Here is a 94,022-nt window from a genome sequence, read left to right as displayed (position 1 = left end):
CTCTGCTGACTTCTCACAGCAAGCTTTACTCCGTCGTTCGGATTTTTTTTCCCTACTTGACGTCTGTGAGACCTCCCCGGGTAAGAGCGATAACTTTCCCCTCATCTATCTGCCACATTTACATCCTGGAATTCGGGCAGTATTGGACTTTGCTTTGTAGTGCAAGCTCGTCCGTCCCAGCATGCCTTCTATGTGATTTCTGTTCGTCAGACCGAGGGTTTGCCTCCGGCTTCCTTCAGATTCCGCCTCGCGGCGGACACCCTTGCCCTTGGCTAACAGTTCCTACTGCCAAGCCTGTAGCGGACTTTCACCGCCAAGTTATCGCCCATGCCGGGCGCACAATGAAGAACAGGCAGCCCCGGATACCGGAGCTGCCTGTTCTTTAATTCGATACCGGAACGGCATCGTAATATTCTTCCAGCGTAATGCCTCTGGCCGCGATATCAACAGCGATATCCTTTCCCACATAGCGGATATGCCAAGGCTCGTATTTATAGCCGGTGATCGACTGCTTGCCTTCGGGATAACGGATGATAAAACCGTATTCTGCAGCATGGTCTGCCAGCCAGTTGGCTTCCTTCGTTCCTCCGAAGCAGCTCTCTGCGGCACATTTGCCGTCGCTGCCGGATACATCAATCGCCAGCCCCGTCTGATGCTCGCTGTGGCCCGGAACAGCGCTGTAAGTGCGGGCCTTCTCTTCGCCGTCGCGTTTTACATAGTTATTAAACAGCGTGGTCTGCGTCTTCTCGGAACGGTAGGCGGACACACCGGCCAGATAAACGCCGTCACTCTTAGCGCCTGCGAACATCTTTTCCAGTGCAGCCGCCGCCGTCTTGCGCATCATCCGTTTCTCTATCTTCTCCGAGAAAAGAAACGGAACGTCCGGATAGACCAGATCCGCAGGCTTGTATCCGTCCGGCAGCTTGTACTGCTTATTAACCATGACCGTCACACTGTCCGGCTCGGCGGCAGTAAGCTCGGCATCAGCCGACCCGCTGCCGCCCGAAGGCTTGGCTGTTGCAGCCGGTTTAGCCGTTGCGGCCGGCTTCGCGGTTGGTGCCGGATCGGCCGGCTTGACTGAAGGCACTACTGTAGCCCCGCCGGCAGCCGGGGAGTCAGTCTGCTGTGGTTCAGCCGTGGCAACCGGTGTGGGCTCCGGTACTGCCGATGGCTCAGGGGAGGCCTCCGGCTGCGCGACCGGCGGAGCCTGAAGCTCATTGCCCGTGCCTGCAGAAGCCCCTTCTTCCTGTGAAGCTGAAGGCGACGGGGAGGTATATTTGCCGATTCCCCAGCCAATGGCGATAACGGCTATAAATAAAATGACAATTTTGGCGGTTCTGGACATATGCTGCTTCCTCTCAAGTTGTTTTTAATTGCTTAACCTGCTGCCCTGCGGTGAAATGTTATTTTCAATTTTCATTATAGACAAGCATTGCGTCCAAAATGTTTCAAAATATTAAACATACTGTAAGAACCCTGACTCCGCGAGTGAGCCCACATGGGCGGAATCAAGGGCAGAATTGCCTGATATTCCGCGCGCGGGCCGGCTTTGGGCGGAATCAATCCCGCCAAGAAACAGCAGAAAAAAATATTACCACAGGAACGGCCATACTACGCCGGCCGCCCCTGTGGTAACAAATTCCGATCTGAATCCAGGCATCTTTATCTGGATGAGCCGCGTCCGCCGCGTGAGCTGCCGGAACCGCTGCCGCGCCCGCCGCGGGCTGCCCCGCCGCTGCTCCGTCCGCCGGCATTGTAGCCGCCTTTACCGCCTTTGGCGCTGCCCTGGCTATAGCTGCCGTAGCTGCCTTTGCCGCCCTTGGCACCCGCACTATTACCGCTGCGGGAACCGCCTGCGCTGTTGCCGCCGCGTGAACCGCCGCCCTTGGCAGGCGGTGAAGCGCTCCATGCTCCCGCCTCATTGCTGCGGGCCACGTTCGCCCTGTGTTTCGGGCTGGCCTTAGCCCCGCCCGGATTATAGCCTTCGCCGGAGCCTGCGCCCTTGGACGCGCCATAGCTGAAGCCTCCGGCTTCCGCACCGCGTGCTACATTGGTGCTGTAGCCGCTGCTCGGGCCGCCGCCCGCTCTTGGCTTCGCCGCGCTGCGGCCGGCGGAGTCACCGCCTCTGCGCGCCGCCGCGTCATAGGCGCTGCGCTTGCCAGCGGACGCTTCCTTGCGGCCGCGGCCTTCTGCAGGCGAGTCCCAGCCGCCTGCTTCCTTGCCGCGCGCGCGTCCGCCCTGGCGCGCAGCGGCTTCCGCACGCGGCGCTCCGCCGCTGCGTCCCTGGCTGCGCCCGCCGCGCCCGGCACGGGCCGGCTCCGGCGCGCCGCTGCGGCGGCCGCCCCGCGGGGAGCCGCCTTGCACAGAGGTGAATTCGCCGACGCCGAATTCATCCTTCTCGTAGCGGCGGCGGTCCAGCCGCTGGGAAGTCCCGTGCTCGATCAGGTCGAGCAGGTTGTATTCACGCGGCGAGGCGAAGGTAATCGCCAGGCCTTTGCCGCCGGCCCGGCCGGTCCGGCCGATCCGGTGGATATAGCTGTCCGCATCCAGCGGCAGATCATAGTTGAAGACATGTGTAACCCCTTCAACGTCAAGGCCGCGGGCGGCAACGTCCGTGGCGACCAGCAGCTGCAGCTTTGCATCGCGGAACCGCTTCATGACGGCTTCGCGCTTAGCCTGCGACAGATCGCCGTGCAGCTCATCGCAGTCATAGCCGGCAGCCTGCAGTGCTTCGTTCAGCTTCGAAACCCGGCGCTTGGTCCGGCAGAAAATAATCGCCAGGTAAGGGCGGTCCCGCTCGATCAGCGCCTGCAGCGCCTCTTCCTTGTTGCGGTCGGAGCATTCCACGACCTGCTGGCGGATATTCTCCAGCGGAATGGAAGATCCGCTCTTGATGATAATGTCCAGCGGCTCTTTCATATAATTCGCAGCCAGACGTTTGATCGCATCCGGCATCGTAGCCGAGAACAGCATCGTCTGGCGGCGGTAAGGGACGGACGTAATAATCGTCTCCACATCCTCCAGGAAGCCCATATGCAGCATCTGGTCTGCTTCATCTAGCACGAGCATTTTCACGCCGCCCAGGTCCAGCGTTTCGCGGCGCAGATGGTCCAGCAGTCTGCCCGGAGTCCCGATAATCAGGTGCCGTCCGCCTTCCAGCTTCCGCAGCTGCTTCTCCACATCCTGTCCGCCGTAGACGGCCAGAATTTTCACGCCTGTATGACGGGCAAGCTTGCGCGCCTCTTCCGTAATCTGCAGCGCCAGCTCACGCGTCGGCGCAAGAATCAACGCCTGCGGATAAGCCGCCTCTACCCGGATCTTGTCCATTATCGGCAGCAGAAAAGCCAGCGTCTTCCCGGTTCCCGTCTTCGCTCTGGCAATGACGTCCAGCCCCTGCACCAGTGGCGGAATCGCTTCCTCCTGTACCGGCGTCGGCTTGACGATGCCTTGTCCTTTCAGCAAATCACTCAACACTTCTGAAACTCCCAATCCTTTAAATCCCGACAATTGCTCCACCTCACTCAATTTGTTAATTTGTCCTGTTACCCATAACCTATAGGCATCCATGTCCGGAGTAATGTACTCAAATTCCCTTTAGGGGCAAACAAAAGCGGAAGAACCCGCCTCCACGGGTCCTTCCGTCCCTTGTGCCGCCCTATGCCCACCGGAAGTGCGGTCAAAGTACGGTTTCTGGGGCAGCAGCGATCCACCGGACATTCATGACGGCATTCCTTTTGCGTTCCATTACACTCTATACAATAGTCTGTCCGGCCTGCAGCTCCCGGAAACAGTAAGCCAAGTAAAAACGGCTTTGCCCGTCCTGAACAGGACGGTATCCGTTTCTGCGCGAAATATAAGGATAATTTATCGTGTAGAACATATACATTCTTATATTTTCCGAAAGTTATCCTTCTTATTGTACTTGATCTTGGTGTCTTTGTGTAAATTGCTTGAAAATAATAATGAAATACCGGCTAAAACCGCCCCGACTTGAAAATCGACAGCAGCAGCCAGATGACCATCAGCAGCGCAATGACCGAACCGATCTCGACAGTGGGAAAATCCCACAGCAGCGACGGCTCGCCGCGCAGGGAAGAGCCGATAATCAGGCCGGCCATAATGATGCTGAAGGCCAGCAGCACAATGCTGAACGACAGCCGGTTGCCCACCCGGCTGAATTTGTGCTCCAGATCTTTAAGCTCCGGCAGTCCGACCTCAACCTTCAGCTTGCCGCTGCTGATCAGCGCCGACAGCTGGCGGGCCTGGGAAGGCAGCTCAATCAGGCTCTCGGCCAGATCGGCTACGCCGCCAAGAATCTTGCGCTGCACCCGGGTGCTGCTGAAGCGCTGCTTCACCAGCTGTTTGCCAAAAGGCTCGGCCATCTGCACAATACTGAAGGCCGGGTCCAGATTGGCCACAACCCCCTCAAGCGTCAGCATCGTTTTGCCGAGCATTGCCAGGTCGGGCGGAATAACCAGCCTGTGCTTTCTGGCAATGCCGAACAGATCATTCAGCGCCTTGCCGATGCTGACCTGGTTGAACGGGATATCATAATACGACTCACGCAGCCGGTCCATGTCATCCCGCAGGGAGGCGCGGTCGGCATTATCGGGAATGACTCCCAGACGCAGAATAGCCCGTACCATGGAGTCGGTATTCCTGCGCATCAGCGCAATTACCAGGGCAGACAGGCTGTCCTTCATTTCTTCACTGAGCCGCCCGACCATTCCGAAATCAATGAGCGCCAGCTTGCCGTTGTCCAGCAGCATCACGTTGCCGGGATGCGGATCAGCATGAAAGAAGCCGTGAATAAAAATCTGGTCCAGCATCATTTCGACCAGCTGCTGGGCAATGGTCTTCAGCTTCTGCCCCCGCGCAAGCAGCTCCTCCCGGCGGTTCAGCGTAATGCCGCTGACGTATTCCATCGTCAGAACTCTGGCCGAGCTAAAGTCCCAGTAGATTGCCGGAATCGCTACTTTTGACTTGGCCTGATCCGGCTGCTGGGCAGCAATACGCTCCGCATTGCGGCCCTCCTGCGCGTAATCCAGCTCAGCCAGCAGGGAGCGCGAGAACTCCTCGGTCATCCGGGCCAGCCCGTATTGCTTGGCCCAGTCCAGCTTTTTCTCGGCCAGGATGCTTAAATCCTGAAGAATTTCAAGGTCGCGGTGCATCGTGCGTGTGACACCGGGACGCTGTATTTTGACCGCCACATGCCGGCCCCCGTGCAGCACAGCCCGGTGAACCTGGCCGATCGAGGCCGCCGCAAGCGGCGTATTATCAAAGGCTTCAAAAATATCATGCAGCGGCTGGTCCAGCTCCTGCTCCAGAATACTGCGTGCAGTCTCCGCCGGGAACGGCGGTACGCTGTCCTGCAGCTTGACCAGCTCGGCAATAATGGATTCAGGCAGCAGATCGGAGCGGGTACTGGCAAGCTGCCCCAGCTTAACAAAGGTCGGACCCAGATCCTCCAGCACCCGCCGGATGCGTTCTCCGAGCGTCAGGGCTGCGTGGGCCTCATGCGTCATAATCCGGCGCGGCAGGGACAATACGTGGTAGAGACCCAGTTCCTCCACCATATAGCCGAAGCCATGACGCATAAGCGCCATGGCAATGGTCCGGTACCTCCCGGCATGTCTGATTCGTACTGCCATTTAATCCGTACGAGTATCCGTAATAAGATCTTCAGTGGAACCGGGAGAATCAGAGACTGGGGCCGGTGCAGCATCAGCAGAAGGACCTTCCAGCTCGGCTACACGGCGCTCCAGAACAGCAATCCGTGCCTCCAGCCCGGCGATATCGCTCTGCACAGGCACCTTCAGATCCTTGAGTACCCGCTGAACCTGCTCCTGCACGGCTGTCTTGAACGCACCGCGTTCTTCTTCGCCGCGCTCCACAAGCCGGTCAATCAGCGCTCTGGATTCAGTGGGAGCCAGTTCCCCGCGTTTCACCAGTTCATCTACTACCTTCTCAACCTTTTCCTTGCTGACAATGGTGAGGCCTACTCCTAATGAGATTGCTTTTTTGAACAGATCACTCATCGCTATTTCCTCCCAAAGATTGCAGTTATGGATAAAGTATACCCCTTGACGGCCTATTTCACAAAATTTAGGCTGCAAGGGGCATGGTTACTCTCAAATGTGGTTATCTTGGAATGCGCGCCGCCCAGGTGGCCGCCCCCAGAATCAGCTTGCGGACCGCAGGATGGCGGAATGTGGGCTCATGATGGCCGGGCATCAGGAATACAACCCGTCCCTGCCCGTAGCGGTGGCACCAGGCCGCCGGATAAGTCTCTCCGTCAACCTCGTATTCCAGCAGCACGGTCTTTTCGGTAAACGGATCGAACTCGAAGCGGTAAGGCTCCTCGTCCAGCTTGAAATCTTCAATGCCTTCTGTAATATCATGCTCATGCACTTTGAAGTTCAATGGAGCATACGGCGGATGGGTTGTGAATCTCGCTCCGATCAGGCCGGCCAGCTCATAGCGTTTGGCCAGTGAAATACCGGTATGCAGCACGATCAGCCCGCCCCCTCCGCTCACATAACTCAGCAGACCTGCGGTCTGCTGTGGGGAAACCGTCTCGTTCCACAACTCGTTATAAGCTATACATAAATCGTATCCTGCCAGATGCTCACCGAGCATCAGTTTTTTATTCTCCGAACACTGAACGGTCAGCAGGTCGTTCAGAATTTCACCGATTTGCTGATCCACACCCTGCAGCGGGTGGAAACGGGGATGGGTGTAGTCGCCCAGGAGCAGGCATTTTCTCTTGTCCATAGGGATCCTCCTTCATGATTCTGTCCACATAATTTGTCGTATACGTTGCTACTATTCTAAGGAAAACTGCCAAGGATGTCCATGATGACACTAGGTAATCTCATAGAACCCGCACATGAATAACGCCGGCCGGCGGCAGCGTCCGCCAAAACAAATCCCGCTCCGGCAGGAGCGGGAACAACACTCTTTACTCGCCTAACGGCCTGCGACCACATAACGCCCCAGCTCGACGAACATGCTGCCCATCCGTTCGTGCTCAGGCATAATGATTCTCTGTACGCCTTCCTCCTTCAGCGCCTGGGAGGTGATCTTGCCTACAGACACCGCCAGCACCTCACGCTCAAAAGCCTCCAGCATCTGCGCAAGCTTCCCCTGCTCCTGTGCATACTGTGACAAGAAGCGGAATTGCGGCGCACTGGTGAATGCTACAGCGTTCACCTTCGCCTCAAGAATCTCGGTAAGCAGCAGCTCCAGCGCCCCCGGCTCAGGCGGAGTATGGCGGTAAGGCTGTACTTCCCGGACCGAAGCTCCGGCTGCCTCCAGCCAGGCAGTCAGCCGGGGAGCAGGTTCTCCATGCAGCTGCAGCACAACCTCCTTGCCCGCAAGATCGAATTCCTGCAGGCCGCGGATCAGTCCGCTGGTGCTTCCGTCATCATCACGCACCACAGGCACAAGCCCGCGCTTCTTCAAGGCATTGACGGTCTTATATCCCCGGGCTGCAATGGAAGAAGCAGAGAGCACCTCCAGAAAACGGCCGCCGAGTCCCATATCCTCAGCCATGCCAAACAGCGCATCCAGCCCCATCCCGGTAGTCAAAACCGCCCAGTCAGGCGGCTGCTGTGTCCAGGAGTTCAGCCCTTCACGCAGCGCCCCGTCATCCAGAAAAACCGTCCCCTGGGCCGGGCGGAGCAGCGGGATGCCGCCCATATTCCCGACCAGCTTTGCCATTTCCTCCGATTTGCGCGGACCCGCAAGGGCAACGGTAATCCCCTTCAATTGCTCTGCCATAATCTTCGCTCCCCCTCGTTAACCCTGCATTGTTGTCTACCAGTATACTTGCAAAGGGTGTAAAAAGAAAAGCGCCGTGAAAGCTATTTCTTCATTGTTTCTTCTTTGCGGAATGCAGATTGAAGCGGCTTACCAGCTTCTGAAGCTCCTCGGCCAGATGGCTCAAATTGGCCGTCGATGACGAAATCTCCTGGACGGCTGCAAGCTGCTCCTCGGCTGCGGCAGAGATTGTCTCGGTATTCTCGGCTGCCTCCCTCGAAATGCTACCGATCTCGCCGATCGCCCGCTCCATGCTGACTGCTTCTGCCGCCAGGGTATGCACTGCTCCGCCCATGGCTTCAATCTTCTCCGCCGCTCCTTTCACTGCCCTGCGGATCCGCGAGAAGGAACGTCCGGTGGTATCGACTGCCATAATGCCGTCCGATACCCGGTTCTTGGCATCTTCCATCGTTGCCGTTGCCTGCTTCATCTCCGCATTAATGGAGGAGATCTGCTCCGAAATCATCCGTGCCGATTTCTCCGATTCTTCCGCCAGCTTGCGGACCTCGGAAGCGACGACGGCGAAGCCGCGCCCCTGCTCGCCTGCCCGCGCCGCCTCAATAGAAGCGTTAAGGGCAAGCAGATTGGTCTGGCGGGATATTCCTGTAATGACACCGACAATGCCCTGAATCTGCTCTGTGCGTATGTTAAGCTTATCGATTACAGCCCCAAGCTCCTCCACAGTCTCATGTATGCCATTGATTTTGTCTACAACGCTGATTACCGATTCATTCCCTTCTGCAGCGGACAGTGAGGTCTTGTCCATCATCCCCGATACCTGTTCCATGAAGCCGGAAATACTCTGGACTTCACTTGCAGTAGCCGCTGCGCTTTCCGTCCCTTTGTCTATGCTGTCCACCTGGCGCTCTGTGCCGGCGGCAACCTCCTGGATGGCTACCGTAACATGCTCAATGGCCCTGGTGGTCTGGTCAGCTCCGGCAGCCAGCTCCTCGGCCGAGGAGGATACCTCATCAGTCATCTCCTGCACACTGATAATCATCTCCCGCAGGCTTGCAACCATCGCCCGGAAATGGTCCGCGAGCATACCGATCTCATCCCGGCGGAACGCCCCGATATCCTGTGAGAGATCCCCCTCTGCAATTACTGCTGTAGCTTTACGGAGACGGGCCAGCGGACGCAGAATGGACTGCACATTAATGTAGATCAGGAGCAGTGCCAGTGCAACCGAGATGCCAATGACCAGAAAAGCCGTTTGCCGTATCTCCTCAGTCGCACCGGATACCTCACTTTTATCAATCGTGCCTCCGATTCTCCAGCCGGTCAGCTCATTTTGCATAAACGTCATTTTTTTGTCTAAATCTTTGTACACGTAATCAAAAGAACCGGTTTCTGCCTCGAACATCTTTTTGATGAACGGCTCGGAGGATTCCTGCCCGATCTGTTCTGTCGGATGCACCAGAAACTTCTTGCTACTGTCCACAATGAAGATATAGCCCTGCTTGCCCACTTTGATGCCTGTAAGCTCTGCCAGTGCCGACAGGTCCAGATCAAGAGCCACTACCCCGTTCCCGCCCTCCAGCACAGCTGAAATGGCAATTGCCGTTTCATTATTCACGGTCTGAAAAGCAGGAGAAATGACGATACCGCCGCCGTTCTTCAAGGCGTTCACATAGGAATTCTCTTTACGCGGGTCATAGCCTTCCGGACGATCAGCTTCAGAGGCATGCAGCGCCCCGGCACGGCTGGTTCCCACATAAACATCCAGCACATCCGGATGCAGCGCCGCATATTCCTTCAGCCGGGCCGTAATGCCGGCCGGTGCCCCTGCAGCTTCTGCATTGATCTCCTCAGCAGACAGCTGGGCCGCGAAATACTTGATATCATTTATTTTGGATCCGATGTTGGCATTGATAATTTCATTAACTGCTGCAACACTCTCGGCTGCGTTATTCACCAGCTGTTCTTCCACTTTACCGCTGGCTGATTCGTAGGTCTGCCAGCCGATAATCAGGCTGGGGGCCAGAAGGACTAGCAGGTATGTAAGAGTAAGCTTCATACGGATGTTTACATGGAATCTTTTGCCCAATGCGGTTCACGCTCTCTTTCGGTTAGGTCTTAAGTATGAGTTGTTTGCCATGTTATATAATTATATATCGCAGGGAGTAATTCCTTTATTTCAGCTGTATATGTCGTTATTCTTCTATAATAACTGAGGATTTTTATATAAACGCAACAAAGACCGCTCTATGAAAGCGGTCTTTTGTTATATCTGGATTATTCAACTGGAAATCGGCGCTCTGCCGGACAAAGCCTGTTCAGGGTCTAGTTCAACGTTTTGTTCCTGCATGCCGGACATACTCCGCCAAAGACAACATGGGCATGGGAAAGGGTATATCCTGTCTCCTCCGCTACACTGTTCATCCATTCCTGCGGCACATGGGTCATCACTTCATCCACCGCACCGCAGACCTCGCACAGGATATGCTGATGGTCGTCCATCCGCGCATCATATCTGCTCGCAGCCTCCCCCAGCTTCAGCTCACGGATCATCTGTTTATCGGCAAGATAGCGCAGGGAGTTGTAGACAGTCCCGTAGGCAAGGTTATGTCCCTGCTCTACCAGCCGGTTCATCACCTCTGCAGCAGTCGGATGGTCATGCGAATTACGGACGATATCATAAACGGCTTGACGCTGTGAGGTTAAATTCAGGCTTCTCATCATTATCATCCTTTAACTTATTTTTAGATCAAGTATAAATCCTGTAGCCACAAGCGTCAATCGGACCACCCGTATTTTACTTGATCAGCCCGGAGTATTTAACTCTGACAGCAGCGGTAACCTCGAATTTCAGATCAGGATACAGGGCCTCCCAGTCTCTTGCTTCCGTTTCGTTGTTCCAGTGCCTTGTCCCGTAGCGCAGTCCCCACCCGAAGGGATCCAGCCGCTTGTCCTTGATTTTTTCAAGCAGCGCTTCAACTGACTGTTTCAGCTCTTCCCCGCCTGCTTCCGATATTTTCTCCAGCAGAGGATGGGTGATCAGCTCCTGGGTACTGTTCTCCTCCACAATGCCCTTAATCTTAATCTTGTAGCGGATAACCGGCGCTCCTGTGGATGCTGTTGTGATTTTGTAGTTGGAGGTGCTGCTCTCCGTATAGTACTGGAACTCGCTCTCGTCCACCTTAGCCGGAAAATTGGTCTTCAGGTTAGGCCTGGTCAGGAGGTTGAACAGCCGTGTCTCCTCAGGATTAAGCACAAGCTGAATCTTATGTTCGTCGAGAAGGGCAATCTTGTCTATCTGGAACCGGGTCTCACCTTCTGCTTCAATAATCGGCAGAATCGGATCCTTGCCCTGCTCATACATATCCCTCATCAGCTTGTAGGAATAGACACTGGCGATAAAGGGCGACTCCGTTCCCTCTCCGCTCATGGCCATAATCAGTGAGTTGGAGGGAATCCGCTCGGATGGGGGCTTGACCTTAAGCACATCCAGTCCCGCCGGACGCCCTATGGCAAAGTTAAGAATCAGCTGGATATCCCTGCGCCGGACCGCCCAGTCCAGAATATGCCTGATATCCCCCACGGCCAGTTCTTCACCTATAACAATTGATTTGCAGTGCACATAGTCCAGTTCCTTCTCCACCTTGGATTTCATCAGGCGGAGCGCCTCGGAGATGCTGTCTGATTCCTCTGTAACAATCAGCATCTTCTCATCAATCTTGGTTACTTCCCCCTGGGGAACCGCCAGCTTCAGGCTAACCTTAAAGGCCTTCTCCTCCCCGGGATCAATACCGATGGCCACCACAAAGATCCGCCGGTCAATATCCTTGTATTCGCACCCTGTTGTAAGACACAACAGCACAATTCCTGCGTACAGCAGCAGCTTTCTCACGCATTCCGCCTCCTGTAAGCAACCGCATAGCAATAGAACAGAAGCATAATCATGAACAGCTCTCCTGCCCAGCGCGCATACAAAAACACCACACCGAACTGATTAAGCTGATATTGGTCAAGCCCCATGAAGGCAATGGTAATTCCGCTGAACAGAGCGAGAGCAGACAAATCCCTCCATAGTTTCGTTCTCGCCTTTGCCTGTTTGCGCGAACGGAACAGGCCGGTAAGCAGCTCCTTGCCGACATGCCAGTGGACCGTTACGCTGACCAGGGAGAGTGTGAGATAGGCAAAATAAAAAACAAACAGCATCCGTTCTACTATAAAAGTGTTGATCCGGATACTGTCGGCTGTAGAAAACCAGGTGTACACATGCCTCTCTACGCCGATTGTCCCGAAATAGCCTATGGGCACATAAAAAGTCAGCAGCAGCACAGCCAGCCCGTTAACCGCAAAAATCCAGCTGTGCTTCATCTTAATCTTAGGCAGCACCCGGTTAAAAACAACCATGTTGAAATAACCGCTGAAGGAGAAGGTGGCAGCAGCGATGCTTTTCCAATCAGGCGCATGGGCAGAATAAGTCACGATCTGCAGCACCGAATCCCAGCTGAAATCGGGATTGACCAGTGCTTTAACAATGGCGTACACAATCAGAGGCAGAATGATCGCCAGCATCATTTCCATTCCGTACAGAACGGACAGGGAATCCATACGTGCACAGAAGCATACCAGCACCAGAAAGCTGAGGATTACGAGATGCGGGCCTGTATCCGGACTGACAAAGCGCAATGTAATGTCCACAAAAGACAGGATCGTTATCAGCCCGGCAACACACCAGAGGGAGGAAAACATAATCATCAGCGGAATAATTACCCCTTTAGGCAGGGCGGTTTCGAGAATATCCTGAATGCCTTTGCCCGGAAACTTTGCGATCAGGAGGGTAAAGACAGACAGAAAGACGGTCCCGAGAACAGTTGCAACAAGGATCGATGTCTGCGCCCCCTTGAAACGGGCGTCCAGCAGCTCCCGCGGAACAAAGTTCAATATGTTAAGCAGGCTGTTCATCAAAAACATCCAATACAAGTAACGGTTCTGATTCATCAGCTACCGCCGCCTTTCTTGCTGTCGGAAGCCCCCAGGCTGTCCAGAACGAACATTTTGAAATAAGGCTGCCCGAAGCTGCGCTGGCTGCACAGATACATGGTGAACCCGACCAGGCAGACAACGACACCCACCAGTCCGACTGCTGCAGCTGCCATAACAAACAGATATTTAAGCACACGGATAGAAAAGCTCATCATATTCAAAGGGATCATGAAATTGGATATAGCGACCACCGACACCAGGATGATCATAATATTGCCGACCAGTCCAGCCGCCGTTGCCGCCTGACCCAGAATAAGGCCGCCTACCGTCGTAGCCGTAGGTCCGATGGCCCGCGGCAGCCGCAGGCTCGCCTCCGTCAGAAATTCCATCATGATCAGCATGAGCAGCACCTCCACAAAGGAGGGATAGGGTACGGTTGCCCGGCTTCCGGCAATCAGCAGGGCAATTTGCACCCTTATAATCTCCGGATTATAGGAAGTGAAGGCCACATAAAGCGCGGGCAGCCACAGTGTCATCGCTACCCCCATAATGCGCAGCAGCTTCAGGAAGCGGCCGACGAAGGGAAGCTGAATTTTATCATCCATCGCCACAAAGAAATCATTAAAGATTACCGGCAGAATCATTGCGAAGCCCGTTGTATCCAGCAAGATGGCAATTTTGCCCTCTGCCAGATTGAAGACCACCCGGTCGGGCCGCTCTGTTACTATCGTTTTGGGAAAAATGCGTATTTTATCACTGCTGATGTATTTCTCCAGTTCACCCGAAGCCTGCAGCATATCTATCCGGAGTGTCTGCAGTCTCTGCCGCAGCTCTTCGAGCACCTGATGATTCACCCTGCTGTCATCGTACAGGATAGCCGCCTTCGTTCTGGAGATATTTCCGAGCAGCATCGACTCCATCTTCAGCTCCGCTGACTGGTACCGCCTGCGGATAAGGTTCAGATTCACGGCCAAATTCTCTGTGAGCGCATCTGACGGCCCTTGTGTGATGCTCTCCGTCACCGTCTCGCTGACACCACTGGTCTCCGCCTTCAGCGCATCAAAGAAAATCAGCCGCCCTTCCACCTCTACACAGGCATAACCGCCCAGCATCAGGTCCATCGCCTGCTTGCCGTCCTCAACGGCCTTGCTGCCCGGGTAGTGCGCCAGATATTCGGCAAAGGCCGCCGGATCATTCATTTCATAAAAGACTGCAATAATGCTGCGGTTAATGATCTGCGGGTCGGTGATGCTTTTGATAAACAGCAGCCTGCCCGTTCCCGACGCTGCGGTTAGTTCCCTGTTCTCCAGATCAGCGAAGTTGTCCAGCTTCTCCTTGATCCCCTGCACCGTTACCTCATCCGGTTTTTGCTGTGCCGGCATCCCTACTCCCCCTCAGCCGGATTTCTCCGGAAGTTAAACCTTATTTTGACACAGGATCACTTCTTTCATGCACAGACGGGGGTTTAGGTTTCTTTTGGCGGGAGTGTGGTAATAAATGAAATGAATCGTGCATAGGAGGGATCACTGATGAGTACAACAGACGGTCAAGCGGGGAATAAGTATTCACAAGGTCTTCCACAATTTCCGGAATCCCTGTGGAGAGGCACAACAGAGCTGCCTGCTTTTCCGAGGCTTGCGGAAGATCATGTTACCGATGTAGCCATTGTTGGAGCAGGGATTACCGGGATTACCGCGGCGTATCTGCTTACCAGGGAAGGCTACAAGGTCACCCTACTGGAAGCCGGTGAGGTGCTTGGCGGAACGACCGGATTTACCAGCGCCAAAATCACAGCCCAGCACGGGATGATTTATGCTGATCTTATGAAGAATTTCGGGGAGGAGCAGGCCTGGGCTTACTACCAGTCCAACAGCGAGGCGATGAAGTGGATGATCCACACAGCCGAGGAGCTGGGGCTCTCCTGCGGTATGCATCCTGAAGATGCTTATCTCTACGCGGACAAAGACGATGACGAGACGCTGAAGCAGCTGGAGCAGGAGTTCGAAGCCTATCAGAAGCTTGGGATACCGGGAGAATGGCTGGATCATATTCCGCTGCCGCTGATGGTGACAGGAGCCATCCGGCTGCCGGGACAGGCCCGCTTTCATCCGCTGCACTACCTGAAGGGAATGCTGCAGTTCGTGCTGGATAAGGGAGGTGTGGTCTACGAGCACACCATGATCGGCGAAAAGGTGGACAAGGGCGAACGGATTACCCTGTATACCGAAGGCAGTGAACATCAGATCCGCTGCAGACATGCCGTTTCAGCCTCCCATTTCCCGTTCTATGATGGCGGCGGCCTGTATTTCTCACGGCTGCATGCGGAACGCTCCTATTGTCTTGCAGTCCAGCCGGAAACCGATTTTGCAGGCGGAATGTATCTGAGTGCGGGAGAGCCCACCCGCTCGCTGCGCGCCGTGGAATGGAACGGGCACAACCTTGTCATCGTCGGCGGAGAGAATCACAAAACCGGACAAGGCATTTGCACGTTCGGGCATTACGAGAATCTGGAGGTGTTCGCCGGTGGACTGCTGGGAAGCAGACAGATTCCGTACCGCTGGTCGACCCAGGATCTGATCACGCTCGACAAGGTTCCTTATATCGGCAAACCTGATGAGGACGAAGAAATTTATATTGCCACCGGCTACGGCAAATGGGGCATGACGAACGGCACGCTGGCGGCTCAGATCATCACAGACCAGATTATGGGCCGTGCGAACCGCTACAGCGGGCTGTATGATCCGTCCCGCTTCAAGGCACGCCCGTCAATCAAGAACTTCATTGTGCAGAATGCCAATGTCGCCAAGGAGCTGGTGGCCGGCAAGGTGGAGATTGTCCGCAAGAAGACCAGTGAGCTCGGTGCAGACGAAGGGGCCGTTGTTTTCCATGACGGGAAGCGGGCCGGTGCCTACCGTGATCCTGAGGGCAAGCTGCATCTGGTGGACCGCACCTGCACCCATATGGGCTGCGAATGCGAGTGGAACAACGCCGAACGCTCCTGGGACTGCCCGTGCCACGGCTCCCGCTTCTCCTATGAAGGCGATGTGCTGGAGGGTCCGGCTACATTGCCGCTGACCAAGCTCGAAGCGGATGCATAACATCGCCCCCCGCTGAACCCTGCAATTAAATCCTACTGGAGGAGGAACGGCTATGCTGGTTGTTACCAACACTATTAAGGTTAAGGAAGGTCATGGCGCTGCTCTGGCCGAACGTTTTGGCGGCTCGAACGGTGTGCAGGAAATGCCCGGCTTTGTCCGGATGGAGGTGTGGCACAGCGCAGCCAAAGACGGCGCCGAGGAGCTGAAAATCAGCACCGTGTGGGAGAACGAGGAGGCCTTCAGCGGCTGGACCGCAAGCCCCGCCTTCCGCGAGTCCCACCGCGGTGCAGGCCGTAATGAAGCGATCCTCGGCGCTTCACTCGACAAATACGAGCTGCTGCTCAGCCGCAGGCCGGGGGAATAGCCGCCCGGGCTGCCCTGCCATGCGGCCGCTCAAGCACAACAGGGATGCCCCGCCGGGCCTTATGGCCGGCGGGGCATCCCTGTTTGTGAATCCGGCGGTCCGTTAGCCCGCCGGTTTATTCAGCGCTGCCGGATGGCTGCGGCTGCCGCGGCTCTTCATGCTTGCCGGGCCAGAACGCCCAGCGGCCGCACAGCATAGTGATCGCCGGCACCAGGAACGGCCGGACGATGAAGGTATCAAGCAGCACGCCGATGGCGGTGATGATGCCGAACTGTACCAGCACCTGAATCGGCAGGCTGGCCAGGACGGCGAAGGTGCCCGCCAGAATCAGTCCGGCCGAGGTGATGACCGAGCCGGTCTCATTAACGCCTTCGGCAATGGCCTGCTTCAGAGGCATCACCTTACGCTTTTTCCAGATGTTAGAGATCATAAAGATGTTATAGTCCTCGCCAAGCGCAACCAGGAAGACGAACGAGTACAGCGGAATCGCTCCCTGAATCGCATCTGCGCCCAGAACATAATGGATAATAATCCAGCCAAGGCCGAGTGCAGAGAAGAAGGAAAGAATAACGGTACCGACCAGATAGACCGTTGCCGTTACCGACCGCAGATAGATCAGCAGCAGCAGGGTAATCATGCCGATAACAACCGGAATAATGAGGTCGGTATCACGCTCACCCAGCTCTTTTGTATCATACTGGGTAGCCGTTTGCCCGCTAACCCATACACTGTCATGCGCCTGTGCTTCGTCAAAGCCGGATTCCACCAGAGCCTGCTCCGCTGTGTTCAGCAGCGCCGGAATATGGCTCATCGCCTCCAGGGAATACGGATTGTCCTTGAACTCCAGGTCAAAGCCGATAATCTGCGGATTCACTGCCCCCTGCTGCGCATCGGATACGGTATCCACATAGGACAGTCCGCCGAGAATAACCTTGAAATCCTCTCCGCTCACCTGACCCTTTGTATCAACGATCAGCTTGGCCGGAGCCAGCTCGCCGGGTGAGAACTGTGTGCCGATCAGATCGAAGCCCTGCCGGGATTCCATATCTTCAGGGAATGAGGAGAGCAGATCATACGTAAATTTAATGCCCGTGGAGAAGGAGGCCAAAATGCCCAGGCCGATGATCGTTACGGCTACAATCGTCCAAGGGCGGGAAACCACCAGACCACCAATCCCCTTACGGCCGCCTCTCTTCGCTTTCGGCTGCGGGGCAGGCTTGCCTTTGGCTCTCGCACGCTCCTCCTCCATCTGCGGTGTCCGCGGCACAAACGGGAAGAACGACATCCGCCCGAAGATCGCCAGCAGCGCCGGTACCAGCGTCAGGCTGGCAATGCCCATGATCAGGATGGAAACGCTGAATGGCACTGCGAACCGGTGATACGCCCCGTACTCGGCCAGCAGCAGGGCAAACAGTGCCAGCACAACGGTAAAGCCGCTCATGGCAATCGCCCCGGAGGAGTGGCTGATCGAGCTTAGCAGCGCCCGCCCTTTATTCTCCTCTACCTTAAGCATCTGGCGGAACCTTGAGATCAGGAACAGGCAATAATCCGTACCCGCCCCGAACAGGAGCACGGTCATAATCGAGATTGCCTGTGAATCTACGGTAATCCAGCCTTCCCGGGCCATTAGGCCGAGCAGCGGGCTCGTGACCCCGTAGGCAAAACCTACCGCCACCAGCGGAATCAGCGCCAGAATCGGTGAGCGGTAGATCAGCAGCAGGAATACAAGCACAAGAATTACGGTTGCAATCAGCAGGGATACGTCCGCATCCTCGAATAGTCCAGTAGCATCAATCGAAATGCCGACCGGCCCCGATACGCGCAGGCTCAGCTCACTGCTGTCCACAGAAGCTGCAGCCGGATCGCTGCCTGTCTCTTCACGTACGAGCGTCTTTAACTCCGTGATGCCTTCCCCCAGCTGATCGCTGTCCGCCGACTTGTCGAACAGCACCGGTGTAACCAGCGTACTGCGGTCCTCTGACAATGAAGCCTGAAGCGCCTGTGGTGGCAGCTGGCCCAGCGGGGGCACAAAATTCTGATGCGGCAGCGGCTGCTGCTCCAGCTTGCCGTACAAGGCGATAATATGTACTAAATCCTCTTCTGACAATCCGCCGTCACGGTGCCACACCAGCAGTGCAGGCACGCCGCTGCCGCCCGGAAATTCCTGATCCACGACAGCCGCTGCCCGGACCGACTGCGAGGTCTCCGGAAGGTTCTGCGCATTGTTGACTACCTGTGAATTTACGGAAGGCCATAACAGCGTAAGCACTCCCACCAGCACGATCCAGATCAGCAATGTGATCCATTTCGTAGTACGGCCAGCCACCCATTTCCCGTAGCCCGACATCCTGTTCATCCTCTCTTTGCCCTGGCTCTTTTCAAAAATGAGCCACGGGTCATTTTCTTATCCTTATCATATATACCCCGAAAATTTTAAGCAAATCTTTTTTTAAACGGATCTTCCATCATCAGCCTTGCCACTCTTTCCATAATAAAAACACCGCTCCCGATAAATACAGGAGCGGTGCGTTTTGAGGTGAGCTTTAGCCTGCATCCGGCAGATCATCGCCGGAGAACTGGCTGTTGTACAGATCGGCATAGAAGCCTCCCTGCTCCAGCAGCTCAACGTGGGTGCCTTTTTCAATCACGCTGCCCTGATTCATTACGAGAATGAGGTCGGCATCGCGGATCGTCGACAGGCGGTGGGCAATTACAAAGCTGGTTCTTCCGGTCATCAGTGTCTTCATCGCCTTTTGGATTTGCACTTCGGTCCGTGTATCGACACTGCTGGTCGCTTCATCCAGAATCAGAATCGACGGATTGGCCAGAATCGCCCGGGCAATCGTCAGCAGCTGCTTTTGTCCCTGGGAAATATTAGAAGCTTCCTCATTCAGGATCGTATCATAGCCGAGCGGAAGCGTACGGATAAAATGGTCGGCATGGGCAGCTTTGGCAGCCCGCACCACATCCGCTTCCGTGGCGCCTTCACGGCCGTAAGCAATGTTGTCGCGGATGGTGCCGTTGAACAGCCAGGTATCCTGCAGCACCATACCGAATTTGCTGCGCAGCTCACTGCGCTTCATCTCCGTAATGTTCACACCGTCGATGACAATCTCCCCGCCGCTGATTTCATAGAAACGCATCAGCAGGTTGATAAGCGTCGTTTTGCCGGCGCCGGTCGGTCCGACAATCGCAATAGTCTGTCCCGGCTTGACGTCGATATTCATGTCTTCAATCAGAATCGCTTCTGGCTTGTAGCCGAACTTCACATGACGGAATTCAACTGCGCCTTCTTCAGCCTGATCTGCAGCCTTAGCCAGGGATACTGCGGTTTCCGGCACTTCCTCTTCTTCGTCGAGCAGTTCAAAGACACGCTCAGCGGAAGCGATCGTCGACTGAATGATATTGGCAATATTGGCCGTCTGGGTAATCGGCATGGTAAACTGGCGCGAATACTGGATAAAGGCCTGGATATCCCCGACTTCAATCACCTTGCGGGTTACAAAGATCCCGCCGACCACACAGACGAGCACATATCCGAGGTTACCGATGAACATCATCAGCGGCATAATCATCCCGGACATGAACTGGGACCGCCAGCCGGAGCTATACAGATCGTCATTGATTTTATTAAATTCGCTCAGCGACTGCCGCTCCCGGCCGAACGCCTTGACGATCCGGTGTCCGGTGTACATTTCCTCAACATGGCCGTTCAGCTGGCCCAGTGATTTCTGCTGGCCGATAAAATACCCCTGGGAACGCTTCGTGATGGCCATAATCACCACAAAGCTCAGCGGCAGGGTGATTATGGTAATCAGGGTCAGCCACGGGCTGATCGTCAGCATCATGATGATAACCCCGATAATGGTTACGATGGACGTGATCAGCTGTGTCAAGCTCTGCTGCAGCGTTGTACTGATGTTGTCCACGTCATTGGTTGCCCGGCTGAGAATTTCGCCGTGGGTACGGGAATCAAAATATTTCAGCGGCAGCCGTTCCAGCTTGCTGTTCACCTGCTCCCGCATATCGAATACTACCTTCTGGGCAACTCCGGCCATTACATACTGCTGCACGTAACTGAATACGGAGCTGAACAGATACAATCCGCCCAGAATAAGCAGAATTCTATTTACATAGTCGAAATCTATAGCTGCCCCCGGTACGCCTGTAAGCATCCCGTAAGCTCCCTCAAACAGCTTGGTTGTCGCCTTCCCCATTACTTTCGGGCTGAAAATGCTGAATACCGTACTGGCTATAGCTGTGATTAGGACGATAAGCAGCTGCACCTGGCGAGGTCGCAGGTAGGTGATCAGCCGGCGAAGCGTACCCTTGAAATCCTTGGCCTTCTCCGGAGGCATCCCCATGCCGGGTCCGTGCCCGGGACCGAAGCCTCCGCCACGCCGCGCCGGAGGCTTCATTTGCTGATTTCTTTCACTCATGCTATTTCCTCCTCTGACAACTGCGAGGATACTATCTCGCGGTACACTTCGCTATTCTCCATCAGCTCGCGGTGATTGCCGATGCCGGCCACCCGGCCTTCATCCAGCACAATAATCCGGTCAGCATCCATAACGGTACTGACCCGCTGGGCGACGATCAGCACGGTCGATTCCGTCGTCTCCTCCTTCAGGGCAGCGCGCAGCTTGGCATCCGTCTTGAAGTCCAGCGCGGAGAAGCTGTCATCGAACAGATACACCTCCGGCTTGCGGACCAGAGCCCGGGCAATCGACAGGCGCTGCTTCTGGCCGCCGGAGACGTTGCTGCCGCCCTGGGCGATCTGCGAGTCGAAGCCTTCCTTCATGGCCGATACGAAATCATAGGCCTGGGCCACTTTGGCTGCGTGGATGATTTCCTCATCGGTTGCATCCTCTTTTCCATAGCGGATATTCTCGTTGATGGTTCCGGTAAACAGTACCGCCTTCTGCGGAATATAACCGATTTTGCTGCGCAGATCCTCCTGGGCCATCTCACGGACGTCCACGCCGTCTACCCGCACAGCGCCTTCTATTACGTCATAGAAGCGGGGAATCATGCTGAGCAGCGTCGATTTACCCGATCCGGTACCGCCGATAATAGCCGTAATCTCGCCCGGGCGTGCACTGAAGCTGATTCCGGACAACGCCGGCTGTTCGGCTCCCGGATACGAGAAGGAGACGTTATCGAACTCGACATAGCCGCGCAGACCGTCGCGTCCGTCCTGCTTCTTCGCGTCGGCTGTAGCCTGAAGGGCTCCTGAAGCAGGATCAACAATTTCCGGCTGCATATCCAGCACCTCATTGATCCGCAGCGCGGAGGCTGAAGCCCGGGGAATCAGCACGAACATCATTGACACCATAATCAGGGAGAACATAATCTGCATCGCATATTGGATAAAAGCCATAAGCGAGCCGACCTGCAGGTCGCCGTCGCCGATCCGGATACCGCCATAATAGAGAATGCCGATCATGGAGAAGTTCATAACCAGCATCATAATAGGCATCAATCCGGCCATAATTTTGTTAACCTTAATCGCTGTATCAGTGAGGTCTTTATTAGCTGCAGTAAAGCGTTTATTCTCATGCTCAATGCGGTTGAATGAACGGATAACCCGGATTCCGGTCAGATGCTCACGCAGCACCCGGTTCAGGGTGTCCAGCTTCACCTGGATGGCTTTGAACAGCGGAAGTCCCTTCATTCCGATCAGGAAGATGGCCCCGACGAGCACCGGAATCACGATGACAAAGATCAGAGACAGCTTGGCATCCTCTGACACCGCCATAATAATCCCCCCGATCATCATCATCGGAGCGCCGACCATCATGCGCAGCATCATAGTCAATACCGTCTGAACCTGTGTAATATCGTTAGTAGTGCGGGTAATCAGCGAGGCAGTTCCCAGCTTATCAAACTCATGCAGTGTAAAATTCTCCACATGCTCGAACATCCGTGAGCGGGTATTTCGTCCGAAGCCGGCAGCCACCCTGGCCGACAAATAACTGGCAATTACCGAACAAAGCGCTCCGCCGCCGGCGACCAGCAGCATGTAGGCGCCGATTCTCCAGATGTAGGCGCGGTCTCCCTGTACAATCCCTTTATCTACGATGTCGGACATCAGGGTCGGCAGGTACAGATCACCCATGGATTGCAGAAAGACCAGAATCAGTACCGCTGCCACGCCCCACCGGAAGGGCTTCAGCCCTTTTAACAATTTAATCATTCTTCTCATCTCCGTTCATTTGTAACAGGTCCAGATCAGGCCGCGGATTCTCTTCAATGAATGTCTGCACCTTCATTAACAGGTCTGCTAGAAGGTTGCTCTCTTCTTCACCCAAATATTCCACCAGCTTGCGCAGTGAAGCATCCATATGACTCCGCGCTTTTCTCGTAATAACCCTGCCCTGCTCCGTCAGCCGGATCCTTACCACTCTGCGGTCGGAAGGGTCCGGCTGGCGCTCTACCATGTCTTTGGCCTCGAGGCTGTTAATCAGCTGCGTCACCGTGGGAGGCGTGATTCCCAGCAGCCGGCTGATTTCGGAAACCTTAAGCCCTTCCTCAGGTGTGCGCGATTTTCTGGCGAGGCATATCAGTAAAGTCATTTCACTCGGCTTATGGCCGTCTACGGTCTGATGCACATGGGCTTTGCGCAGCTGCCGCAGGGCCATAAAGAGCCGTTGTGCGACTGGATTTTCGCTCTCTATCCCAACGAGTCCCGCCTCCTCATATTTAGTTAGGTCTACTAATAATTAAATACAATATTAATTAGGCTACCTAATTATATTTTCAAGCCCGGTCTTTGTCAAACACTGAATACGCTATCAATTTTTACGGAATGGCGAACGGTCGCCCTTGGCCGCAAAACACAAAAAACCCCCGCTTTATAAGCGGAGGAGCGGTATAAATACTGTATCAGAAAGAGCGTTTTGTTACGCCGGAGAGCGGCCGTCCCTGTTCGGCGCTGTCCTTTTTGGGGACCAGGCCTTGGATCAGCTCACTGTACTTCTGCAACTGCTCTCCCGTTGCCTGTACGCGGTTTGCTTCAAATAAGGCAACGCATTCAATCATATCCCTGGCGCTGTTCAGCTGAACGGCAGTCTTGAGACATTGCAGAATATAAGTGACCCCCAGCTGAGCCTGCCCGCGCTCCAGATAATATACAGCCAGCTGATAACCCAGCCGGTAGATGCGGTCAATATTAATATAATCCTTGAACCGGTCAAAGCCGGCCATCTCCCTGGAAAAGCGCTCCAGTACATGGTCGACAGAGAAGCCGAAGCGGTTGGCAGCCTCCAGAATACTGACCAGACCCGCCAGCACTTCAGCAGGATAGTCAGCCAGGTAGGCCATATATTCCGGCAGAACGGCACTGTTCCCCTTCATAAGCTCGAGTGTATAGCGGTTTCCGACGGCAAATGACTTGAACGCATCGACAAGGCGTAGGCCCTCCTCATCCAGCATTTCAAACCAGCTGAGATCAGCATACATGTCTGTAAACGTTATGGCCTCCCCGTATTTCCCCTGCTTGGCGAGAGAAGTGGCCTTCATCAGATGCCCCTGGGCATAATACAGTACAAGCGGCCGCAGCAGCGGCAGCCCCTCGCTTCGCCTTCCGGCTTTATTCCTGAGCTGTTCCCGGTAGATCCCGCTTGCCAAGCCTCTAAGCTCATCGGCATATCTCTCCATATCGCTCCATCTGTGCAGGGAAAAGCATACATTGGCCAGCTTCAGCAGCCCTTCAAGCTGCAGATGCTCGGGCAGACGTCCGCGGAACGGCTCGTAGGCGATGACTGCCCGCAGCATGTCTTCCATATCGGCAACGGTTCCCAGCGCCTTGAAGATCCGGTATTGGCTGATTGCCATCCTTTCCGAATAGCTGTCCTGCTCATGCTCCACAATGATTTTATAGAAAGGTTTGGACTCCTGGATTTTTCCGCAGGCAAACAGCTTCTCCGCTACCGAATAGATGATATCCAGCGGCTTCTGATACTCCATCATCCGGTTTATGGTTTCTTCCACACACTGCTTCCTGCCCGTAATGGCACAGCGGATCAAAAAAGGCTCCGCCCTGCGCCGCGAGACCTTTTCTTCACTGAAGCATTCATCCACATAAAGCGGATAGAACCAGCCCTCAGGGTATCCAAGCGCCTCTGTTAATGTATCCAGCTGGCCCAGGGAGACGGGCTTTGGGGGATTACCATGGAGAATGGCGCTCAGGCTGCCGCGGTTAAGACCGGAAATTTTAGCAAATGAAGCAAGGCTGTGTCCGGAGCGGGACAGATTGTCCTCAATTTCAGAACGTAATGTTGTCAGCTTGTTCTCCACCCGGCACCCTCCTTAACAATGCGAATTAAACTTGTTTTTAATTCCATTATAGGTACTGCCTGTAGAAAGCACAACAAAACGGCCCCGCACAGGCGGGGCCTCAAATGACGCACTACGTTATGGTGAACATGTTCAAGCGGTATTACTGCTGCAATGCAGACTTGCTTCTTACACGCTTGCTTTTGGAGATGGTTCCGTAATGGGCAGGCTCCTTCTGGCGGCTTCTCAGACCTTCCATCATTTTGTTCTGGGCCATAACAATATAACCGTCCAGACGCTGGCTCAGCTCAACGACCATATGATCACTGAGGCTGCGTTCCTGTGCGACCTCCAGCAGTTCACTTCTAAGGCTCTCTATAGTCAAAAAAAGCTCATCTTCTCGGTAATCGCTTCGATCTTCGTGGGAACCGCGGTAAAACTTCATAATCAGTCACCTGCCCTCTATCAACTTCTTTCCTATCATAAGGCATGATGCCAAAAAACATATTTTGAAAAAAAAGAAAAAAATGTCGATGAACTTACAGCTGGACTTACATTTATTTCATTTTAACATTTTTTCCCGGCGAAAGATAGAGCTTCCCCAGAACCTCCATGGCAAAAGCGATCCATTCCCGCGCCGCGAAGGAAAGATAGCGGTCCCTGCGCCAGATCATCCCCAGCTGCCAGGGAATAACCGGCTCAGAAAGCGGGACGACGGCAATCCGTGTCCGGTCCATATCCCGGCAGATCGTCTCCGGCAGCAGGGCAATGCCCATCCCGGCCTCTACCATCCGGCTGATCAGATCCCATTGCGAGCTCTCATAGACAACGTTTGGCTGAAACCCCGCTTTTACACACTCGGTAATAATCCGGTCATGCAGGGCAAAATCCTCGCGGAACAGCACGAACTCCTCTGCCTCAAGCTCCCCCAGCGCCACACTCTCCGCTGCAGCCAGACGGTGCCCCGCCGGCACCAGGAGCTCCAGTTTCTCCTCAACGAAGGTAAAACAGTGGAACTTCGCCGTATCCGCCGGCAGCACAACTGCCCCGATATCCAGCAGCCCCGTCTCTACATCATCCGCCACCTTTTTGGCTCCGTCTTCATGCAGCCGGATGGTCACATCAGGATAACGCCGGTGAAACTCTCCGATCACCGCAGGGAAAAAGCTCGCCCCCACCATCGGCGGCAGGCCGATGCGGATATGCCCGCGCTGCAGCTTGCGCAGGCCGTCCAGCTCTGCGGACAGATTATTGAAGGACTCCACAATATTTTGTGCCTTGGCCAGCAGGATCTCACCTGCATCAGTCAGCCGGATACTCTTCCCCTCACGGTAGAACAGATCCGCTTCAAGCTCCTCTTCGAGGTTACGGATCATTTTGCTGATGGTCGGCTGGGTGATGAACAGGGATTCCGCCGCTCTGGAGAAGCTCTTCAGCCGCGCTGCCTGCACAAAATACTGTAACTGTCTGATATCCAAATCATTCACCTCATGTATAGATAAATGGAATGTCACTTATTCAATCTATTCATTTTACCTATGAAAATAATTGTTGTAAACTTTCAATATAATGAAAGGGGCGAAGCCTTATGAAAAAATTAATTATAGGCTTGCTGCAGGTTGCCGGACTTACGGTTTTCTCCATGCTTATCAATACATTGACTCCGCTGCTGCATCTTCCGGTTCCGGGAAGCATCATCGGCATGCTTATCCTGTTTTTGCTGCTGGAGGCCGGGGCAATCCGGCTGAGCTGGGTTGAGGTCGGCGCTTCCTGGCTGCTTGCCGAGCTGCTGCTGTTCTTCATCCCCTCCGCGGTCGGAGTCATGAAATATACCGGTCTGCTTGAGGTGAACGGTCTGCAGGTGCTGGCTGTTGTACTTGTCGGAACCTTTGCCGTAATGGCCGGATCAGGACTTCTGACAGGAGCTATCTATAAAGTAAAGGAGCGTAGAGGCTCATGATTACAGGAATGGTTCTATTAGGAATCACACTGCTGGTCTATCTGCTGGCCAAACGGATCTACACAACGAGCGGCAAAATGTACTGCTCTCCGCTCATTCTTACACCGCTCATCATGATCGGTATTCTGCTTCTGACCGGTGTTTCGTATGAATCCTACAATGCGGGAGGCAAATGGCTGACGGATCTGCTGCAGCCGGCAACCATCGCCTTTGCAATCCCACTCCATAAAAACTTCAAGGTGCTCAAAAAGCACGCCGCCGAAATTGCGGCTGGCGTGCTCTCAGGAACGGTTATTGCCGTGCTCTCCTCAATGCTGCTGGCCAAATGGCTGCACTTAAGCGGAGAGCTGGTTAACAGCCTGGTGCCCCGTTCGGTTACTACACCGATCGCCATGAGCATCTCCCAGAGCATCGGCGGTGTTCCAAGCATCACGGCAGTCTTCGTTATCCTGACCGGTGTGCTGGGTACGATGATGGGCCCTTCTGTCCTGCGCCTCTTCCGCATTGACAATGAAATTGCGCGCGGTGTTTCGCTGGGAACCGCGGCGCACGGTACCGGTACCTCCAAGGCATTCGAGCTTAGCTCGCTGACCGGCACCATCTCAAGTATTTCGATGATTCTGACTGCGCTGTTCTCCATTGGCCTTGCGCCGGCGCTGCTCACTGTTTTCCTCCACTAGGCCGACCCCGCTTGGGCCGATGGCCGGCAGATCCGCTAAACGGTCTGCCGGCCTTTTTTCTGTAAAGGTTTTGGGCCCCCGCAAAGTACCTGAGTAATCATCAAAGCGTAAGCCCCACCTTGCAGGTTTTTTATAGCTTCACCGGCAGTCCGCTCTGTGCGGATTCGAAGGCTGCACAGGTCACCTTCAGCGTCTTGTACCCGTCCTCATAATCACTCAGAATCCGCGAGCGGTCCCCGGTCCGCACTGCATACAGGAACGCCTCACTCTCTGTCAGATAAGGATTACCGGAATTTACGTGCTCTTTACTGTCGCCGCTGCGGACCTCCAGCAGACGCTCCGGATTCCAGTCCAGCAGCCCGTTGTCGTTATAGAAGCTGATGCCGCTGCGCCCTACGCCGCCCGGCAGAACGCAGGTGTTGGAAATATTCGCGATTACGCCGCTGGCCAGCTTCAGGGATACCGTCCCGACATCGGCTACGGTCACTCCGTCATGCTTCTCATGCATGATGCGGTTGCCGAACAGGCCGTACACCTCGGTCACCTCACCCGCCAGATAACGCAGCAGGTCGACGATATGGGTCGTCTGCTCTGTGAACTGTCCGCCGGATTGCTCCTGGTTGCGCCACCAGGCTACGCCCGGCATATCGCCCATCCACTGTCCGACGATCATACCCACTTTATCCCCCTGCAGCGCGGCCTTCAGCCGCTGGATGTTCTCCTGATAGCGGAAGTGGTAGCCGACCGAGGTCAGCAGATTCTTCTCCTTGATATCCTGCAGCAGGCTTGCCGGGATTTCCGTGCTTGATCCAAGCGGCTTCTCGATAAAGAACGGAATCTCCCGCTTGATCAGCGACCGCTCAATGGCCCCGTGCGACTGCGGAGGCACACAGATATAGACGGCATCAAGCTTCTCTGCGTCCAGCATCTCTGTTATTTCACCGTAGCCCTCCGCCCCGTAGGGACGGGCCATCTCCTCACCTTTGGCCTTACTGCTGCCGCAGACGGCCTTCAGGGACACATCCTCCATCCCCGCCAGCAAATCCGCGTGTACTTTGGAGAACCAGCCGGTGCCTACAATTCCGATATTCAGTGTCATGTCTTATCCTCCTGTGGGTGCTATTTAAAATGAATTCAAGAATTCAATCTGGCGTAGGGGCGACTACAGGGAATGTTTGGACTTCCGGCCGCTGTTGTCTGCAGATTTCTTTTATTTTACCGCTGTTCGCGGTGGAAATCCGCAGACAAAGGCGGTCGCTGACGCTCCTACAGTTCCAAACTTCCCCTCCGCCGCTTCCCGCCTTATTGCAGGCTTAAAAATCATTTTAAATAGCCGATTTTTATTCCGCCTAATCTAAAAGCCTATTATAGGTTGTGATTCTATAATTAAAAGTAATTATAAGCGCTTACGTGATGACAAGGTAGTCCTGCCACTCATCCGGAAGCAGATTGCGGTAGGGAGGCTGGAGGAAACGGTCGTCAGCGAGGATAATAACTCCGTTATCGCTCTCGCTGCGGATCAGCCGGCCTCCGGCCTGCAGTACCTTGCACATGCCCGGGTAGACGTAGGCGTAATCGAAGCCGTTTTTGGCTGCGGCCTGAAAATAGCTGCGCAGCAGATTGCGCTCCAGCCCCACCTGGGGCAGGCCGACGCCTACAACCATTACGCCGTTCAGCCGGTCGCCCGGCAGATCCACTCCCTCCGAGAAAATCCCGCCCAGCACGGCAAAGCCAAGCAGTGTCTCCGGATTGTCTGGACGGAACGAGGCAAGGAAGCTTTCCCGGTCCGGCTCGCTCATCCCGGTACTCTGCACAAGGGTAGAGACCTCCGGATATTTATCGGCGAACAGCTCATAGACATTCTGCAGATAAGCATAGGAAGGGAAAAAGACAAGATAATTCCCCTTCCGGGCCGTCATGCCTTTCAAGGCATCACATAGCGGCTGCAGTGAAGCTTCCCTCTCCCGGTAACGGGTGGATACGGGAAGTACCGACACCTCCCACTGCTCTCTATGAAACGGAGATGGAACAGTGAGGCTGTAATCCTCCTCCCTTGCGCCGATCATGTCCCTGTAATAAGAGAGCGGAGACAGTGTGGCCGAGAACAGGATCTGGCTGCGGAAGCTCTTGCCCATCTGCTGAAGCAGATGGGAGGGGTCCAGATTGAACAGCTTCAGGTACACATCCCCGCGCCGGACCTCGGCATAGGTGACGTACCGCTCATCGTAGGTTTTAAAGGTACGGAGCATATTCTGCACCGCAAAATACGTATCCAGCAGCCCCTGACCCTCTTCCTCATCCTCCCCCGGTACAGGAAGAAGGGCGGAAGGAGACAGCAGCTCAGCCTCCGCCTCCAGGGAAAAAGCTTCAAGCAGGCCGGGCAGCTCCTCCGGATACGTGCTCCATTTCCCTTCCCCGTCTTCACTGCAGCTTTTACGCAGGGCAATGAAAAAGGCATTAACAGCTTTGGCTGCAGCGCTAAGCGCCTTGTTTACCGTCTTAAACTGCCGTTGCAGCCCAAGGAACGGAGCTTTCGTAAGCTCTGCTGAATACATGGCCCGGCCGCGGTCAACCAGATTGTGGGCTTCATCGACCAGCAGCACCGCCCGGCGCTTGCGCTCCTCCGGCAGCCGCTTCAGGCTGATCCGCGGGTCATAGATATAGTTATAGTCACAGATCACTGCATCACAGGCATACGCGGTGTCCAGTGAGAATTCGAACGGGCACACCACATGCTTTTTGGCGTAGCGGGCAATGACTTCCTGTGTCATCAGCTTTTCATGCTCCAGTATGTCGAGCACTGCCCCGTTGATCCGGTCATAGTACCCTTCCCTGAAGGGGCAGAATTCGCTGCTGCACAGCCCCTCCTCCCGGAAGCAGGCCTTGTCTTTGGCGGTCAGCGTCACGGCATGCAGCTGCAGGCCCTGCGCCAGCAGCATTCCGATGGCCTCCTGTGCCGCCAGCCGATTGACAGTTTTGGCTGTCAAGTAGAACAGCCCCGCTGCATTTCCCTCCCCCAGAGCCTTGAGTGCCGGAAAAAGCGTGGACATCGTTTTGCCGATCCCTGTCGGCGCCTGGGCGAACAGATTGACCCCCTCGGCAACCGACTTGTAGACGGCTGCCGCAAAGTGCCGCTGCCCGCTGCGGTAGGCCGGAAAAGGAAAGGCCAGCGCGCGGATGCTGCTGTCCCGCTGCTCCTGATGCCGGACGAGCAGCTCCGCATACGGGGCATACCTGGCAACGGTATCGCCCGCGAATGCCTCCAGCTCCGCCGCTGTCATTTTCCGGTACATGCTCTGCTGCTCTTCTCCGCCGCGCCGGACATAAGTGAGCTTCACCGTGATATCCGTGAGCCCCAGATCCAGGCAAAGGATGTAGGCATACATCAGGGCCTGAGCCCAGTGGACCTCTTTGCCGGCAAAATCCGGCTCCAGCAGCTCCGCGGTAGATTTAATCTCTTCTACCGTAACAGCCCCGTCCTCCCCGGTCAGCAGTCCGTCACAACGCCCGTCAATGATAAACTTGAGACCCGCGTGGACTATTTCTGTCTTGAGGTAGACCTCTTTACGGTCGCCTTCCTTATATTGCTTCTGTATATGCTGATGAATGCGCGTCCCCTCGGCCATTGCAGCACCGCTGCTGAAGCCCGGCATAAGGCTGCCGCTGCTGAATACATATTCGACCAAGGACCTTACTGATATGGAAATTTCCGCAAAATGCATTTTTTAAAGCCTGCCCCCCTTCTATCGCTCGCCCTTTTTGGCGTGAACCACCGTTTTCCTGCTTTTTACCCCGTATGCTCTAATCTGAGTAAGATAATATCCGGTTCACGTACGCGCATCATTTATTACGCAGTTAAGTGAGGTTATACGGCATTTCTGTTTTTTGACATTCACCTGCCAGCGCTGCATAATAAGGTCTATTAATATAGGAATTCTCTTGTCCAAGCGCTGCATCCTCCCAGCCGGGAGCGGCGTTTCATCTCTAAGAAAGAAGGCGAAGCTGTGTCATCCCTTACTATTAAACGGTGGGTAGCCAAACCATTCGTGTTTTTTACGCTTATTTTTATACTCAAAAGCTTCCTGGCCTGGGGCGTTATTTTCGGGGATCTGCTGTCCTGGAAATCACTGATAACGGAAATCCCTTTTATCTGGGCACTGTTCTGTCTCATTGAGGCCTTCGCCTCCAAACGCAAGCTAGGACTTTACATGCTGGTCAACCTGCTTGTAACGGCAATCTTTTTCGCGGCCATTATGTACTTCAAATATTACGGTGTAATCGTCACCTACCAGGCGGCTGAACAGGTTAATCAGGTAACCGCTGTACGCAACAGCGTCTTTTCCCTGATGGACCCGTATTATCTGCTGATCTTTTCCGACATTATCATCTTTGGCATTTATTTCTTTTTCAATAAGAAAGGCCGTACTTATAAAAAAGAAAAGATCAACCGCCGGAGCGGCAAGTCGAGATTTTCCTACAGTCTGCTGTTCGCCCTGTCGCTCGGTCTCTGCCTGTTCAATGTTCTGCCTAATAAGGCCAGCATGAATGAAATCAAGAAAGCGCAGGAAATGGGACTTCTTAATTATGAGGTCTACGCCATTTTTGCTCAAGACAAACCGGAGCTGGTTAAGGCCAGTGAAATTACACAGGACGTTATCAATGAGGTAAAAGGAATCGATCCGGCGGCCGTTTCCCCGTTCCAGGGTGCGGCCAAAGGCAAGAACCTGATTATTATCCAGCTGGAATCCTTCCAGAACTTCCTGCTGGGGCTTACAATCGACGGCAAAGAGATTACGCCTAACCTGAACAGCCTGATGAAAGACAGCCTGTATTTCCCTAACTTCTATCAGATGGTCGGCCAGGGAAATACCTCGGATGCGGAATTCGTGGTCAACTCTTCCTTCTATATTCCGCCTAAGGGTGCGGCCACGATGTCTTATGTCGATAAAGAGCTGCCAAGCCTCCCGCGCCTCCTGCAGGCCAGCGGCTATCAGACCGCCACCTTCCACACCAATGACGTGGAATTCTGGAACCGTGGAGAGCTGTATAAAGCACTCGGCTTCGAGCACTATTACGACCATAAGTTTTTCGGGGATGAGGATACCTTCTTCTTCGGACCGTCCGATGAAGTGCTCTACCGCAAAACAGCCGACAAGCTGAAGGAAATGGACCAGGACGGCAAGCCGTTCTACGCCCAGGTGATCTCCATGTCAGCCCACCATCCGTTTACGATTCCTGAGGAAAAATACCAGATGAAGCTGCCAGAGCGTTACGAAGGCACCTTTGTCGGCGACTATATCCGCTCACAGAATTATGCCGATTACGCGTTCGGGCAATTTGTTGAAGAGCTGAAGGCCAGCGGTGTATGGGATGACAGCCTGATTATGGTGTACGGGGACCACATGGGTCTGCCGATTTATTCCCTGGATCATGACGATAAGCAGCTGATGGAAGAAATCTACGGACATGAGTATGAGTACGCCAACATGCTGAACATTCCGCTCATGATTCATGAGCAAGGCAGCCTGCAGCCGCAGACGCTTGAGCAGGTCGGGGGAGAAGTGGATATTATGCCGACCGCTGCGAGCCTGCTCGGGGTGTCGCTGGACAGCACCATTCATTTCGGCCAGGACCTGACTGCCCAGACATACAATTTGTTGCCGCAGCGCTACTACCTGCCGACCGGCTCCTTCATCGCCAGCTCCGGGCTGCTCATTCCGGGCAACAGCTTTGAAGATAACACGCAGTATATTCTTGCTTCCGGAGGGCAGGCTCCTGCCGGAACAGAGGACGAATACAACCGTGCACTGAGACTCCGCCAGCTCTCTGACAGCTATGTCACGCAGCTGCCGGATAGAGCGCCTGCAGCAGAATAGATTGAAGCCAGAAACAATGACAAACAGCCAGGCTCCGGTGATGGAGCCTGGCTGTTTTGTTATTGCGCTGCTTCTATTCAATAAATAAGCCCGGAGACCAGTCTGTCATTACCGCTCCTGCTTCTCCAGAAGCGTATAGTATTCAGCGAACTTCTCCAGTTCCTCCGGCTTCAGGATCGCCAGATGCTCGGTCAGCAGAACCAGCGAGCGGTTCTGCGCTTCCTTGAGCAGCTCCTCGCCTTTTTCGGTAAGCGTCACTGTTACGGCCCTGCGGTCATTCTCATCCTGCACGCGGGCAGTAAGGCCAAGCAGCTCCAGACGGTCCAGCATTACCGTTACCGCGCTCGACTTCACATCGAGCTGCTCTGCCAGCTGGATGACCCGTGCCTTTTTCTCACGGGCAATGATATGCAGCAGATGAAATTGCGGCACTGTAAGGCCGATTTCTTTATGCAAAGACATCTGCGATGTGATTTTACGCTGTACTCTCCACATGGATAATCCCAGGGCTTCAATCAACGGATCAATTTTCTGTGCCATCCCTCTCACTCCCAGTCCGTTTGTCCTGCTTCAAGCGTACCATTTTCGGCAGGGCGGATTCAATGTTTTTGCCTAAACCCTGAAAAAGCCTGCATTTTCCGACACAAAAATACTATATTCTCGCTAATGCTCCGGGAACATTGATGCGCTATAATCGTAGCAGTGATAACAAATATCACCAAATTTTAGAGAGTCAGGGCTGGTGGTGCAAACAATGAAATTGGCAACAAAATTAACTTGGATGATGCTTATCGTGTTACTTCTCGTCGGATCATCCATCGGGTTCTTCGGATACCGCGCTGCGTACAAGCAGTTAGACGAAGCTGCAGGTATAGAATTGGTAGGCTGCGCCAATATTACAACCGGACTCGTCGATCCCGCCGATATTTCGGCTCTGGCTGCAGGAGATACCAGCAAGCTGGCTGCCATCGAAGACCGCATCGGCTGGATCAATGACCATAAACCGATTTTTAAAGAATCCTTCATTCTGTCGCTGGACGGTACAATTCTCGCGGCTGACGCCAACCTCAAAGAAAGAGGATACAAAGCCGGCGATCCGTTCTACTTCTCGGAAGAAGACAAAGCTATGATTACCACCATGAAGCATTCTGCATACTCCAAGGTTTATACCTATCAAGGTACCTCGCTCAAGACCGGCTATGGCCCCATCTATCAGGATCATGATCCCACAAAACCTATCATTGCTCTAATGGCTATCAATTTCGACGGCGCTCTCGTGCAGGAACGGACACAGGATATTATCCTTCAGCCCTTCATCATCGGCGCATCGATTCTCGTTATCGCTATTATTGCCGCATACATATTTATCCGCAGAACCACCAGACCGCTTACCAGACTCTCGGGCTCTGTTAACACGGTTGCCAGAGGTGATCTTTCCCAGGAGCCGATTCTGTTCAAAAGCAAAGATGAAATCGGCACGCTGGCCCGGGATTTCAATGAAATGACGACCAGTCTGCGCAATCTAATCACTCAGGTCAACGATACGTCGATGCTGGTCGCTTCCTCTTCGCAAGAGCTGTCCGCCAGCGCACAGGAGACCAACCGGGCCGGAGAGCACAGCGTCAATGTCACCATTGATCTGGCCGACGGTGCCAACACCCAGCTGCGCAATCTGGAGGGCAGCTACCGGTCTGTGCAGGAGATGTCGAGGTTCATCACGGAAATTGCCAGCACTGCCGACACTGCAATGAACACAGCTGCAGATAATGCGCTCAAGGCCCGCAACGGGCGTGAATCCATGGATTCTACCACCTCTCAAATGCAGGTCGTAAGTGAGAGTATCAGCGATCTGTCCGGAATCATCGAAACGCTGGGCAGTCATTCCAAGGAGATTGAGAGTATTGTCGGTACGATCTCCAGTATTGCCGAGGAGACCAACCTTCTGTCACTGAATGCAGCTATTGAAGCTGCCCGGGCCGGCGAGGAAGGACGCGGCTTTGCCGTAGTAGCCGGTTCCGTACGCAAGCTGGCTGAACGCTCGGCTAACTCCGCTGCCCAGATCGGCGAGCTGGTAAGCCAAATTGTCAGTCAGATGGACAAAGCCGGAGAGACCATGAGACGCTCCACCGATGAAATGGTCGAGGGCAAAGCCATGATTATTGCTGCCGGCAAATCCTTCTCGGAGATTGAAACCTCCGTCTCGGACATGTCCTCCCAGAGCCAGCAGATTTCCGAGACCGTCCGTGATCTCGCTCTCATCTCCAGCGATCTGGTAGCTGCGATCCAGAGCATCGTGGCTGTCTCCAACCAGACTGCCGAAGGCGCAGAGATGCTCTCCGCTTCCTCCCAGGAGCAGCTTGCTGCTATGCAGGAGGTGGAGGCTTCCGCCGCCTTCCTGTCTTCGCTGGCGGAGAAGCTTCAGGTGCTTGTTGAGAACTTTAAAATATAGGATTTGTTAAAGGGCATTTTTAAATGACCGGGGGTTGAGGTTAGGCCGCAGCTGCGGGGAATGTTTGGACTTCCGGCCGCTGTTATGTTTGAATTTCCTAATTTGAAACCGCCGCCGCGGTTGAAATTCAAACACAGCATATGCTTCCGTAGCTAGCTTTTCTTCGAAAAGCTTTCAGGCGGACGCTAACGCTCCTACAGTTCCAAACTTCCCCTCCGCCGCTCCCACCTCAACGTTCATCTCAACACCCTTTAAAGAATCCCCCCCTTTAAAGAGGGGGATAGAAAAAAGCAGCAAGTCCTGACAACGGACTTGGCTGCTTTTTTGGTTACTTTTAAATGACTTGGAGAGGGTTCCCGGCAGACGTTAAAGCTTCTAAGCGCAGCACTCTTCCGCCACTCCCCCTTGCACACTTGGAAGCTCAATCTAACTAATTGGATTTTCGGCACTTAATTTCGCCTTTTTTTCACAGTTACGACTATTAGGTAGAAAAAGGGCATCTATTTCGAGTCATTTATCGCTCTGGAGGCGATTACGGCAAAATGAAGTGACGTTTTTCCACCTAGTTTCCTGTCAGCAGCGTTTAGCAGAGAATTAGATAGCAAAAATCCAACTAGATGCGGGGGAATCTCAGTCGGTCGGTTCGCTAGGATTGACCAGACCCTTTTTGGCCTAATAAAGGGTCAAGCCCAGACATTTCTCGCAGAAGGGGTACACACAAGCAGCGTTATCCGGCCAGTAAACCGTTAACGCGGCAACCCGCTTGTCCAGCAGATTGCCGCGTTAACAGTAGCAGCAGCATTATGTATTATCTAGGCCGTGTTCTCAATAAACCATTGGCCCAGCTCATTCACCGGCATCGGGCGGCCGTAGTAGAAGCCCTGCATGACCCGGCAGCCCAAGGACTGCAGCAGCTCAATCTGCTCGGGTGTTTCAACGCCCTCGGCGACTACCTCCATATTGAGGTTGCTGGCGATAGCGATGATATTGCTGATGATGGCTTTTTTGGAATGCATTTTGCTCTTGCGGATAAACACCTGGTCGATCTTGAGCGTGTTGACCGGAATCTCATCAAGATTTCCGAGTGAGGAGAAGCCAGTCCCGAAGTCGTCCAGAGACACGCGTACACCGATATCCCGGAGCTTGGAGAGCTGGGCTACCGTCTCCTCCATATTGTTCATGGCAATGGATTCGGTAATCTCCAGCTCGAGAAAGTGCGGTTCAAGACCGGAGCTGGCAAGCGCCTCGGAAACTACATCGTACAGGCTTCCGTTCTCGAACATTCTTGCCGACATATTAATCGACACAGGCACATTTGCGATCTGGTCTTTATGCCAGCTCATATTCTGGACACAGACATCCTGCAGCATCCAGTAGGTAATCGGTACGATCAGGCCGGTCTCCTCGGCAATCGGGATGAATTCCGCCGGGGAGATGATCCCGTGATCCGGATGCTTCCAGCGCAGCAGCGCCTCAAGGCCGACAGTGACATTCATCAGAGAGTCCCATTTAGGCTGATAGACTACCATAAACTCCGAGCGGGCAAGCGCCTTGCGCAGATCCTTCTCCAGCGACATGCGCCGGAGCTGGTAGCGGTTCATCTCCTGGTCGAACACACTGAACTTGTTCTTGCCGGAGTCCTTCGAGGTGTATAGTGCCGTATCGGCAGCCTTCATCAGAGCTGAACGGTCCGTGCCGTGCGCCGGTGTCATGCTGATGCCGACACTGGCCGTCACATACAGCTCATTACCTTCAATGCTGTATGATTTCTTGAGCTCCTGCAGAATGTGCAGGGCCTCCTCCTGGGCGTTCTCTATACTGGAATCCGGCAGGGCAATCAGAAATTCATCGCCGCCGAGCCGGAATACCTTACCTTTGGAGCCTACGCATGTTCTCAGCCGGTCTGCAACCTCCTGCAGCAGCAAATCGCCGATATCATGCCCGAGGGTATCATTAATTGATTTGAAGCGGTCCAGGTCCACAAAGAACACTGCTCCCGGATTGTCACCGAAGAACTCATCCCTGAAATAGCGCTCCAGACCATGGCGGTTCGGCAGCTCGGTCAGCGGATCATGATAGGCCATCCGTTCCAGCACATGCCGGTCAAGGAACACTGCCCCGCCGGAGATGGCCAGCATAAACAGGGTTACGAGGGATACTCCGGTCAGCAGAATTACATCTGTCTCCATGACAACAGGCTTGGTGCCATTCCATCCGTCATATTGAAAATAGCTTGTTCTAAGGCTTATATAATGCATACCGGTAACTGCGAATCCGATGAACAGGGCGGAAGCGAACTTCCAGCGCCGGCTGAAATACTCCTGCTCCCGGAACCGCCGGAACAGAAAAATACCGATGTAAGATGCCAGCAGGGCTATCAGAACGGAAATCGCCTGGGCGAGCGGCTCATAATGCATCTTGCCTTCAATCTCCATAGAGGAGATTCCGATATAATGCATCACGGAAATCCCTGCACCCAGAATCAGCCCGCTAAGTGTCCGCCGCCACATCCTCTGGCGGGGTACGGTGGCAATCCACAACGCCCCGAAGCTGCAGAGCATGCTGACCAGCAGGGATAATACCGCTCTGCCCGGACGGTAGCCGATCTCAAACGGAAAATGGGTAGCCATAATACCGACGAAATGCATGGCCCACATTCCGCTGCCGAGTACGCATGCGGCTGACATAAGCCAGAGCCGGCGGATTCTTCCTGTGGAGTGGGGAACCTTGGAAATCAGGTTAAGCGCCGAATAGGCCGCAGTAACAGCAAGTGCAAAAGATAGTAAAACAATCCAAGTATTATAGTGGGTTCCCATTTGATCCATAGTTGACCTCTTCACCGGTTAAATTATCATTATCGTTCAGCTCATTCTCAAGTACAAAAATCTATTACGAATATCAGATAAACGGAAGAGTGTATAGAGATTATAGATTGCTATGAGAAGTAACTTTAGCTGTATTCTACCTTGTATTTGCTATACTGTCTAAGTAAATACTGGAACTTAGACCCTTTTTTCGAAGGCGGCAAAAAATGTCCATATTTGTCCGTACCTGCGGGGTTTTCCCGGCTGGCAGCTATGATCCCCCCAGCTCCGCCCGGGGAAAAGAGATGCGCCAGATCCACCAATTGGCGATTACCAGAACTGGAGCATAGATGTAAATTCCAAACGGAATCAGGCTGATCACGTAATGAAGCCCCGCCAGGCCCATCAGAATAAACATCTGCACAAAGGCGCTCCCTGTAAAATCCTTTTGTCTGGCAGCGCTGTACTGCTCCGAGAACGGCAGTGACTTCGGCAGAAGACGGAAGCACAGCACCGAATACAGCAGCAGGGCAGGCAGCACAATAATCAGGTGCGGCAGAAAGCGCACGCCGAATAACCACAGAAAAATGGCCCCTTCAATGACAAAAAGCGGTATCAGCAGCCGAAGGATAGCCGCCTTGAGCATTCCCCGGTAGACCGGAGATAATCCGGGCAGCGGAATCGTCTTGTAGATCCAGGCCCCCCGGTAGCTTGTAGAATAACGCAGCATCTGCACAGCGGTCATCATCAGAAGCGCACAGAAGTAAATGAACAGGAATGCCTTGGTGTTGCGCAGCTCCTCCAGACCTCCACCGCCCCACAGGACATTAAAGATGAAGATAAACGGCAAAATCAAGGACAGGCCGAAGGTGGGATACACCTTGAGCTTGAAATCACGCTCATTACGCATCATTGACCAGGTGAAGCGGAAGAACAACGCCTCCTCCTTGCCCTGGCAGAAGAGCTCTGACAGCCGGCGGGCCATATTTCCGCTGTCCTTCCCGGCCCCCTCCTCCGATGCCAGCTTCTGCAGGCTCCGTTCAAACATCGGCATAAGCTTGATATACACCGCAAGCAGCAGCACAGGGACCACCAGGGCCAGCACGGACATAACGGTCAGATGAACCGAACGGTTCCCGCCCAGCAGGAGCTCGAAGGGTGAGGCAAACCAGGCCGGGGCCAGCAGATACTGCCACCAGGCCGGCTCATAGGACACCGTCAGGTCGGCCAGGTTGAACAGGCGGGAGACCAGCTGATAGCCTACCGCAATTCCGATGGACAAAATGATCTGTACATAATTAATGATGTCCTTCAGCTTTTCCCCGTCAAAGACCCGCAGAATCAGTAAATAGATCAATGCTGTAATGACAAGGATCAGGCAATCCATCAGAATGACGGCTGCGGCATAGATAAGGAAGAAGACGATCCCCTGCTTGAACAAGGAAACGATCAGCGATGGCCCTGTAACCGTTAATGTTAAAGTAAGCAAATAGATTAGGACATGCAGGCTCTTCGCCATATTCAGCGTCCGGCGGTTCACCGGCTTGGAGAACAGGATATTTTTATCCCGCAAATCCAGCATTACGGAGGAAAAGTCTGAAATCAGCGTCGTTGCAATCATAAACATCAGAATGGCGAAGGTAATACTCATAGAAAAAATATAATTGCCGTCCTGCACGACGAAAAGGATCAGCATCAGGCCGAGCAGCAGATAAATCCACTGTATACGGAAAGGCGAGCCTTCTGCTGTAGTCTGCTTGTTGTCCTTCCCTCCGGCGAGCACAGTCGGGGTACGCCTTGCGTCCATTGTCAGTTTGACCTGCAGAATACTGCGCAGAACGGGGTAGTCAACACCGGTTCTCCGGAATACGCCCTGCAGCCGGTCAAGCAGCTTCAGCACATAAAATTCAGTCATTGGAATCACCTTCACCAATAACTGCAACGAATTCCCCGGCAATATCCCGGAAACGGTCAAAACCGGTCAGCTCGTTGAAAATCCCTTCAAGCGAGCCTTCGCGGCTCTTCTCCTTCAGCTCGGCAAAGCTTCCGTCCGCTACAATGTCCCCGCCGTTAATCAGAATGATCCGGCTGCTGATTTTCTCAACCACGTCCATAATATGAGAGGAATAAAAAATTGTCTTGCCGCGGGCGGCCAGCGAAGCAAAAATCTCCTTAACGATCATTACACTATTGGCATCCAGCCCGCTCAGCGGCTCATCAAGGAAAAGGATATCCGGATCATGCAGCATGCTCGAGATCAGCAGCACCTTCTGCCTCATCCCCTTGGAATAGGAGGCAATCCGCATATTGAAAGCATGCTCCAGATTAAGCAGCCCCATCAGCCGCTCTGCCTTCTCCTCGGCATCCGTCCGCTTCATCCCGTAGAGTTCACCGATAAAACCCAGGTATTCTTTGGCGGTCAGGCTGTCGTACAGCTCGGCAACCTCCGGAACGTAACCGATTCGTCTTTTGTAAGCAGCGTCACCGTCTGAAATATCTCTGCCAAAAATCCGGACGGTACCCGTGTAGCCTTCGACCAGACCCAGCATAATCTTGACCGTGGTGCTCTTGCCTGCCCCGTTTGGTCCGATATAGCCGATAATCTGGCCGGGGTAGACCGCAAGGTCGATTCCCCGCAGCACCATTCTGTCACTGTAATTCATCCATAGGCCTTCAATTGAAATAACCGGTTCTTGCGCATGATTCATGAGTATAGAAGCTCCTTTCAGCAGCCGTAATAGGAATGCGCCATACAGGTTTCCAGCAATATTCCTATTCTACCAAAATTCAACTTACGCGGGCTATTATAAATGTTCACAGCAAAAAACCTCCGTATCCGCTACTACAGCGGATACGGAGGTTTTTGCCGTTTATTTACTTTATGTCAGGCTGACCCGCTCCCGCCGCCGGGCGGAGTCAAGGCAGGCTTCAATCAGCCGCATGCTGAGCACGGGATCATTCTCTGCGGCAAACGGCTTCCCTCCGTTTACGGCAGCAGCGAAGTGATCAGCCTGCTCGACATACGGATTGGCGCCGGCCGCTGCAAACCGGCTTACCTCGCCGCCTTTGTAGACAAGAAAATCGGCGTCTTCAAATCTGGCGTTGAACGGCATCGGAATCTCGATCATCCCTTCCGTGCCGAGCACCTCCAGCAGCTGGCGGTTATACGCCCACATTCCGCAGTCAAAGGTCAGGCTTACACCGCCCGGAAACTCTACCAGGCCTGAAGCCATCATGTCCACATTATCATGCTCCGGAGAGAAAATGGCCTGTACCGTCACCGCTTCCGGCTCCGCATCAAACAGCAGCCGCGCCGCACTGAGCGGGTAGCAGCCGACGTCATACAGCGAGCCGCCGCCCCAGGCGGACTTGAAGCGGATATTTGTCGTGTCCGTTGCATCGTTATAGGTAAAAGCACCGCGGATCGCCCGCAGCTCACCGATGTCCCCCCGGGCGATGATCTCCCGCAGCTGCGCAATGCGCGGATGATGCCGGTACATATACGCTTCGGCCAGATGCACACCCGCCTTGCTGCAGGCGGCCACCATCTCCTCCGCCTCCGCGCTGCTGAGCGCAATCGGCTTTTCGCACAGCACATGCTTGCCTGCTTCGGCTGCACGGATTACCCATTCCCGGTGCAGATGATTGGGCAGCGGAATGTATACAGCGTCAATCCCCGGATCCGCCAGCAGCTCTTCATAGCTGCCGTAGGCCTTGCTGACACCAAACTCCGCCGCGACCTTACTGCTTTTTTCCAGCCCCCGGCTCGCTACCGCCTCGATCACACCTGTCTTTGATTCCTGAATGGCCGGCATGACCGAGCCGGTTGCGATTTGGGCACAGCCGAGTATTCCCCATCTGAGCTTCTGCGTCATAGATGCACACCTTCCTTGTATAAGAATAAGAACGTGAATATATCTACTGACACCATATCATAGAATAGGAAGCATCACTAATGATGCAGCTGTCAGATATTCAGCAGCCCCAGCAGGACTGCGGCAGCCAGCACAATGATCCGCGCCGTACTCATCAGCACGAAATTTTTGACTGACAGGATAAAGGTGGAGGCCTTCTCCTGCTTTTCCTGGAACAGGGCAATATTCCGGCGCAGGGGAACCAGCGTAATCAGCAGCAGCGCCACCAGCAGCGGATGGACCCCGAGAATCAGCAGAACGATCATATCTAGAAAAGAAGCATAATAGAGCAGCTTGAACAGCAGCAGCGCATGGTTGCGGCCGATATAGACCGGCAGGGTATACCGGCGGTTCTCCAGATCATCTTCGATATCACAGATATTGTTGGCCAGCATAATTCCGGCAATTCCGAGAATCGCGGGCACCGAGAACCAGAAGATGTACACAACCTCAATAAGGTTGACATGCAGATCGACCCAGCCGCCCTGCAGCAGCAGCGTAACCACGCTCTGGTCTGAGTGGATGTAGGCCGATATAAAGATGATCACAAAGCCCATAAACAGTCCCGAGAACAGCTCGCCGAGCGGCATCCGCGAAATCGGAATCGGTCCGAAGGAATACAGGATGCCGATCAGGAACGACAGCCCGCCCAGCAAAAGGATCAGCAGCCCCGTCTGGAAGACAAGGGCGATGCCCCCGCCTGCAGCCAGAAGGAGCAGAACGGTGATCGTTGCGATCACGGTGCTTTCCTTTAGCTTATAGCGGACAATGGCATTATGGGTCTCATAGCCGTAGCCATGCTTTTTGGCCGCTTTTTTGAAATCATAGTAGTTGTTGATGGCCGTTGTCGCCATATCGAAGCTGAGCAGGGACACGAGCATCAGGATAAACCGCAGCATATAAAAATCCTCAAACCGGTACAGCGCATACAGCGTCCCCAGCAGGAACGGAAGCATACTGGCCACCTTGGTCGGCAGCTCCACAAATCGCAGAAAGCTCCTTACATTCACCGCAACCCATCCTTACTCTTCACAAAATAAACCCTTTGCAGCGGTTCCGCCGCTCTATTAATAGGCCCGGTCTATTAGCGTGCCGTCGTTGTTACGGTCACCGGGGACCATTCAGCGATAACAGTCTGGCCATGTGCCGACACGCTGCCTTCGGGGGTCAGATCCTTTTCCGTCATAATGCCGAGGGCCACGGTAAAGCTGTTGAATTTAACTGGAACATTCTGCTCGCGGCGTACTTCCCTGCCGTTAACATAGAAGACAGCCTCGTCATTTCCGCGGTGGTACGTAATTTTGTAGGTGTTGAACTCGCGCGGCTTGAAATCCTCCGCCTCTGTGAAGATGCAGAAATACTTCGTACCGCCTGTATCCGGAACCTGGACGCCCGGGAAGGGCAGAATGCCGTAGACGCTGGCGTATTTATCATTGCCGGCAAAGAAATCAAGGGCCGCGCCGGTCGTGAAATCAAGCAGATTCAGCGAGACGTACCCGTCGTACAAATCTCCGGGAGCCGTACCCTGTGTACGGGCGCGGATCTGCAGCTCAAAGCTGATCTCCCCTTCCTCGGGAATGTCCACCGGCTGCGCCGAATAATACATATGCTTGGCATTGTCGAGAATCTGCACCTGGTTATGCTGGCGGCTGAGCTGCGCCCGGACATACAGGTAGCCGTTACGCACAATAACTACCGCTTCAGGCTCACGGTAGGCCCAGAATGAGCCGTCAGGCAGCGCAAAGCCGCCCGTCTTCCACACTTTTCCCTCCGACAGAATGGTATGAAAATCTCCGAGTACGGTCTGGCTGCCCACCGCCGGCTGATGCTGTTCCGCCTGTTCTTTATTGTGGTCCATTATTGTTCTCTCCTTCTGGTATGGGAATTAGGTTAGATAAGCCCCTGAATCAGCAGGGCCAGTGCCATAATCAAGCCGCAGCGGACAGAGGCCTGCTGTGAAGCACCCATTAACGGCAGATAAGCCAGCGAGGCATTCTGCGGCTCCAGCCCGCGGTATACCTGCAAAGGTGCAAATACAGTAAGCAGCGCCAGCAGCGCGTAAACCGGCAGTACGCCGTACACTACACATACAATTAAAGAGCCGTATGAAAGAAACAGCAGGATGCGGGAAAACACAAGGGCTCTGCGTTCCCCCCATACGACAACCAGCGTGCGCTTGCCGGCCTGCTCATCTGCTCTCCAGTGCAGGAAATGGTGATTAAACAGGAGCAGGGTGGTCAAAAGACCTACCGGAATAGACAGCAGCACCGGCTTCAGGCTGAATTCACCTGTCTGCACGAAATAAGAGCCCAATACGGGCATTACTCCAAAAGCGACGAAGATCGCAAACTCACTGTAGCCCTTGCCCCGGTATCCGAACCGCAGCGGCGGTGCCACATAGAAATAGGCAATCAGTGCCCCGGCCGCTACGAACCAGAGCGTCTCCCAGCCGCTGGAAATGCTGAGGATCAGGCCGCAGGCCACGGCCAGCGCCAGCAGTGACCAGGTCATCAGGGCAAAGAGGGATTCCTTCATCAGCCCGCCTGACAAAAAACCGGAGTTTGTCGAAACCATTCCCGGTGTATTCTTCGCTTCTGTATCCGTACCATTGCGGAAGTCCCATAAATCATTCACCATATTCGAGAACAGATGGGCGGATACCGCACCGACAAGCGTTATAACAAACAAAAACGGATGGAAGCTGCCTTCCCATACGTATGCCCCGACCGTCCCCAAAACAACCGGTATAAGCATCACGGGAATCGTTCCAAACCGTGTAATCTTCTTAAATAAAGTCCATTTATCCATCCCAGACGCTATCTCCTTCTATGAATTTATGTGATTATTATTATTGCAAGATTATTATACATCAAATTTCGACACTTGGGACAGATTAACGCTGCAAAATATTACCTATTCGTGTTACACTGGTTTATGTGGTACTTATTTCCTAATAAATCTATTAATACTAGAAGGGGAGCAACATGAAGCTGAGCCGAAAAATAATAATCTTCATCAGTGTTGCAGCCCTGTTCGGATTAGGTGTCACTTATCTGCTCCTGCACCTTATTCTGCTGAACCGCTTTGAGAAGCTGGATGAGGCAGCACTGCAGAGCAAGCTGGATAACGTGATTGCGACCTATCAGAGCGAGCTGCAAATGATGAAGACCGGGTTACTGAAATATTCCACATGGGATGACACCTACCGGTTTATGCAGCCGGAAGCGCCTGGGGAATGGCCGGCTGCATACAGGCAGACCTATCTGGACAGCAATTTCGGCCCGCTCACCTATGAAACCAATCACTTTGATATGACCGCCCTTCTGGACAATTCCGGACAGCCCCGTTACGGCGGCGTATATGATTCCGATACCGGCACAGTATCCTCGCTGACCCCGGAGTACCTTACGCTGCTTGGTCTTATCCGAAGCAAGCTGACAAGCCCCGCGGAGTCCGGGACCGGCCTTTCCGGCATGATGCTGCACGGTAACGTCCCGATGCTGATTACGCTGGCCCCGATCGTCAACAGCAGCGGAGACCTGCCGGCAGTCGGAACTGCCGTTGCCGTCAGGCTGCTGCAGCAGGAAGAAATGGTCCGTATGCGGGAAGGTACGCAGACCTTGCTGCAGATGAAGTCCATTGATTCTGCGGTACCGGCAGCGGGCAAGGGACAGACGGTATGGATGAGCTCAGATTCCGGCGGGATGATGTCCATCCATACTGTAGTTAACGATTTATTCGGCAATCCTGCAATAGAAATGATATTGCAGCATCCGCGGGAGATATACGAAAGCGGGCTGAAAGCCATCACCAGCTTCCGGAAATTCTTTCTGGCCTGGACCCTGCTGATGTGCGTAGCCTGCCTCATCTTCGTCAAGCGTTCCATACTCGGAAGAATGACAGCGCTTGTCCGGAACATCCGTGCCATCGGCAGCAGCAAGGACTTGTCCATCCGGATCAGCAGCTCCGGAAGCGATGAGTTCAGCGAAGTCGAGCAGGAATTCAACCGGATGATTGATTCGCTGGAGCAGGCCCAGAAGGAGCTTCAGCTCCAGTCGATGCTGGATCCGCTGACCCAGCTCCCCAACCGCTCGCTGTTCTTTACCAAACTTAATGAAGCTATTGCCTCAGTCAAAAATACCGGCCGGCAGATCGTTCTGGTCTTTATTGACCTTGATCATTTCAAAACGGTCAATGACACGCTCGGCCATGATTTCGGGGATGCGATGCTGAGGGAGATTGCCCTCCGGATTTCCAGGGTCATCGGCAAGCATGATGTTGTCTCCCGTCTTGGCGGGGACGAATTCACCATTCTGCTTGCCGACGCTCCTGATTCAGACAGCATGAATGTACAACTGTCCCGCATACAGGATGCACTCTCCCTGCCGCACCGCATCCAGGGTCACCTGCTCTACAATACGGCCAGTATCGGTGTCAGTGTCTACCCGCAGAACGGTGAGGATGCCGATTATCTGGTTAAGCAGGCTGATCTGGCCATGTTCCATGTCAAGGAATCCGGACGCAACAGCATCCTGCAGTACTCGGAGGAGCTGGAGGAGAGCATCCGGCGGCGGAAGGTATTGTCCCAGCAGCTGCTGTCAGCAGTAATCAATGATGAATTCGAAGTGCATTATCAGCCGATCCTGGCCTCTGACAGCCTGAAGGTGGCCAAGCTGGAGGCCCTGCTGCGCTGGACAAGCCCTTCCCACGGGCCCGTTTCCCCCGCTGAATTCATTCCGCTGGCCGAAACCAGCGGCTCCATCGTCAGCATCGGCAGCTGGGTGCTGCGGCAGGTCTGCTCTGACCTGAGCCGCTTCCGTGCGGAAGGCCTGGAGCTGACGGCTGCCGTTAATATCTCGGCGGTGCAGCTGATGCAGCCCGGCCTCACCGGGCTGCTGCTGTCGCTGCTTGCGGAATACGGACTGCCCAGCAGCAGCCTGGAGCTTGAGATTACTGAGAGTGTGCTGGTCTCGGGGGACAATATCCTGTCCTCGCTCCAGGGGCTGAGAAGCCACGGGCTGCGGATCTCGCTGGACGATTTCGGCACAGGCTTCTCCTCGCTGAGCTATCTGCGCCGCTTCCCGGTAGATGTGATCAAGATTGACCGCTCCTTTATTTCCGAGATGACCCTGGAGCCTCAGGGTGATGTGCTCGTGAAGTCCATTATCGAGCTGAGCCATAATCTTGGGCTGAAGGTTGTCTCTGAAGGCATTGAACAGGCGGCGCAGTTTGATTTGCTTCGCAGGCTGGGCAGTGATGAGCTGCAGGGCTACTATATCAGCCGGCCGATGCAAGCTGTGGAAATTTATTCATTTTTATCGCAAAATAATCTGATATTCGCCAAAAAATGAATACTTCTTTTATAGGCAAGTTAAAGGCGATATGATATGATAGGCAAGCTGATAACAGCACCCTGAGCGGGTGCTGTTATCCTATGCGTACACTTTTGAAAATTGGAGGCTTTAATTGCTATGTCAGCGCAATCCCCATCCACGCAATCCGTCAAAATCGTTACCGCCGACCCCAGCGCCATCGGCTTATTCGGACTTGCTATCGTTACCCTGGTCGCTTCTTCACAAAAGCTCGAAATTACCACAGGACTCAGCTACGCTATTCCTTGGGCAATCTTCCTCGGAGCCTTCGCCCAGCTGTTCGCCTCCATTCAGGATGCCAAGCACAATAACACCTTCGGCATGACTGCATTCGGCGCGTACGCCTTCTTCTGGTTCGGCATGGGCGCAAGCTGGCTGATTAAGCTCGGCGTATTCGGTGCAACACTGGCTGAAGGCGTTGATCCCAAGCAGCTTGGCTTTGTTTTCCTGGGTTATCTGATCTTCACCCTGTTCATGACCATCGGTGCAGTCGAAGCCAACCGGGTCCTGCTGATTATCTTCATCCTGATTGACTTCCTGTTCCTCGGCCTTTCCATGGATGCTTTCGGTGTTGCCGCTGAATTCTTCCATAAGCTGGCTGCGGTATCGGAAATGGCGATTGCGGCGGTTTCCCTCTACGGCTGCGGAGCTTCCGTGCTTAACGCCCATTTCGGACGCACCTTCCTGCCGGTCGGCGCGCCACTGCGTATTTTCAAGAAATAAGCTGACGCTGCTTTTGGCCGAAATTCATATAGCAGTACCTGCAAGAGCAACGGATAAATACAAGCTGCCCTTAGGCGGATCGTATTTATCCGTTTTTTGTGATTATCCCCCAGGCTATTAGGTTTTTCCTTGCACAAAAACACAAAAAATGACATGCTATAGAGACACCTACGACATATCTCGACATTTGACGGTGGTGCAGGAACCACTTTTGCCCAAATTGCTTATAGAATGTTGAATTTTCTGATATCGGAGGCACTCCATGGCTTTCATTAACAAAAAGCCTTTAACAATCATCCTCGGCTTCTTAGTCGTGTTGCAGCTTTCTCTCTTCTATTACTATTCCATATCGGTAGAACGGGAATACCGTGCCGAAAAAGCCGATCTATCCTCGCAGGCTGTCACACTGACCTCAAACCTTGAAGAGAAAGTATCGATTGTCAAAGGAATCAGCTCCTTCATTCAAACGGTAGGCTTTGACGCAGAGCCTGCTCTTATTAACCAGTATCTGCTCACCGCCTACAACAATTCCAGCACCACTGTTATGAATATTGTGATTGCTCCGGACGGTGTTATCCGCTATCTCTATCCGCTTTCAGGCAACACCTCCATTCTGAATAAAAACCTGCTGCTTGATCCTGCCCTTTCTTCATCCGGCATGATTCAGGAGACGATCCGCTCCCGCAGTATTACCATTGACGGCCCCCGTATATTGGCTCAGGGCCAATACGGCATGGTCATCCGGCAGGCCGTTTATAACGGCAACACCTTTGCCGGCATCGTCTCCGCAACGGTAACGGTGGAGGATATTGCTGAGCAGATGCAGTCCCTGGACTCTTCCGTCTATGTAACAGACGTGGACCATAGCCTGCTGTTCGGCAACAAAGCTAAAGCTGCAGGACAACTGGTGGACACCCCGATCGATATCTATAACCAGCACTGGCTGATGGGGACGCTTCTTCCGGCCCAGACAAAATGGGAGGTGTTCCGCAGCGTCCTGTGGATTGATATAGCCTGTCTGCTGGTCGTCGCCTTTATCCTGTATTTTTACTGGCATCAGAACCGTTTTAATCATGAGCTGGAGCGTGTAGTCAATCTCCGCACCCGTGATCTCAGCGTCTCCCAGAAGCTGTATGAGAAGCTTGCCCATTATGACAGCCTGACCGATATTCCGAACCGGCGGTATTTCATGGATGAATTCGAGCGCCTGCTGCAATGCTCGGAGCCGACACAGACCTACACCCTGTTCTTCTTTGACTTGAACCGTTTCAAGGAAATCAACGATACACTCGGCCATTCCATCGGAGATCAGGTCATCAAGACACTGGCCGGCCGGCTCAAGGGCGCAGGACTTCCCTTCCAGCTGTTCGCACGTACCGGGGGGGACGAGTTCGTCATGGTCTTCTCGGATCTGCCGCAGGAGGAAATCCCGGACATTGCCGGACAGATCAGCGCCTTGATCTCGCAGACCCTGCTGATTGCCGGTGCCCACCTGAGCCTGTCGACAAGCATCGGAATTTCACTGTACCCGGAGCATTCCACAAGTACAGATGATCTGCTCAAATTTGCCGATATGTCCATGTACCAGGCCAAGTCGCTGGAGAACCGCAATTACTTCATTTTTGACTGGGAACTGCGCGAGAAGCTGGAGCAGAAGACCATGATCGCCAAATACCTGCTTTCTGCGCTGGAGCGTGAAGAGTTCGTGCTGCATTACCAGCCGCAGATTAATGCTGTTACCGGTAAAATGGTCGGACTAGAAGCGCTGATCCGCTGGAATCATCCCGAGAAGGGGCTGATCGGCCCCGGTACCTTTATTGCTGCTGTCGAGGAGGCAGGCCTGATGATCCAGCTGACAGACTGGGTTATCCGTGAGGTATGCCGACAGCTCTGCGAATGGCGGAAGCTCGGGATGCCGCTGCTGCGGACCTCCATTAATATTTCCAACAGCTGGTTCTACAACCGCAATCTGATTGAAAACCTGCTGTCGGTGCTTGAGCATTACGGCCTTGACACCGAGGTGCTGGAGTTCGAAATTACCGAGAGCACAGCCCTGCTGGAGGAGCATTATCCGCTCTTGCAGCAGATGCGCGACCATGGCATCATCGTCTCGATCGATGACTTCGGAACCAAATATTCATCGCTTAACTATCTGAAGCATTTCCCGGTCAACAAAATCAAGATCGACCGGACCTTCATCACCGGCATCGGCATCAGTTCGATTGACGAAACTATTATCAAGTCGATTGTCTACGTGGCCTCGCAGCTCGGCTATGACCTGATCGCCGAAGGCGTGGAAACAGCGGAACAGCTCGAGTTCCTGGTCAATCATGACTGCCCGCATATCCAGGGCTTTTACTTCTCCCCCCCGCTCCCGGCGGAGGAAATCCTGAATAGAATGGCCTCATAAGAACTAACGCGGTCTGCACTTGGTAAAAGGGCTGCGGACCGCTATAATAAGCTTGTACTGTACTGCTAACGCAATAGGAAGTTAACCCGAAAGGATTTCGAGAAGATGAATGCGTTCTCCAATTCAGAATTGATCGGCACAATCATTTTTGCGCTGATTCTGGCCATCCTCGCCTACAGGATCATCCGCGGCATGCCCGCTATGGAAGGGAATATTACCGCTTTCCGCAAAAGAACGCTGGTCTGGACACAGGTCGCGCTGGTACTGACTGTTCTGCAGTTGAACTTCAAGGCCGGCGACTGGCGGTTTGCCATTATCCTCGGACTGATCGTGCTGTTTACCGGCAGTATCTGGTGGTCCGCCCGCCATTATGACCTGCGCCGCCCGGCTGAGAGCGAGCCTGCTGACCGGGACAGCTCTGAAGGGTAATTATTGCCATGCATTGCAAGCTCCCAACCGGGGGCTTTTTTTCGTTGCTGCCTACACGCGGGGGAACGGGGGGGCCTACAAGTACATCTTTGTGACAGCAGGCATACACCGCAGCCGCTGCAAGCATACTAACCGCATCCTGAAATGGCGGAGGTACACAAAGATGGACAAAAAACTAAATCTGCTGATGTTCAGCGGCGAATATGATAAGGCAATGGCCGGACTGATTCTGGCTAATGCAGCGCGGGATATTGAGGTTGAGGTCACGATGTTTTTTGCTTTTTGGGGATTGTTTCTGGTACGCGATCCGGAAAAAATGACCCTGGAGGACAAGACGGTCTACGAAAAGCTGATGGATGTCTTTACCCCCAAGGGGCCGCAGCAGCTGCCGCTCTCGCATATGAATTTCAGCGGCCTGGGCCGGATGATGCTGGAGGAGATGATGGAGGACAATAACGCACCCAAGCTGATTCACTTCCTCAAAGGCGCCCGTAAAAAGAACATCAAATTCTATGCCTGCAAGCTGTCTGTAGAGATCATGGGATTCAAGCCCGAAGAGCTGCTTCCGGAGGTTGAAATTATGGATGCCTCGGCTTACCTGAAGGATGCGCTGGAGAGTGACATGCAGCTCTTTATCTAGATAATCTGCATGGGCTTTAACCTATTTCCTGCACCGGGCATATACTGAGCCATAATGACACAGCCGGAATCTACCAGGAAACAGCCGGCAGCGGTGTCAGCCAGAAATAACCGGCTGGAGGGATTGCCCGTGCTAACCATCAACCCTGCCTTCCCCAAGGAGGCCCCGGCTTCGCTTGCGGCACATTTCACCGCATTTCGCGAGCATACGATCGGCATCCGCCATCAAATCACGACACCCTTTGGGCGCAAGCCGCTGATTTACGCTGACTGGACGGCCAGCGGGCGCCTATATGAGCCGATCGAGCGCCAGATCCAGGAATCTTTCGGCCCTTATGTCAGCAATCCGCATACCGATTCCAACAGCACCGGGCTGACGATGACAATGGCTTACAATGAGGCGCGCAGCATCATCAGACAGCATGTTCATGCAGGACCAGAGGATGTTCTGCTCTTCTGCGGCAACGGCACAACCGGCGCGGTCAACAAGCTGCAGCGGCTGATGGGCCTGAAGCTGCCCGAGTGGCAGCGCCAGAGCTTCCATTGTCCGCCGGAGGAACGCCCGGTCATCTTTGTCAGTCATATGGAGCATCATTCCAACCTGCTGCCCTGGCACGAGGGAATCGGGGATGTCATTACAGTCCCTGCCGGAGCGGACGGCAACATAAACCCGGCTGCCCTGGAAGAGCTGCTCTTCCATTACCGGAACCGCCGTTTCAAGATCGGCTCCTTTACCGCCTGCTCCAACGTAACCGGAATTGAGACCCCCTACGCCAAACTGGCCGCGGCCATGCACCGTCACGGGGGTCTCTGCTTTATTGACTTTGCCGCGAGCGCACCTTATACGGCTATTGATATGCACCCCGCCTCGCCGCTGGAGAAGCTCGACGCTGTTTTTTTCTCTCCGCATAAATTTCTCGGCGGTCCCGGTACCGGCGGAGTCCTGCTCTTTGACGCCGGGCTCTGCTGCGGCAGGCTGCCCGATGAACCCGGAGGCGGAACTGTGGTGTGGGTCAACCCCTGGGGCGGCCGGCGCTACATCGCTGACGTGGAGGTACGTGAAGACGGAGGGACACCGGGGTTCATGCAGGCGATCCGCACCGCGCTCTGTATAAAGCTGAAGGAGCGGATGAACGGCAGCGGGGAATGGATGAGGCTGCGGGAGCAGGAGCTGTGCCTGCGGCTCCTGTCCGGACTTGGCCGGATTCCCGGCTGCTCTATCCTCGCTGGCGGACAGACAGAGCGTCATGGCATCGTATCGTTCACCCTGCAGGATATCCATTACAATCTCGCCGTAAGGCTGCTAAATGACCGCTTTGGCATCCAGGCGCGAGGCGGCTGCTCCTGCGCCGGCCCCTATGGTCATTATCTGCTGGGGCTTGACCGTAAGCAGTCCGAGCTGATTGTCCAGGATCTGCATGCCGGTGACCAGTCCTCCAAGCCGGGCTGGGTCCGCATCTCCCTGCACCCCATTATGAGCGAAGCTGAAGTCGACTCCATCATAGAAGCTGTTCAGAATATCACTGTCCGCGGAATGGAGTGGGGGCAGGATTACAGCTACAGCGGTGCTACGAACAGCTGGCTCCACCACTCTGGCCAGACAGAGACAGAATCTGCAATCCGCCGCCTATTCATGGTGTAACGGATCTCCCCCCGCCGCCCGGGCAAACCGGGTTTCGATTGTTTTCACACACCATAATGAGAGACCGATAAACAGCAGCACATAGATAATCTCCCACGGATTACGGATAAACCGCTGAACATCATTGCCGATATAGGACACGGCGAACACCATAATCGCTTTGCCTGCACCAATGGCCAGCAGATAGGAGCGCAGGCGCATTCCGGCCAGCCCCGCGGCCATATTGATGACGACAAACGGGCCAACCGGAAACAGGCTGAGCAGAAAAACATAACTGAAGCCGCTCTGGCGCACCCAGATCATGCTTCTGGCTACCTTGGGCCGGCGGGCCCACTTTTGCAGGTAGGGATGCGAGGCGATCTTCCGGATGATCAGAAAGGTCGCCGCACAGCCTGCTACCAGTCCCAGCCAGGAATATAAGAAGCCAAGCCATAAGCCGTATACCGCCCCGTTCAAGCCTACAATGGCAATGGTCGGCAGCGGCGGAACGAAGGATTTCATAAAGGTCAGCCCAATTCCGGGCAGCGGCCCGAGCGTCCTGTATTGCTCCAGCAGCGCCCGGAGCCGCTCCTCCGTCAGCCATGACGATATATCCAATAAGTACATCACTTGCCCTCTCCTCACCATACTCAAAATTTCTCGAACCATGAGCCTCAATTATACAATAACTCTTTACCGGACGCTTGTGACTGGACAAGCAGAAGCTGGCAGGGCTATGATGAAATTATTGACGAATTGATGCGGAATTTTACGAAAAAGTTCCAGCCTACGAAGTGAGGTCTGTATGAAACTGTTTGATTTCAGGCTGCTGGCTACGAGAACCCTTGGCTTTCTCTGTATCTGCCTGCTCGCAGCAACCGCAGCATATCCCCTGCTGAGCAGCAACAGCGATTCATGTGCAGCAGTAAAGCCCGGCATGATTGATTTGTCCGCCTGCACTTTTGATAAAGATTCAACCTTTACGCTGGACGGCAAGTGGGAGTTTTACTGGAATCAGCTGCTTGATCCTGCAAACACCAGCCGGGCAGAAGGTATAAGCTACATTTCTGTGCCGGGAAGCTGGAAGACATGGACGCAAAGGGATTACGGCCGCTATGGCTTTGCCACCTACCGCCTGCAACTGCTGCTGCCGGCGGACAACGAATCCTTTGCGCTCAAGGTGAACAATATCCGCAATGCCAGCCAGCTCTTTATAAACGGCAAGCCGTCGGGAGGCAGCGGCATTCCGGGACAGACACTGAACACCACGGAGCCCCGCAATCAGCCCTATTCAGTCACCTCTCCGAGCGTTAGCGGGCGTGCTGAAATTGTTATCCATGCCTCCAACTTCACTTACGACAGCGGCGGAATCGCTGAATCCATCCGGATCGGAACGCCGGAGGCTGTTCAGGCACTGGACAAGCGGAACAGCGTCTACGATATGATGCTTGTGGCCGGCTTCGCTTTTATCAGCGTCTATTTCCTGGGTCAGGGATTGCAGCGTAAAGAGGACTACTCATCGTTCCAGCTGGCGATGTACTGCTTTACGATTGTCTTATATATGCTCACCCACAGCGAAAAGCTGCTGTTTGACCTGTCTCCTTCTATCTCATATGAGTGGTTCAGCAAACTGCAGCTGATATCTGGCGTAATCGGCTTCTCCTTTGTTGCCGGCTATACCTACACTTTGTTCCCTGCCCTGTATTCAAGGATATTCCAGCGGATTACGTTCACCTACTCTATCGGGTTCTTTCTCCTGACACTCGTAAGCTCAATCCGGCTTTACTCACGGGCGTCCAGTATATTGCTAATCTTCAGCTTAATATCAATAATCTATACCTTTTATGTGATGCTCCGCGCTGTACTTAAGAAAGAAATCGGCTCCTTTTATTTGCTGATCGGTGCAATCGCCGCCATTATATTTACACTCTCGCTGACCAGTAACCTGGTGCTGGGCACAGGCTTCTATTCCATACCGCCGGTTTCCGGCCCCATTTTCATACTGGCTGAGGGCCTGTTTCTCTCCGCGCGGCATGCCCATGCCTATGAGACTATCAAGCAGCTGTCCCACCAGCTTGCCCGAAAGGACAGGGACAAGGATGAATTCCTGCTGAAAACCTCCAATGAGCTGCGGACACCGCTGAATGCCATTATCAACATTTCATTATCTCTCTACGAAGGCAGCGGAGGGTCACTCAGCTCCTCACAGCGCGAGGATATGCGCCTGATTCTCGGTACCGGCAGACGGCTGGCGTTCATGGTCAGAGATATCCTCGATTATGAGCAGATCAAGCGGGAGCGGATCACACTCCACTGGAAGCAGGTCGACATTCAGGGAATCGCCAATATCGTGATTGAGGTGTTCCAGTTCCTGAATATCAAGGAGGATATCCGAATCAAGAACCGCATCCCGCCGGGGGTCTATCAGATTGAGGCAGACGAGCACCGGCTAATGCAGATCCTGTACAACCTGCTCGACAACGCCCTCAAATTCACTGACCGCGGCAGCGTGGTATTCGAAGCGGAGCGGCGGGAGGATGTCATCTCCATCTCCGTGACCGATACGGGCAGAGGAATCCCCCCGGAGCGTCTGGAGAGTATATTCCGCGACTATGAGCAGGTCAATGAAGCGGACTCGCTGGAGAGCGGCGGGCTCGGCCTGGGTCTGGCCATCACCCGCAAGCTTGTCGAGCTGCACGGAGGCAGCATTAAGGTCAAATCTGCGCCCGGACGGGGAAGCACCTTTACCTTTGCCATTCCTGTCAGCCAGCCTGCGCCGGCAACAGCAGAGCCCGAAAGCCGCGAGCTGCTGCTTACACCGGTAAAGCCGCCTCCGGAAGCTTTTGAGGATGACTGGAAGTACCCCGCCATCCCGCTGCCGCAATATAACGGGGGAGGCGAAGCCGGCGGGGATTCCCCGCGTATCCTGATAGTAGATGATGATTATGCCAACCTCAAGGCGCTAACCAACCTGCTGTCACTGGAGAACTATACGATCACCAGTATCCGCAGCGGCAAAGAGGCGCTTGCCCTTCTGGCGGAGGACCGCAATTTCGACCTCTGCATCATTGATGTCATGATGCCGGAAATGTCGGGGCTGGAGCTTTGCAGAATCATCCGCAAAACCTTCAGCCCGCTGGATCTGCCTGTTCTCATGGCCACCGCCGGACAGCAGCTCCATTTTAACGAGTCAGCCTTCCGGGCCGGAGCCAACGATTTTATCCATAAACCCTATGCCTGGAGCGATTTGAAGGGACGTGTCAAAACTCTGGTTGATCTGAGAAGGTCGGTCGCCGAGCGGCTCAGTTCGGAAATAGCCATGCTGCGTGCCCAGATCAAGCCCCACTTCCTTTATAACGCCATTAACACGATCATCTGGATGAGTACAAGGGACAATGAGAAAACGAGGCAGCTGCTGTACGATCTCAGCCACTTTTTAAGGGGAAGCTTTGATTTCAGCAACCAGGAAACGGCGATCCCCTTCGAGAAGGAGCTGGAGCTGATTGAAGCCTACCTGTCGCTGGAGCAGGCCCGTTTCGGCAAGCGGCTGAGTGTGCAGTACAATATCGAGGTCTCTGAATTCATGCTGCCCCCGCTGATCGTTCAGCCGATTGTCGAAAACGCTGTCCGCCACGGGCTAATGGAGAAAATAGGAGGGGGCACCCTGGTCCTTACCACCAGCCGGCAGGGCGGAAATATTGTGATTACCGTCGCCGATAACGGCAAGGGCATGAGCGACGAGCAGCTGGCTTACTGGATGCAGGACGACTACCGTTCTTCGCCGCGTCAGGGAACAGGGATCGGGCTTAAAAATATTAACCGCAGGCTGCTGAAGCAATTCGGCCACCCGCTGCTGCTTACCCGCGGCCAGGACGGGGGAATTGAAGTACTTATAAGAATACCGTGGAAGGATGAGGTCTCCTGAATTATTCTGTAATGGTTGTAGATGATGAATGGCCGGCGCTGGAACAGATGCGCGAGCTGCTGCAGCAATGTGAGAACATTGCTTCAATCCATGTCTTTGATAATCCCCGGGAGGCCTTCACGGCCGCCGCCGAGCAGAAGCCGGATCTGATCTTTCTGGATATTCAAATGCCCGAGCTGTCCGGGCTTGCCTTTGCAGAGAATCTGCTGCCGTTCTCACCGGATACGGAGATCGTATTCGTGACTGCCTACCGCAGCTATGCTGTGGAAGCCTTCGACCTCTCGGCGGCGGATTATCTGCTGAAGCCTGTAGACCCGCCCCGCCTGCGCAAAGCCTGGTCCAAGTTTCTGTCCAGGCGGGCACAGTCCGGACAGCCGGGGGCCCCAAGCGCGAGCGCAAGCTTTCAGTACCTGGGCGGCCATACCTTAACCGGGCCCCTTGGCGTTGTTAAGTGGAGCACGCACAAGGCAGAGGAATTATTCGCTTATCTGTGGATACATAGGCAAGGCAGCGTCAGTGTCATCCTGAACGATGTTTTTCCGCAGTGGAATTATGAGAAAGGCAAGCAGTATCTGCATACCACCATCTATCAGATCCGCAAAACCTTAAAAAATGCCGATCTGGGCGACAACATCGAGCTGACCTCGGACCGGGAAAATTACCGGCTGGAAGCCAAGGGCATCGAAGGAGATGCGGAACGGTTTCAGGAAGCAGCTCTTGCAGCGCTGCAGGATAACGATCTGGAGCGTATGCGGGATGCCTCCTCTCTTTATACGGGCGAGCTGCTGCAGTCTCTGGACAGCCTGTGGATTTATTCGGCCAGGGACAAATACCGCCAGCTGTATCTGAAGCTGCTGGAGCAGCTGACACTCGGGCTTATCCAGACAGGACGCCAATATGAGGCAGAGGAATATGCCCTGCGCCTGGCCGAGCTTGAACCGCTGGAGGAAAGCTATGCCCTGCAGATCATCTCGCTCTATTACGAAATCGGCAAGCCTTTACGCGCCCAGCGGCGCTTCACCCAGTTCCGTGAATCCTACAGGAACGAAATGGGCGGGGAGCTCCCGGAGTGGTTCCTTGAAGCATATAAGCGTCTCGGAACCTAATCTTTCACAATCAGGCAGATCGGCCGCAGCAGGATGCGGTAAAGTGAATTTGGAGATATATAAGCAACAAAAAAATAACCCGGCAGCAGCCTGCCAGGTTATTTTTTTCGCTATTTTCCGTAATAAAGCGCTCTCATTTCGATTTTTTCCGTCACACTTCGACTTTTTATCAGTGTTTTATCAGTGGCAAATAGTACCATTGATGTACACAGCAACGATTACACACCGTATAGTATCAAACGAGTATATGGAGGTTGTTACAATGAACGGATGGACAGGCTTAAAAAAATATTTTAAAGGAACCAATTTCCTTACCCTTATGTTCTCCATGATGCGCGAGGTCACTATAGACAATACGCCGCCTGCTATGACTGTCGAGGTTACAACTGATCAGCCTGCCTATGCGCCGGGAGATGAAGTCACTGTGCTCGTGAACCTGCGGAATTTCGCTTCTAATGATCACGGCTACAGCTACATGAATTTTACAGTACAATATGACAGTGAAGTTTTTGATAACTCGGAATATCTCGTACAATCAGCCTATAGCGATTCCGCTTTCACCCCGGGCAACGAGGTCAGTAATATATTTCAGTTTAATTTCATGAATCCCGTCGACGGCGGTATTTATTTCGGAATGAACTCGACGATGCGCGGCATCGACATCCAGGTTGAAACCAACTCGAAGCACACCCAAATCCCGGCTGTCGACCAGACACTGGTCACTTTCAAGCTCCGGGTAAAGGAGCATACACTGGCATCCGCCTCAACAATCAGCCTGGCTAATGAATTCACCCGGATCAGAACATCCGAAGCCGGCAACAGTGTTTACCTCTATTCTCCTGACATCACCGTACATACTTCCGAACCCGTAGCCATTATTCCGACTCCTCAGGTCTCCGTATACTCCATGGGTCCTAACGTTAATGCCCACCGCTTAGCCTAATATTGCAATTAGATCTTATGTATATCGAATGTATATCGATCATATATCGAACCCGGTATATTTAATATAATTAACCAAACCTTCTCATGATGAAACAGGCTTTTCTACGTTCTTGGCACCGGACGCGGGAAAAGCCTGTTTGTGTATTGGCATTTCCGCCAATCTCATGTACTGTGTTCTTATATTTCGAGCTTATTCATATATAAGGAGAGAGGTAAGGATGCTTATCACTTCACAAAATATAGATCTGCGGCCGACTGCGCTGCAGGATCTCGACTTCGTACTGACCGCCGAGCAGGACGAGCACAACTGCCGTTATGTTGGGCAATGGAGCAGGGAGAAGCATGCTGCGGCCATCTCTGATGAAGATGTCCTGCATCTGATTATTCAGGATAAAATCGGCCAGCCGGCAGGCTACATTATTGTCACAGGACTGCAGGACCCCAATCTGTGCACATGTCTTCTGCGGATTGTCCTTCATACGAAAGGCCGCGGATACGGCACTGCAGCAGTCTGCATGATCCGGGAATGGATCTTCAGGAACACCAAGACACACCGGCTTTGGCTGGATGTAAAAGATTTCAACCTGAGAGCACGGCATGTGTATGAGACAGCTGGTTTTAAAGTGGAGGGAGTGCTGCGGGAAGCGGTAAAACGCGGAGATACCTTCGACTCCATGGTGATTATGTCAATCCTGCGGCAAGAGTACGAAGAGCAATTATATTAACCTGAACATGTCTTTAATACACAAACCCATATCAAAACTGCCGGTTCCATCCGTACCTGGGTACGCCGGCAACCGGCAGTCTGCCAGCTTCTAATTCATATATTAAATAGAAGCTTCAACCGGCGCTGCCGGCCTGATCCCGGCAAAAACGGCTGTAGTCACATGCTTGCGCGCATCCGCCGTCAGCAGCAGCAGCTTTACCGGGTCACCGTCTGAACCACTGCGGATAAATGTTACCTCGGCACCGTCCAGATCCTCTTTGATATTTACTATTCCATAACCCTGCTGCAGCAGCTTATCAACAGCCTGCCGCTCCTTGTCAAACTCCGCAAATGCTGACATATCACACCACTCCTCCGCTGATCTCCGCTTTGGCGGGAAATGCCGTCTCCGCCTCGAACCGTTTGCGGCGCAGGTACTGACCTGCCCCCGCCTGCCCGACGAACTGCTTGTCACGGATGACAAACTCGCCGCGGCTTAACACTGATACCGGTTCGCCCTTGATCTCAAAGCCTTCAAACGCATTATAATCGACGTTCATGTGATGGGTTGCAGCCGAAAGAGTTCTTTCAACGGAAGGATCAAAGATGACAATATCGGCATCACTGCCGATGGCGATCGTTCCCTTCTGCGGGAAAAGGCCGAACAGCCTGGCGCTTGAGGTAGAGATGATATCAACGAACTTGTTCAATGAGATGCGGCCTTTCTGCACACCCTCGGAGTACAGCAGGCTGAAGCGGTCCTCGATGGTCGGTCCGCCGTTCGGGATTTTGGAGAAATCACCGCGTCCCAGATCCTTCTGCCCCTTGAAATCAAAGGAACACTGGTCGGAGCCGATGGTCTGCAGCGAACCGTTCCACAGCGCATCCCACAGCACATCCTGATTCCACTGCTCGCGCAGCGGCGGTGACCATACGTACTTGGCGCCCTCAAAGTCCGGCTTCTCAAGCGCAGTCTGATCCAGCACAAGATACTGCGGGCAGGTCTCGCCGTAGACACGCAGCCCTTTCTTACGGGCCTCGGCAATCTTCCATACCGCTTCAGCACAAGTGACATGAACCACGTAAAGCTGCGAATCAGTCAACTCGGTCAGATAAGCAGCCCGGCCGGTAGCTTCACCTTCGAGCTCCGGCGGCCGGGTCAGAGCATGATAGATCGGGTCTGTATTGCCGGCTGCCAGCGCCTGCTCCACCAGATATTCAATCACATCCCCGTTCTCGGCATGAACCATAACAAGCGCACCCTCCCGCTTGGCGGCCTGCAGTGTTTTGTACAATACGCCGTCATCAGCCTGGAAAGTATTCTTGTAAGCCATGAATACCTTCAGTGAAGTGATGCCCTCTTGTTCGATAATCTGTGGCAGCTCGCCGAGCACCCGGTCATTTAACTCGGACACCATCAGGTGGAAGCTGTAGTCAATCACAGCTTTGCCCTGTGATTTGTTATGCCATGTATCCACAGCGCTCTGCAGCGGCTGGCCTTTGGTGGTGAGGCAGAAGTCAATTACGGTTGTCGTACCGCCGTAGGCAGCGGCGATCGTCCCGCTCTCGAAGTCATCGGCGGTGACCGTTCCGCCAAAAGGCATATCCAGGTGGGTGTGCGGATCTATCCCTCCCGGGAACACATAGCAGCCGGAGGCATCCACAATTTCAGCGCCCGGCACCTCCAGATTCAGTCCAATTCCGGTTACAATCCCGTTTTCAATCAGGACATCCCCAGTATACGTGTCTGCAGCAGTGACGATAGTTCCGTTCTTGATGATTTTGGCCATCTTAAACCACCTCCGCTTCTGAATATGAGCCGTTCAGGGTGCTGATTACCTGCTGCCGCTGGTTCCAGGTCATCGGCGCCGCCCCGCTGTCCAGCGCGATCATATCAATTGCGCCGTCAGCCGGGCAGACAATGGAGCACAGGTTGCAGCCTACACAGTCTTCCTCACGCACCTGCAGAACCGCCTTGCCGTCAGCATTCGTGAGCATATCAATACATTGATGAGAAGCATCTTCGCAGGCAATGTGGCACTTGTTGCAGTTAATGCAGTTGTCTTCGTTGATCCGTGCAACGACTTTGTAATTCAGATCGAGGTCACCCCAGTTGGAGTATTTCGGCACCGATTTGCCGATCAGCTCTGTTACCGAAGCGAGCCCTTTGTCATCCAGATAGTTATTCAAGCCGTCTATCATCTCTTCAACGATCCGGAAGCCGTGATGCATGACCGCCGTACAGACCTGGATGCCGGTCGCCCCCATCAGCATGAACTCAACTACGTCCTGCCAGGTGGAGATGCCGCCGATTCCTGAGATCGGAATGCCGACCCCGCGGTCACGCGCACATTCAGCCACCATGCTCAGGGCAATCGGCTTGACAGCAGGTCCGCAGTAACCGCCGTGTGCACCTTGTCCGCCAACATGCGGAATGGTGTTCCAGCTGTGAATATCCACTCCCGCCAGGCTGTTAATCGTATTGATCAGGCTGATTGCATCTGCGCCGCCTTTGGCCGCATGGCGGGCAACAACGGTAATGTCAGTGATATTAGGAGTGAGCTTGACAATTACCGGTGTGGTCGCCACTTCCTTGACCCAGGTCGTCTGTGCCTGTACGAGATCAGGCTGCTGGCCTGAAGCAGCACCCATTCCGCGCTCAGCCATCCCGTGCGGGCAGCCGAAGTTCAGCTCCAGCCCGTCAACCCCGACATCCTCCACCCGCTTGACGATCTCATGCCATTTCTCCCGCTTGGGCTCTACCATCAAGGAGGCAATCACCGCATGGCCGGGAAATTTCTTTTTCGTTTCGTAAATTTCCTTCAGGTTTACCTCCAGCGGCCGGTCCGTGATCAGCTCAATATTGTTGAAGCCTGCTACGCGCTGCCCGTTGAAATGAACTGCCGCAAAACGCGACGAGGTGTTAATGATCGGATCGCCCAGCGTCTTCCAGACGGCGCCGCCCCAGCCGGCCTCGAAGGCCCGCTGCACCTGATAGCCTGTATTGGTAGGCGGCGCGGAAGCCAGCCAGAACGGATTGGGTGATTGAATTCCTGCAAGATCAATTCGCAGATCTGCCATAGTTGTTCCCTCCCTGTCATATGTAGTCCGGGGATACCCGCCGGGCTGCGTTGCATATTCCTGTCTGTCTGCGAGGCAGCGGTTAAACCGCAGAACCCACTACACTGTCCTGCAGACCGGATAACTGCCTGACTATGGCATAAGCCGCATCCTTGCCCTGCTGGGCGGCTGATACAACCATTGCCTCACCGTTGCCGGAGCCGAAGACGATATCGCCGGCAGCATAGATCATCGGATCAGAGGTCCGTCCGGTCTTCCGGTCAATCTTCACCACGCCCCGGTCATGCTCCAGCCCCAGCGACTCAATCAGGTCAATCCGCCGCTTCTGTCCGATTGCTATAACTACAGCATCAACCGGCATGACGAATTCCGAGCCTTCAACCGGCATCGGCGTCAGACGTCCATCCTTGCCTGTTTCACCGGTCAGCTTCATCCGGACGCATTCCAGTCCGGTCACATTGCCCAGTGCATCGCCGACAATCCGTTTGGGCAGTGTCAGCCAGTTGAATTCCACGCCCTCCTGCTTGGCGAATTCATATTCAAAGTCATAAGCGGTCATCTCACTCCGGGTACGGCGGTAGACCATTTTGACACTCTCGGCTCCGAGCCGCACCGAGCAGGTAGCCGCATCAATGGCGGTATTGCCTGCGCCGATTACGGCGACGCGCTGTCCCATCAGCTCCAGCGTCGGAACCCCCGTCTTGGTCGTTTCAACCAGCTCTATGGCATCATAAACACCGGAAAGCTTCTCGCCTTCAATGCCGAGCGGCGGCACATAGCCCATTCCGGCTGCGAGCACTATGGCATCATAATTTTCCCTGAGCTCCTCCACAGTAATATCCACTCCAACCTTGACTCCGGTTAAGATCTGCACACCCAGCTTCTCAACCTGCTCCACTTCCCACAGCGAGATCGACTGCGGCAGCCGGAAGGACACGATCCCGTGTGTATTCAGTCCGCCTGCAAGCGGCTTGGCCTCATAGACCACCACGGCAAACCCTTCGCGTGCCAGCTCTCTGGCAGCGGACAAGCCTGCCGGACCACCGCCGATGACAGCAACCCTCCTGCCGTTTGGCACACCCGCTTTAAACAGCTGGATTCCGCTGTTAACGGCCCAGTCGGTGGCATAACGCTGCAGCAGTCCGATCTGAATCGGCGCGGAGGCATCGTTCAGTACGCAGGCCCCCTCACAGAGCTCCTCGGTCGGACAGACCCGCGCACAGCTGGCGCCAACCGGATTGGACTCCATAATCGTCATGGCTGAGCCCTTCAGATTATCGGTAGCAATCCGCTTAATAAAGGAAGGAATATTGATACCGGTGGGGCAAGCCTTGATGCAGGGCGCATCATAACAATAGAGACAGCGGTTGGATTCCTCCATTGCGCCCTTGCGGCTGAGTCCGGGCTCCGCCTCGGCAAAATTGCGCATAAACATATCAGGTGTAAATGCAGTTAACGGAGAAGAGTGCTCCATCAGTTATCCCTCCCTTTAATTTCATTACCTGCCTCGAAGAAGACAGTGACAATCTAACTTCTAAAGACAGATCAATGTTATATATAATAACATTATTACGATATTCTCCTTAATATTTTGCTTACACTCCGGGCCTAATGTAGTAAAATATACTTCAAACCTAATAAGCCCCTTTATTCAGCATCACATTAAGTCACATTTCCTAACATATTATATTCAAACTATATCCATTTCGTTTTTTTGTTACATTAGACACATTGTCTAATTTCAAAAGTGTATTTTTTACGCCGGAGATAGCAAGCAGGATAAAGAGCGAGGGGGAAAGCATATGGATTGGGAACTTGTATTTACGGTCCGGGACGCACTGAGAAGACCGCTGTTCGCAGATGCCGTGATCGCCGGTGGGAAAAACGGGCTGAACCGGGCAATCCGCTGGGTGCATGTACTGGAGAGCGCCAGCTTTGAAAGTCTGATCCACGGGGAGGAAATGATCCTGACAACAGGTATGGGAGCCAGCGCGGATACAGGGGCTTCCCTGGCCTTTTTGCAAAATCTGATTGATAAAAACGCCGCCTGTCTCTGCATCGAGCTCGGGGCTTACTTCAGCACAATTCCCCAGGAGATGATCGAGCTTGCAGACCGCCATGATTTTCCGCTGATCGCATTCACCCGCACCGTACGCTTCGTAGACATTACACTTGACCTGCATTCCCTCATCATCAACCGCCACCACAAGATGCTGCAGGAGCTGGAGAGCATTTCCCGTGAATTCCACCGTCTTACCCTGACCTCCCAGGGAACCCTGAAGGTACTGCAGCTGTTATGCAAAAGCACCCGCACCCAAATCGTCTATATGCAGCTCCAAGGCAAGCCGTTGTTTTTCCCGGCGCTTCCTCCGGAAGAGCAGCTCCCGCTGCTTGGCTTCTTTGAATCGCTTGACGATGAGCTTGAGGGCATACAGCCCGATGCCGCACCCTGCATCCGCGAGTTCGGACACAGAAAGATTGCCTTGAAGCCGGTAGGGGCGCTCGACCAGACCTGGGCTTATATTATGATGATCAGCAATCATAAGCCGCAGGAATTCGACTGTCTGCTGCTGGATTCCGCCTCACTCTCGATTGCACAGGAGCTGCTGCGTACCCGATATATGGAAGAACGCAAGCTGTTTTCGGAGAATCTGTGGGTCGATGAGCTGATCAGCGGACGTATCGAGGATGACAACCGGCTCAAGGGTCTGGTCGGCCCCGACTTTAATATCGTGAACGAGCTGAGCTACCGGGTCTGTCTGATTGAAATCGAGAATCCGCGCGATGTGAAATGGAACAGCTCGGAGAACGACTGGGAATCCATCACCTTCCACCTTTCACTCATCATCAGGTCCCTATTTGAGAAATACTCCCTGCGGCCTCTGATTACGCTGAAGAATAACCGGCTTACCGTCATTGCACTCGACATCCAGTCCAGGCTCCCCGGCAAGCTAAGGCTGCAGCAGGCACTGGATGCCCTTCAGCACATCCGCGCTGATGAAAAATTAAAGGACCTGCAGCTCGTTACCGGAGTCAGCAAGTCCCACAAAGGCCTGAAGCAGGCATATGCCGGCTATCAGGAGGCAGTACAATCCCTGTCACTCTATTCTTGTTACCAGAAGCCGGTACTCTTCTATGAAGAGCTGGGCGTGTTCCAGCTGCTCCTCAACCTTAATGACGGGAAGACGCTGGAGAACTTCATCCGCAGCTATCTGGGGCCGCTGATCGATCATGACCAGTCGAAGGGCAGCGAGCTGATGTTGACACTGCGCGTGTTCCTCGATCATGACGGCTCCAAGCAAATCGCCGCCCGCAACCTGTTCATTGTCAGGCAGTCCCTTTATTACCGGCTGGACAAAATCACCGAACTGCTCGGCGAGGACTTCATGCTCCCCGAGAACCGCATCTCGATCCAGGTTGCCCTGCGCGCCTATCAGCTGCTGTATCCCGATAAGCTCACGCTCCCCAGCTCCCGTTCAGCACAGCTGTGAGCGTATCAACAATGAATTGTATATCACTATCCGTAGACGAAAGCGGCGGTGCGAGTGTCAGTACATTGTTGAAGCCTGCCACAGTGTCACCGTTCTTGCCAATAATAAGCCCTTTAGCTTTACAATCGGCAATAATGCCTTTGACAGTATCCAGTCCGGCAGGCTGCCGGGTTGCCTTGTCAGCCACCAGCTCGATGCCGAGGATCAGTCCGAAGCTGCGGATATCGCCGACCAGCTTGTGATCAAGCAGCCCGGACAGCCCGCTGTACAGCCTCTGCCCCAGAATATCAGCGCGCTCCACCAGCTGCTCCTGCTCCATAATTTCCAGATTGCAGAGAGCAAGCGCACAGGCCGCCGGATTGCCGCCGAAGGTATTTACATGACGGAAGTGGCCGTAGCCGTCGCTACTATCCTTAAAAGCCTCATAAATATCCTTACGCACCGCAGTTGCTGACAGCGGCAGATAGGCGCTGGTCAGCCCCTTGGCCATGGTAACGATATCCGGCTTGATGCCGAAGTTCTGATGGCCGAATTTGCGCCCGGAACGCCCGAAGCCGCAGATGACCTCATCCATGATCAGCAGCACGCCGTATTTCCGGCAGATTTCCTGCACCCGGTCGAGATAAATCTGCTCCGGCACAATGACACCGCCGCCGGTAATGACCGGCTCCATGATTACAGCAGCTACAGTCTCTGCGCCCTCCCATACAATCGTATCCTCGATTGCCTGGGCACACTGCAGATTGAACGCCTCCACAGTCATGCCGGCAGGGCGGCGGTAGCTGTCCGGCGGCGCCACATGCAGGAACCCCGCAGCCAGCGGCTCATATTTGTATTTGCGCTGTGCCTGGCCTGTTGCAGACAAAGCTCCGAGCGAGCTGCCGTGGTAGCCGCGGTAACGGGCGATGAGTTTACTGCGGTAGTGCTGCCCAGTCTGCTGATGGTACTGGCGGACGATCTTGAAGGCCGCTTCATTCGCTTCAGAGCCGCTGTTGGAGAAGAAGATCACATAATCCCCTTCCAGCCATTCATTCAGCTTCTCGGCAAGCGCAATGGCCGGCATATGGCTCTGGGTGAGCGGGAAATACGGCAGGCTGAGCAGCTGGTTATAGGCGGCCTCCGCCAATTCCTTCCGCCCGTACCCGACATTTACACACCACAGCCCGGACATCCCGTCGAGATATTTATTGCCGTCAACATCGGTAACCCATGACCCGCTGGCCGAAGCCGCAATCATCGGAGGACTCTGCTCACTGTATGGAGTAATGTTATGCCATAAATAACGCTGATCCTTCTTTATGGCTGCTTCGCTCTCTTTGCCCAGGCTCTGCATGGCAGGTTCCCCTCTCCAAAATATCTTATTTGGGACACTAATAACGTGCAGTAATCATCTTCTTGCGGGTGTAGAATTCAACGCCGTCACGCCCGTTGGCATGAAGGTCGCCGTAGAAGGATTTCTTGTATCCGGAAAAAGGGAAAAAGGCCATTGGTGCCGGCACCCCGAGATTCACGCCCAGCATCCCTGCATCAATCTCTTCCCGGAACTCGCGGACCGCGCTGGCACTGTCAGTATACAGACAAGCACCGTTGGCAAACGGTGAACGGTTCGTAATCTCTATAGCTTCAGCAAGATCCTTTACGCGCACCACAGACAGCAGAGGAGCAAAAATCTCATCCTGCCAGATCGTCATTCCCGGCTGTACATGGTCGAAGATGGTCGGTCCAAGGAAATAGCCTGCTCCTGCTGCCGCGCTATCCTTCCGGCCGTCGCGTACCAGCTCCGCCTGCTCCTCGATCCCCTTTTCGATATAGCGGATCGTCCGTTCCTTATTCGCCTCCCGGATAACTGGCCCGAGAAATACACCGTCCTCCCTGCCGTCCCCGATCTTCAGGCCGTCGGCGGCCTGAATCAGGCGGCCAACCAGCTCATCGGCGATAGTCTCATGCACAACTACAACAGAGCAGGCCATACAGCGCTCACCCGCCGAGCCGAAAGCAGCTGCGGTTATATTCCTTACGGCGTTGTCCAGGTCGGCATCCGGCAGCACAATCGAGTGGTTTTTGGCGCCGGCCAGCGCCTGCACACGTTTGCCGTGAGCGGTCCCCTGTCTATACACATATTCCGCCACCGGCTGTGAGCCGACAAAGGAAATGGCCTTCACATCCTCATGCTCCAGCAGGCCGTTCACCACTTCATGCGCACCGTGCACCACATTCAGCACACCCGGCGGAAACCCGGCTTCGCCGAACAGCTCCGCCAGACGGTTAACCAGCAGCGGCGTACGCTCCGACGGCTTCAGCACAAAGGTGTTGCCGCAGGCCACTGCCAGCGGAAACATCCAGCAGGGCACCATCATCGGGAAGTTAAACGGCGCAATCCCGCCGATCACCCCCAGGGGGTAGCGGTACATGCCGGATTCGATGCCGGAGGCGATGTCCGGCAGCTGGCTGCCCATCATCAGTGTAGGAGCTCCCGAGGCGAATTCCACGCACTCAATGCCGCGCTGCACCTCACCCAGCGCCTCCTCCCTGCTCTTGCCGTTCTCCAGCGTAATCAGATCAGCCAGCTCATCCCGGTGCTGCACCAGCAGCTGCTGGTACTGGAAGAAATAGCGGGCCCGCCGCGGAACGGCAACCCTTTTCCATGAATGATAGGCAATTGCCGCCGCATGGACTGCAGCAGCCACTTCCTCCCTGCTTGAGATCGGAACATAGGCGATCACCTCGCCGGTTGCCGGATTGAATACCTCCTCTTCCTGTGCGGAGGGTGAATCCACCCAGCTTCCGTCCACATAGTTTCTGATTTTCTCTGCCTGCCTCACTACCAGGGACATGATTCCTCACCTCTTTCTTGATCTGGGCTGCCGATGATAATAGATGACCGCCTCACCGGCGGTCATCTGCGTGTTATTTATGGGCGTAAGGCTTACTCTGCTGCCATCTCGACAATCTCATTCGTATAGGCTTCATTCACATCGGCCGCTTCCTTGATTACTCCGAATTTGAGGGCAATATCCGCCGTCTGCTGGAATGCGGCCGCATCGGTATAGCCCAGCTTGGCAATATCGAAGCCCTCCGGCTGAATCAGCTTGGCTACTTCTGTCATCATAGTCAGCTGATGCTCGCGGGTTGTGCTGCCTTCCTCAGCCAGCTTCATTACGCTGTCCACAGCCGCTTCCGGATCGGCAATCGCATCCTTCCAGCCCTTGAGTGAAGCGCGGACGAACTTCGCTGCAGTCTCCTTATTATCCGCAAGCCATTCTTTATTGGCGAAGAGGTTATCCTCAAGCATGGCTACCCCCTCATCGTTCATATCAATAACTTTCAGATCTTCAGCCTTTACTCCCGATTCCAGCACAACCTGATATTCATTGTAGGTCATTGCCGAAGCAGCATCGATTTCACCGCCGAGGAACTGGTCCATGGTGAAGCCCTGCTTCGTGAAATTCAAATCCTTATTGGAATCGAGCTTATATTTATCGAACAGCGCCAGCAGTTCAAACTCATTGCCGCCCATCCAGTTTCCGACCTTTTTACCCTTCAGATCTGCCGGACTGTTGATTCCCGCATCTTTCTTGGACACCAGGACCAGGCCGCTCTTTTGGAAAATCTGTGCGATCTGTACCAATGGCATTTCCTGCTCCTGGCTGGTCAGCAGGCTTGCCACCCAATCCACCCCGATGTCTGCCGATCCGCCGGCCACCTGCTGCTCCGGTACAATGTCAGGCCCGCCTGGCAGGATTTCAACGTTCAGCCCCTCCTCGGCATAATAACCCTTATCCTGTGCCAGGAAATAACCGGCGAATTGCGCCTGGGGCACCCATTTCAGCTGCAGCTTGACCGTAACCGGCTCTGCAGCAGGCTCTGCTGTTGCCGCTCCCGGTGAAGCGGAAGCCTCTGCAGCCGTATTCGCTTCAGCGACAGGTGCATTGGCATTGTTGTTTCCTCCGCAGCCGGCCAGCAGAGAGGTGAGCATAATCATTGCCGCCAGCAATAGCCCGCCGTGCGATTTACCCTTTTTCCCGTTCTTCAAATGCAACTCCCCCTACCATTTTGAGTTTGTGGTTCTTGCACAGCACAGTATGGTTGCCATCATGGTGCCTATATCCATACGGCCTGCGGTCAGGTTCTCTGTCTCCCTCACGCAAAGGTCCGGATGTAACGGGTAAAAGAAGGTCACGAACGCCGGGAAGGATGCCATCTGATAAATACCTTCTCCAGCCGTTCTACTATCAGGTAAAACAACACCCCGGCGATAGCTGCCAGCACAATACAGGACCAGCCGAGCGGCATCTTCGCCACCTTGATGGAGTTGGAGAGAAGATAACCAAGCCCCCTTGAGGAAAAGAAAAACTCGCCGACGATGGCTCCGATCATACTCGCGGTAGCATTGATCTTGAGAGCGGTAAATACGTACGGCAGACTGTTCTGAATCCGCAGATACCGGAATACCGCAGACTTGCCGGCAGCATAGGAATGCATCAGATCGAGCGCCAAAGGGTCGACTGCCGACATTCCTTTGTAGGCATTAATGGCCATCGCTGCCATTGTCGTTGCAGTAACGATAGCAGCCCGCGAGCCGATGCCGTCACCGAACCACAGATTCATAATCGGGGCCAGCGCCACAATCGGCACTGCATTGAGCGCCGCTACCAGAGTCAGGCTGCCGCCGCCCCAGCGCGGCCAGGCGGTTGCTGCCAGGGCGATCAGAAAGCCGCCGGCCGAGCCGATCAGCATGCCGGCCACCGCTTCGGTAAGGGTATAGCCGGTATAGGACAGCAGCAGGCTGTAATTCTCCCGCATGGCTTCCCAGATAGCAGAAGGCAGCGGAAGCTGATATTTCTTCAGGTCAAACAGCTTATGGAACATCTGAAGCTCCCAGAGGAGCAGGAAGATTACACCGGCTGCAAGCGGCAAAAGCACACCCGCATTAAGCCATCCGGGCAGGCGTCGTCTTCCCCTCTGCTTCTCCGGGCCTGATGAAACACTATTTATCGTTGTTATAAGAGATGAAGGCGGATCTTCGCTTCCAGCTGCAGCGATATACACAGGCTCCTGCACTGAACTGCTGCTCATGAGCGCTCTCCTCCCTTCGGCCGGAACTCAGGCTGCCACGGCGCAACCAGACGCTCGACAAGCGTCATCAGCCAGTAGCTGGCGATACCCAGCAGCGCCCCGACCAGAACCGTAGACCAGAACATGTACGTATGGGAAGGCCCATAATACAGATTTCGCAGCATAATGACCCCTATGCCATGCTGGGCCCCCATCAGTTCAACCAGAATGGCCCCGGTTACCGCGAGCGGAGCCGCAATTTTGAGGCCGCTGAACAATCCCGGCAATGCAGCCGGAAGCTTCAGCTTCCAATAGACTGCCCACGGCTTGGCTGCATAGGAGTGCATGAGCTCCACTGCGGGAAGATCAACGCTGCGCAGGCCGCGCAGCATGTTCAGCGCAACCGGAAAGAAAGTAATGTACCCGGAGATGATAATCCGCGATACCTGCTCATCGCGTACAATCCCGTAGATAATCGGCGCAAGTCCAAGAATCGGAATCATCTGTGAAGCAACCGCGTACGGGAAAGCGAGCCGTTCAACCGTTCTAGACAGGCTCATCAGCACAGCGAGCAGCACTCCGGCGGCGGCTCCGATCAGGAAGCCTATACCGGCGTTGCCGAAGGTCGCTCCGCCCTCCTTCAGCAACGTGCCGCTGTACTTCCACAAGGTTGCCGCCACCTCATGCACATAAGGCAGCTTGGATTGGGCCAGCGGAGTCTTCACCACATGGAGCAGCAGCCAGGAGACGGCCTCCCAAACCGCCAGCAGACCGCAGATCCAGACGAGCAGCGGCAGATAACGGCTGCGGAGCAAGCTGTTCGCCTTCATCGCTACACCCCTTCAAAACTGTCGCGGATACGGGCGATCAGTTCAAAAAACTGCGGGCTGTTCCGCATCTCCGCTGTACGCGGGCGCGGCAGCGGAATATCGACAACAGCCGATAGCCGGCCCGGATGGGGGGATAACACGAATACTCTGTCCGAAAGGAAGATAGATTCAGGAATACTATGGGTTACAAACACAATGGTGCTCTGCACCTTGCTCCAGACGGAGAGCAGCTCCTCGTTCAGGCGCTCGCGTGTGAATTCATCCAGCGCGGAGAACGGCTCATCCATGAGCAGAATCTCCGGCTCCATCGAGAGCGCGCGGGCGATGGCCACACGCTGCTGCATTCCTCCGCTGAGCTGCCACGGATACTTGTCGGCAAAGCCCCGCAGCCCGACAAGCTCCAGCAGCTCCAATGCTTTTTCCTCACGGGCCGCCTTCTTGACTCCCATCAGTTCAAGCGGCAGCGTAATGTTGTGCTTAACCTTGCGCCAGTCATACAGCACCGGACTCTGAAAAACAATCCCGTACTTCTGGGCCAGCCTCGCTTCCTTGGCACTTTTTCCCGCTACCGTAACATTGCCCGCAGTCGGCGTCAGAAGATCTGCCATCAGTCTCAGCAGTGTTGTTTTGCCGCAGCCTGAGGGGCCCAGCAAAGAAACGAATTCGCCTTTGGCAATATTAAGGCTAACCTGATGCAGCGCCAGTACATCGGCGCTTTCCGTCTGATAACGCATTTCGACGTTTTGCAGCTGTATCTCAGGAATCTTCGCCGCTACAAGTGACATATCCCGTTCCCCCTTCATTCCTGATTCGGATTATCAATGTTAAATAACATAACATATTATTCGTTTTCAATAAATGATTAAAGATTCGATGTAGGATTAACTAACATCTTACACTCTGCTGTCCGGACACTCACTAGACAAAAAGTAAAATAGCGCCTGTGAAATTCCGTCACTTTGTCTAGGCACGGGACCAAGGATTGTTAAAGAATGCGGCGGATGCCGATATACATAGATAGGGGATTTCACTTCCCTGGCAGGACATCGCGGACTAAAACGGATAAGCCCGGATGCCGAATGTTATCCATAACAAACTGTGATACTATTTATGTATATCCTTGATCAAACAGGAGAAAATTCGCCGATGTGGAGCACTTATATTAACAGGCCTCTGCCTGCTTCAGCGGAACAGGCAATGGACGCCTGCTCTGTGAGGAGGCCGAAATCATGGGAGCTTTAATTTCAAATTACATTGTTATCGTATCTGTATCCGGGGTGCTGAACGCGCTCCTTGCACTGTTTGCCTTTTATAAGAAGACTGATTTTGCCGGAATCAGGGCTTTTGTAGGCAGTTCCTTTTTCTCGGCCATTTACATCTTTGGCTTTGCTCTGGAGCTGTCGGGCAACTCCATGCAGGAAATCGGGTTCTGGATCAAGGTGGAGTATCTGGGCATGCCTTTTATCGCCCCCTGCAGCCTGCTTATGATCATGCATTTCGTGGGACTGGAGCGCCTGATTAACAAAAAGCTGCTGATTCCGCTCTTCGCTGTACCTATTATTTCCACACTTCTGGTATGGACCAATGAATATCACCATCTGTTCTACAAAGCAATGGTGTTCCGGGAAGGTGCGCCTTCCCTGGTGGTTGATATTGTGATGGGCCCCTGGTATATCGTGCAGGGAAGCATGACCTTCGGCTCTATGCTTGCCGGGATGTGCCTGATCCTCTGGCAGTGGAACCGGATGAAGCGGGTGTACCGGCGGCAGATGATCACCATTTTTGTCGGCCAGTTTCTTCCGGCCATGGGAGCGTTCCTCTATTTAATAGACAAGACCCCCTACGGCATGGACCCTGTGCCGGTCATTATGAGCGTGACCTCGACCCTGTACTTCTGGGCCATCCTGTCCAGAGGAATGCTGACCGCAGCTCCTATCGCCCGGGAAAATCTGTTCGAGAGCATGCGTGACGGAGTGCTGGTTACAGACCGTTTTGATATGCTGATTGATTACAACCGGGCTGCCACAAGGATGATGGAGGGCCTGGACTCCTCCGCAGTCGGGCGCTCACTGGCCCAGCTGTTCCTGCCTGCAGGCAAGGATGCCGTCGATTACGTAATGAGTGCCGACCCGCTGCTGAGCGGGGAACGGGAGCTGGCCTGGAATATAGGCGGAAGCACCTGTTATTATGAGGTCCGCTCTTCCCCTGTACTTAAGAAGGACGGGAGCATTGCCGGCAGGATGATCATGCTGATCGATGTAACCGAACGGACTCTGCTGCAGGAAAAGCTCCGGCAGCTTGCCACAATTGACAGTCTGACCGGTATATATAACCGGACTCATTTCATGGAGCTAAGCAGGGAACTGCTGATTCAGGCGCAGGACAGCAAGAGTCCCTTTTCGGTTATTCTGCTGGATATCGATTTCTTCAAAAACATCAATGACCGTTACGGCCACCAGTACGGTGACATGGCACTCCAGCATGTCGTAGGCGTATGCTCCAGGCATATCCGGGAAAGGGATGTATTTGGGCGGTATGGGGGAGAGGAGTTTGTAATGTGCCTGCCGGATACCCCGCTGAAGCAGGCTGCCCTGCTGTCAGAGCAGATCCGCAGCGATGTGGAACGCAGCCCCATGTATACGGTGTCCGGCCAGATTAATGTAACCGCCAGCTTCGGTGTAGTGGAGGCTCTCCCGCATAATGTATCCCTTGAGGAGCTGCTCTCCGAAGCCGATCATGCCCTGTACACCTCCAAGCGCAACGGACGCAACGCGGTGCACATATCCAGCGGAGCAGCAATCACGCATTTCAGACCCTGACAGAAAGCCTGGTAAATGAATGTGCCTATGCTAAGACAGCCCCGTTCCGGCCGGAACGGGGCTGTCTTCATCCTATAATCAGTCTGGCACGCAAAGTATATCCGCGCATTCTTTTGGCGATAACAGCACCCATAGCACTCTGACCGGATGCCCGTCGCCTGAGCTCTCTTCCCCTTCATGTTGCCTTAAATTAGAGGTATTAATCAACTCGCTTGTTTGCAGCAGCAGGGTTTAAGTTTAATAGAGAATAGCTAATCTCCCCGTTCCTCTACACAAGACAACCGCAAGGAGGGAAATGCGATGATCAAGATCGGGCTAACCGGCTTCGGTGACCACGATGAGCTGTACGGCAAAATCAAGCCCGCCGAACGTCTGCCTGCCTACAGCGCCCATTTTCCCATCGTGGAAATTGACAGCTCCTTTTATGCGGTACAGCCGGTCCGGAATTATGTGAAGTGGGCCTCACAAACCCCGGATAACTTCCAGTTTATTGTAAAAGCTTATCAGGGGATGACCGGACATCTGCGCGGTAAAAAAAATTACTACGATTCCACCGCTGAAATGTACGAGGCATTTCATCATTCCATTGCCCCCCTACGCGAGGCCGGCAAGCTGGCCATGGCTCTTTTCCAGTTCCCGCCGTGGTTTGACTGTACCAAGGAGAACGTGGATTTTCTGCGTGAGGTCAAAGAACGGATGCTGGATGTTCCTTCAGCGGTAGAGTTCCGCAATGAGTCCTGGTACAGCCCGGAAATGCGCGACAGAACGCTCGGCTTTCTGGAACGTGAGGGCTGGATTCACACCGTTGCCGATGAGCCGCAGGCGGGCTCAGGCTCCATCCCGATTGTACCTGTAGCGACTAATCCCGATATCACGTATATCCGGCTGCACGGCCGCAACGTCCAGAGCTGGAACCAGAGCAGCCATCCCGACTGGCGCAAGCTCCGCTATCTGTACCGTTACAGCACGGAGGAACTTACGGAATGGCGGGACCGCCTGCTGGAGCTGGAAAAAAGCTGCCGCGAGCTCTATGTGGTGTTCAACAATAACTCCGCCGGTGATGCAACTCCCAATGCCAAAGAGCTGCAGGCCCTGCTGGGCATTGACGGCGGCCTCGCCCCGCTTCAGCTGGACCTGTTCAACTGATTACCCGGTCTACATATATAGGAGGTTATAGAGATGAAGAGAAACCATACGATGATGCAGTTTTTTGAGTGGCATGTTGAAGCAGACGGACTGCACTGGAAGCGGCTGGCTGAGATGGCCCCTGAGATCAAGGCAGCCTACATGGATGCTGTCTGGGTTCCGCCTGTGACCAAGGCGGTCTCCGACGAGGACACCGGGTATGGGGTGTACGATCTCTATGATCTGGGCGAATTCGACCAGAAAGGTGCGATCCGGACCAAATACGGCACAAAGCAGGAGCTGATTGAGGCGATTGCCGAGTGCCTCAAGAACGGCATCGCGGTCTACGTCGATCTCGTTATGAACCATAAAGCCGGTGCAGATGAGACAGAGACCTTCGAGGTTATTGAGGTGGATCCGAACGACCGCACCAAGGATATCTCCGAGCCTTTCGAGATTGAGGGCTGGACCAAGTTCACCTTCCCTGGGCGTGGCGAGGAGTATTCCGCCTTCAAATGGGATCACACCCATTTTAACGGTACAGACTTTGACGCCAAGGAAGGACGGACCGGGGTATTCCGGATCAACGGCCAGAACAGGGCCTGGAACCAGAATGTTGACGATGAATTCGGCAACTATGATTATCTGATGTTCGCTAACATTGACTACAGCCACGAGGATGTCAAGCGGGAGATGCTGGACTGGGGGAAATGGTTGGTCGATACCCTGCAGTGCAGCGGCTACCGGCTGGATGCCATCAAGCATATCAACCATGAGTATATTAAGGAGTTCGCCCAGGAAATGAAAAGAAAGCGCGGCGAGGACTTTTATATCGTCGGTGAGTTCTGGAACCCGAACCTCGAAGCCTGCCGCGAGTTCCTCAATACGGTTGATTATCAGATCGATTTATTCGATGTATCTCTGCATTACAAGCTCTATTCCGCTTCACTTGCCGGGCGGGACTTTGATCTGACGAAGATTTTTGAGGATACGCTGGTCCAGACCCATCCGCTGAATGCCGTAACCTTCGTGGACAACCATGATTCACAGCCCCATGAGGCGCTGGAGTCCTGGGTCGGCGACTGGTTCAAGCAGAGCGCGTATGCACTTATTCTGCTCCGGCGTGACGGTTACCCTGTCGTCTTCTATGGCGATTATTATGGAATTGGCGGCCCGACCCCGGTAGAACCGAAGAAGGCTGCCATTGATCCGCTGCTGTATGCCCGTTATCACAAGGCCTACGGCGATCAGGATGATTATTTCGATCATCCCAACACCATCGGCTGGGTGCGCCGCGGCATGGAAGAGCTGCCCGGCTCCGGCTGTGCCGTAGTCATCTCCAACGGCGACAACGGCGAGAAGCGGATGTTCCTCGGAGAAGAACGGGCCGGAGAGGTCTGGGAGGATTTCACCCGTAACCGTGAGGAGACTGTAACCATAGGTGAAGACGGCTGGGCTGTATTCCCGGTAAACGGCGGCAGCGTATCGGTCTGGGCGCTGCCGGATCAGGAGGATTCCGCTCAGGAGCAGAGCGCTGACAGCGCGGAGAATCATTAATAACGAAATAGAAACAGCCGCTGTCCCGATCGGGACAGCGGCTGTTTGGTTATTGTAATCCTGTTGGTATCCGCCTGTTTAGCTGCTGATAGTCGGATGATCGCCTTCGGCCCAGCCTGCGTTATCGCTGTTCAGAATCCGCTCAATCGGATATACCTGCCTTACAGCAGTCACGACGCCTGCGCAGAGAACCGCTTTGACGAGGTCGCCCGGGAGGAACGGCCACATTCCTGCCGTCAGCGCCTTGGAGAGGGAGTCCATTCCTGTAGAGTGGGCCAGCCACCATACACCTCCGGGATAGACCAGCAATGCGCCGAACACAATGTTGGCAGCCGCCAGCTTGGGAAACGTATATTTGTCCTGCCGCATGCGCTCGGAGCACAGCCCGATCAGGAAAGCGGCCACCGGCCAGGAGAAAATATAGCCTGCCGTCGGACCCACCAGCACCGCCACTCCGCCGCTGCCGCCCATAACAGGAAATCCGGCTGCACAAAGGCCGATGACGATCAGCACAGCCAGCGTTCCGTAGCGTGCTCCAAGTACTGCACCGGCCAGCATCACCGCCAGTGTCTGCAGTGTAATCGGCACGGCCGAAATAGGCAAATAGATTTTGAGGAAACTGAGTGCAATCATGACTCCGGCAAATAACGCGCTGAAGATCAGGCCGCGAGTCGTCCATTTTTTCATTGGAAGAAGGCCCCCCGTTTTTTTGAAACTACTATAACATCCCGGTCTGTATACATCAATGTTTAAATTTTTGCTATAATCAAGAGCAATTGTGGACGAATGGCGTCAAGGGAAGCAGGTAGAACGATGATTACAGCGCAAAACATAACCTTCTCGTACCGGGACGGACAGCGCCGGCTGCCGGTATTGCAGGGGATTTCCATACATATCAGCCGCGGTGAATGGGTGGCCCTGACCGGAGCGAACGGCTGCGGCAAATCCTCTCTGGTGCGGATGTTCAACGGACTGAGTATTCCGGCCGCCGGCAGTCTGCATGCAGCCGGCCTTGATCTCCGGTCTGCAGTGAACCGTACCGCCGTGAAACAGCACATCCAGCTTGTATTCCAGAATCCCGAATCCCAGAACATCGGCTCCACGCCTTACGAGGATGTTGCCTTCGGACTGGAGAACCGCGGGCTGCCCCCGGATGAAATGGATGCACAGATCCGCCGGGTATTGCAGCAGGTAGGGCTGGCCCATAAATGGGCGGATGATATCACCACCCTCTCCGGCGGGGAACGCCAGCGGCTGGCTGTCGCCTGCTGCCTGGCGCTGCAGGCGGAGATGATTATCTTCGATGAGGCTACATCGATGCTGGACCCCGCCGGGCGGAGCCGCATTATGGCGCTGGCCAGAGAGTTATGGCGCCGGGGGACGACGATCCTGTGGGTTACCCAGCGGCCGGAGGAGCTCGCGGAGAGCCCGAGGGTCGCCGTAATGGAGCAGGGAACGCTGCGCTATGACGGCGATCCGCGCACACTGTTCTACAGCTCCGGGCTCCCGGAGCTGCTGGGGTGGGAGCCGCCGCCGGTCATCCGTATCGGCCGGCTGCTGCAGTCGCGCGGCTGGCCCCTCGGTCTGCTCCCGCTATCCGAGCTGGAGCTGGAGGCGGTGCTATGAGCATAAGGGCAGAAAGGGTATCTTACCTGTACGATAGTACCGCTGCTCTACAGGATGTTAATCTGGAAATCAGCCGGGGCACCCTGGCTGTTCTCTGCGGCGTGACCGGCAGCGGCAAATCGACCCTGCTGCGGCTGCTGGCCGGGCTGGACACGCCCTCGTCAGGCAGGATTGAATATGCCGGCGGATCAGGCGGGACGCCCAAGGTATCTATTGTGTTCCAGCAGCCGGAGACGCAGCTGTTCGCTGGCAGTGTACACAAAGAAATGGAATATGGCCTGGAGCAGCATGGCGTGCCTAAGGCACAGCGCCTGGAGCTGATCCGCAGCGCTTTGTCCAGAGCCGGGCTGCCCTACGAAACATTCGCCGGGCGCTCCCCTTTTCTGCTCAGCGGAGGAGAGAAGCGGCGGCTGTGCATCGCCGCCGCCCTTGCCGTGCAGCCGGAGCTGCTGATTCTCGACGAGCCGACCGCGGGGCTCGATCCGCAGTCGGCTCACTCGCTGCTGAAGCTGGTGCAGCAGCTGCGGGCAGAGGGCATTACCCTGATCATCGGCACACATGAGCTGGATACTCTGCTCCCGCTGGCTGATCAGGCGGTTGTAATGCACAGGGGAACTGTGCATTACAGCGGACCGGCCGCTCCGCTTGCAGCGGATCACCAGCTGCTCCGGTCGGCCGGTCTGGAACCGCCTGCGTACTCGCGCATCGGGGACAGGCTCCGCCGGCAGGGGCTGCTGGCGGAGCAGCCTGCCAGCATCGGAGAGCTGCTGGCGGGGCTCGCTTCGCTACCGCTGCCGGCGCCTTCCGCAGCCGGCGCCACGGGCGGAGGTACGGCTGAGTCGCTTATGCCAGGCGGTGCTGGGGGCGAAGGTACGGCGGAGACGCATATGCCTATCGGTGCTGCAGACGAAGGTACGGTGCAGACGCATATGCCTATCGGTGCTGCAGACGAAGGTACGGTGCAGACGCATAGCCGGAAGGCTTCACGCCAGAAACGGTGGCAGAAGCTGGACCCCCGGGTGAAGTGGCTGGGAATGCTCTTTGGTTCACTCGTTGTACTGAGCATGGACAGCTATCCGCCTGCGCTGCTGACAAGCTTCCTTATCTGCGGATTAATCGGTTCGGCTGCGGTTCCCTGGAGCAGGACGGTCAGGTTCTTCCGTCCCTTCCTGCTGATGTTCCTATTCCTGTGGCTGTTGTCTGCGCTTGACTGGACCTCCCCTGATTTCTCAATCGGACCTGCCGGCTTCAGCGTGGAGGGAATGGCACAGGGAGGACTTAATGTGCTGCGCTTTCTGCAGCTGATCGCCCTTGGCTTCCTGTTCACGGAGACAACAACCGGTGCGCCGCTGCGCGAAGCGTTGGAATGGGGCCTTACCCCGCTCAAGAAGCTTGGCCTCCGTACCCGGGGCTGGTCACTGGCCGTATCCGTTACCCTGCAATTTGTCCCCTGGATTCTCGGCAAGCTGGATCAGCTGCAGCTGGCGCTGAAGTCACGCGGCAAACCCCGGCAGGGACTTGCACGCTGGACCCCCCGCCAGATCACGATGCTCATTGTCCCGCTCCTGATCCTTGTCATCAGCATGGGGGATGAGCTGGCCACAGCCGTCGAGTCCCGGGGCTACGACCCCAAAAAAGCCAGAACACCGGCATACACGCTGACCTGGAAGTCCGCGGACACGCTGGCGCTGGCTTGTGTTATTCTTACTGCAGCTCTGCTGTGGTGGTTCTCGCTCATCAGCTGAGCTCATCAGCTGAGCTTATAGCTCAGCATATATTCCGTATGCTGGTCAATCGCACCCAGCTGCGGATCATGCACGGTCCAGGCTCCCTGAATGCCCAGCTCCCGGCAGGCAAGCTCAAAATTGCAGGCGGCAATGCCAATATCGATCCGCTGCATTTCAAACCCGAGCTTGTTCCCGCTGTAATTAGGGGTATGCTGCAGATAGAAATGAACCTGCTGCCGGTCTGCCGACAGCACAGCCCGCCACGGCTGCTTGTTGGAAGCCGACGGGCCGAGCCGGACCATCTCCAGTGCAGCAGCGAGCCTTCCCGCGGACTCCGGTGCAAGCAGCTGTCCGAAGCCGGAATCATAGTATAACTCCCGCCAGGGCTTCTTCTGGTCAGCCTTGACCACATAACGCATAGTCGCGTCAAGCAGCCGCTGCTTCTCACGCGGGTAACCAAGGGGCGTAATGCAGGGAATAATCTCCCCCGGATGTAGCTCCAGCTCACGCGCGAACGATTTGCGGCTAAAGGTCCCGCCGATCCAGCAGGTGCCAAGGCCAAGGCCTGTAGCATACAGAATCAGCTTATGAAAAATATAGCCAAACTCCAGCAGTGCCTTCTGGTCATTTCGGCCCACACCTACCAGATAGGCCTGCGGATTCTGGATAACGCCATAAGCGCCAAGCCTGACAGCCTTGCCGTCCCCGTCCTCTCCTTTGGCCCAGACCCATTCGATGCGTGCTGTTCCGCCGAAGGGACCACGCAGATTCTCCTCCCGCCCCAGATATTCCATAATGGATGCATACGCGTTTTCTCCGATCGGAGTCGTCTCATAGGTGCGTACAGATTTACGTTTTTCTATAATATCCATTACCGCCATATTCATAGGTTCAGCCCCTTTTCGCTATATCAACCATTACGTTAATGCGTTAAATTCAGAGTGAATATCTTGCCTTCGGTTACACTGCTGATTGTCCGGATTACTGAATCATTGAAGATCGCACCTTTTTTCACATCCTGATTTTAACATTTTCACAAGTTGATGCATAGCGTCCCCGGCGTAATCTGAGACCCTCTCAGGAAAGTTAATCACAGCTTACCCCCACTTATTCGCAAAGTTATACACATCTTATCCACAGCTGAGGACAAAATGTATTTTTCCTCCATAGAACCGGCTTTCTCAATAAAAAAGAGGACCTCCCTCACGGCAAAGGATGTCCTCTTTTTGAAATGGCTTATTGCAGTGTGATCAGATCCGGATATCGAATCTTCCCTCACTGTCGGTTGTGGCTGTGGCAATCTGTGCGCTGCTTGCAGCCTTCAGCAGATTGGTGTCTGCAGGTTTTTCCGGCTGTGCGCTTTGAACCGCCGCAGAAGAACTGCTGCTGTTGGACTTTTGGGCGATCTGCGCTTCAATCTGCTTAATTTGCTGCTCAAGTTGCTTCGTTTTGGTTTCTTTGGTCTTCTCGTCATCCTTGCTGGCTTCGGCCTTTTCGAGCTCGGCCTCCAGCTTCGCTTTTTGTTTCTCAAGTGTGCTGGTGTCAGCTGCACTGGATGGAGTATAGGAAGCGGAAGCGGTGGATGCTGCGGATGAAATATTCATGCCTGTTCCTCCTTTTCCCCTTCAATATATACCTCTAGACCCAATAGAACGTTAAAATGGGCTGAAAGTTTGCTGAAAGTAAGAAAAGGGGCGAAGGTTCATTACGCCTGCTCGTCCAGAGCCGGGGCTGCGGCAGGCCGCGGTTTCCGGTTGACCAGCATTACACTTAGCAGAATGATGGTCAGACCTGCCAGTGTATTAGCATAAATAGGCTCATTCAGAAACAGCGCACCCCACATCAGGCCAAAGACCGGCACCAGAAAGGTAACACTTACGGTTTTCACTGCACCTACACTCTGAATCAGGTAAAAATACAACAGGTACGCCACAGCCGTACAAACAAGAGACAGGCCGAGCACGGAGTAAACTGCTGCAGCAGAGGGCAGATGCCGGGGTGCAAAAATAACCGCCAGCGGGAGCAGGATAACAGCAGCACCGAGCTGCTGACCGGCCGCAAGCGTGAGCGGTGCCAGATCCCGGCCGACCCGCGTAGCGTAGAGACCGCCAAGGCCGTAGGCCAGTGCTGCCCCGAGTGAAAAAAGGACGGACAGCAGCGTCTTTCCGGACAGCGGTACCGGGCTCCAGCCCACCAGAACCGCTACGCCCGCAAGACCGATAACCAAACCGACGGATTTGGACAGGCCCGGCTTCTCGCCCCGGATGCCCCAGGCGGCAAGCGCCGTGAACATAGGGGTCGTAGCATTAAGAATCGCTGCCAGCGAAGCGTTCAGCTCAAGCTCCGCCATGCAGATCAGCGTGAACGGCAGTGCAGCGTTCAAAGCACCCAGCAGCAGGAATGGCTTCCAGTGCCGGAGAAGCCCCAGCTGCCTGCGGGTTATCCTCGCATACAGCAGCAAGGCGGCCGCCGCCAGCGCCACCCGGAGCTCGGTTGTAAACACCGGACCCAGCTCGGGAGAGGCGATCCGCATGAACAGAAACGATGCGCCCCAGGCAAAGGCGAGCAGGAGCAGGACGGTAAAGTCTTTTCGGCTCATGGCCGTCCTCCTTTTCGGCCTCTGCAGAGCAGCAGGTAAGACAGGACGGACAAAAGACCGGCGGAGGCGATCACAACGGCCATCGGCAGCGCCGTTTCATCTCCGCCGATACCGACCAGCGGTGCGACACAGCCGCCTAGAAGCAGCGGGAGCAGGCCGAGCAGCGCTGAAGCGCTGCCTGCTGTCTCCGCCTGATCCTGCATTGCCAGCGAAAAAGTCGTTGTGCTGATCATCCCGACGCTGGACACAACCGCAAGCAGGCAGATGAGAATCGGCCATATGCCGCCGCCGGCCAGAACTGTAAGCAGCAGGAGGACTCCGCCGAGCGCACAGAGCAGCAGACCGCTGGCCAGAAGCCTGCGCTCGCCGTACCTGCCGGACAATCTGCCGGCGATTTGTCCGGTAATAATAATGCCAAGCCCGTTTACGGCAAAGATCAGGCTGTACATCTGCGGCGACACCCCGAACATATTTTGCAGCACAAAGGAAGAACCGGAAATATAAGCGAACATGGCCGCCATTACAAAGCTCTGGGATAGCGCATAGCCCATAAACCGTCCGTTGCGGAGCAGACCGCGGAAGGTGCGCAGCGTGCCTTTCAGGCCGCTTTTTACGCGACGTTCCTTGGGCAGCGTCTCCGGCAGGCGCAGCAGAATCGTTGCACAAAAAAGCAGACCAGCCGCAAAAAGCACAAAGAACACCCCCTGCCAGGTTGTTACTCTCAGCAGCTGTCCGCCGATAATCGGCGCAAGAATCGGCCCCAGCCCGTTAACAATCATCAGGAGCGCAAAGAACTTGGTCAATTCGGAGCCGCTATACAGGTCACGGACCGCAGCGCGCGAGATGACCACGCCTACTGAGCCGGCCAGCCCCTGAATGAAACGCAGCACAATCAAAAGGCCGATCGACGGGCTGAAGGCGCACAGCAGGGAGGATACGGTATAAATCAGCATGCCGATCAGCAGCGGGCCGCGGCGGCCGTGAACATCACTCAGCGGACCCGCCACCAGCTGCCCGGAGGCCAGTCCCAGCAGAAAGAAGGTCAGACTAAGCTGTACCAGCGCAGCGCTCGTCTCAAAATGCCGGGCCAGCTCCGGCAGGGCCGGCAAATACATGTCGATCGACAGCGGGCCGATTGTAGCAATCGCCCCCAGTATAACTGCCAGCTGCAGCCGCTGGCTGCGGGACGGGCCCTCTGCCGCAAGCATGCGGCTATCCATCTTTTCTCTAATCATTTTTCTATGACGCCAACCTTTCTGCAGCAGCCTTAACAGCCTGTTTTTAGTAATCTTCATACTACCTGATCGGGGCGGAAAGATTCAATGCTTTTTAGCGGAGCCGGACTGCAGCGTACCTGCCCCCATTCGGACAGATATAGAAAAAGGACTCCTGAAAGGAGCCCTGCAGCCTACTGCACCCTGCGCAGATTATATTCGGTGTATGCCTCGCAGATCAGGCCGTATGCCAGCGCAGTGTCTGCTATGATCGCTTTGCGTCTGGCTTTCAGCACAATTTGCTCCATATCGGCAAAGCTGCAGCCGGCCAGCAGGCCTGCGGTTTCCGCAACCATCCCCTGTGCATCCGGCTCCCCCCCGAGCAGCATCCCGATGTACAGCCTTCTGTCCTCCTCATCCGGAGAGGAATAGGTCATCCTCGTATCAAAACGGCGCCACACCGCCGGGTCCAGCTCCTCCTCAAGATTGGTTGCGGCCATAAACACACTGTCACCCGCAAACTCGTCGAGACACTGAAGCAGCGTATTAACCACCCGGGCCATCTCCTTGACCTCATCCCCGGAGTCGCGCATCCGCCCCAGCACATCAAATTCATCAAGAAACAGTACACACGGCACCCCGGCGGCATAGTCAAAAATCTTCCGCACATTGCTGGCCGTCTCCCCCAAATGGCTGTGAATCACCGTATCCAGCCGGACGAGGACAAGCGGCAGGTCCAGCTGATGGGCCAGGTGAAAAGCAGTCAGCGTCTTGCCCGTGCCGGGAGGCCCGAACATCACCAGCTTATTGGGCAGAGGCACATCTGCTGCAGCAAACCGCTCCTTCATACCGAGAATCGTAATGAACTCATCGACAATGGTGCGGTTCTGCCCGCTCAGTACAATGTGCCTCGCCTTCCGAGCGCATTCCTTCGGTGTATATACGCTTGCCATATCCAGCCCCTTGGCCCGCGGGAGCCGGGCCTGGCTGTTGTTTTTCTTGCTGCTGTTCACGTTATAGTATGCTCCTTATAGGTAAAGTCTGATTGCGACATAATAGTAATTATTACGATTAAAATCATATCAGAGTTTGGAGCAAAATGCTACCCGGGGCTGGATGCGGATGCGGAAATTTTAGAGATACATTTTATTGATGGCATTGGTGGCGGGCTGCATTTGCTCCATTAGAGGGAAAAATCCCTCTAATCGCAGGGGCAACGCGGCTAATTGGCATTTTTGAGGGGAAAAATGCAAGAAAACCGCCCGCAGGAGCTCCCAAGAGTTTATTCCCCTCTTGTCTGTGGCCCTGCGGGCAGTTGCTTTACAAGCATTATGCCAATGGTGTTAGGGTGTTGCTGGTGTGTTATCAATTACACCTGGTATTGAGTTGCTGGTGTTACATTGGTGGATTAGATTTGCTGGTTATTTTAATGCTCATGGATGGTTTTTGTGTTATTGATTTTTGTGTTCTGGTTTAGGCGCTACTGGTTCTTGTGCTACTGCTTCTTGTGCTACTGCTTCTTGTGTTACTGGTTCTTATGTTACTGGTTTTTGCTTACCGGGACTACTGGTGTTACCGGCGCTAACGGTGCTGCAACTCTAATGCTCTCTCCGCAATCGCCGCAAGCACATGCACGCCAAACCCTTACTTCTGCTGCTCAAGCCAGTTTCTGGCCGCTTCGACTTCAGCCGTGCTCAGGCGGTGACCCTGGTTGCCCCAATGGGTGGCAACCTCAGCGCCAGCGCCCTGCAGCAGCTGCTCAAGCTCCCGGGTTTCGTCGGCCCGGATCAGCGGATCATTGGTGCCGGCGCCAATGAAGACAGCGGTGCCCGCCAGGGAAGGCCATTCCAGTCCGCGCAGCGGAACCATCGGGTGCAGCAGCACCGCCGAGCGGAAAACCGGCCCGTAATGGAGCAGCAGGCTGCCGGCAATATTGGCTCCGTTGGAGTAACCTACAGCGACGAGATTGCTGCTGTCGAAGCCGTACTGCTCCGCTGCGCTGTCCAGGAACTGCTTCACTTCATGTGTGCGGAAGACGAGATCCTCCTCATCGAATACACCTTCTGCTAGACGGCGGAAGTAACGCGGCATGCCGTTCTCCAGTACATTTCCCCGGATGCCCAGCACCGAGGAGCCGGGGGACAGCATTTCCGCCAGCGGAAGCAGGTCATGCTCATTGCCTCCGGTGCCATGGAACAATACAAGGGTCGGCCGGCTGGCATCTGCACCTTTTTTGAAAATATGAATCATACCCGGTTCGCCTCCACTTCACGGATTTTAAAAGGACTCAGCTTGGCTTCAATTACGGCACGGTTCGGTTCGAACCAGGCCGGCAGCATCAGCTTCTCGCCCAGCTTATCCGGCTCCTCATCGCGGGCAAAGCCCGGAGGATCGGTAGCAATCTCGAACAGGATGCCGCCTTCCTCACGGAAGTAAATGGCGTTGAAATACTGGCGGTCCTGCACCGGCGTAGGCTGATAGCCATGGCTCTGTACAGTGCGGCCCCACTGAAGCTGCTCGGCATCATCTTTAGCGCGCCAGGCGATATGGTGCACAGTGCCTGTGCCTCCGCCGCCCTGCGGTACCGGTGTGGTTTTGAGGTCAATAATATTGCCGATGTCTGCAGAAGAACGGTAGCGGATATATCCGTCGCCTTCGGCAATCTGCTCAAGGCCCAGCGTGCGGGTCAGCGTATCGGCTGTTTGATCAGGATTTATGCTGTAGAGCACTGCGCCGCCAAAGCCTTTTATCGCATGCTCGGCAGGCACTCCCCCGAAGGACCAGGTGCTGAGCGCGCCGGCTTCACGTTCCACCAGCTCGATCCGCAGCCCGTCATAATCAGCGAACGAAAGATACGATTCCGAAATCCGGGTTACTTTGGTTACCGGAATCCGGTAGTCAGCCAGCCGCTGCTCCCAGAAGCCCAGCGAGCCAACCGGCACAGCGTAGGTAGTTACTCCAACCTGGCCGCCGCCGATTCTTCCTTTACGTCCGGTTGCCCAAGGGAAGAAGGTAATGATGGTACCCGGAGAACCGTGCTCATCCCCGAAATAAAGATGGTAGACCTCCGGCGCATCGAAGTTGATCGTCTTTTTTACAAGTCTGAGTCCAAGAATTCCGGCATAAAAGTCAGCATTCTGCTGCGCATCTCTGACAAAAGCGGTAATATGGTGAATCCCTGCAGTCCGAAGGGTCATAACACACATCTCCTTAAAGGTTTTTTTGTGAATGGATAAACTTTATGCAAAGACATTCAGATTTTCCGAAAACATTATGAGACCAGTAATAGCTAGCGGGGGACAATCCCCGGCTCAGTTAAAAAAGAGGGCATCCAGCGAAATCGAACCCGGACCTGTCAACGCCACCGCTACTGCAATAACCAGGACTGTCAGCGGGAACTCAATTCCGTTAGCCGTCGACCAGAAGCCGTTCGGAGCATGAACCTTAATAATCGCCCCGAGCATCGTTGCCGCAATCAATACCGCCGCCACTGGTGTCAGCAATCCTGCTGTGAACAGCACCCCGCCAACCAGCTCCATAATTCCGGCCGCAACTGCCATCGCAACTCCCGGTCTGATTCCGATGGATTCCATCCAGCCTCCCGTTCCTTTAGGTCCATAGCCGCCAAACCAGCCAAACAGCTTTTGTGCGCCATGACCGATAAAAGCAACCCCGATAACCAATCTCAACATTAATAATCCTACACTAACCATATTAAACACTCTCCATTCTCTTTTTTTTAATTATCTTAACATTAAGATATGAACTAAAATTTTTTGGCATACGCCTGATATATATCTTTCTTACTCCAGCTGCCGAATTGGCCGTACCGACCTCTTAATCCCGCATATCGTTAGTCTGCTAAGCTGTCTGAGACTAACTTATCGTAGAGATACCGGCACCGGCTGTGCTTTACTATTAGAGCAGGCTCCAAACCGGGTATGCCAGTATGCTCAGCCTTACAATTCCCAAAGAAATTCTACACGCCTTTGCCCAGCTTCTTGAGCAGCTCGATCGTCTGCTTCTTCTCGTCCTCGTCCAGTCCGCCCATCAGGCCGTGAATCGAAGCAACATGCTTGGGGAAAATATCGTCAAACAGCTCGCGGCCCGCCTCTGTAATCTCGGCATAGGTCACCCGGCGGTCCTCATCACAAGGCACACGCTTCAGCAGCCCCCGCTTCTCCAGCTTGTCGATGTTATAGGTGATGCTTCCGCTGGTTACCAGAATCTTCTCTCCGATCTGCTGAAGCGGAATCCGTGTCCGGTGGTACAGCACCTCCAGCACCATGAATTCAGCCGATGCCAGGCCATGGCTCTTCATATCCCTGACTGCGTGATCCATCAGACTCTTATATGCTTTGGACAACACTACAAACAGCTTCAGTGAGGCCGCCTGATCCAGGTCCGGGCTGCCGGTTGTTTTGTTTATAAGTTCATTATAGTCGCTCATCTTGTACACCTCCGCTCTCTGTACTGTCCGGTCACTCCGGAGAATGAACCGCTCATCCTTTATGTCTTTAAGTTAATTATCTTTAAGTTAAGATAAATATACGCCATCCATTCTCTATTGTCAACCGCCCATTGCAAAATTAATCCCGCCGGGGTTTGACCTCCCTTTCAAAACGGCGTATCCTTTTGGATACGGTGCTGACGAGGCCTGCTGCTGCTTACCGGAGCCTGGAGGATCAGCTTATACATAAAATGCCCGGAGCCGGCAGGGACAAACAAGAGCCGTCACAAGTAGAAACGGCTTCTCCGGCCTTCAGGGGAGGCAGCAACCGTTTCTGCGAGAAAGATAAGGAGTATGGATAGCGTAGAATATATAAATTCTTATATTTTTTCAAGTGATGCTCCTGCCCTCTTGTTGCTTATAAACCGCAAGCCTTATTAAAAAGCTTCATTTCCCAAAATACATTCTATTTTCTTCTATGAAAGGAGACCTCTCAGTGAACGATAACATTCAATCCCGCTCCGGGTCTGCCGCAGGACAAGACCCGGCTACGCGCGTGCTGATCGTGACGGCAGTCGCAGCCGAGCGCGAGGCTATTCTCCGCGGCCTGGGCGGCAGCGCCAGGTTCGAGGTGATCGCGGCGGGGGCCGGCACCGCTCTAGCTGCGGCCGGCACGGCCGCCGCCCTGGCAGCCGGGACCTACGGCTGCGTCATCAGCGCCGGGATCGGCGGCGGCTTTCCCGGGCGGGCGCCCGTAGGCTCGCTGGCCGTCGCCAGCGAGATGATCGCCGCCGACCTCGGGGCCGAGACGCCGGAGGGCTTCCGCAGCGCTGCCGAGCTCGGCTTCGGCAGCAATACCGTGCCGGCGGCGCACGGCACAGCAGAAGCCCTTGCGGCCGCGCTTGCAGCGGCCGGCCTTCCGGTCAGCACAGGACCTGTGCTGACCGTATCGACGGCGACCGGCACCGCCGGGACGGCCGCCGCCCTTGCCGCGCGGCATCCGGGTGCCGTCGCGGAGGCGATGGAAGGCCACGGGGTCGCCGTGGCCGCCCAGCGGTTCGGGATCGCGGCGCTCGAGCTGCGCGCGATCTCGAACCCGGTCGGCCCGCGCGACCGGGCCGCGTGGCAAATCCCTGCAGCGCTCGACGCGCTAGCGGCTGCCGCCGCTATACTATTGGAGGTGCTGTAATGCCAGCAACGACAGAGCAATTGAACATAGCTTTTTCCCCATGTCCGAACGACACCTTTGTTTTCTACGCTTTGGCACACGGGCTCGTGCCGGGTGCACCTGAGCTGAACGTGACCTTTGCGGATATTGATATTACCAACGGGCTGGCCGCAGACGGCAGCGGACCCGAAGTGCTCAAAATCTCATATGCCGCCCTCCCCTGGGTGCTCGAACGGTACAAGCTGCTGCCTTGCGGCGGTGCACTTGGCCGCGGCTGCGGCCCGCTTGTGCTGACGGCCGGCGGCCAGGGTGGGATTCGCCGTCCGGCGGACCTGTCCGGCCGGCGGATCGCCGTGCCCAGCGAGCGCTCCACAGCTTATCTCCTGTTCCGGCTGTGGGCTGCGCAGCAGGTGCCGGGCGGTCCCGGCGAGATTGTCGTCATGCCGTTCGATGAGATCATGCCGGCCGTCCGAGACGGACAAATTGATGCCGGTCTGGTCATTCATGAGGCGCGCTTCACTTATCACTCGTACGGCTTGAACATGCTGACAGACCTCGGCAGCTGGTGGGAAAGCGACACCGGCCTGCCAATCCCGCTGGGAGCTATCATCGCCCGCCGTGATCTTGATGATAAGGCTATTGCCGGCTGGATCAGAAGCTCGCTGCAGTTCGCCTGGGATCATCCCGCCGACAGCGGCTGCCGCGAGTTTGTGCTCAGTCATGCCCAGGAGCTGTCTCCTGAGGTGGCCAAGTCGCATATCGACCTGTATGTGAACGGGTTCTCCATGGATCTCGGCGAGGAGGGCTATGCAGCGATCTCTGCCCTGCTGAACCGCGCAGCTGCCGAGGGGCTCGTACCGGCGGTTGACCCGGAGCTGCTGCGGTAACTCCCGGTATTCCCCCTGTCCGCGTTTGAGCCACTTGCTCATGCGGGCTGAGGAAGTAATGTGCTGTTTAACAGGTCTAATCAATATGATTATGGATGGGAGAGGAGTTCATGATTCCTTCTGGCAACAGCAAACAGAACATAGACCGATTTTTGGGCTACCAGAACGACTACGACCGTTACCGTCCGGAAGCGCCGCCGATCGTGACCAGCCTGCTCAGCAACTATCTGGGATCACGTCCTGCGGTCGTTGCCGATATCGGCTGCGGAACCGGACTATCAACCTTTGTATGGAAAAATGCCGCCGATACCGTTTACGGCATTGAGCCTAATCCAGATATGCTGAGCAAAGCTGCCGAAAAGCTGCAGCAGGACAGCGAAGCGGAATCGCTATCTTTCCAGCAGGGCTATTCCAACCAGCTCCCGTTCGAATCGGGCAGTGTTGACATTATCACCTGCTCCCAGTCCTTCCACTGGATGGAGCCGGTCAGCACCTTGCAGGAAATTGGCCGCTGTCTGCGTCCCGGCGGTGTTTTTGCAGCCTACGACTGCGACTGGCCGCTGGTACTGCAGGCGGATATCGAAACCCGGTACAACCGCCTGATTGCCTCTGCCGACAGCCTGCTGGCTGAGCTGCAGCCGGAGGCCGAGCGCGCTTTTAAATGGGACAAAGAGGGACATCTGGCGCGGATTCAGGCCAGCGGCCATTTTACTTTTGCCCGGGAAGTTGTTTTTCATAATACCGAGAGCTGTGATGCGGCACGTTACGTGGGTCTCATGCTCAGCCAGGGCGGGCTGCAAACGGTGCTGAAGCTGGGGTCAACGCTGCTGGATGAGGCTATCGCCGAGTTCACTGCAGAGGTAGAGCGATATTTTAACGGGCGCACCCTGCCTGTTCTGATCAGCTACCGGATGCGGGTCGGAATCAAATAATCCGGCCTGTGCTGAATGATCTGGTCATTTCCGCGAATATAGCCTATACTGACTGCAACGAGACGAAGAACGTCCCGGTTATCCCTTTTGGGATACCCGGGGCGTTTTCTATTTTTTAAGGGGGAGCGTGAGCTTATTGTTATTTGAAGACGCACATCAGCAATTTATCGGAAGGCATTTGGTTGGCAGGCCAGCGGGAGAACGCCGGGGGCGGCTGGAACGGGGGCATCAGCATGCGGAGATACTCTTTTTGCGCAATGTATGGTGGCCGCTGAAAGGAGATTTCTCCAATCTTCATCCTGAATATGAGGTGACTGACTGGCGCGGCAGGTCTTACTTTGCCGACTTCGCCTGGATTCCGGGTTACATCAAGCTCCTCATCGAGATTAAAGGTTATGCCACCCATGTCCGCGATATGGACCGCACCAAATACTGCAACGAGCTCAACCGGGAAACCTTCCTGCAGGCGATGGGCTACCGGGTAATTTCCTTCGCCTACGATGATGTCGAGCAGCGTCCGGAGCTGTGCATGACTTTGCTGCAGATGAACTTGGGCAGATACCAGGCTGCTGAAGCACCTGCTTCGCGTTTGCAGCTTATGGAGCAGGAGACCATCCGCCTGGCCATCCAGCTTAACGGAGCTGTCCGCCCTCAGGATGTTAAGCAGCATTTTGATGTTGACTACAAGTCAGCCGTCCGGACTCTGCGCAGTCTGTGTGATAAAGGCTGGCTGCGGCCCGCCTGCAAAGGCAGACAGGAGCGGGTAGTCCGTTATGAGCTCGCGCACGGTGTACTGGATTATTTTCATTAGGCGGTGCTTCGCTGCTGGTCGGACTATACCTCTCCGGAATTTTCGGGAACGTTCTTCGTGGCAGTCGGCGGGTATAGAATGCGGGTTAAGGAATTTAGAACAGTAACTTTCCAGCCCTGTTCAACCACCACCCACAACACTAAGTGGAAAAAGGCAACCTATTTGGCCGTGTGGAGTAACTTTTAGGATATTAGTTGGAAAATCGCCACCTAATTCGATCAATATAGCTCAGTAGGGGCTATTTCGGCTAAATTAAGTATCCTTTCTCTCAAGCCCCCTAATCGAATTGGAGTCCTCAAGATGCATAAGGTACACTAATAGAGAAGGGGATGAGGAACATGAAGAGCAATAAGTTGTACGACGAACAACGGATCAAAGTTGCCCAAGAAGCGATTAATGGAACAAAGATATCTTTCCTTGCCCGTAAGTATTCAGTTTCTCCGAGCACGATTGCGAACTGGGTGAAGTTCTACAAAGAACGATTCGGTGAGCAGGCAACACCCTCTGTTAGCGAACGTATCGAAGATGCAAAACGTGTTCAGGAGTTAGAGGACAAGATGGACACTGCGATTAAACTCCTAGGCGAAAAAGATCTA

At 54.6% G+C, this 94,022-nt stretch carries 76 protein-coding genes; 27 read left to right on the top strand and 49 right to left on the bottom strand.

The window, feature by feature from the left end:
• Window positions 1-382 precede the first annotated feature (382 nt).
• The 11 genes from BLR64_RS18335 to BLR64_RS18285 form a co-directional block, all read right to left on the bottom strand.
• A complete protein-coding gene (locus tag BLR64_RS18335; protein ID WP_090716314.1) occupies window positions 383-1,345 on the bottom strand; it encodes a D-alanyl-D-alanine carboxypeptidase family protein in 963 nt (320 codons plus the stop codon).
• 317 nt (window positions 1,346-1,662) lie between these two features.
• On the bottom strand, window positions 1,663-3,567 hold the full coding sequence (locus BLR64_RS18330) for a DEAD/DEAH box helicase (RefSeq protein WP_090716313.1): 1,905 nt from the start codon (window positions 3,565-3,567) through the stop codon (window positions 1,663-1,665).
• A 407-nt stretch (window positions 3,568-3,974) separates the two neighbouring features.
• On the bottom strand, window positions 3,975-5,651 hold the full coding sequence (locus tag BLR64_RS18325) for an ABC1 kinase family protein (protein WP_090716311.1): 1,677 nt from the start codon (window positions 5,649-5,651) through the stop codon (window positions 3,975-3,977).
• The gene (locus BLR64_RS18320; RefSeq protein WP_244157756.1) at window positions 5,652-6,038 is read right to left on the bottom strand and encodes a phasin family protein; all 387 of its coding nucleotides are present in this window, start codon (window positions 6,036-6,038) and stop codon (window positions 5,652-5,654) included.
• A 103-nt stretch (window positions 6,039-6,141) separates the two neighbouring features.
• Window positions 6,142-6,774 (bottom strand): ThuA domain-containing protein, encoded by a 633-nt coding sequence (locus BLR64_RS18315; protein WP_090716310.1) that lies wholly within the window; start codon window positions 6,772-6,774, stop codon window positions 6,142-6,144.
• A gap of 195 nt (window positions 6,775-6,969) precedes the next feature.
• Window positions 6,970-7,782: a uroporphyrinogen-III synthase gene (locus BLR64_RS18310; protein ID WP_090716308.1), complete on the bottom strand. Its 813-nt coding sequence runs from the start codon at window positions 7,780-7,782 to the stop codon at window positions 6,970-6,972.
• 91 nt (window positions 7,783-7,873) lie between these two features.
• Entirely contained in the window at window positions 7,874-9,868 is a 1,995-nt protein-coding gene (locus BLR64_RS18305) for a methyl-accepting chemotaxis protein (protein ID WP_090716307.1), read from the bottom strand.
• A 236-nt stretch (window positions 9,869-10,104) separates the two neighbouring features.
• Window positions 10,105-10,500, bottom strand: a complete 396-nt coding sequence (locus BLR64_RS18300; RefSeq protein WP_090716305.1) for a Fur family transcriptional regulator — start codon at window positions 10,498-10,500, stop codon at window positions 10,105-10,107.
• 76 nt (window positions 10,501-10,576) lie between these two features.
• On the bottom strand, window positions 10,577-11,671 hold the full coding sequence (locus tag BLR64_RS18295) for a Ger(x)C family spore germination protein (protein WP_167360719.1): 1,095 nt from the start codon (window positions 11,669-11,671) through the stop codon (window positions 10,577-10,579).
• A complete protein-coding gene (locus tag BLR64_RS18290) occupies window positions 11,668-12,771 on the bottom strand; it encodes a GerAB/ArcD/ProY family transporter (RefSeq protein ID WP_090716302.1) in 1,104 nt (367 codons plus the stop codon). Before BLR64_RS18290 ends, BLR64_RS18295 begins: the two co-directional genes overlap by 4 nt.
• A complete protein-coding gene (locus BLR64_RS18285; RefSeq protein WP_090716301.1) occupies window positions 12,771-14,138 on the bottom strand; it encodes a spore germination protein in 1,368 nt (455 codons plus the stop codon). The genes BLR64_RS18290 and BLR64_RS18285 overlap by 1 nt, the downstream gene beginning before the upstream one ends.
• Window positions 14,139-14,285: 147 nt before the next feature.
• On the opposite strand from BLR64_RS18285, the gene BLR64_RS18280 reads away from it, so the two are divergent.
• Window positions 14,286-15,854 (top strand): FAD-dependent oxidoreductase, encoded by a 1,569-nt coding sequence (locus BLR64_RS18280; RefSeq protein ID WP_090716299.1) that lies wholly within the window; start codon window positions 14,286-14,288, stop codon window positions 15,852-15,854.
• 52 nt (window positions 15,855-15,906) lie between these two features.
• Window positions 15,907-16,218 (top strand): antibiotic biosynthesis monooxygenase, encoded by a 312-nt coding sequence (locus BLR64_RS18275; RefSeq protein WP_090716298.1) that lies wholly within the window; start codon window positions 15,907-15,909, stop codon window positions 16,216-16,218.
• A gap of 115 nt (window positions 16,219-16,333) precedes the next feature.
• Here BLR64_RS18275 and BLR64_RS18270 read toward each other — a convergent pair whose 3' ends face one another.
• From BLR64_RS18270 to cidR, 7 genes are all read right to left on the bottom strand, one after another.
• On the bottom strand, window positions 16,334-18,574 hold the full coding sequence (locus tag BLR64_RS18270) for an MMPL family transporter (RefSeq protein WP_090716296.1): 2,241 nt from the start codon (window positions 18,572-18,574) through the stop codon (window positions 16,334-16,336).
• A 187-nt stretch (window positions 18,575-18,761) separates the two neighbouring features.
• The gene (locus BLR64_RS18265) at window positions 18,762-20,657 is read right to left on the bottom strand and encodes an ABC transporter ATP-binding protein (RefSeq protein ID WP_090716294.1); all 1,896 of its coding nucleotides are present in this window, start codon (window positions 20,655-20,657) and stop codon (window positions 18,762-18,764) included.
• Window positions 20,654-22,414 (bottom strand): ABC transporter ATP-binding protein, encoded by a 1,761-nt coding sequence (locus BLR64_RS18260; RefSeq protein ID WP_090716292.1) that lies wholly within the window; start codon window positions 22,412-22,414, stop codon window positions 20,654-20,656. The genes BLR64_RS18265 and BLR64_RS18260 overlap by 4 nt, the downstream gene beginning before the upstream one ends.
• On the bottom strand, window positions 22,407-22,859 hold the full coding sequence (locus BLR64_RS18255; protein WP_090716290.1) for a MarR family winged helix-turn-helix transcriptional regulator: 453 nt from the start codon (window positions 22,857-22,859) through the stop codon (window positions 22,407-22,409). The genes BLR64_RS18260 and BLR64_RS18255 overlap by 8 nt, the downstream gene beginning before the upstream one ends.
• Before the next feature lie 244 nt (window positions 22,860-23,103).
• On the bottom strand, window positions 23,104-24,516 hold the full coding sequence (locus tag BLR64_RS18250) for a DNA-binding protein (protein WP_090716288.1): 1,413 nt from the start codon (window positions 24,514-24,516) through the stop codon (window positions 23,104-23,106).
• Window positions 24,517-24,658: 142 nt separating this feature from the next.
• A complete protein-coding gene (locus tag BLR64_RS18245; protein WP_068728627.1) occupies window positions 24,659-24,940 on the bottom strand; it encodes an aspartyl-phosphate phosphatase Spo0E family protein in 282 nt (93 codons plus the stop codon).
• A 112-nt stretch (window positions 24,941-25,052) separates the two neighbouring features.
• Window positions 25,053-25,973: a cidABC operon transcriptional activator CidR gene (cidR, locus tag BLR64_RS18240; protein ID WP_090716287.1), complete on the bottom strand. Its 921-nt coding sequence runs from the start codon at window positions 25,971-25,973 to the stop codon at window positions 25,053-25,055.
• Window positions 25,974-26,083: 110 nt separating this feature from the next.
• Between cidR and BLR64_RS18235 the strand changes: the two genes are divergently transcribed.
• A complete protein-coding gene (locus BLR64_RS18235; protein ID WP_090716285.1) occupies window positions 26,084-26,455 on the top strand; it encodes a CidA/LrgA family protein in 372 nt (123 codons plus the stop codon).
• Window positions 26,452-27,135, top strand: a complete 684-nt coding sequence (locus tag BLR64_RS18230) for a CidB/LrgB family autolysis modulator (RefSeq protein WP_208607195.1) — start codon at window positions 26,452-26,454, stop codon at window positions 27,133-27,135. Before BLR64_RS18235 ends, BLR64_RS18230 begins: the two co-directional genes overlap by 4 nt.
• Window positions 27,136-27,265: 130 nt before the next feature.
• Here BLR64_RS18230 and BLR64_RS18225 read toward each other — a convergent pair whose 3' ends face one another.
• The gene (locus tag BLR64_RS18225; protein WP_090716283.1) at window positions 27,266-28,234 is read right to left on the bottom strand and encodes a Gfo/Idh/MocA family protein; all 969 of its coding nucleotides are present in this window, start codon (window positions 28,232-28,234) and stop codon (window positions 27,266-27,268) included.
• Window positions 28,235-28,541: 307 nt separating this feature from the next.
• Window positions 28,542-30,857, bottom strand: coding sequence for an ATP-dependent DNA helicase (locus tag BLR64_RS18220; RefSeq protein ID WP_090716281.1), 2,316 nt, complete (start codon window positions 30,855-30,857; stop codon window positions 28,542-28,544).
• A gap of 282 nt (window positions 30,858-31,139) precedes the next feature.
• Here BLR64_RS18220 and BLR64_RS18215 point away from each other — a divergent pair, with 282 nt between their 5' ends.
• Window positions 31,140-33,011, top strand: a complete 1,872-nt coding sequence (locus tag BLR64_RS18215; RefSeq protein WP_090716280.1) for an LTA synthase family protein — start codon at window positions 31,140-31,142, stop codon at window positions 33,009-33,011.
• A 108-nt stretch (window positions 33,012-33,119) separates the two neighbouring features.
• On the opposite strand, the gene BLR64_RS18210 is transcribed toward BLR64_RS18215, so the two are convergent.
• Entirely contained in the window at window positions 33,120-33,551 is a 432-nt protein-coding gene (locus BLR64_RS18210; protein ID WP_090716278.1) for a MarR family winged helix-turn-helix transcriptional regulator, read from the bottom strand.
• A gap of 214 nt (window positions 33,552-33,765) precedes the next feature.
• Between BLR64_RS18210 and BLR64_RS18205 the strand changes: the two genes are divergently transcribed.
• Complete coding sequence (locus tag BLR64_RS18205) at window positions 33,766-35,460, top strand: methyl-accepting chemotaxis protein (protein ID WP_090716276.1); 1,695 nt, start codon at window positions 33,766-33,768, stop codon at window positions 35,458-35,460.
• An 812-nt stretch (window positions 35,461-36,272) separates the two neighbouring features.
• On the opposite strand, the gene BLR64_RS18200 is transcribed toward BLR64_RS18205, so the two are convergent.
• The 7 genes from BLR64_RS18200 to BLR64_RS18170 all read right to left on the bottom strand — a co-directional run bounded on the left by BLR64_RS18200 (window position 36,273) and on the right by BLR64_RS18170 (window position 44,986).
• Complete coding sequence (locus tag BLR64_RS18200; RefSeq protein WP_090716275.1) at window positions 36,273-38,285, bottom strand: putative bifunctional diguanylate cyclase/phosphodiesterase; 2,013 nt, start codon at window positions 38,283-38,285, stop codon at window positions 36,273-36,275.
• Window positions 38,286-38,535: 250 nt separating this feature from the next.
• A complete protein-coding gene (locus BLR64_RS18195; RefSeq protein WP_090716273.1) occupies window positions 38,536-40,179 on the bottom strand; it encodes a hypothetical protein in 1,644 nt (547 codons plus the stop codon).
• On the bottom strand, window positions 40,172-40,972 hold the full coding sequence (locus BLR64_RS18190) for an ABC transporter ATP-binding protein (RefSeq protein ID WP_090716272.1): 801 nt from the start codon (window positions 40,970-40,972) through the stop codon (window positions 40,172-40,174). The genes BLR64_RS18195 and BLR64_RS18190 overlap by 8 nt, the downstream gene beginning before the upstream one ends.
• 171 nt (window positions 40,973-41,143) lie before the next feature.
• Entirely contained in the window at window positions 41,144-42,139 is a 996-nt protein-coding gene (locus tag BLR64_RS18185; RefSeq protein WP_090716271.1) for a Gfo/Idh/MocA family protein, read from the bottom strand.
• 92 nt (window positions 42,140-42,231) lie between these two features.
• Window positions 42,232-43,188, bottom strand: coding sequence for a 1,4-dihydroxy-2-naphthoate polyprenyltransferase (gene menA / locus BLR64_RS18180; RefSeq protein ID WP_090716269.1), 957 nt, complete (start codon window positions 43,186-43,188; stop codon window positions 42,232-42,234).
• A gap of 74 nt (window positions 43,189-43,262) precedes the next feature.
• Window positions 43,263-44,036 (bottom strand): DUF6081 family protein, encoded by a 774-nt coding sequence (locus BLR64_RS18175; protein ID WP_244157755.1) that lies wholly within the window; start codon window positions 44,034-44,036, stop codon window positions 43,263-43,265.
• Window positions 44,037-44,068: 32 nt separating this feature from the next.
• Complete coding sequence (locus tag BLR64_RS18170) at window positions 44,069-44,986, bottom strand: prenyltransferase (protein WP_090716268.1); 918 nt, start codon at window positions 44,984-44,986, stop codon at window positions 44,069-44,071.
• Between the two features lie 176 nt (window positions 44,987-45,162).
• On the opposite strand from BLR64_RS18170, the gene BLR64_RS18165 reads away from it, so the two are divergent.
• From BLR64_RS18165 to BLR64_RS18140, 6 genes are all read left to right on the top strand, one after another.
• Complete coding sequence (locus BLR64_RS18165; protein WP_090716266.1) at window positions 45,163-47,529, top strand: bifunctional diguanylate cyclase/phosphodiesterase; 2,367 nt, start codon at window positions 45,163-45,165, stop codon at window positions 47,527-47,529.
• Window positions 47,530-47,649: 120 nt separating this feature from the next.
• Window positions 47,650-48,273, top strand: a complete 624-nt coding sequence (locus BLR64_RS18160; RefSeq protein ID WP_090716264.1) for an acetate uptake transporter — start codon at window positions 47,650-47,652, stop codon at window positions 48,271-48,273.
• Between the two features lie 262 nt (window positions 48,274-48,535).
• A complete protein-coding gene (locus BLR64_RS18155; protein ID WP_090716262.1) occupies window positions 48,536-50,683 on the top strand; it encodes a bifunctional diguanylate cyclase/phosphodiesterase in 2,148 nt (715 codons plus the stop codon).
• Between the two features lie 105 nt (window positions 50,684-50,788).
• Window positions 50,789-51,112, top strand: coding sequence for a hypothetical protein (locus BLR64_RS18150; protein ID WP_090716261.1), 324 nt, complete (start codon window positions 50,789-50,791; stop codon window positions 51,110-51,112).
• A 163-nt stretch (window positions 51,113-51,275) separates the two neighbouring features.
• On the top strand, window positions 51,276-51,752 hold the full coding sequence (locus BLR64_RS18145; RefSeq protein ID WP_068728270.1) for a DsrE/DsrF/DrsH-like family protein: 477 nt from the start codon (window positions 51,276-51,278) through the stop codon (window positions 51,750-51,752).
• 129 nt (window positions 51,753-51,881) lie between these two features.
• Window positions 51,882-53,393: an aminotransferase class V-fold PLP-dependent enzyme gene (locus BLR64_RS18140; RefSeq protein ID WP_244157754.1), complete on the top strand. Its 1,512-nt coding sequence runs from the start codon at window positions 51,882-51,884 to the stop codon at window positions 53,391-53,393.
• Here the strand turns inward: BLR64_RS18140 and BLR64_RS18135 are convergent.
• Window positions 53,379-53,999: a TVP38/TMEM64 family protein gene (locus tag BLR64_RS18135; protein ID WP_090716258.1), complete on the bottom strand. Its 621-nt coding sequence runs from the start codon at window positions 53,997-53,999 to the stop codon at window positions 53,379-53,381. The genes BLR64_RS18140 and BLR64_RS18135 overlap by 15 nt on opposite strands.
• Window positions 54,000-54,177: 178 nt before the next feature.
• Between BLR64_RS18135 and BLR64_RS18130 the strand changes: the two genes are divergently transcribed.
• From BLR64_RS18130 to BLR64_RS18115, 4 genes are all read left to right on the top strand, one after another.
• Window positions 54,178-57,297: an ATP-binding protein gene (locus BLR64_RS18130; RefSeq protein ID WP_090716256.1), complete on the top strand. Its 3,120-nt coding sequence runs from the start codon at window positions 54,178-54,180 to the stop codon at window positions 57,295-57,297.
• Window positions 57,298-57,308: 11 nt separating this feature from the next.
• Window positions 57,309-58,403, top strand: coding sequence for a response regulator (locus tag BLR64_RS18125; RefSeq protein WP_090716255.1), 1,095 nt, complete (start codon window positions 57,309-57,311; stop codon window positions 58,401-58,403).
• Between the two features lie 262 nt (window positions 58,404-58,665).
• Entirely contained in the window at window positions 58,666-59,346 is a 681-nt protein-coding gene (locus tag BLR64_RS30375; RefSeq protein ID WP_167360718.1) for a cohesin domain-containing protein, read from the top strand.
• Between the two features lie 220 nt (window positions 59,347-59,566).
• Window positions 59,567-60,073, top strand: a complete 507-nt coding sequence (locus tag BLR64_RS18115) for a GNAT family N-acetyltransferase (RefSeq protein ID WP_090716251.1) — start codon at window positions 59,567-59,569, stop codon at window positions 60,071-60,073.
• A 102-nt stretch (window positions 60,074-60,175) separates the two neighbouring features.
• On the opposite strand, the gene BLR64_RS18110 is transcribed toward BLR64_RS18115, so the two are convergent.
• The 4 genes from BLR64_RS18110 to BLR64_RS18095 all read right to left on the bottom strand — a co-directional run bounded on the left by BLR64_RS18110 (window position 60,176) and on the right by BLR64_RS18095 (window position 64,609).
• Window positions 60,176-60,415: a hypothetical protein gene (locus BLR64_RS18110; RefSeq protein ID WP_090716250.1), complete on the bottom strand. Its 240-nt coding sequence runs from the start codon at window positions 60,413-60,415 to the stop codon at window positions 60,176-60,178.
• A 1-nt stretch (window position 60,416) separates the two neighbouring features.
• Window positions 60,417-61,844 carry a dihydropyrimidinase gene (gene hydA, locus BLR64_RS18105; RefSeq protein WP_090716248.1) on the bottom strand — a complete coding sequence of 476 codons (1,428 nt, stop codon included), beginning with the start codon at window positions 61,842-61,844 and terminating at the stop codon, window positions 60,417-60,419.
• A 1-nt stretch (window position 61,845) separates the two neighbouring features.
• Window positions 61,846-63,135 (bottom strand): NAD-dependent dihydropyrimidine dehydrogenase subunit PreA, encoded by a 1,290-nt coding sequence (preA, locus tag BLR64_RS18100; RefSeq protein WP_090716246.1) that lies wholly within the window; start codon window positions 63,133-63,135, stop codon window positions 61,846-61,848.
• 82 nt (window positions 63,136-63,217) lie between these two features.
• The gene (locus BLR64_RS18095) at window positions 63,218-64,609 is read right to left on the bottom strand and encodes an NAD(P)-dependent oxidoreductase (protein WP_090716245.1); all 1,392 of its coding nucleotides are present in this window, start codon (window positions 64,607-64,609) and stop codon (window positions 63,218-63,220) included.
• A 328-nt stretch (window positions 64,610-64,937) separates the two neighbouring features.
• On the opposite strand from BLR64_RS18095, the gene BLR64_RS18090 reads away from it, so the two are divergent.
• Window positions 64,938-66,626, top strand: a complete 1,689-nt coding sequence (locus BLR64_RS18090) for a PucR family transcriptional regulator (RefSeq protein ID WP_090716243.1) — start codon at window positions 64,938-64,940, stop codon at window positions 66,624-66,626.
• Here the strand turns inward: BLR64_RS18090 and BLR64_RS18085 are convergent.
• The 6 genes from BLR64_RS18085 to BLR64_RS18060 all read right to left on the bottom strand — a co-directional run bounded on the left by BLR64_RS18085 (window position 66,592) and on the right by BLR64_RS18060 (window position 73,296).
• Window positions 66,592-67,959, bottom strand: coding sequence for an aspartate aminotransferase family protein (locus BLR64_RS18085; RefSeq protein WP_090716242.1), 1,368 nt, complete (start codon window positions 67,957-67,959; stop codon window positions 66,592-66,594). The genes BLR64_RS18090 and BLR64_RS18085 overlap by 35 nt on opposite strands.
• 37 nt (window positions 67,960-67,996) lie before the next feature.
• Window positions 67,997-69,460 carry a CoA-acylating methylmalonate-semialdehyde dehydrogenase gene (locus BLR64_RS18080; RefSeq protein WP_090716240.1) on the bottom strand — a complete coding sequence of 488 codons (1,464 nt, stop codon included), beginning with the start codon at window positions 69,458-69,460 and terminating at the stop codon, window positions 67,997-67,999.
• 92 nt (window positions 69,461-69,552) lie between these two features.
• Window positions 69,553-70,659: an ABC transporter substrate-binding protein gene (locus BLR64_RS18075; protein ID WP_244157753.1), complete on the bottom strand. Its 1,107-nt coding sequence runs from the start codon at window positions 70,657-70,659 to the stop codon at window positions 69,553-69,555.
• Window positions 70,660-70,802: 143 nt separating this feature from the next.
• Complete coding sequence (locus tag BLR64_RS18070; RefSeq protein WP_090716239.1) at window positions 70,803-71,702, bottom strand: ABC transporter permease; 900 nt, start codon at window positions 71,700-71,702, stop codon at window positions 70,803-70,805.
• A complete protein-coding gene (locus BLR64_RS18065) occupies window positions 71,699-72,511 on the bottom strand; it encodes an ABC transporter permease (RefSeq protein WP_090716237.1) in 813 nt (270 codons plus the stop codon). The genes BLR64_RS18070 and BLR64_RS18065 overlap by 4 nt, the downstream gene beginning before the upstream one ends.
• A gap of 2 nt (window positions 72,512-72,513) precedes the next feature.
• Window positions 72,514-73,296: an ABC transporter ATP-binding protein gene (locus BLR64_RS18060; RefSeq protein ID WP_068728258.1), complete on the bottom strand. Its 783-nt coding sequence runs from the start codon at window positions 73,294-73,296 to the stop codon at window positions 72,514-72,516.
• A 444-nt stretch (window positions 73,297-73,740) separates the two neighbouring features.
• Between BLR64_RS18060 and BLR64_RS18055 the strand changes: the two genes are divergently transcribed.
• From BLR64_RS18055 to BLR64_RS18045, 3 genes are all read left to right on the top strand, one after another.
• Complete coding sequence (locus tag BLR64_RS18055; protein ID WP_090716236.1) at window positions 73,741-75,330, top strand: histidine kinase N-terminal 7TM domain-containing diguanylate cyclase; 1,590 nt, start codon at window positions 73,741-73,743, stop codon at window positions 75,328-75,330.
• Window positions 75,331-75,630: 300 nt separating this feature from the next.
• Window positions 75,631-76,476, top strand: a complete 846-nt coding sequence (locus BLR64_RS18050) for a DUF72 domain-containing protein (RefSeq protein ID WP_090716234.1) — start codon at window positions 75,631-75,633, stop codon at window positions 76,474-76,476.
• Between the two features lie 33 nt (window positions 76,477-76,509).
• Window positions 76,510-78,012 carry an alpha-amylase gene (locus BLR64_RS18045; protein ID WP_090716233.1) on the top strand — a complete coding sequence of 501 codons (1,503 nt, stop codon included), beginning with the start codon at window positions 76,510-76,512 and terminating at the stop codon, window positions 78,010-78,012.
• 78 nt (window positions 78,013-78,090) lie between these two features.
• Here BLR64_RS18045 and BLR64_RS18040 read toward each other — a convergent pair whose 3' ends face one another.
• Window positions 78,091-78,699: a biotin transporter BioY gene (locus tag BLR64_RS18040; protein WP_090716231.1), complete on the bottom strand. Its 609-nt coding sequence runs from the start codon at window positions 78,697-78,699 to the stop codon at window positions 78,091-78,093.
• Window positions 78,700-78,825: 126 nt separating this feature from the next.
• Between BLR64_RS18040 and BLR64_RS18035 the strand changes: the two genes are divergently transcribed.
• Together BLR64_RS18035 and BLR64_RS18030 are read left to right on the top strand one after the other, a co-directional pair.
• Complete coding sequence (locus tag BLR64_RS18035) at window positions 78,826-79,638, top strand: energy-coupling factor ABC transporter ATP-binding protein (RefSeq protein WP_090716229.1); 813 nt, start codon at window positions 78,826-78,828, stop codon at window positions 79,636-79,638.
• Window positions 79,635-81,383: an ATP-binding cassette domain-containing protein gene (locus BLR64_RS18030; RefSeq protein ID WP_090716227.1), complete on the top strand. Its 1,749-nt coding sequence runs from the start codon at window positions 79,635-79,637 to the stop codon at window positions 81,381-81,383. The genes BLR64_RS18035 and BLR64_RS18030 overlap by 4 nt, the downstream gene beginning before the upstream one ends.
• Window positions 81,384-81,388: 5 nt before the next feature.
• On the opposite strand, the gene BLR64_RS18025 is transcribed toward BLR64_RS18030, so the two are convergent.
• The 9 genes from BLR64_RS18025 to BLR64_RS17985 form a co-directional block, all read right to left on the bottom strand.
• Window positions 81,389-82,252, bottom strand: coding sequence for a nitroreductase family protein (locus BLR64_RS18025; RefSeq protein WP_090716226.1), 864 nt, complete (start codon window positions 82,250-82,252; stop codon window positions 81,389-81,391).
• A 363-nt stretch (window positions 82,253-82,615) separates the two neighbouring features.
• Window positions 82,616-82,969, bottom strand: a complete 354-nt coding sequence (locus BLR64_RS18020; RefSeq protein ID WP_090716224.1) for a FlxA-like family protein — start codon at window positions 82,967-82,969, stop codon at window positions 82,616-82,618.
• A 101-nt stretch (window positions 82,970-83,070) separates the two neighbouring features.
• On the bottom strand, window positions 83,071-83,964 hold the full coding sequence (locus BLR64_RS18015; RefSeq protein WP_090716223.1) for a DMT family transporter: 894 nt from the start codon (window positions 83,962-83,964) through the stop codon (window positions 83,071-83,073).
• Window positions 83,961-85,199, bottom strand: a complete 1,239-nt coding sequence (locus tag BLR64_RS18010; RefSeq protein ID WP_244157752.1) for a multidrug effflux MFS transporter — start codon at window positions 85,197-85,199, stop codon at window positions 83,961-83,963. Before BLR64_RS18010 ends, BLR64_RS18015 begins: the two co-directional genes overlap by 4 nt.
• Before the next feature lie 173 nt (window positions 85,200-85,372).
• Complete coding sequence (locus tag BLR64_RS18005; RefSeq protein ID WP_090716220.1) at window positions 85,373-86,191, bottom strand: AAA family ATPase; 819 nt, start codon at window positions 86,189-86,191, stop codon at window positions 85,373-85,375.
• A 631-nt stretch (window positions 86,192-86,822) separates the two neighbouring features.
• Window positions 86,823-87,428: an alpha/beta hydrolase gene (locus BLR64_RS18000; protein WP_090716219.1), complete on the bottom strand. Its 606-nt coding sequence runs from the start codon at window positions 87,426-87,428 to the stop codon at window positions 86,823-86,825.
• On the bottom strand, window positions 87,425-88,375 hold the full coding sequence (locus BLR64_RS17995; protein WP_090716217.1) for a ring-cleaving dioxygenase: 951 nt from the start codon (window positions 88,373-88,375) through the stop codon (window positions 87,425-87,427). Before BLR64_RS17995 ends, BLR64_RS18000 begins: the two co-directional genes overlap by 4 nt.
• Window positions 88,376-88,489: 114 nt before the next feature.
• Entirely contained in the window at window positions 88,490-88,891 is a 402-nt protein-coding gene (locus BLR64_RS17990; protein ID WP_090716216.1) for a DoxX family protein, read from the bottom strand.
• 266 nt (window positions 88,892-89,157) lie between these two features.
• Window positions 89,158-89,628, bottom strand: a complete 471-nt coding sequence (locus tag BLR64_RS17985) for a MarR family winged helix-turn-helix transcriptional regulator (RefSeq protein WP_068728244.1) — start codon at window positions 89,626-89,628, stop codon at window positions 89,158-89,160.
• 478 nt (window positions 89,629-90,106) lie between these two features.
• Between BLR64_RS17985 and BLR64_RS17980 the strand changes: the two genes are divergently transcribed.
• From BLR64_RS17980 to BLR64_RS17960, 5 genes are all read left to right on the top strand, one after another.
• Entirely contained in the window at window positions 90,107-90,817 is a 711-nt protein-coding gene (locus BLR64_RS17980; RefSeq protein WP_090716215.1) for a futalosine hydrolase, read from the top strand.
• Between the two features lie 20 nt (window positions 90,818-90,837).
• On the top strand, window positions 90,838-91,683 hold the full coding sequence (locus tag BLR64_RS17975) for a 1,4-dihydroxy-6-naphtoate synthase (RefSeq protein WP_090716316.1): 846 nt from the start codon (window positions 90,838-90,840) through the stop codon (window positions 91,681-91,683).
• Window positions 91,684-91,793: 110 nt separating this feature from the next.
• Entirely contained in the window at window positions 91,794-92,615 is an 822-nt protein-coding gene (locus tag BLR64_RS17970; RefSeq protein WP_090716214.1) for a class I SAM-dependent methyltransferase, read from the top strand.
• Between the two features lie 127 nt (window positions 92,616-92,742).
• On the top strand, window positions 92,743-93,426 hold the full coding sequence (locus tag BLR64_RS17965; RefSeq protein ID WP_341833391.1) for a DUF559 domain-containing protein: 684 nt from the start codon (window positions 92,743-92,745) through the stop codon (window positions 93,424-93,426).
• A 338-nt stretch (window positions 93,427-93,764) separates the two neighbouring features.
• A partial coding sequence (locus tag BLR64_RS17960; RefSeq protein ID WP_090716210.1) for a transposase occupies window positions 93,765-94,022 on the top strand: 258 nt, incomplete at its 3' end.

Origin of the sequence: Paenibacillus typhae (assembly GCF_900099765.1) — a bacterium.
GTDB classification, from domain to species: Bacteria; Bacillota; Bacilli; order Paenibacillales; family Paenibacillaceae; genus Paenibacillus_AQ; species Paenibacillus_AQ typhae.
This window is presented reverse-complemented; position numbering and strand designations above follow the sequence as displayed.

Excerpts from the sequence above, each read along its gene's own strand:
- BLR64_RS30375 (WP_167360718.1), top strand. The coding sequence starts at position 58,666 with ATGAACGGATGGACAGGCTTAAAAAAATATTTTAAAGGAACCAATTTC.
- BLR64_RS18300 (WP_090716305.1), bottom strand. The coding sequence starts at position 10,500 with ATGAGAAGCCTGAATTTAACCTCACAGCGTCAAGCCGTTTATGATATC.
- BLR64_RS18335 (WP_090716314.1), bottom strand. The coding sequence starts at position 1,345 with ATGTCCAGAACCGCCAAAATTGTCATTTTATTTATAGCCGTTATCGCC.
- BLR64_RS18315 (WP_090716310.1), bottom strand. The coding sequence starts at position 6,774 with ATGGACAAGAGAAAATGCCTGCTCCTGGGCGACTACACCCATCCCCGT.
- BLR64_RS17995 (WP_090716217.1), bottom strand. The coding sequence starts at position 88,375 with ATGACCCTTCGGACTGCAGGGATTCACCATATTACCGCTTTTGTCAGA.
- BLR64_RS18225 (WP_090716283.1), bottom strand. The coding sequence starts at position 28,234 with ATGACACTGAATATCGGAATTGTAGGCACCGGCTGGTTCTCCAAAGTA.
- BLR64_RS18170 (WP_090716268.1), bottom strand. The coding sequence starts at position 44,986 with ATGGATAAATGGACTTTATTTAAGAAGATTACACGGTTTGGAACGATT.
- preA (WP_090716246.1), bottom strand. The coding sequence starts at position 63,135 with ATGGCAGATCTGCGAATTGATCTTGCAGGAATTCAATCACCCAATCCG.
- BLR64_RS18220 (WP_090716281.1), bottom strand. The coding sequence starts at position 30,857 with ATGCATTTTGCGGAAATTTCCATATCAGTAAGGTCCTTGGTCGAATAT.
- BLR64_RS18030 (WP_090716227.1), top strand. The coding sequence starts at position 79,635 with ATGAGCATAAGGGCAGAAAGGGTATCTTACCTGTACGATAGTACCGCT.
- hydA (WP_090716248.1), bottom strand. The coding sequence starts at position 61,844 with ATGGCCAAAATCATCAAGAACGGAACTATCGTCACTGCTGCAGACACG.
- BLR64_RS18055 (WP_090716236.1), top strand. The coding sequence starts at position 73,741 with ATGGGAGCTTTAATTTCAAATTACATTGTTATCGTATCTGTATCCGGG.
- BLR64_RS18015 (WP_090716223.1), bottom strand. The coding sequence starts at position 83,964 with ATGAGCCGAAAAGACTTTACCGTCCTGCTCCTGCTCGCCTTTGCCTGG.
- BLR64_RS18265 (WP_090716294.1), bottom strand. The coding sequence starts at position 20,657 with ATGAGTGAAAGAAATCAGCAAATGAAGCCTCCGGCGCGGCGTGGCGGA.
- BLR64_RS18130 (WP_090716256.1), top strand. The coding sequence starts at position 54,178 with ATGAAACTGTTTGATTTCAGGCTGCTGGCTACGAGAACCCTTGGCTTT.
- BLR64_RS18035 (WP_090716229.1), top strand. The coding sequence starts at position 78,826 with ATGATTACAGCGCAAAACATAACCTTCTCGTACCGGGACGGACAGCGC.
- BLR64_RS18285 (WP_090716301.1), bottom strand. The coding sequence starts at position 14,138 with ATGCCGGCACAGCAAAAACCGGATGAGGTAACGGTGCAGGGGATCAAG.
- BLR64_RS18260 (WP_090716292.1), bottom strand. The coding sequence starts at position 22,414 with ATGATTAAATTGTTAAAAGGGCTGAAGCCCTTCCGGTGGGGCGTGGCA.
- BLR64_RS18310 (WP_090716308.1), bottom strand. The coding sequence starts at position 7,782 with ATGGCAGAGCAATTGAAGGGGATTACCGTTGCCCTTGCGGGTCCGCGC.
- BLR64_RS18200 (WP_090716275.1), bottom strand. The coding sequence starts at position 38,285 with ATGGATCAAATGGGAACCCACTATAATACTTGGATTGTTTTACTATCT.
- BLR64_RS18115 (WP_090716251.1), top strand. The coding sequence starts at position 59,567 with ATGCTTATCACTTCACAAAATATAGATCTGCGGCCGACTGCGCTGCAG.
- BLR64_RS18205 (WP_090716276.1), top strand. The coding sequence starts at position 33,766 with ATGAAATTGGCAACAAAATTAACTTGGATGATGCTTATCGTGTTACTT.
- BLR64_RS18025 (WP_090716226.1), bottom strand. The coding sequence starts at position 82,252 with ATGAATATGGCGGTAATGGATATTATAGAAAAACGTAAATCTGTACGC.
- BLR64_RS18330 (WP_090716313.1), bottom strand. The coding sequence starts at position 3,567 with ATGGATGCCTATAGGTTATGGGTAACAGGACAAATTAACAAATTGAGT.
- BLR64_RS18255 (WP_090716290.1), bottom strand. The coding sequence starts at position 22,859 with ATGGCCCTGCGGCAGCTGCGCAAAGCCCATGTGCATCAGACCGTAGAC.
- BLR64_RS18010 (WP_244157752.1), bottom strand. The coding sequence starts at position 85,199 with ATGATTAGAGAAAAGATGGATAGCCGCATGCTTGCGGCAGAGGGCCCG.
- BLR64_RS18040 (WP_090716231.1), bottom strand. The coding sequence starts at position 78,699 with ATGAAAAAATGGACGACTCGCGGCCTGATCTTCAGCGCGTTATTTGCC.
- BLR64_RS18065 (WP_090716237.1), bottom strand. The coding sequence starts at position 72,511 with ATGAAGGCGAACAGCTTGCTCCGCAGCCGTTATCTGCCGCTGCTCGTC.
- BLR64_RS18020 (WP_090716224.1), bottom strand. The coding sequence starts at position 82,969 with ATGAATATTTCATCCGCAGCATCCACCGCTTCCGCTTCCTATACTCCA.
- BLR64_RS18280 (WP_090716299.1), top strand. The coding sequence starts at position 14,286 with ATGAGTACAACAGACGGTCAAGCGGGGAATAAGTATTCACAAGGTCTT.
- BLR64_RS18085 (WP_090716242.1), bottom strand. The coding sequence starts at position 67,959 with ATGCAGAGCCTGGGCAAAGAGAGCGAAGCAGCCATAAAGAAGGATCAG.
- BLR64_RS18135 (WP_090716258.1), bottom strand. The coding sequence starts at position 53,999 with ATGTACTTATTGGATATATCGTCATGGCTGACGGAGGAGCGGCTCCGG.
- BLR64_RS18070 (WP_090716239.1), bottom strand. The coding sequence starts at position 71,702 with ATGAGCAGCAGTTCAGTGCAGGAGCCTGTGTATATCGCTGCAGCTGGA.
- BLR64_RS18050 (WP_090716234.1), top strand. The coding sequence starts at position 75,631 with ATGATCAAGATCGGGCTAACCGGCTTCGGTGACCACGATGAGCTGTAC.
- BLR64_RS18175 (WP_244157755.1), bottom strand. The coding sequence starts at position 44,036 with ATGGACCACAATAAAGAACAGGCGGAACAGCATCAGCCGGCGGTGGGC.
- BLR64_RS18235 (WP_090716285.1), top strand. The coding sequence starts at position 26,084 with ATGAAAAAATTAATTATAGGCTTGCTGCAGGTTGCCGGACTTACGGTT.
- BLR64_RS17990 (WP_090716216.1), bottom strand. The coding sequence starts at position 88,891 with ATGGTTAGTGTAGGATTATTAATGTTGAGATTGGTTATCGGGGTTGCT.
- BLR64_RS18195 (WP_090716273.1), bottom strand. The coding sequence starts at position 40,179 with ATGACTGAATTTTATGTGCTGAAGCTGCTTGACCGGCTGCAGGGCGTA.
- BLR64_RS18060 (WP_068728258.1), bottom strand. The coding sequence starts at position 73,296 with ATGTCACTTGTAGCGGCGAAGATTCCTGAGATACAGCTGCAAAACGTC.
- BLR64_RS18320 (WP_244157756.1), bottom strand. The coding sequence starts at position 6,038 with ATGAGTGATCTGTTCAAAAAAGCAATCTCATTAGGAGTAGGCCTCACC.
- BLR64_RS18045 (WP_090716233.1), top strand. The coding sequence starts at position 76,510 with ATGAAGAGAAACCATACGATGATGCAGTTTTTTGAGTGGCATGTTGAA.
- BLR64_RS17970 (WP_090716214.1), top strand. The coding sequence starts at position 91,794 with ATGATTCCTTCTGGCAACAGCAAACAGAACATAGACCGATTTTTGGGC.
- BLR64_RS17985 (WP_068728244.1), bottom strand. The coding sequence starts at position 89,628 with ATGAGCGACTATAATGAACTTATAAACAAAACAACCGGCAGCCCGGAC.
- BLR64_RS18270 (WP_090716296.1), bottom strand. The coding sequence starts at position 18,574 with ATGAACAGGATGTCGGGCTACGGGAAATGGGTGGCTGGCCGTACTACG.
- BLR64_RS18165 (WP_090716266.1), top strand. The coding sequence starts at position 45,163 with ATGAAGCTGAGCCGAAAAATAATAATCTTCATCAGTGTTGCAGCCCTG.
- BLR64_RS18090 (WP_090716243.1), top strand. The coding sequence starts at position 64,938 with ATGGATTGGGAACTTGTATTTACGGTCCGGGACGCACTGAGAAGACCG.
- BLR64_RS18095 (WP_090716245.1), bottom strand. The coding sequence starts at position 64,609 with ATGGAGCACTCTTCTCCGTTAACTGCATTTACACCTGATATGTTTATG.
- BLR64_RS18230 (WP_208607195.1), top strand. The coding sequence starts at position 26,452 with ATGATTACAGGAATGGTTCTATTAGGAATCACACTGCTGGTCTATCTG.
- BLR64_RS18190 (WP_090716272.1), bottom strand. The coding sequence starts at position 40,972 with ATGAATCATGCGCAAGAACCGGTTATTTCAATTGAAGGCCTATGGATG.
- BLR64_RS18155 (WP_090716262.1), top strand. The coding sequence starts at position 48,536 with ATGGCTTTCATTAACAAAAAGCCTTTAACAATCATCCTCGGCTTCTTA.
- BLR64_RS18110 (WP_090716250.1), bottom strand. The coding sequence starts at position 60,415 with ATGTCAGCATTTGCGGAGTTTGACAAGGAGCGGCAGGCTGTTGATAAG.
- BLR64_RS18080 (WP_090716240.1), bottom strand. The coding sequence starts at position 69,460 with ATGTCCCTGGTAGTGAGGCAGGCAGAGAAAATCAGAAACTATGTGGAC.
- BLR64_RS18245 (WP_068728627.1), bottom strand. The coding sequence starts at position 24,940 with ATGAAGTTTTACCGCGGTTCCCACGAAGATCGAAGCGATTACCGAGAA.
- BLR64_RS17980 (WP_090716215.1), top strand. The coding sequence starts at position 90,107 with ATGAAAGGAGACCTCTCAGTGAACGATAACATTCAATCCCGCTCCGGG.
- BLR64_RS18160 (WP_090716264.1), top strand. The coding sequence starts at position 47,650 with ATGTCAGCGCAATCCCCATCCACGCAATCCGTCAAAATCGTTACCGCC.
- BLR64_RS18145 (WP_068728270.1), top strand. The coding sequence starts at position 51,276 with ATGGACAAAAAACTAAATCTGCTGATGTTCAGCGGCGAATATGATAAG.
- BLR64_RS18275 (WP_090716298.1), top strand. The coding sequence starts at position 15,907 with ATGCTGGTTGTTACCAACACTATTAAGGTTAAGGAAGGTCATGGCGCT.
- BLR64_RS18125 (WP_090716255.1), top strand. The coding sequence starts at position 57,309 with ATGGTTGTAGATGATGAATGGCCGGCGCTGGAACAGATGCGCGAGCTG.
- BLR64_RS18325 (WP_090716311.1), bottom strand. The coding sequence starts at position 5,651 with ATGGCAGTACGAATCAGACATGCCGGGAGGTACCGGACCATTGCCATG.
- BLR64_RS18150 (WP_090716261.1), top strand. The coding sequence starts at position 50,789 with ATGAATGCGTTCTCCAATTCAGAATTGATCGGCACAATCATTTTTGCG.
- BLR64_RS18000 (WP_090716219.1), bottom strand. The coding sequence starts at position 87,428 with ATGATTCATATTTTCAAAAAAGGTGCAGATGCCAGCCGGCCGACCCTT.
- BLR64_RS18185 (WP_090716271.1), bottom strand. The coding sequence starts at position 42,139 with ATGACGCAGAAGCTCAGATGGGGAATACTCGGCTGTGCCCAAATCGCA.
- BLR64_RS18290 (WP_090716302.1), bottom strand. The coding sequence starts at position 12,771 with ATGAATCAGAACCGTTACTTGTATTGGATGTTTTTGATGAACAGCCTG.
- BLR64_RS18210 (WP_090716278.1), bottom strand. The coding sequence starts at position 33,551 with ATGGCACAGAAAATTGATCCGTTGATTGAAGCCCTGGGATTATCCATG.